Annotated in this window: 104 protein-coding genes and 1 pseudogene (1 of these 105 only partly in view); 54 read left to right on the top strand and 51 right to left on the bottom strand. The window is 73.4% G+C overall.

The genetic code is table 11. From position 1 onward, the window contains the following. Both IEZ04_RS25520 and IEZ04_RS25515 read right to left on the bottom strand, forming a co-directional pair. Positions 1-563, bottom strand: the 5' portion of a protein-coding gene (locus tag IEZ04_RS25520; protein WP_189219291.1) for a dioxygenase family protein. It extends 307 nt beyond the left edge of the window; 563 of the gene's 870 nt are visible here — the first part of the coding sequence; its start codon is at positions 561-563; the stop codon falls past the left edge of the window. A 56-nt stretch (positions 564-619) separates the two neighbouring features. After that, a complete protein-coding gene (locus IEZ04_RS25515; RefSeq protein WP_189219290.1) occupies positions 620-2,365 on the bottom strand; it encodes an FAD-dependent oxidoreductase in 1,746 nt (581 codons plus the stop codon). A 250-nt stretch (positions 2,366-2,615) separates the two neighbouring features. Between IEZ04_RS25515 and IEZ04_RS25510 the strand changes: the two genes are divergently transcribed. From IEZ04_RS25510 to IEZ04_RS25500, 3 genes are all read left to right on the top strand, one after another. Continuing rightward, positions 2,616-4,622 (top strand): helix-turn-helix domain-containing protein, encoded by a 2,007-nt coding sequence (locus IEZ04_RS25510; RefSeq protein ID WP_229821269.1) that lies wholly within the window; start codon positions 2,616-2,618, stop codon positions 4,620-4,622. 249 nt (positions 4,623-4,871) lie between these two features. After that, a complete protein-coding gene (locus IEZ04_RS25505) occupies positions 4,872-6,080 on the top strand; it encodes a cytochrome P450 (protein WP_189219289.1) in 1,209 nt (402 codons plus the stop codon). A gap of 12 nt (positions 6,081-6,092) precedes the next feature. Continuing rightward, positions 6,093-6,293, top strand: a complete 201-nt coding sequence (locus tag IEZ04_RS25500) for a ferredoxin (RefSeq protein ID WP_189219288.1) — start codon at positions 6,093-6,095, stop codon at positions 6,291-6,293. 256 nt (positions 6,294-6,549) lie between these two features. Here IEZ04_RS25500 and IEZ04_RS25495 read toward each other — a convergent pair whose 3' ends face one another. From IEZ04_RS25495 to IEZ04_RS25485, 3 genes are all read right to left on the bottom strand, one after another. Then, complete coding sequence (locus IEZ04_RS25495; RefSeq protein WP_189219377.1) at positions 6,550-8,166, bottom strand: MDR family MFS transporter; 1,617 nt, start codon at positions 8,164-8,166, stop codon at positions 6,550-6,552. A gap of 123 nt (positions 8,167-8,289) precedes the next feature. Further along, positions 8,290-9,003, bottom strand: coding sequence for a TetR/AcrR family transcriptional regulator (locus tag IEZ04_RS25490; RefSeq protein WP_189219287.1), 714 nt, complete (start codon positions 9,001-9,003; stop codon positions 8,290-8,292). Between the two features lie 59 nt (positions 9,004-9,062). Beyond that, a complete protein-coding gene (locus IEZ04_RS25485; protein WP_229821267.1) occupies positions 9,063-9,428 on the bottom strand; it encodes a hypothetical protein in 366 nt (121 codons plus the stop codon). A gap of 170 nt (positions 9,429-9,598) precedes the next feature. Here IEZ04_RS25485 and IEZ04_RS25480 point away from each other — a divergent pair, with 170 nt between their 5' ends. Then, entirely contained in the window at positions 9,599-10,411 is an 813-nt protein-coding gene (locus tag IEZ04_RS25480; RefSeq protein ID WP_189219286.1) for a TetR/AcrR family transcriptional regulator, read from the top strand. A 48-nt stretch (positions 10,412-10,459) separates the two neighbouring features. Here IEZ04_RS25480 and IEZ04_RS25475 read toward each other — a convergent pair whose 3' ends face one another. The 3 genes from IEZ04_RS25475 to IEZ04_RS25465 form a co-directional block, all read right to left on the bottom strand. After that, the gene (locus tag IEZ04_RS25475) at positions 10,460-11,497 is read right to left on the bottom strand and encodes an alcohol dehydrogenase catalytic domain-containing protein (RefSeq protein WP_189219285.1); all 1,038 of its coding nucleotides are present in this window, start codon (positions 11,495-11,497) and stop codon (positions 10,460-10,462) included. A 134-nt stretch (positions 11,498-11,631) separates the two neighbouring features. Beyond that, entirely contained in the window at positions 11,632-12,537 is a 906-nt protein-coding gene (locus IEZ04_RS25470; protein WP_189219284.1) for a serine hydrolase, read from the bottom strand. Next, positions 12,534-13,454, bottom strand: a complete 921-nt coding sequence (locus IEZ04_RS25465; RefSeq protein ID WP_189219283.1) for a LysR family transcriptional regulator — start codon at positions 13,452-13,454, stop codon at positions 12,534-12,536. The genes IEZ04_RS25470 and IEZ04_RS25465 overlap by 4 nt, the downstream gene beginning before the upstream one ends. Positions 13,455-13,642: 188 nt before the next feature. On the opposite strand from IEZ04_RS25465, the gene bla reads away from it, so the two are divergent. Next, entirely contained in the window at positions 13,643-14,608 is a 966-nt protein-coding gene (bla, locus tag IEZ04_RS25460) for a class A beta-lactamase (RefSeq protein ID WP_189219282.1), read from the top strand. 50 nt (positions 14,609-14,658) lie between these two features. After that, complete coding sequence (locus IEZ04_RS25455) at positions 14,659-16,332, top strand: penicillin-binding transpeptidase domain-containing protein (protein WP_189219281.1); 1,674 nt, start codon at positions 14,659-14,661, stop codon at positions 16,330-16,332. Between the two features lie 145 nt (positions 16,333-16,477). On the opposite strand, the gene IEZ04_RS25450 is transcribed toward IEZ04_RS25455, so the two are convergent. Beyond that, the gene (locus IEZ04_RS25450) at positions 16,478-16,675 is read right to left on the bottom strand and encodes a hypothetical protein (RefSeq protein WP_189219280.1); all 198 of its coding nucleotides are present in this window, start codon (positions 16,673-16,675) and stop codon (positions 16,478-16,480) included. Positions 16,676-16,906: 231 nt separating this feature from the next. Between IEZ04_RS25450 and IEZ04_RS25445 the strand changes: the two genes are divergently transcribed. The 14 genes from IEZ04_RS25445 to IEZ04_RS25380 all read left to right on the top strand — a co-directional run bounded on the left by IEZ04_RS25445 (position 16,907) and on the right by IEZ04_RS25380 (position 34,056). Then, a complete protein-coding gene (locus IEZ04_RS25445) occupies positions 16,907-17,242 on the top strand; it encodes a hypothetical protein (protein ID WP_189219279.1) in 336 nt (111 codons plus the stop codon). A gap of 136 nt (positions 17,243-17,378) precedes the next feature. Next, positions 17,379-18,656, top strand: a complete 1,278-nt coding sequence (locus tag IEZ04_RS25440) for a cytochrome P450 (protein ID WP_189219278.1) — start codon at positions 17,379-17,381, stop codon at positions 18,654-18,656. Continuing rightward, positions 18,656-19,720, top strand: a complete 1,065-nt coding sequence (locus IEZ04_RS25435; RefSeq protein ID WP_189219277.1) for a beta-ketoacyl-[acyl-carrier-protein] synthase family protein — start codon at positions 18,656-18,658, stop codon at positions 19,718-19,720. Before IEZ04_RS25440 ends, IEZ04_RS25435 begins: the two co-directional genes overlap by 1 nt. Further along, positions 19,717-20,274: a beta-ketoacyl-[acyl-carrier-protein] synthase family protein gene (locus IEZ04_RS25430; RefSeq protein WP_189219276.1), complete on the top strand. Its 558-nt coding sequence runs from the start codon at positions 19,717-19,719 to the stop codon at positions 20,272-20,274. The genes IEZ04_RS25435 and IEZ04_RS25430 overlap by 4 nt, the downstream gene beginning before the upstream one ends. Positions 20,275-20,339: 65 nt before the next feature. Then, positions 20,340-21,833, top strand: coding sequence for an aromatic amino acid ammonia-lyase (locus tag IEZ04_RS25425; RefSeq protein ID WP_189219275.1), 1,494 nt, complete (start codon positions 20,340-20,342; stop codon positions 21,831-21,833). Between the two features lie 340 nt (positions 21,834-22,173). Continuing rightward, positions 22,174-22,653, top strand: coding sequence for an ATP-binding protein (locus tag IEZ04_RS25420; RefSeq protein WP_189219274.1), 480 nt, complete (start codon positions 22,174-22,176; stop codon positions 22,651-22,653). Positions 22,654-23,397: 744 nt separating this feature from the next. Next, positions 23,398-24,315: a 2-dehydropantoate 2-reductase N-terminal domain-containing protein gene (locus IEZ04_RS25415; RefSeq protein WP_189219273.1), complete on the top strand. Its 918-nt coding sequence runs from the start codon at positions 23,398-23,400 to the stop codon at positions 24,313-24,315. Between the two features lie 13 nt (positions 24,316-24,328). Next, positions 24,329-25,570, top strand: coding sequence for a glycosyltransferase (locus IEZ04_RS25410; protein WP_189219272.1), 1,242 nt, complete (start codon positions 24,329-24,331; stop codon positions 25,568-25,570). Continuing rightward, entirely contained in the window at positions 25,567-27,360 is a 1,794-nt protein-coding gene (locus IEZ04_RS25405; RefSeq protein WP_189219271.1) for a right-handed parallel beta-helix repeat-containing protein, read from the top strand. Before IEZ04_RS25410 ends, IEZ04_RS25405 begins: the two co-directional genes overlap by 4 nt. A 76-nt stretch (positions 27,361-27,436) precedes the next feature. Next, positions 27,437-29,131, top strand: a complete 1,695-nt coding sequence (locus IEZ04_RS25400; protein WP_189219270.1) for a right-handed parallel beta-helix repeat-containing protein — start codon at positions 27,437-27,439, stop codon at positions 29,129-29,131. 75 nt (positions 29,132-29,206) lie between these two features. Next, positions 29,207-30,088 carry a polysaccharide lyase gene (locus tag IEZ04_RS25395; protein WP_189219269.1) on the top strand — a complete coding sequence of 294 codons (882 nt, stop codon included), beginning with the start codon at positions 29,207-29,209 and terminating at the stop codon, positions 30,086-30,088. Between the two features lie 285 nt (positions 30,089-30,373). Next, complete coding sequence (locus IEZ04_RS25390; protein WP_189219268.1) at positions 30,374-31,900, top strand: FAD-binding protein; 1,527 nt, start codon at positions 30,374-30,376, stop codon at positions 31,898-31,900. Positions 31,901-32,640: 740 nt separating this feature from the next. Then, positions 32,641-33,516 (top strand): esterase/lipase family protein, encoded by an 876-nt coding sequence (locus tag IEZ04_RS25385; protein ID WP_189219267.1) that lies wholly within the window; start codon positions 32,641-32,643, stop codon positions 33,514-33,516. A gap of 135 nt (positions 33,517-33,651) precedes the next feature. After that, positions 33,652-34,056 carry a DUF4190 domain-containing protein gene (locus tag IEZ04_RS25380; RefSeq protein ID WP_189219266.1) on the top strand — a complete coding sequence of 135 codons (405 nt, stop codon included), beginning with the start codon at positions 33,652-33,654 and terminating at the stop codon, positions 34,054-34,056. An 88-nt stretch (positions 34,057-34,144) separates the two neighbouring features. Here IEZ04_RS25380 and IEZ04_RS25375 read toward each other — a convergent pair whose 3' ends face one another. Genes IEZ04_RS25375 through IEZ04_RS25365 form a run of 3 tightly spaced genes read right to left on the bottom strand, consistent with a single transcriptional unit; the run spans position 34,145 to position 36,430 of the window. Then, a complete protein-coding gene (locus IEZ04_RS25375) occupies positions 34,145-35,074 on the bottom strand; it encodes an alpha/beta fold hydrolase (RefSeq protein ID WP_189219265.1) in 930 nt (309 codons plus the stop codon). Positions 35,075-35,126: 52 nt separating this feature from the next. Continuing rightward, entirely contained in the window at positions 35,127-35,414 is a 288-nt protein-coding gene (locus IEZ04_RS25370; protein ID WP_189219264.1) for an acyl carrier protein, read from the bottom strand. After that, positions 35,411-36,430 carry a beta-ketoacyl-ACP synthase 3 gene (locus IEZ04_RS25365; RefSeq protein ID WP_229821266.1) on the bottom strand — a complete coding sequence of 340 codons (1,020 nt, stop codon included), beginning with the start codon at positions 36,428-36,430 and terminating at the stop codon, positions 35,411-35,413. The genes IEZ04_RS25370 and IEZ04_RS25365 overlap by 4 nt, the downstream gene beginning before the upstream one ends. A 405-nt stretch (positions 36,431-36,835) precedes the next feature. On the opposite strand from IEZ04_RS25365, the gene IEZ04_RS25360 reads away from it, so the two are divergent. Further along, positions 36,836-37,036, top strand: a complete 201-nt coding sequence (locus tag IEZ04_RS25360) for a hypothetical protein (protein ID WP_189219263.1) — start codon at positions 36,836-36,838, stop codon at positions 37,034-37,036. A 43-nt stretch (positions 37,037-37,079) separates the two neighbouring features. Here IEZ04_RS25360 and IEZ04_RS25355 read toward each other — a convergent pair whose 3' ends face one another. Beyond that, positions 37,080-37,742 carry a DUF3152 domain-containing protein gene (locus tag IEZ04_RS25355; RefSeq protein WP_308429833.1) on the bottom strand — a complete coding sequence of 221 codons (663 nt, stop codon included), beginning with the start codon at positions 37,740-37,742 and terminating at the stop codon, positions 37,080-37,082. Positions 37,743-38,238: 496 nt separating this feature from the next. Between IEZ04_RS25355 and IEZ04_RS25350 the strand changes: the two genes are divergently transcribed. Continuing rightward, positions 38,239-38,694 (top strand): tellurite resistance TerB family protein, encoded by a 456-nt coding sequence (locus tag IEZ04_RS25350; protein ID WP_189219261.1) that lies wholly within the window; start codon positions 38,239-38,241, stop codon positions 38,692-38,694. Between the two features lie 204 nt (positions 38,695-38,898). Here the strand turns inward: IEZ04_RS25350 and IEZ04_RS25345 are convergent, their stop codons facing one another. The 3 genes from IEZ04_RS25345 to IEZ04_RS25335 form a co-directional block, all read right to left on the bottom strand. After that, on the bottom strand, positions 38,899-40,209 hold the full coding sequence (locus tag IEZ04_RS25345; RefSeq protein ID WP_229821265.1) for an LCP family protein: 1,311 nt from the start codon (positions 40,207-40,209) through the stop codon (positions 38,899-38,901). A 374-nt stretch (positions 40,210-40,583) separates the two neighbouring features. Further along, on the bottom strand, positions 40,584-41,516 hold the full coding sequence (locus IEZ04_RS25340; RefSeq protein WP_189219260.1) for a M56 family metallopeptidase: 933 nt from the start codon (positions 41,514-41,516) through the stop codon (positions 40,584-40,586). 6 nt (positions 41,517-41,522) lie between these two features. Further along, entirely contained in the window at positions 41,523-41,912 is a 390-nt protein-coding gene (locus IEZ04_RS25335) for a BlaI/MecI/CopY family transcriptional regulator (protein WP_189219259.1), read from the bottom strand. Positions 41,913-42,102: 190 nt separating this feature from the next. On the opposite strand from IEZ04_RS25335, the gene IEZ04_RS25330 reads away from it, so the two are divergent. The 5 genes from IEZ04_RS25330 to IEZ04_RS25310 all read left to right on the top strand — a co-directional run bounded on the left by IEZ04_RS25330 (position 42,103) and on the right by IEZ04_RS25310 (position 45,190). Continuing rightward, positions 42,103-42,369 carry a GlsB/YeaQ/YmgE family stress response membrane protein gene (locus IEZ04_RS25330; RefSeq protein ID WP_189219258.1) on the top strand — a complete coding sequence of 89 codons (267 nt, stop codon included), beginning with the start codon at positions 42,103-42,105 and terminating at the stop codon, positions 42,367-42,369. A 478-nt stretch (positions 42,370-42,847) separates the two neighbouring features. Continuing rightward, entirely contained in the window at positions 42,848-43,423 is a 576-nt protein-coding gene (locus IEZ04_RS25325) for a TerD family protein (RefSeq protein WP_189219257.1), read from the top strand. 121 nt (positions 43,424-43,544) lie between these two features. Next, positions 43,545-44,156, top strand: a complete 612-nt coding sequence (locus IEZ04_RS25320; protein ID WP_189219256.1) for a hypothetical protein — start codon at positions 43,545-43,547, stop codon at positions 44,154-44,156. Between the two features lie 144 nt (positions 44,157-44,300). Beyond that, a complete protein-coding gene (locus IEZ04_RS25315) occupies positions 44,301-44,888 on the top strand; it encodes a TerD family protein (protein WP_189219255.1) in 588 nt (195 codons plus the stop codon). 74 nt (positions 44,889-44,962) lie between these two features. After that, positions 44,963-45,190, top strand: a complete 228-nt coding sequence (locus IEZ04_RS25310) for a twin-arginine translocase TatA/TatE family subunit (RefSeq protein WP_189219254.1) — start codon at positions 44,963-44,965, stop codon at positions 45,188-45,190. A gap of 2 nt (positions 45,191-45,192) precedes the next feature. Here the strand turns inward: IEZ04_RS25310 and IEZ04_RS25305 are convergent, their stop codons facing one another. Both IEZ04_RS25305 and IEZ04_RS25300 read right to left on the bottom strand, forming a co-directional pair. Then, complete coding sequence (locus tag IEZ04_RS25305; RefSeq protein ID WP_189219253.1) at positions 45,193-45,978, bottom strand: ABC transporter permease; 786 nt, start codon at positions 45,976-45,978, stop codon at positions 45,193-45,195. Continuing rightward, positions 45,975-46,664, bottom strand: a complete 690-nt coding sequence (locus IEZ04_RS25300; RefSeq protein WP_189219252.1) for an ABC transporter ATP-binding protein — start codon at positions 46,662-46,664, stop codon at positions 45,975-45,977. The genes IEZ04_RS25305 and IEZ04_RS25300 overlap by 4 nt, the downstream gene beginning before the upstream one ends. A 383-nt stretch (positions 46,665-47,047) precedes the next feature. Here IEZ04_RS25300 and IEZ04_RS25295 point away from each other — a divergent pair, with 383 nt between their 5' ends. Beyond that, entirely contained in the window at positions 47,048-47,716 is a 669-nt protein-coding gene (locus IEZ04_RS25295) for a response regulator (protein ID WP_189219251.1), read from the top strand. Next, positions 47,713-48,825, top strand: coding sequence for a sensor histidine kinase (locus IEZ04_RS25290; protein ID WP_189219250.1), 1,113 nt, complete (start codon positions 47,713-47,715; stop codon positions 48,823-48,825). The genes IEZ04_RS25295 and IEZ04_RS25290 overlap by 4 nt, the downstream gene beginning before the upstream one ends. A 78-nt stretch (positions 48,826-48,903) precedes the next feature. Here the strand turns inward: IEZ04_RS25290 and IEZ04_RS25285 are convergent, their stop codons facing one another. The 4 genes from IEZ04_RS25285 to IEZ04_RS25270 form a co-directional block, all read right to left on the bottom strand. After that, entirely contained in the window at positions 48,904-51,435 is a 2,532-nt protein-coding gene (locus tag IEZ04_RS25285) for a Pls/PosA family non-ribosomal peptide synthetase (protein WP_189219249.1), read from the bottom strand. Positions 51,436-52,196: 761 nt separating this feature from the next. After that, positions 52,197-53,153, bottom strand: coding sequence for an RBBP9/YdeN family alpha/beta hydrolase (locus IEZ04_RS25280; protein WP_189219248.1), 957 nt, complete (start codon positions 53,151-53,153; stop codon positions 52,197-52,199). Between the two features lie 412 nt (positions 53,154-53,565). After that, positions 53,566-53,835: a methyltransferase domain-containing protein gene (locus IEZ04_RS35150; RefSeq protein ID WP_229821264.1), complete on the bottom strand. Its 270-nt coding sequence runs from the start codon at positions 53,833-53,835 to the stop codon at positions 53,566-53,568. Between the two features lie 24 nt (positions 53,836-53,859). Then, a complete protein-coding gene (locus tag IEZ04_RS25270; RefSeq protein WP_189219247.1) occupies positions 53,860-54,837 on the bottom strand; it encodes a helix-turn-helix transcriptional regulator in 978 nt (325 codons plus the stop codon). A gap of 296 nt (positions 54,838-55,133) precedes the next feature. Here IEZ04_RS25270 and IEZ04_RS25265 point away from each other — a divergent pair, with 296 nt between their 5' ends. Continuing rightward, a complete protein-coding gene (locus tag IEZ04_RS25265; RefSeq protein WP_189219246.1) occupies positions 55,134-55,982 on the top strand; it encodes an MBL fold metallo-hydrolase in 849 nt (282 codons plus the stop codon). 41 nt (positions 55,983-56,023) lie between these two features. Further along, positions 56,024-56,755: an SDR family NAD(P)-dependent oxidoreductase gene (locus IEZ04_RS25260; protein ID WP_189219245.1), complete on the top strand. Its 732-nt coding sequence runs from the start codon at positions 56,024-56,026 to the stop codon at positions 56,753-56,755. Positions 56,756-56,782: 27 nt separating this feature from the next. Here the strand turns inward: IEZ04_RS25260 and IEZ04_RS25255 are convergent, their stop codons facing one another. Further along, positions 56,783-57,082, bottom strand: a complete 300-nt coding sequence (locus IEZ04_RS25255) for a type II toxin-antitoxin system antitoxin (protein WP_229821263.1) — start codon at positions 57,080-57,082, stop codon at positions 56,783-56,785. After that, on the bottom strand, positions 57,079-58,005 hold the full coding sequence (locus IEZ04_RS25250; protein ID WP_189219244.1) for an SPFH domain-containing protein: 927 nt from the start codon (positions 58,003-58,005) through the stop codon (positions 57,079-57,081). Before IEZ04_RS25250 ends, IEZ04_RS25255 begins: the two co-directional genes overlap by 4 nt. A 370-nt stretch (positions 58,006-58,375) precedes the next feature. Here IEZ04_RS25250 and IEZ04_RS25245 point away from each other — a divergent pair, with 370 nt between their 5' ends. The 3 genes from IEZ04_RS25245 to IEZ04_RS25235 are packed head-to-tail and all read left to right on the top strand — an operon-like array spanning position 58,376 to position 61,130. After that, positions 58,376-59,455 carry an ABC transporter substrate-binding protein gene (locus IEZ04_RS25245; RefSeq protein WP_189219243.1) on the top strand — a complete coding sequence of 360 codons (1,080 nt, stop codon included), beginning with the start codon at positions 58,376-58,378 and terminating at the stop codon, positions 59,453-59,455. Beyond that, positions 59,452-60,351 carry an ABC transporter permease gene (locus IEZ04_RS25240; protein WP_229821262.1) on the top strand — a complete coding sequence of 300 codons (900 nt, stop codon included), beginning with the start codon at positions 59,452-59,454 and terminating at the stop codon, positions 60,349-60,351. The genes IEZ04_RS25245 and IEZ04_RS25240 overlap by 4 nt, the downstream gene beginning before the upstream one ends. Next, on the top strand, positions 60,327-61,130 hold the full coding sequence (locus tag IEZ04_RS25235) for an ABC transporter ATP-binding protein (protein WP_229821261.1): 804 nt from the start codon (positions 60,327-60,329) through the stop codon (positions 61,128-61,130). Before IEZ04_RS25240 ends, IEZ04_RS25235 begins: the two co-directional genes overlap by 25 nt. Before the next feature lie 37 nt (positions 61,131-61,167). On the opposite strand, the gene IEZ04_RS25230 is transcribed toward IEZ04_RS25235, so the two are convergent. The 6 genes from IEZ04_RS25230 to IEZ04_RS25205 are packed head-to-tail and all read right to left on the bottom strand — an operon-like array spanning position 61,168 to position 67,327. Next, a complete protein-coding gene (locus tag IEZ04_RS25230; protein ID WP_189219242.1) occupies positions 61,168-62,043 on the bottom strand; it encodes a phosphogluconate dehydrogenase C-terminal domain-containing protein in 876 nt (291 codons plus the stop codon). Then, positions 62,043-62,882 carry a sugar phosphate isomerase/epimerase family protein gene (locus IEZ04_RS25225; RefSeq protein WP_189219241.1) on the bottom strand — a complete coding sequence of 280 codons (840 nt, stop codon included), beginning with the start codon at positions 62,880-62,882 and terminating at the stop codon, positions 62,043-62,045. The genes IEZ04_RS25230 and IEZ04_RS25225 overlap by 1 nt, the downstream gene beginning before the upstream one ends. Beyond that, positions 62,882-63,673, bottom strand: coding sequence for a triose-phosphate isomerase family protein (locus tag IEZ04_RS25220; protein ID WP_189219240.1), 792 nt, complete (start codon positions 63,671-63,673; stop codon positions 62,882-62,884). Before IEZ04_RS25220 ends, IEZ04_RS25225 begins: the two co-directional genes overlap by 1 nt. Beyond that, the gene (locus IEZ04_RS25215; RefSeq protein ID WP_189219239.1) at positions 63,673-64,197 is read right to left on the bottom strand and encodes a ribose-5-phosphate isomerase; all 525 of its coding nucleotides are present in this window, start codon (positions 64,195-64,197) and stop codon (positions 63,673-63,675) included. The genes IEZ04_RS25220 and IEZ04_RS25215 overlap by 1 nt, the downstream gene beginning before the upstream one ends. 11 nt (positions 64,198-64,208) lie before the next feature. Further along, positions 64,209-65,960: a dihydroxyacetone kinase family protein gene (locus IEZ04_RS25210; protein WP_189219238.1), complete on the bottom strand. Its 1,752-nt coding sequence runs from the start codon at positions 65,958-65,960 to the stop codon at positions 64,209-64,211. Next, a complete protein-coding gene (locus IEZ04_RS25205; RefSeq protein ID WP_189219237.1) occupies positions 65,957-67,327 on the bottom strand; it encodes an MFS transporter in 1,371 nt (456 codons plus the stop codon). Before IEZ04_RS25205 ends, IEZ04_RS25210 begins: the two co-directional genes overlap by 4 nt. Before the next feature lie 235 nt (positions 67,328-67,562). On the opposite strand from IEZ04_RS25205, the gene IEZ04_RS25200 reads away from it, so the two are divergent. The 6 genes from IEZ04_RS25200 to IEZ04_RS25175 all read left to right on the top strand — a co-directional run bounded on the left by IEZ04_RS25200 (position 67,563) and on the right by IEZ04_RS25175 (position 72,959). Beyond that, positions 67,563-68,327: a FadR/GntR family transcriptional regulator gene (locus tag IEZ04_RS25200; RefSeq protein ID WP_189219236.1), complete on the top strand. Its 765-nt coding sequence runs from the start codon at positions 67,563-67,565 to the stop codon at positions 68,325-68,327. Positions 68,328-68,460: 133 nt separating this feature from the next. Next, on the top strand, positions 68,461-68,625 hold the full coding sequence (locus IEZ04_RS25195) for a hypothetical protein (protein WP_189219235.1): 165 nt from the start codon (positions 68,461-68,463) through the stop codon (positions 68,623-68,625). A 2-nt stretch (positions 68,626-68,627) separates the two neighbouring features. After that, positions 68,628-68,903 (top strand): DUF4190 domain-containing protein, encoded by a 276-nt coding sequence (locus IEZ04_RS25190; protein WP_189219234.1) that lies wholly within the window; start codon positions 68,628-68,630, stop codon positions 68,901-68,903. Positions 68,904-69,004: 101 nt separating this feature from the next. Continuing rightward, the gene (locus IEZ04_RS25185) at positions 69,005-69,862 is read left to right on the top strand and encodes an ABC transporter ATP-binding protein (protein WP_189219233.1); all 858 of its coding nucleotides are present in this window, start codon (positions 69,005-69,007) and stop codon (positions 69,860-69,862) included. Further along, the gene (locus IEZ04_RS25180) at positions 69,859-70,842 is read left to right on the top strand and encodes an iron-siderophore ABC transporter substrate-binding protein (RefSeq protein ID WP_189219232.1); all 984 of its coding nucleotides are present in this window, start codon (positions 69,859-69,861) and stop codon (positions 70,840-70,842) included. The genes IEZ04_RS25185 and IEZ04_RS25180 overlap by 4 nt, the downstream gene beginning before the upstream one ends. 23 nt (positions 70,843-70,865) lie before the next feature. After that, positions 70,866-72,959, top strand: coding sequence for an iron ABC transporter permease (locus IEZ04_RS25175; RefSeq protein WP_189219231.1), 2,094 nt, complete (start codon positions 70,866-70,868; stop codon positions 72,957-72,959). A gap of 47 nt (positions 72,960-73,006) precedes the next feature. On the opposite strand, the gene IEZ04_RS25170 is transcribed toward IEZ04_RS25175, so the two are convergent. Next, a complete protein-coding gene (locus IEZ04_RS25170; protein ID WP_189219230.1) occupies positions 73,007-74,011 on the bottom strand; it encodes a DNA polymerase Y family protein in 1,005 nt (334 codons plus the stop codon). A gap of 138 nt (positions 74,012-74,149) precedes the next feature. Between IEZ04_RS25170 and IEZ04_RS25165 the strand changes: the two genes are divergently transcribed. Then, positions 74,150-74,599, top strand: a complete 450-nt coding sequence (locus tag IEZ04_RS25165) for an STAS domain-containing protein (protein ID WP_229821260.1) — start codon at positions 74,150-74,152, stop codon at positions 74,597-74,599. Between the two features lie 1,197 nt (positions 74,600-75,796). Here IEZ04_RS25165 and IEZ04_RS25160 read toward each other — a convergent pair. Both IEZ04_RS25160 and IEZ04_RS25155 read right to left on the bottom strand, forming a co-directional pair. Continuing rightward, positions 75,797-76,816, bottom strand: a complete 1,020-nt coding sequence (locus IEZ04_RS25160) for a hemolysin family protein (protein WP_189219228.1) — start codon at positions 76,814-76,816, stop codon at positions 75,797-75,799. Then, positions 76,813-78,147: a hemolysin family protein gene (locus IEZ04_RS25155; protein ID WP_189219227.1), complete on the bottom strand. Its 1,335-nt coding sequence runs from the start codon at positions 78,145-78,147 to the stop codon at positions 76,813-76,815. Before IEZ04_RS25155 ends, IEZ04_RS25160 begins: the two co-directional genes overlap by 4 nt. 397 nt (positions 78,148-78,544) lie before the next feature. On the opposite strand from IEZ04_RS25155, the gene IEZ04_RS25150 reads away from it, so the two are divergent. Both IEZ04_RS25150 and IEZ04_RS25145 read left to right on the top strand, forming a co-directional pair. Continuing rightward, positions 78,545-79,186 (top strand): lytic polysaccharide monooxygenase auxiliary activity family 9 protein, encoded by a 642-nt coding sequence (locus IEZ04_RS25150; protein ID WP_229821259.1) that lies wholly within the window; start codon positions 78,545-78,547, stop codon positions 79,184-79,186. A gap of 52 nt (positions 79,187-79,238) precedes the next feature. Next, positions 79,239-79,523 carry a hypothetical protein gene (locus tag IEZ04_RS25145; RefSeq protein WP_189219226.1) on the top strand — a complete coding sequence of 95 codons (285 nt, stop codon included), beginning with the start codon at positions 79,239-79,241 and terminating at the stop codon, positions 79,521-79,523. Between the two features lie 31 nt (positions 79,524-79,554). Here the strand turns inward: IEZ04_RS25145 and IEZ04_RS25140 are convergent, their stop codons facing one another. From IEZ04_RS25140 to IEZ04_RS25110, 7 genes are all read right to left on the bottom strand, one after another. Then, positions 79,555-80,157 (bottom strand): sigma-70 family RNA polymerase sigma factor, encoded by a 603-nt coding sequence (locus IEZ04_RS25140; RefSeq protein ID WP_189219225.1) that lies wholly within the window; start codon positions 80,155-80,157, stop codon positions 79,555-79,557. A 99-nt stretch (positions 80,158-80,256) separates the two neighbouring features. After that, positions 80,257-80,874, bottom strand: a complete 618-nt coding sequence (locus IEZ04_RS25135) for a hypothetical protein (RefSeq protein ID WP_189219224.1) — start codon at positions 80,872-80,874, stop codon at positions 80,257-80,259. Positions 80,875-80,970: 96 nt separating this feature from the next. After that, positions 80,971-81,936: an ion transporter gene (locus tag IEZ04_RS25130; RefSeq protein ID WP_189219370.1), complete on the bottom strand. Its 966-nt coding sequence runs from the start codon at positions 81,934-81,936 to the stop codon at positions 80,971-80,973. A gap of 110 nt (positions 81,937-82,046) precedes the next feature. After that, the gene (locus IEZ04_RS25125) at positions 82,047-83,069 is read right to left on the bottom strand and encodes a hemolysin family protein (protein ID WP_189219223.1); all 1,023 of its coding nucleotides are present in this window, start codon (positions 83,067-83,069) and stop codon (positions 82,047-82,049) included. Continuing rightward, a complete protein-coding gene (locus IEZ04_RS25120) occupies positions 83,066-84,415 on the bottom strand; it encodes a hemolysin family protein (protein WP_189219222.1) in 1,350 nt (449 codons plus the stop codon). Before IEZ04_RS25120 ends, IEZ04_RS25125 begins: the two co-directional genes overlap by 4 nt. A gap of 302 nt (positions 84,416-84,717) precedes the next feature. After that, complete coding sequence (locus IEZ04_RS25115) at positions 84,718-85,383, bottom strand: response regulator (protein ID WP_189219221.1); 666 nt, start codon at positions 85,381-85,383, stop codon at positions 84,718-84,720. Continuing rightward, positions 85,380-86,381 (bottom strand): sensor histidine kinase, encoded by a 1,002-nt coding sequence (locus IEZ04_RS25110; protein ID WP_189219220.1) that lies wholly within the window; start codon positions 86,379-86,381, stop codon positions 85,380-85,382. Before IEZ04_RS25110 ends, IEZ04_RS25115 begins: the two co-directional genes overlap by 4 nt. Positions 86,382-86,668: 287 nt before the next feature. Here IEZ04_RS25110 and IEZ04_RS25105 point away from each other — a divergent pair, with 287 nt between their 5' ends. Together IEZ04_RS25105 and IEZ04_RS25100 are read left to right on the top strand one after the other, a co-directional pair. Next, positions 86,669-87,154, top strand: coding sequence for a cation:proton antiporter regulatory subunit (locus IEZ04_RS25105; protein ID WP_189219219.1), 486 nt, complete (start codon positions 86,669-86,671; stop codon positions 87,152-87,154). 8 nt (positions 87,155-87,162) lie between these two features. Next, complete coding sequence (locus tag IEZ04_RS25100) at positions 87,163-88,389, top strand: cation:proton antiporter (protein WP_189219218.1); 1,227 nt, start codon at positions 87,163-87,165, stop codon at positions 88,387-88,389. Between the two features lie 317 nt (positions 88,390-88,706). On the opposite strand, the gene IEZ04_RS25095 is transcribed toward IEZ04_RS25100, so the two are convergent. After that, positions 88,707-89,003 carry a hypothetical protein gene (locus tag IEZ04_RS25095; protein ID WP_189219217.1) on the bottom strand — a complete coding sequence of 99 codons (297 nt, stop codon included), beginning with the start codon at positions 89,001-89,003 and terminating at the stop codon, positions 88,707-88,709. A 461-nt stretch (positions 89,004-89,464) separates the two neighbouring features. Between IEZ04_RS25095 and IEZ04_RS25090 the strand changes: the two genes are divergently transcribed. Next, entirely contained in the window at positions 89,465-90,034 is a 570-nt protein-coding gene (locus tag IEZ04_RS25090; RefSeq protein WP_189219216.1) for a hypothetical protein, read from the top strand. 248 nt (positions 90,035-90,282) lie between these two features. Next, on the top strand, positions 90,283-90,600 hold the full coding sequence (locus tag IEZ04_RS25085; protein ID WP_189219215.1) for a hypothetical protein: 318 nt from the start codon (positions 90,283-90,285) through the stop codon (positions 90,598-90,600). Between the two features lie 89 nt (positions 90,601-90,689). Here the strand turns inward: IEZ04_RS25085 and IEZ04_RS25080 are convergent, their stop codons facing one another. The 6 genes from IEZ04_RS25080 to IEZ04_RS25055 form a co-directional block, all read right to left on the bottom strand. Continuing rightward, positions 90,690-91,661, bottom strand: coding sequence for an LLM class F420-dependent oxidoreductase (locus IEZ04_RS25080; RefSeq protein WP_189219214.1), 972 nt, complete (start codon positions 91,659-91,661; stop codon positions 90,690-90,692). A gap of 90 nt (positions 91,662-91,751) precedes the next feature. Then, positions 91,752-93,806 carry a glycoside hydrolase gene (locus IEZ04_RS25075; RefSeq protein WP_189219213.1) on the bottom strand — a complete coding sequence of 685 codons (2,055 nt, stop codon included), beginning with the start codon at positions 93,804-93,806 and terminating at the stop codon, positions 91,752-91,754. A 79-nt stretch (positions 93,807-93,885) separates the two neighbouring features. After that, entirely contained in the window at positions 93,886-95,934 is a 2,049-nt protein-coding gene (locus tag IEZ04_RS25070) for a beta-galactosidase (RefSeq protein ID WP_189219212.1), read from the bottom strand. A 55-nt stretch (positions 95,935-95,989) separates the two neighbouring features. After that, positions 95,990-97,330, bottom strand: a complete 1,341-nt coding sequence (locus tag IEZ04_RS25065) for an extracellular solute-binding protein (RefSeq protein WP_189219211.1) — start codon at positions 97,328-97,330, stop codon at positions 95,990-95,992. Between the two features lie 50 nt (positions 97,331-97,380). Then, complete coding sequence (locus IEZ04_RS25060; protein WP_189219210.1) at positions 97,381-98,331, bottom strand: carbohydrate ABC transporter permease; 951 nt, start codon at positions 98,329-98,331, stop codon at positions 97,381-97,383. Between the two features lie 7 nt (positions 98,332-98,338). Then, positions 98,339-99,265, bottom strand: coding sequence for a carbohydrate ABC transporter permease (locus tag IEZ04_RS25055; protein ID WP_189219209.1), 927 nt, complete (start codon positions 99,263-99,265; stop codon positions 98,339-98,341). Between the two features lie 346 nt (positions 99,266-99,611). On the opposite strand from IEZ04_RS25055, the gene IEZ04_RS25050 reads away from it, so the two are divergent. The 4 genes from IEZ04_RS25050 (at position 99,612) to IEZ04_RS25035 (ending at position 105,644) form a co-directional block, all read left to right on the top strand. Then, a complete protein-coding gene (locus tag IEZ04_RS25050; RefSeq protein ID WP_189219369.1) occupies positions 99,612-100,616 on the top strand; it encodes a LacI family DNA-binding transcriptional regulator in 1,005 nt (334 codons plus the stop codon). A gap of 377 nt (positions 100,617-100,993) precedes the next feature. Next, positions 100,994-102,250, top strand: coding sequence for an MFS transporter (locus tag IEZ04_RS25045; protein WP_229821258.1), 1,257 nt, complete (start codon positions 100,994-100,996; stop codon positions 102,248-102,250). A gap of 451 nt (positions 102,251-102,701) precedes the next feature. Beyond that, positions 102,702-104,822, top strand: coding sequence for a SpoIIE family protein phosphatase (locus IEZ04_RS25040; RefSeq protein ID WP_189219207.1), 2,121 nt, complete (start codon positions 102,702-102,704; stop codon positions 104,820-104,822). Between the two features lie 129 nt (positions 104,823-104,951). Further along, on the top strand, positions 104,952-105,644 hold the full coding sequence (locus IEZ04_RS25035) for a GAF and ANTAR domain-containing protein (RefSeq protein ID WP_189219206.1): 693 nt from the start codon (positions 104,952-104,954) through the stop codon (positions 105,642-105,644). A 54-nt stretch (positions 105,645-105,698) separates the two neighbouring features. Here the strand turns inward: IEZ04_RS25035 and IEZ04_RS25030 are convergent, their stop codons facing one another. Both IEZ04_RS25030 and lexA read right to left on the bottom strand, forming a co-directional pair. Beyond that, complete coding sequence (locus IEZ04_RS25030) at positions 105,699-107,063, bottom strand: hypothetical protein (protein ID WP_189219205.1); 1,365 nt, start codon at positions 107,061-107,063, stop codon at positions 105,699-105,701. Between the two features lie 417 nt (positions 107,064-107,480). Beyond that, a complete protein-coding gene (gene lexA, locus IEZ04_RS25025; RefSeq protein ID WP_189219204.1) occupies positions 107,481-108,152 on the bottom strand; it encodes a transcriptional repressor LexA in 672 nt (223 codons plus the stop codon). A 504-nt stretch (positions 108,153-108,656) separates the two neighbouring features. Between lexA and IEZ04_RS25020 the strand changes: the two genes are divergently transcribed. Next, on the top strand, positions 108,657-109,478 hold the full coding sequence (locus IEZ04_RS25020; protein WP_189219203.1) for a VOC family protein: 822 nt from the start codon (positions 108,657-108,659) through the stop codon (positions 109,476-109,478). Between the two features lie 59 nt (positions 109,479-109,537). Here IEZ04_RS25020 and glgX read toward each other — a convergent pair whose 3' ends face one another. Together glgX and IEZ04_RS25010 are read right to left on the bottom strand one after the other, a co-directional pair. Continuing rightward, on the bottom strand, positions 109,538-111,718 hold the full coding sequence (gene glgX, locus IEZ04_RS25015) for a glycogen debranching protein GlgX (RefSeq protein WP_189219202.1): 2,181 nt from the start codon (positions 111,716-111,718) through the stop codon (positions 109,538-109,540). After that, positions 111,715-112,245, bottom strand: a complete 531-nt coding sequence (locus IEZ04_RS25010) for a pep a2 (RefSeq protein ID WP_189219201.1) — start codon at positions 112,243-112,245, stop codon at positions 111,715-111,717. The genes glgX and IEZ04_RS25010 overlap by 4 nt, the downstream gene beginning before the upstream one ends. Positions 112,246-112,584: 339 nt before the next feature. On the opposite strand from IEZ04_RS25010, the pseudogene IEZ04_RS35145 reads away from it, so the two are divergent. After that, positions 112,585-112,774, top strand: a pseudogene (locus IEZ04_RS35145) (DUF5133 domain-containing protein); the annotation flags it as partial. Positions 112,775-112,994: 220 nt separating this feature from the next. Then, positions 112,995-113,580 (top strand): maltotransferase domain-containing protein (locus IEZ04_RS25000; RefSeq protein WP_189219199.1); only part of this gene is annotated, 586 nt, incomplete at its 3' end.

Raw genomic sequence — 113,580 nt, 5'->3', positions numbered from 1 at the left:
CAGGTGCGGAACCGGTAGCGGCCCGCCTCGTCCGCCGTGAAGAGGCCGCGCCCGTTGCCGGGCGGCTGGACGTCCGGGCGCTGCACGTCGTAGAAGCCGTGCCCGTCCGCCTGCCACACGTCGAGGACGGCGCCGGGCAGCGGGGTGCCGTCCTCGGACAGCACCCGGCCGCTGACCACGCACGGCTCGCCGCCGCCCACCAGGTCGATGTCCGCGCCGAGGGCACGGACCGGTGACTCGGTCAGGTGGAAGGGGCCGAGGACGGCCGGCTCCGTGGCGGCCGGGCCGGTGTGCGCGTTCACCGCCTCGACCAGCATGGACAGTCCGAGCACGTCCGAGAGGAGGATGACCTCCTGCCGGGTGCCGGTGCTCGCCCTTCCCGTCGCCGTGAGGAAGCCGATCGCGCGGGCCCACTCCTCGTGGGTGAGCCGGGTCTCCCGCGCGAAGTCGTGGAGGTGGCGGATCAGCCCGGTGAGCAGTTCGCGCAGGCGGGGGTCGGCGGTGCCGCGCAGGCTGTCCACGGCCTGTTCGGTGACGCTGGTCACGTCGGCGTCGGTGGCCATGCCGCTCCTCGTTCGTCGTCGGATGCGTGGGCCGGCCGGGCGGTCGCCCGGTCGCGTCAGTCGTGCCCGAGGATCCGCCGCAGCGCGTCGCCGAGCAACCGTTCGGCGTCCGCCGCCGCCGCGTGGTGCCGGAAGGCGACGTACCCGTCGGGGCGCACCAGCAGAACACCCGAGTCGGCGATCTCACTGACCCGCGCCCAGTCGCCGTACGGGTCCTCGTACTGCTGTCCGGGGCCGATGACGGCGGTGGCGATGTCCGCGTCCCGGGCCGCCGCGGCGCGCAGCCAGCAGTCGCCGCCGATGCCGGTGAACACGGTGAAGCGGCCGCCGCCCGCGGCGTCGAGGGTGGACAGGGTCCGGGTCCCCGCGGTGATCCAGGCGTGCGGCAGCCTGGCGCCCGGCCGGGAGGAGGGCTGGTGGTACAGCTCGGGGTCGCGGTCGAAGCCAGGGTCCTCGGTGCCGTCCGGGACGATCGCCGCCGAAGTCCCGGCGTCGTAGCGCTGGTTGAGGTCGACGCCGTGCGCGTTGAACTCGTACGCCTTGAACGCGATCGCCTCGCGCAGCTTCGCGCGCTGCTCCGCGGCGGCCCCGGTGGCGTCCTTGCGGGCCTCGATGTTGGCCCAGAGCTGCTCGGGGGTCTGCGGGGCGAGACCGCCGAGCGCCTCGAAGACGGGGGCGGTCTCGCGGATGGAGCGGTTGGCGCGGGTCACGATCTGCCTGCCGATCGGGGCGCGTTCGGCGGTGTAGGTGTCGAGCAGTTTCGGTGACGCGGTGCCGTCGAGGACGAGCTTGAGCTTCCAGGCCAAGTTGTACGAGTCCTGGATGGAGGTGTTGGAGCCGAGGCCGTTGGACGGCGGGTGGCGGTGGGTGGCGTCGCCGGCGCAGAACACCCGGCCGCTGGAGTACGTCTCGGCGTACATCTCGTTGACCGTCCACGCCGAGGACGACTTGATGGTGACCGGTATCTCGTCGTCGCCGATGAGCTGCCGGACGACCGACTCGGCGTACTCGGTGGTGAGGTCCGGCGGGCCCGCCTGCACGTCGTAGCCCCAGACGGTCAGCCACTCGTTCCAGGGGCGGACGTTGCGGACGAGACCGGCGCCTATGCCGCCGACGGTGGCGCCGGGGGCGAGCACCCAGTACAGGGTGGCGGGGCGGTGCGCGGTGTACTTGCTCAGGTCCGCGTCGAAGAGGATGTTGATGCTGCCCGCGACGCCCATCTGCCCGCCCATCGGCAGCCCGGCGTCCTCGGCGACCTTCGAACGGCCGCCGTCCGCGCCGATCAGGTACTTGGCGCGGATGGTGTACTCGTCGCCGCGCAGCCGGTCCTCGACGGTGACCGTGACGCCGTCCGCGTCCTCGGCGTACGACTTGTAGACCGTGCTGAAGCGCAGATGCGTGCCCCGGGCGACGGCCGCGTCGACGAGGACGGGCTCCATGAGGTGCTGCGGCATGTCGCACATGCGGGTGGGGCTGGCGAGTTCGTGCGCGGCCTGGACGAGCGGATCGTTGCCCCAGGAGCGGACGCGTCCCAGTTCCTCGCCGGCCAGGCTGGTGCAGAAGGTGGTGTTGCCCATCAGGTGCTGGGGCGTGGCCTTCGCGATGACGTCCCTCTCGACGCCGAGGTCGCGCAGGACCTCCATGGTGCGCTGGTTGGTGATGTGCGCGCGGGGTGTGTCGGCGAGGGCGGCGTAGCGGGTGACCACGATGTTGGGCACGCCGTAGGTGCTCAGGGCCAGGGCGGCCGCGGCTCCTGCGGGGCCACTGCCGACGATCAGCACGTCGGTTTCGACGGTGTGCACGGGATTTCGCTCCAGGGAGGACAGGGACGGAGGAGGGCGGGGGCGGAGAACCGGGGAAGGTGAGGCCTGCACCGACCGCTTATGATCTTGAAGCAGTGCGCCGGTGCGTGGGTGTCTCAAAGTGAGACAGGCGCGCGCGGGAGAGACGGGGACCGTGACCGGCCCCGCTCTTGTGCCGGTCGACACATCGACACATCGACACATCGATTTGTCCATCGACTTGGCCGTCGACGATGCGGTGGGAGGCGGCGTGAGCAGCGGCGAGCACTCCCCGACCCGCCCCGCCGTCTCCGCACTGCGCCGGGCCCGCTCACGGTTCCTGAGCGGGCGGCCGCTGCCCGAGGACGTGCCGGACGAGATCGCCGCGGCCTGGCGGCGCGCCCGCTTCTTCGGTGTGGCGCACGACCTGGTACCCGCCGGGCCCCGGCAGCCGGTGCCGTCACCTCATCTGCTGCGAGTGGCCCGCCCCGTGCTCGAGCGCCTCGCGCCCGTCCTGGCCTCCGCCGGCCGGCCGGCCATGCTGCTGCTCACCGACGAGCGGCTGCGCGTGCTGTGGTCGGCCGGGGACCTGCCCGGTGACGTCCCGGCGTGCCGGGACCTGTCCGAGCGGGAGGTCGGGCACAACAGCGCGGCGCTCGCGCTGCGGACCCGGAGCCGCGCGGAGGCGCACGGTCCCGAGCACTTCCTCGACCTCTGGCAGGACGTGTCGGCCGTCAGCGTCCCCGTGCCGGCGCCCGACGGCGAGCGGGTGCTCGGCACGGTGACCGTCGTCTCGGGTCTGTGCGCCGGGTGCGCTCCGCATCCCTGCGCCGCCCTCGCCGAGGCCACGGCGGCGGCCGTCGAGGCGGAACTGCGGCTGCGTGAGCGGGAACGGAACGGCCCGGCCGAGCGCGTGCTGCTCGACGCCTACCAGCGGGCGGCCGCCCGGCCGGGAGCCGCGGTGGCGGCGTTCGACGGACGCAACCGGCTGCTGAACGAGGCGGCGGAGGCGATGCTGTCGCCCCGGGCCGTGGAAACGCTGGAGCGGGACGCCGCGGCGAGCGGTGCCGACGCGAGCGACACGGGAGCGGACGCGGACGGTGCGAGAGCGGACGCGGACGGTGCGGACGCGAGCGGTACGGGGACGGATGGCACGGGGACGGGCGCTACGGGGGCGAGTGACACGGGGACGGGTGACACGGGGACGGGCGGCACGGGGACGGGTGACACGGGGACGGGTGACACGGGAGCGGGCGGTACGGGAGCGGGCGGTACGGGAGCGGGCGGTACGGGAGCGGGTGATGCGGGAACGTTCCCTTCCGGGTCGTACGACCTCCGCCTGCCCGACGGCGCCGGTACCGCCCGCCTCACACCCGTCCGGCACCGCGGTGCCGTCGTCGGAGTGGTCGCCGTTCTCGGTCGCGCGCACTCCCCCGGGCCGTCCGCCGGGCGGGCCGTGCGGACACCGGCGGCGTCCGCCGTCAATCTCGCCGGGCGTTCGGTGCCCTGGCTCCTCGCGTCGGCCCGTGCGGCGGAACTCACGCGCGCCGGGGGCCCTCTGCTGCTGACCGGCGAGCGGGGGACGGGCAAGACCTCCCTGGCACGGGAGCTGCTGACCGCGCGGGAGGACACGGACCTCCTGGTGGTGGACGCGGCCCGGAACTCCGGCGACGCGCTCACCGCCTGGGCCGGGGCACCGGCGGACGACCGCGTTCTGCTGCTGCGCCACGCCGAGCGTCTCGCCCAGTCCGATGTGGCGGTCCTCAACTCCCTGCTCGGCGCACGACCGGACGCGCCCCTGCTCGTCACCTACACGCCCGGCGCCGTCCCCGGTCCCTGCCTGCGGCGCCTTCTCGACATGCTGGCGGCCCGCTCGGTCACGCTCCCCGCGCTGCGGGAACGCCCGGACGACATCAAGGACTTACTGGCCCGGCTGGCACCGCGGCCCGCCCCCGGCGAACCGCCGCTGACCTGGACGCTGGACGCGCTGCGCGCCCTGGAGCAGTACCCCTGGCCCGGAAACGTCACCGAACTGGCGCACCTGGTCGGGGCGTTGGCCCGGCAGCGGCGCGCCGCGGGCCCGGTCCGGCGGGCCGAGCTGCCGGACCCGGTCCGTGAGGGGTCCGGCGTCCGGCGGATGAGCGCGATGGAGAGCGCCGAGCGCACCGCCATCCTGGAGGCGCTGCGCCGGCACGGCGGGAACAAGGCGCGCGCGGCCGCGTCCCTGGGCATCGCCCGCGCGACGCTGTACCGCAAGCTGCGCGGATACCGGGCCTGACGCACTCGGGCGCGAAAGCACCGGAGTGCGCTCGGGGTCGCTTCCGAGCCAGGGGGCGCAGGTGTGCGCGTGCCCCGGGGGCAGAACCCGGGCGCGCGATGCGGTCCGGGCCCCGTACCGGCTCCCGTGCGCCTCATCCGGCCACATCGCGTACGGCGCCGATCTGACCGGATCTCGCGTCGCTCCCCGGATATGTCGACCATCTAATGAGGATCGGCACGATGCACTCTTTCGTCTGCGAGGTCTGACATGACGGACGTGACACACCTGTCGAAACCCGTCGCCTTCCCCCAGAGCCGTACCTGTCCCTACCACCCCCCGGCCGCGTACGACCCGCTGCGCGCCGACCGCCCGCTGGCCCGCGTCACCCTGTACGACGGCCGCCCGGTCTGGCTGGTCAGCGGGCACGCCGCCGCCCGGAGCCTGCTCGCCGACCCGCGGCTGTCCTCCGACCGCAACCGGCCCGGGTTCCCCATGACCACCGCCCGCTTCGCGGCGCTCCGCCGCGACCGCCGGCCGATCCTGCTCGGCGTCGACGACCCCGAGCACCACGTCCAACGGCGCATGCTGGTCCCGAGTTTCACCCTGAAGCGCGCCGCCGAGCTGCGGCCGCGGATCCGGCGCGTCGTCGACGAACGCCTCGACGCCATGATCGAGCAGGGGCCGCCCGCCGAACTCGTCGGCGCCTTCGCGCTGCCCGTGCCGTCCATGGTGATCTGCGAACTGCTGGGCGTCCCGTACGCCGACCACGAGTTCTTCGAGGAGCAGTCACGCCGCCTGCTGCGCGGCCGGACGGCCGAGGAGATGGAGGACGCCCGCGACCGGTTCATGGAGTACATAGAGGAACTGGTCGACCGCAAACAGAAGGAGCGCGGCACCGGGGTGCTGGACGACCTCGTCCACGAGCAGTTGGCGAGCGGGGCGCTGGACCGGACCGAGGTGGCCCTGCTGGCGCTGATCCTGCTGGTCGCGGGGCACGAGACCACCGCCAACATGATCTCGTTGGGCACCTTCACGCTGCTGCGGCACCCCGAGCGGCTGGCCGAGTTGCGCTCCGATCCCTCCCTGGTGCCCGCCGCCGTGGACGAGTTGCTGCGCCTGCTGTCCATAGCGGACGGGATGCTGCGCGTGGCGACGGAGGACATCGAGGTGGACGGCACGGTCATCCGGGCCGGTGACGGAGTGGTCTTCGGGACGTCCGTCATCAACCGGGACGAGGACGTCTACGCCGAGCCCGACTCCCTGGACTGGCACCGGCCGGCCCGCCATCACGTCGCCTTCGGCTTCGGCATCCACCAGTGCCTGGGCCAGAACCTCGCCCGCGCCGAACTGGAGATCGCCCTGCCCGCCCTGTTCGAGCGGCTGCCGGGCCTGCGGCTCGCCGTTCCCGCGGAGGACATTCCGTTCAAGGACGGCGAAACGATACAGGGGATGCTGGAACTCCCCGTGACCTGGTGAGAGGCCCGCCTCATGCGCCTTCACATCGACATCGACAAGGACGTCTGCATCGGCGCGGGCCAGTGCGCCCTGACCGCGCCGGAAGTGTTCACCCAGGACGACGACGGTTTCAGCACGCTGGTACCCGGCCGGGAGGACGGGGGCGGCGACCCGCTGGTGCGGGAGGCCGCCCGGGCCTGCCCGGTCGGTGCCATCGCCGTGGCCGAGGAGTGAGACACCCTGCGGCGAGGGTGACCTGCCCGTCGAGACGGTCGCTCCCCTCTCCCGCGGGCTCCTTGGCGCAGTCGGCGTCGCACAGCAACGGCGCACCGGCTCACCGCCGGGCACGCCCCGGGACCTGAAGCGCGTCAGGACCTGGGGGATGAAGCCGTGGACGCGGAAGCGCCGCCTCCCCCGGCGAAGGGAGAGGCGGCGCTCCGGTCGTACAGGCCGTGCCCACGGGTTACGGCTTACGGCTTCCTGCTTCCGGTCAGCCGACCGGGGACGCCGGGTCGCCGTCCTTCTTCAGCGGGTCGCTCCCCGCGGACTGGCCGGGCAGCGTGGCGCCCGCGCCGGCCGCGTCACCGGCCTCCTCGGCGAGCCGCTCCATACCGCTGGTGGTCTTCAGCGGCTTCTCCTTGATGAAGACGACCGTGATCAGTGCCAGCAGGGCGCAGGGCGTGGCGATGAGGAACAGGTCGGCGGTGGCGACCCCGTAGGCGTGCTCGATGATCTGGCGCATCGGCTCGGGCAGGGTGCTCATGTCCGGGACGGCGCCGTGGCCGCCGGCCGAGGCGCCCTCCGGGGCGGCGCCGGCCGCACCGAGCCCCTTGGTGATCTCGCTGGCGACCCGGTTCGCGAGGATCGCGCCGAGGACGCTGGTGCCGATGGTGCCGCCCATGCTGCGGAAGAAGGACAGCACGGAGGTCGCGGCGCCCAGCTCGGCGGCGGGGACGTCGTTCTGCGCGGCGAGCACGAGGTTCTGCATCAGCATGCCGACACCGACGCCGAGGACGGCCATGTAGATGCTGAGCAGGCCGAAGTGCGTCTCGGAGTCGATCGTGGACAGCAGGCCGAGACCGGCGGTCATGATGACCGCCCCCGCCACCAGGTACGCCTTCCACTTGCCGGTCCTGCTGATCAGCTGTCCGGCGACGGTGGAGGAGACCAGCAGACCACCGATCATGGGCAGGCTCATCAGACCCGCGACGGTCGGCGTCTTGCCCAGGGCGACCTGGAAGTACTGCGAGAGGAAGACCGTGCCGCCGAACATGGCGACACCGACCAGGAGGCTGGCGACGGTGGTCAGCGTGACGGTGCGGTTCTCGAAGATGTCCAGCGGGATGACCGGCTCGGCGGTCCGCGCCTCGACGAACACCGCGGCGGCCAGCAGGATCAGGCCACCGGCCACGAGGGCCGCGGTCTGCCAGGAGGCCCAGTCGAACTCGTTGCCGGCCAGCGACACCCAGATGAGCAGCGCGCAGACGCCCGCGACGATCAGGAAGGCGCCCAGCCAGTCGATCTTCGCCTCACGCCGGGACTGCGGCAGCTTCAGCGTGGCCTGCAGCAGGATGATGGCGAGCACCGCGAACGGCACACCGATGAAGAAGCACCAGCGCCAGCCCAGCCACGAGGTGTCCACCAGGACACCGCCGATGAGGGGCCCGGCCACCGTGCCGACGGCGAAGACGGCGCCGAAGATGCCGGAGTACTTGCCCAGCCTGCGCGGCGGGATGATCGCGGCCATGACGACCTGGGCCAGGGCGGTCAGGCCGCCCGCGCCGATGCCCTGGATCACCCGGCTGAAGATCAGCAGGCCGACGCCGTGGGAGAAGCCCGCCAGCAGCGAACCCACCACGAACATGCCGAGGGAGAGCTGGAGCAGCAGCTTCTTGTCGAAGAGGTCGGACAGCTTGCCCCACAGCGGCACGGTGGCCGTCATGGCCAGCAGTTCCGCGGTGACGACCCAGGTGTACGAGGACTGGCTCGCACCGAGGTCGGCGATGATCGTGGGCAGCGCGTTGGAGACGACGGTGCCCGCGAGGATGGCGACGAACATGCCGGCCATCAGCCCGGACATGGCCTGGAGTATCTGCCGGTTGGTCATGGCGGTGGGTGACGCCGTATCGGGCGCCTGGGTGGCTGTCACAGCTTCTCTCTCAGCAGTGGTGGTGAGTGGTCGGGAAGTACGGGCGGCCGGCCGTTGTCCGGCCGGACCGGTCTACGTGGTTCACCGGCGTGGCGCGGGCAGTCCGTCGGCGAGCAGGTCGAACGACTGACGGAAGACCTCGGCGAAGGAACGTTCTTCCTGCCGACAGCACCAGTAATCGACGCTGACCCGGACCGCGGTGCCGGCGACGGCCGCCAGCAGCCGTGGGTACAGGTCCAGCGCCCTGCGCCGCTCGTTCTCGCCCACGTCTCCGCCCCCGTCCGCGGAGGGTGTGGCGCGGTCGCCGGGTGCCGGGCCGTCCGGGCCGTCCGGGCCGGAGGCGATGCGCCGGGCGATCGCCTCCGCCAGTCCCGTCTCGTCGGCCATGTGCGCCCCGAGGTGCCGGACCAGGAGGTGCGGTGACGTGCGCAGCACACGGGCGTACAGGCTCCAGAGCCCGTGCTGCCGCTCGATCTCCCGCAACTCCGTGGCCAGGCCCTCGCGTACGGCCTCCAGGGGCGACAGACCGGCAGGTGCGTGCAGTACGGCCCGGCGTACGCGCTCGCCGGCTTCGGCGTCGATGGCGATGAAGGAGTCGTCGCGCGAGTCGAAGTAGTTGAAGAAGGTCCGCACGGAGACACCGGCCGCGGCGCTGATGGCCTCGACCGTGACGTTGTCCGTCCCGTGCTCCGCGGCGAGACGCACCGCGGCCTCCGCGAGAGCGGCGCGCGTCGCACGCTTCTTCCGCTCCCGCAGCCCGCCGCTCGTGCCTCGCTTCTCCGCCATGAGGTGCATGCTATGCAAAAGTGCACGCTCTGCAAAAATGATTTGGCAACATCGCGGCGAACAGGTGTTTAACCCCGCCGACCGACGGGGAAACTGCGGGGCCGCTCCCCTGACCCGCGCGCCGCGGGGGCGGAACGCGCGGTGCGGGAAGGGCCCCGTCGCTCAGACGGCGACTCCGCCGGCTCCGCCAGGTCGCGCACCGCGGCCACGATGCCCCTCCCCCGAGAGGGCCAGCCGCCCGGAGTCCAGTCCCTCGCGCACGAGTTCCGGCGCAGCTCCGGTTCCAGGATGCCGACCTCGCCCCGGCGGAGCCGTTCCACCTTGCCGGTGCCGGTGTCCGCGCACATCACGCGGTGCCCGAGGGAGGAAAGGCGGGCCCCAATGATCAGACCCGCGTAACCGGTTCCTATGACGACGACTCGGGTGCTGGACACGAGGATCCACCTCTGATCCTCGAAGACGGCCGGACACGAGGCAGACTGTAGGTTCGTGGCGGACAAGGAAGTCAACGACTGATGACAACGACCGATGACTTCCAGACTTGTGCAACAACGAGTATTTTGTCCTGTCCCGCTGGCGTCTATGTGAGGCAGAGGTGCGGCAGATGAGCGGATCGAGAGCGCAAGGGGAGCCCGGCGCGGGACGGCGGCCCACCCCGCGGGCGGCCGGTGCGCGCGGCACGGTGGAGCCCGCCTCGGACTGCACGGGCACGCTGGGGGCGATACCCTCCGCGGCGGCCGCCCCGGGCGGCGAGGCCGTACGGGCACCCGGCGGGGGAACCGGACCGGGCCGGTCCGCGAGCGGCAAGCGCAGTGCGTCCGGCACCCGCAGCGCCCTGCTGGCTGCGGCCAGGCAGCGGTTCGGCAAGTACGGCTACGACGGCACGAGCATCCGGGACATCGCCCGGGACGCCGGGGTGGACGCCGCTCTGGTCTACCGCTATTTCGGCTCGAAGGAGGCGTTGTTCGACGCGGTGTCCTCCAGGACCGCCATGTTCGAACCGCTGCTGGAGACCCCGCTGGACGAGGTCGCCGCCTGGGTGTGCGACTTCGTCACCAGCGGGCCGCCGGACGAGGAGATCCCGCACCCGGTGCTGGCGGTGCTCCGCTCCCCCAGCCGCGAGGAGGGCCTGCGGCGGTTCCGCGACGAGGTGGCCCAGGTGTTCTCCGACCGCTTCGCGCAGCGTCTCGACGGACCCGACGCGGAGGTACGCGCGGAACTGGTCGCCGCCTGGATGCTGGGCACCAGCCTGATGCGCAGGGCCTTCCGGACCCCGGCCCTCAGCGTCGCCAGCGAGGCCACCCTGCACCAGCACCTGACCGCCGGCCTCGGACCGCTGCTGGACGACGGCGCGGGTCCCGGTCCCGCCGGCGATGCGTGCGGGTGCAGGAAGTGCGGGTGCGCCGTGTGCGACTGACGCCGCGGCCGCCGCTCCGGGACCGCCCGGGGCGGTGGCCGGGCCGGGTCAGGGGACGACGAGGACCTTGAGCGCCTCGCGCCGGTCCATCGCCCGGTAGGCGTCCGGCACCTCCTCCAGCGAGACCGTGCGGTCGAACACGCGCCCGGGCTCGACGGTGCCGTCCAGGACGGCGGGCAGCAGCTGCTCGATGTAGGCGCGCACCGGCGCCGGGCCGCCGGTCAGCGTGACGTTCGGGCCGAACAGGCTGCCGAAGCCGACCGGGGCGGCCTCGTACTGCGGCACGCCCACCCGGCTGATCACGCCACCGGCGCGGACGGCGCCGACGGCCATCTCGTACGCGGGCATGTGGCCCACGGCCTCCAGCACCGCGCGGGTGCCGTGGCCGCCGGTCAGCTCACGGACCTTCGCGATGCCCTCCTCACCCCGCTCGGGCACGACGTCGGTGGCGCCGAAGAAGCGGCCCAGGTCCGTGCGGTTCCTGTGGCGGCCCATCAGGATGATCTGTTCGGCGCCCAGTTGTCTCGCGGACAGCACGGCGAGCAGGCCGACGGCGCCGTCGCCGATGACGGTCACCGTGTGGCCGGGGCGGACGCGCGCCATGTGCGCGGCGTGGTAGCCGGTGCCGTACACGTCGGCCAGGGTCAGCAGCCCCGGCAGCAGCTCGGAGTCCTCGCCGACGGGCAGCTTCACCAGGGTGCCCTGGGCCTGCGGGACCCGGATGGCCTCCGCCTGACCGCCCCCGACGCCGGCGCTGTTGAAGAAGCCGCCTCGCGGACAGGAGGTGTGCAGGCCCTCCCGGCAGTACTCACAGGTGTTGTCCGCGTAGGAGAACGGGGAGACCACCAGGTCGCCGCGGCTCAGACCGGACACCTCCGGACCGAGCTCCTCGACCACGCCGAGGAACTCGTGTCCCATCGGCGCGGGTCCGTCGGCGGCGGCCATGGTGTGGTACGGGTGCAGGTCGCTGCCGCACACGCAGGCACGCACCACGCGCACGACCGCGTCGGTGGGCTGCTCGACGACCGGGTCCGGCGCGTCCTCGACGCGCACGTCACCGGCTTCGTACAGATACGTTGCCCGCATGGCGGCGTCTCGCTCTCTCTGGGGTGCGGGTGTGTCGGGGCACAGCGAGACGATCTTTCCTTGGGTCCGCGGCCCGGACGTCGTGGCGCGGCTCCGGCCACGCCGAATTCGGCGGCCCGGGTGAACGGGCCACGTCACCGGAGCTGCCGGAGGTGGTCGCGCAGCGCCCGGGCGACCTGCGCCATCAGGGCCTCCGCGCCGGGCTGCGCGGCGGCGGGCACGCGGGACTCGGTGAGGACCGCGACCGCGAAGGACTGGCCGTCGGCGTGCTCGACGACACCCACCTCGTGGCGCAGATTGAGAAGGGTGCCGGTCTTTGAGGACCAGGTGGAGGCGTCGGAGGTGAAGTCGGGGGCGAGCCGGTGGCGCAGCACGTTGTTCGCCATGAGGGTGCGTACGCGGGCGGCCGTCTCCGGGTGGACCGCCGACGGTGTCCACAGGGCCTGGAGCAGATCCGTGTAGGAGCGGGCGCTGCCGCTGCTGGCACGGGAGACGTCGAGCTGCGGCACCCGGTGCCCGCGGCCGCTCGTGCCCGCGTCGATGGCGAGGGCGTGGGCGAGGTGCACCTGGTCGGGGTCGAAGCGCTCCACGGGGGTGTCGCTCAGTTCCTCGACGGTGTGCCGGACCGAGATGCCGCGTATGCCGAGTTCGGCGAGCATGCCGGCGACCCGGGCGGGCGGGGTGAGGGCGAACAGCGCGTCGGCGGCCGCCTGGTCGCTCAGACTGGTGCTGAGGTAGAGCAGGTCGTCGATCGCGATGCGGACGGGGTGCCGGAACCGGCTGATGCCGGTGGGGCCGGGGGTGGTGATCCGGCCGGGCTCGACGTCGAGCAGGTCCGCGCCGTCGAGTTCGCCCCGCCGGATGCGTTCCGCCGTCGCCAGCGCGAGGGGGACCTTGACCAGGGACGCGGAGGGCAGCCGCAGATCGGGGTCGATGCCCAGCTCCTCCCCCGTGTGCAGGTCCCGGACGAGGAGACTCGCGTGCAGGCCGCCGTCCTCCAGCTGCCGGCGCAGCTCGCGCAGGAGTGCCTCGGTCCTCACACCCGTGCTCCGCTCACCCGGTACGGCACCGGGTCCGGGCCGGCGCCGAGGCAGCGGGCCACGGCCTCGCCCAGGCGCTCCCGGATGCGCTGCGGGTCGCCGGCCGCGGCGGCGTCCAGGGCGTACCCCCGTACGGGGGCGATCTCGCCCACCGGGCGCCAGTGCAGGGCGAGTCCGGCCGCCTGGGCCGGCGAGCACAGCAGCACGTCGTCCGAGGAGAGTGCCTCCGCCGCCGCGGTCATGAGGTCGGGTGCGACCACGAGCTGCGACGGCCGGAGCCCCACCGCGTCGCGCAGCCGGGTCAGCGGGTCACGGATGTGCGGCACGTCGTCCTCCGGCTGGATCCAGATCCGGCGCCCCCGTCCGGACGACGCGCGGTCCGTCCGGCCCACCCGCAGCGTCTCGACGTACAGGCGTCTCACCCCCGGGTCCCGGGCGCCGGCCAGTCCGAGCGGCACCGACCACGTCGCCTCGTCCGGGGGTACGGCGAGCAGGGCGGCGCGCACCTGCTCCGACCGGACGAGTTCGGACCGCCGCGCCGGTGTCCCGACGACGCGCAGGTCGAGGACGATCCCGTGCTCCTTCGCCTCGGCGACGAGCCGGGCGAGGTCGTACGGGGAGCAGATGTCCGGCACGGCGAGCCGCCACGGCCTCCGCCGGGCGGAGCCGGCGTCCTGCTCCAGCACCTCGGCAGCCAGCACCAGGCGGCGGGCCGCCGGGAGCATCTCGCGGCCGAAGGGGGTGAGCACGGCCCGCCGCGACGTCCGTTCGAAGAGCTGCTCGCCCAGCCGCTGTTCGAGCGCGGCGACCCGGCGGCTCGCCACCGGCTGGGACATCCCCGCGGCGGCCGCGCCGACGGTGAAGCTGCCGCGCTCGCTGACGCTGACGAACGCCCGGCACGCCGCCACCAGATCCACGGTCCCCCGTCCTCCGCCCCTGCTCCTGCCCCCCCCCCCCCGCACCAGGCACTATGCCAGAACCGCATGCAGACGGACCTCAGCGTATTGGACCGTATGACAGTGCTGGCATCAGGGTGGGCGGGACCACACGATCCGGCCCCGTGCCGCCCCTCGGGCTGCCCGGGGCCCGTCCGGAGGCACTGACCATGCTCACAACACGCGCGCGGCGGTTCGCCGCGGCCCTGCTGGCCCCGCTCGTCACCGCCGGGGCGCTCACCGCCTGCGGCCAGGGCGGCACACCGGCCCACGTCACGACCGGCGCCCCGGCACCCGGGGCGACCTCCTCGGCCACCCGGGAACCGGCGGAACCGGCGGAACCGGCGGAGCTGGCGGAGCTGGCGGAACTGGCGGAACTGGAGCGGAAGTTCGACGCACGGCTCGGCGTCTACGCGATCCACACCGGTACCGGGCAGGAGGTCAGCCACAACGGTGACGAACGGTTCGCCTACGCCTCCACCTTCAAGGCGCTCGCGGCGGGGGCCGTGCTGCGCGAGTACTCCCTGGCGGGCATGGACGAGGTGATCAGGTACTCCGAGGAGGACCTCGCCGAGTACTCGCCCGTCACCGAGAAGCACGTCGACACCGGGATGACGCTGCGGGAACTGTGCGACGCGGCCGTCCGGTACAGCGACAACACCGCGGCCAACCTGCTGTTCGACGCACTCGGCGGCCCCGCGGGGCTGGACGCCGTGCTCGAGGAGCTGGGGGACGACGTGACGCAGATGGAGAGCGAGGAGCCGGAACTGAACGACTGGGTCCCGGGACGGACCCGCGACACGACCACGCCGCGCGCGTTCGCCGAGGACCTCCGCGCCTTCGTGCTCGGCGACGTCCTCGGGAAGGACGAACGCGCGCAGCTCACCGACTGGCTGCGGAACAACACCACCGGGGACGAACTCGTCCGGGCGGGCGTGCCCGGTGACTGGGTCGTCGGGGACAAGACCGGCGCCGGGGGCACCTACGGGACGCGCAACGACATCGCCGTGGTGTGGCCGACCGGTACCGAGCCCATCGTGGTGTCCGTCATGTCGAACCGCGGGGAGGAGGACGCCGAGTACGACAACGCCCTGATCGCCGAGGCCGCGTCCGTGGTCGCGGACGCCTTGACGTAGGACCGCGCGCCCGGCGACGACTGCCGCACCGAGGGTACCGAGGACACACCATGACGCACACGTACCGTCCACCCCTTCCCCCCACCGGGCGGGCCGGGCGCCGCCGGCCCGGCGGGAGGGCCCGTGCGGCCGTCGCGGCGGGAGTCGTGCTCGCCGTCGCCGCGGGCGTGACGTACGCCGTGGGGCCGGGGCCCTTCGCCCCCGGCCCCGCGGGGCCCGATCCCGCGGCGACGGCCCGGGCACGCGCCTTCCTCGGGGAGTGGGCCGCGGGCCGCCTCCCCGAGGCGGCGGCGCTCACGTCGGACCCCACGGAGGCGGAACGGGTCCTGCGCGGCTTCACGGAGGGCCTGGACATCGGCGACCCGGCCCTCACCCCGGGCACCGCCGCCTTCGGCACGGCGGGCGGCGACGACGAGGCCGGCGGGCGCGGCGAGGTGTTCGTCCCCTTCACCGCGAAGATGCCCGTCGGGGGCCTGGGCACCTGGACGTACGAGTCCGGGCTGCCCCTGCGCGAGCAGGAGGGCGGCGGCTGGAAGGTGGACTGGCGGCCGTCCCTCGTCCACCCGGGGCTGAGCACGGCGCAGAAGTTCCGTCTGGAGCGCGAGGACGCCCCGCTCGCCGAGATCACCGACCGGGAGGGGGAGCCGCTGTCCGGCGACGGACACCCCTCGCTGCGTCCGCTGCTGGTCCGGCTCTCCGCCGCGGCCGGCGTCGGCCCGCGGGGCGCGATCCGGCGGATCGACCGGGTCACCGGCGAGGTCACCGGGACGGAGGTCACCTTCGGGCAGGAGGGGCACCGCCCCGGCGACGAGCCGGTCACCACCACGATCGACCCGGCCTGGCAGACGGCCGCCGAGGAGGCCCTCGACGTCGGAGCCGAGGGGAAGAACGCCGCGGTCGTCGCCCTGCGGGTGGCCGACGGGGAGATCCTGGCCGTGGCGAACTCCCCGGCCGGCGGGTTCGACCGGGCCGTGTCCGGCAGCTACGCGCCCGGCTCCACCTTCAAGATCGTCACCAGCGCCGCGCTGCTGCTGAAGGGCGCCGTGGCGCCGGACGACGTGGTGGGCTGCCCGAGGTTCCGCACCGTCGGCAAGCGGTTCGAGAACGCGGGGCGGTCCGAGCACCCCGGCGCCACCTTCCGCGAGGCCTTCGCCGAGTCGTGCAACACGGCCTTCGTCGGCCTGCACGACAGGCTCGGCGACGGGGAGCTGGGCGAGGTGGCGGAGCGGTACTTCGGCCTCGGCCAGGCGTGGCACGTCGGCGTCCCGTCGTACGACGGTTCGGTCCCCGTGCCCAGGGACGGGACGGAGAAGGCCGCCTCCATGATCGGTCAGGGCCGGGTGCTGGTCAGCCCGCTGATCATGGCGTCCGTGACCGCGACCGCGGTCACCGGGACCTTCCGCCGACCCTCGCTCACCCCGGGCGACGAGGACACGACGAGGACCACCGCCCTCCCCGGCACGGTGGCCGGGCAGTTGCGGGAGATGATGCGCGACACGGTCACCGAGGGCACGGCGAGCGTCCTCACGGGTCTGCCCGGCGACATCGGCGCCAAGACCGGGACGGCCGAGGTCGCGGAGGGCGTCCCCGACAACGGCTGGCTCGTCGCCCATCGCGGCGACGTCGCCGTCGCCTGCGTCGTCGAGCAGGGCGTCAGCGGCGCCGCGTCGGCCGGTCCCGTCGTCCGCGCGCTGCTGAGGAGCGTGCCCGCTGATCCGTCGTGAGCCGCTGATCCGTCGTGAGCCGTCGGCCCGGCGGAGGTCCCGGCCGGGAGGGGCGGCGCCCCGACGTGCCGGCACCCGTGGCTCGGGCCGGCGGGGCAAGCGGTCGTCGCCCCGCCGGCCCGATGAGCCCGCCGACCGCGTCGGATCAGGGGGCGAGGCAGGCCACGCCGGGGAGCTCGGCGGGCAGTCCGGGGGCGGCGGGATCGATGAGGCCCGTCAGCTCGCCCGCGCTTCCGGTCAGGCAGGAAATGGCCGTCGCGGGGTCCGGGACCGCACCGGCTGACGGGGCCGCGGCCCCCACGAGCACGGCGACCCCGAAGACGACGGCGACGATACGGCGCATGGAACTCTCCTGTGTCTGTACGCCCCGGGAGCAGGTCCCGGAGGATTGGCTTCCGAATCGCTGCACAGCTGCCCACCCCTCCTCCCGCATAGCCGCGCCGTCACCCGAACGTGGACGACGAAACGATCCCCCTCACGACCTCCCCGAGGGTCTCGCCGAGGGCGTCCCGCCCGATCACTCACGTGGGCGCGTCGCCAGTAACCGCGGCTGCCGCGGGGGCGTTCCTCACACATGAACGACACCAAGCGCGTACTCGCGGTGCTCACCGTCCTCGGCGCGGCCCTCACCCTGCCCGGCACCGCCCACGCGGCCACCGGGCCCGGGACGGCGGGGGAGCGCACGAGGACCGTGGAGGCCGACGCCGGGATCTTCAGCTCGCTGCCCGTCGTCGGCGTGCTCGTCAACCCCTTCGGTGGCGTGCTCCCCACCCTGCCCCCCTTCGGTTCCCTCAACCACGCCGGGGACGGCGGCCTCAGCTCCCTGCCCGTCGTGGGCGGGCTCTTCGAGGACGGCCGCCGTCCGGCGGGCCGGTTGCTCCCTCTCCGCCTTTCTCACCTCGTCGGGTGAGCACCACCACTACGCGCACCACCTGAAACCACCATCAACGTCATTCTTGCGAGTGAAAGCCGCAGGAAGAAGGTTGACCACCCAAAACAGCGGAAAGGCAACAAACGCGAACGCTGGGCTGGGGAAGGGGGGCGCGGTGACCACTGCGGGACCGGGGACATCCGCACTGATGGACGTGCGCGTACGGCTCGGCCGGGCGGCCGAGGACGTCGACACGCGGGGCGAACCACCGGTGTGGCGCGGCCGTCTGGCCGACGGCTCGTCCGTATGGGTGGCCACCGGGTACGACGCCGTGCGGCAGGCGCTGACGGACTCCGTCTTCCACAAGCCCGTCGTCAACGGCGGCGAACGCTGGGAGCGCTACCTCTCCTTCACCGGCCCCGAGGTCACCGGCACCATCGTCCGCAGCATGGGCAACACGGACGGCGAACCGCACCGCGGGCTGCGCGCCCTGGGCGCCGTGGCGCTGACTCCCGAGCGGCTGCGGAACATCGCCGGCCGGGCGGCGCGGCTGGCCGACACCCACCTCGACCGGGTGGCCGGGCGCGGCCACGCCGACCTGGTGCACGACTTCTCCCACCCGTTCGCCGTCACCGCGGTCACCGAACTGTACGGCTATCCGCCCGAGTTCACCCGGCGGGTCCTGGACCTGCCGCGCTGGTCCCCCTCACCGGTGTTCGCCCCCGAGGGCTCGCCCGAGCGCCGCCGGTACGGCGCCGAGCGGCAGGCGCTGAGCGAGCTGCTGCACGATCTCGTCGCCGCGAAGCGGCGCAGCCCGGGCCCCGACGCCGTCAGCGAGATGATCTCCCGCGCCGAGGCCGAGGGGCTCGACGACGGGCAGCTCACCTCCACGCTGTTCATCCTGCTCGTCGCCGCGTACGAGCCCGTCACGGACTTCCTCACCACGAGCCTGTACAGCCTGTGGCAGCGTTCCGAACTGCTCGCCGCGCCGGACGCGGTCGTCGCGGGCCTGCCGGAGCTGCTGCGCTACACCTCCCCGCTCGCCGCGACCATGCCTCGCTTCGCCACCCGGCCGACCCGTCTGGCGGGTGCGGAGCTGGCGGCGGGCGACGCGGTGATCCTCCATCTCGCGCTCGCCAACCGGGACCCGGACCGCTTCGCCCGCCCCAACCGTCTCGACCTCGGCCGGCGCGTCGACCAGGACCTCGTCTTCGCCCACGGTCCGCACTACTGCCTGGGCACCCATCTGGCCGTACCCCTGTGCCGCGCCGCGCTCGCGGCCGTGCTGCGCCGGCTGCCCGGTCTGAGGGCGGCGCGGCCACTGGAGCGGCTGGCCTGGCAGCCGGGCTCGTCGGGACCGCTCACCCACCTGCACGTCACCGCGGGGCTGAAGGAGCTGCCCGTCGTCTTCCGGCCCCGGCCGCCGCGCCGGACCGGGACGGTGGCCGGCTGATGGCCCGCGTCACCGGCCTGTCCGTCCTGACCGCCTACGGGCGCGGCCCCGAGGCGCTCTGGGACGGGCTGCTCTCCGCGGCACCGGCCGCCACCCCCGTCACCCGGTTCGACACCGCGCGGCACCGCGCGCACGCCGCCTGCACCGTGCCCGGCGACCCGGACCTGTTCACGGAGCTGGAGTCACTCGTCGGCGAGGCGTGCGACCAGGCGGGGCTGTCGTCCGCGCGGCGCGCGCGGACCCCGCTGGTGCTGGCCGTGCACGCGGGCCGGGACACGGCCGCGCGGGCCGGCCGGCTGAGCGCGGCCTGCGGGCTGCGCGAGGTGCTCACCGTGCACACGGGCGCCTGCGCCGCCTCGGCGACCGCCGTCGCCGAGGCGGCGCACCTGATCTCCGTCCGCACCGAGGAACGGATCGTGGTCGCGGGCGGCAGCTTCGTGGACGCGAGCATGTTCGCCGCCTTCGACAGCGCGGGCGTGCTCTCCGCCGAGGGCGTGGCGCGCCCGTTCAGCGCCGGACGTGACGGCCCGGTCCTGGGTGACGGTGCCGCCGCCGTCGTCCTCGAACGCGACGGTTCCGCACGGCCCTGGGCGCACGTCGCGGGCTGGGGCAACGCGTCCGAGGCCCACCACGTCTGCCGCCCGCACGCCGAGGGCGTGGGTCCGGCCGCCGCCGTCGCGGCCGCGCTGCACCGGGCGGGGATCGGTCCCGACCGGATCGGTTACGTCAACGCCCACGCCACCGCGACCCCCGCCTTCGACGCGAGCGAGGCCGCGGCCCTCGTACGCGCCCTGGCCCCCTACGGCGGGCGGGTGCCGGTCAGCTCCACCAAGGCTCTGCACGGCCACTGCCTGGAGGCGTCCGGCCTGGTGGAACTGGCCGTCTGCGCGCTCGCGTTCCACCACGGGGAGCTGCCCGTCAACGCCGGCTACCTCGGACCGGACGGGGACTGTCCCCTCAACCTCGTCCTGGAGCACGGACAGCCCCCGCCCGCGGACCACGCCCTGAGCCTGAACACCGGCTTCGGCGGTGTCAGCGCCGTCCTCCTGCTGGCCGGGCCGTGAACGGCGGCACCGGCGGGGCCGCGGTGGGGCTGGCCGTGCACGCCGAGGCACGGTGGCCGCCGCCCGACGACCCGGGCGCGCCGCTGCCGCCGGTGCCCCGCTTCGAGGCGTCCGCGTTCGCCCCTCTCCTCGTGACGGTCGCCGACCGGTGCCTCACCGCGCGGTACGGCGCGCCGCCGGTGCCGCCGGAGGCCGGGCGGCGCATCGCGCTGGTGCTCGCCGCCGCCCGGGGGGACGTGGTGACGCAGACGGCGATCGACGACGCGGTCGCCGGGCACCGGCCCGTGCCGAAGGAACTGCTGTTCCAGAACGTGCCCAGCACCGCGCTCGGCCACGTCGCCGTCGTGTGGGGGCTGACCGGTCCGCTGCTCGCGACCCTCTGCGTCGGCCCGGCCGACCGGGCCGTGTTCGCCACCGCCGGCCGCCTCGTCGCCGCGGGCGACGCCGATCTCGTCCTGGCCGTCGCGGCCGACCCGACCGGGGACCCGGCCGACCCGGGCACCGCGGTCGCCCGGCTGCTCGGTCCCCGCCCGATTCCCTCCCGGTCCCTCTGACGGCCGTCCCACCCCCGGCCGACCCACGCACCCAGCGTCCGCACCCGCACTGCCGGAGGCAGCTCATGACCACGACCCCGCACAGCCCGTCCGGGACAGCCGAGCTCCGCTTCCCCTCGGTCCTGACCCCCGAGGTGCTCGAGACGGCCGCCCGCCCCGTGCGCGTCCGTCTCGACGAGCCGGCCCGGGCCGCGGCGGCCGGCTGCCACGACTACCTGCGCCGCTGTGTCGCCGAGGGACGCGAGGTCTACGGCACGACCACGGGGTTCGGTCCCCTGGTCGGCTACTCGGGGCACGAGGACGCGGCCGAGCAGTGCGAGAACCTGCTCGTCCACCTGGAGGTCGGGCAGGGGCCGGACCTCGCGCCGGACGTGGTCCGGGCGGCGCTGCTGGTCCGGCTGTGGAGCCTCGCCCACGGCAGGTCCGGGGTGACGCTGCAGGTCATCGACGCGCTCGCGGAGACCCTCGCCACGCCGTTCGCCCCCGCCGTGCCCGAGTACGGATCGGTCGGGGCCAGCGGGGACCTCGCTCCCCTGGCGCACGCCGTCCGCTCCCTGCAGGGCCGCGGCGACGCCTACTTCCGCGGCGTCCGGATGCCGGCTGGCAAGGCTCTCGGGAAGGCCGGGCTGCGGCCCCTGTCGCTCAGCGGCCGGGACGCGCTCGGGCTCGTCAACGGCACGTCCCTCACCGCGGCCGCGGCCGGGCTCGCGCTCGCCGCCCTCAGCCGTTCGCTCACCGCCGCCACCGCGCTGACGGCCCTGCTCGCCGACGTCCTCGGCTGCCGCACCGGCTTCACCGACCCGGAGCTCTTCCTGGCGCTCGGACACGGCGACACCGCGCGGCAGGCGGCCGAACTGCGGGGACGCCTGGCCGGTCACCGGCCCGACGTGGACCGGCCGCTGCAGGAGCCGTACACGCTGCGCTGCGCGCCGCACCTCCTCGGCGCCGCCGCCACGAGCCTGCGCCATGCCCGCCAGGTCGTCACCGACGATCTCAACGGCATCAGTGACAACCCGCTCCTCTTCCCCGAACGGGACGTCGTCTGCCACGGGGGCAACTTCTTCGGCCAGCAGGTCGCCTTCGCCGCCGACCTGATGTCGGCCACCGCCGCCCAGCTCGCCAACCTCGCCGAACGCCAGCTCGACTTACTGATCGACCCGCACCGCAACGGCGGGCTCAACCCGGTGCTGGCGGAACGGCCGGGGCACGACCACGGTGTGCAGGGCGTCCAGCTCGCCGCCACCGCCCTCGTCGTCGCCATGCGCCGCGCCGCCGTCCCCGCCTCCGTGCAGAGCATCCCCACCAACCATCACAACCAGGACATCGTCCCGATGGGTACGCAGGCCGCGCTCACCGCGCTGCGGCAGTCGCGGAACCTGCGGCTGCTGCACGGTTCCCTCGCCGTGGCGCTGGGCCAGGCCGTTCGCGTGGGCGCCCGCCGTCCCACCGCGCCGGACTGCGCCCGGCTCCTCGACTCGCTCGAGCCGCTCGTCGGCACGGGGCTCGCCTGGTCCCACTCCGTACGGGCCGCCGCGGACGTGCTCGACCAGACCTGCTGAGGCCCGCGGCGCACGCCCGGACGGACGGGACCGGGCGCGGGCCCGGCGGTCTCGGTCGGCGGCACCTGAGGAATCGTTCCGTCACAACCGTGTGCCGTTTCCCGGCTCCCCTCGCGCCGGGATTGCCCCGGTATCCGGCTGACCGGACGCCGTCCGGCCCGGCGGATACCGGCCGTCGCGCTGTCCACGTTTCGCGGCCGATCGGCACGGTCCGTCATACTTCCATGGTCGACGTCGCGCGAAGTTCCGGCCAACGGCTCCGTGCGGCGCGTGGGAGTACGTGTACGGCGAGCCTGTGGGTACCCGCAGAGCACATGGACAGAAAGTGAAGGCGGTCCCGATGGAGCCCGTTCCCCTCGACGAGGGCCGCACGGCTTCTACGCCCGGTCGCCCGCACGTCGCGGCGGCGCTGGACGGTGACGGCGCGTGCATCGCCAAGGCCCGGCGTCTCGCGGACGACTTCCTCGAGCGGGTCCAGGACGAGCACGAGGTGCCCGTGTCCACCCGCGCCGGAGAGGTCACCCGGCTGGTGGTCAGCGAGCTGGTCACCAACGCCCGCAAGTACGCGCCCGGTCCCGTCCTGCTGGAGCTGTGCCTCACCGGCGAGCTGGTGGAAGTGGTGGTGTGGGACAGCGACCCCGTGCTCCCGGTGGCCCGGGCCGCCGACCCCGGCCGGGTGGGCCAGCACGGCCTGGAGATCGTGATGGCGCTCTCCCACAGCTTCGAGACCCGGCAGGAGCCGGTCGGCAAACGCGTCATCGCCCGCATCGCGCTCGGGGACGAAGAGGCCGGCCGGGCCTCCGGACGCCGCTCGGCCTGACCGGCTCCCCGGCGGCATCCCGCACGGGGCGTGGCGTTATCGGCTCCTGTGACGCATCCGGGTTCCGTGGACTCCTGAGATTCCTGTGACCACCGTGCGCACCTCATACCCCTGTATGCCGCAGGGGTTCGTCCGGCATTCATTCACAGTGAACACCGTCCCGCTTCCGGCCAACCTGCTCCCGGCACTTTACCGGGACCCGCACCACGTAAACGCTCGCCCTACTCGCACGTAATTCGCTTTTCCGCAGGGCAACGGCGTCCATGCGGACGCGACACGGCCCGTGGCGCATCCCCGACACCCCGAGGCGATATCCCAGCGGTGTCGCCGGGGACTTCTGTAGTGTCATTCAGTGGCGGTCGCTCAGCAGCGCAGTCAGCACATCGCGCGAGGACCGCGGAGGGGCGTAAAGGGGGGGTTCGGCAAGGGACACGGCGCTGCCCGGCAGCGGCCTGCCCGGATGCTGTCCGGGCAGGTACCGCGGCCGCGGTACAAGCCGTGAGCAGGCCTTGCCGAACCTGATGCACCGGTCGTCGTCGGTCGGGCGACCGGGCGGAGCAGGGGGGAGAGGCCGATGCCGGCGCCGGCCGTGGTGCCGTCCGCCATGCCTTCGGGCAGGCGGCTCATTCTTTCCGTATTGCCGTCCGGATTCGCTCGGCGCGGACCAGGTCAATACGCCTCCATCTTTTTCCTCTACCGCGTGAGGGTCGCGGTAGCGCGCACTTTCAACGAAAGGCCTGCCATATGGCTCGCATTTTCATCGTGGGTTCCGGCGTCGTCGGGACGGCCACCGGGAAGGGATTTCTGCACGCCGGGCACGAGGTGACCTTCATCGACATCGCGCACCGACGGCTGGAGTACCTGCGTTCCCAGGGGCTGGACGCGCGGGACACTCTCGACCTGGACAACGAACCGGACTCGTTCGTCTTCCTCACTCTTCCCACGCCGAATGTGGGGCACCGTTACGACCTCTCGGCGTTCGAGGACGGCACGACCACTGTCGGCAAGGCCCTGGGGACGGCCTCCGGCACCCATGTGGTCGTCGTGCGGAGCACCGTTCCGCCGGGCACCACCGAGGGGCTGGTCCAGCCGCTGCTGGAGAAGCACTCGGGCCGGACGCTGGGTGAGGACTTCCACCTCGCGAGCAATCCGGAGTTCCTGCGGGCCGCCTCCGCGGTCGAGGACTTCAAACACCCCTGGATGACCGTGATCGCCTCCCGCAGCACACGCACGGTGGAGCGGCTCTCGGAGCTGCTCGCGCCGTTCGGCGGGGAGCTGCGCACCTTCGACGACCCGGCCGCCGCCGAGATGGTCAAGTGCGCGCACAACATCTTCAACGCCACGAAGATCAGCTTCTGGAACGAGATGTGGCTGGTCAGTCAGGCCCTCGGCCTCGATCTCGACCCGATCGCCCAGACCGTGGCCCGGTCCGCCGAGGGCTCCTACAACCCGTCCTACGGCATCCGGGGCGGCGCTCCGTACGGGGGCGTCTGCCTGCCCAAGGACACCCAGGGGTTCCTCGGGCTCGCCGACTCCATCAGCCTGGAGATGCCGCTGCTGCGCGCCGTGGTGCGGGTGAACGACGTACTGGCCGACCGCGCGGCGGGCGGGCGGAGCGAACGGGTGGCCGGCGAGAAGGCCGCCGTCAGCCCCGCCGCCTGAACGCGACGCGGCCATGAGTGAACTACTGGACACCGCTCTCTACGAGTTCCGGTACTACCTCGTCTATCTGCCCCTGGGCATCCTGGGGCTGGTGCGCTGGAGCTGCTGGCTGGTGAGGCGCGTTCCGGCGGCGCTCTACCGGCAGGTGAAGAACGACCACCGGCTGCCGCTGAGCATCGTCGTGCCCGTGTACCAGGAGGACCCCGAGATCTTCGCCCGTGCCGTCGAGTCCTGGCTGGCGAACGATGTCGAGGAGATCGTGCTGGTCATCGACGTGACCGACACGAAGTGCCAGGAGATCGCGGCACGTTATCCCGTCACGGTCGTCGTCACCGACGTACCCGGCAAACGCGACGCGCTGCGCCGCGGCTGGGAGGCGTGCTCGACCGAACTGGTGGCGCTCGTCGACTCCGACACGATCTGGGCGGACGACGTGGCCGCCGAGGTGTCCAAGCCCTTCGCCGACCCCCGGGTCGGCGGAGTGGGCACCCGGCAGAACGTCTACAACCCCAAGGGGTTCCTCCAGCGCGTCAACGACATGTTCCTGGACTACCGGTACTTCGACGAGAACGCCGCGCAGACCGTCATGGGGAGGGCGGTGTCCTGTCTCTCGGGCCGCACCGCCGTCTACCGGCGCGAGCTGCTGCTGGAGATCTCGGACGACTTCATGCAGGAGACGTTCATGGGCGTCCCCTGCATGTCCGGCGACGACAAGCGGCTGACCACGCTGATCCTCGAGCGCGGTCACCGCACCTACATGCAGCGCTCCGCGCGGGTCTGGTCGACCTTCCCGGGCACCCTGCGGGTCTTCCTCAAGCAGAGACTGCGGTGGGCCCGCAACACCTGGAGATCGGACCTGCGGGCGCTGTCCCGACCGTGGATCCGGCGCCACCCGTTCCTGGCGTTCACCATGGCCGACAAGGGCGTCAGCAGCTTCACCCTGCTGCTGTCGCCGGCGTTCATGACGTACGCGATCCTGCGCGGCGACTGGTTCTTCGTGAGCTGTCTGGCCGCGTGGTGGTGGGTGAGCCGGTCGATGAAGATGCTGCCGCACCTGGTCCGGCGCCCGTCGTCGTTCTTCCTGGTGCCCGGCTTCGTGCTGATGTCGTTCGTGATGGCCGTGGTGAAGATCTGCGCGCTGCTGACCATTCGCCGGCAGCGCTGGCTGACCCGCGAGGTGGGGGTGGTGGACGGCGTCGCCGTCCGCACCTCCGCCCCGTCGGCGGGGCCCACCACGACCGAGGTGGGGGCATGACACACATCCGGTACATGGCCAGGGCCGTGGTCGCCCTCACCGCGGCCCTGGTGTTCGCCTCGTCGGCCGCGCCCGGGGCGGGCGCGGCCGGCGATCCCGACGTCGCCGCCTGGCAGCGCAACGACCGTCCCGACCGGCTGGTGGTGATCAGGCCGCGCTCGGTGAGCCTGGTCGAGAGGGGCACGGTGGTCCGCCGGCTGGTCCCGCCCGCCGGCGTGGTGCCGCTGAGCTGGCTGGCCACGAGCACGGGCGGGCGGTGGGTCGCGTACGACGCGCGGGACCGTTCCACCGTGCGCGTCGGCGCGGCCCTCCTGCTCACCCCGAACACGATCCTGCGCGTCGACGAGCGCACGAGGAACGTGCTGATGGCCGCGGGCACGACCGCCGCCTCGGGCACCTGGATCAGGGGCAGCAGGGCCGCGCTCGACATCGAGGGCGTCACCCTGACCTCGGTCGGCGCGGACGGTTCCCGTCCCGCGCCCGCCGACGCTCCGGGCCGCCCCTACGTGGCGATGGGGGCGGAGGGCCGGCTGGACATCCGCGGCAGCACGATCACGGGGTTCGGGCGGGAGGGCCGCGCCGTCCAGTCCGGGGTCACCTGGGGCCGGATGAGCACCGGGTCCGTGACCTTCTCGACGTTCGACGGCAACCGCACGGGGCTGCGGCTGTCCGGCGCCTCCGGGGTCACGCTGCGGGAGGTCACCGTCCAGCGGTCCGCCGGGGACGGCATCGTCCTGGGGGAGGACCGCGCCACCACCGCCGACGGGCTGACCGCGCAGGGCAACGGCGGCGGGGGCGTCGTCCTCGACGGCGGCCCCGACCCGCGCGTCCTGACCGGCGTCGTCACCCGGAACAACGGCAAGGCCGGGGTCCGCGCCGTCGACCAGGCCGGGCTGCGCCTGGAGTCGCCCGTCTCGCACGGCGACGACAGCGGCATCGAGCTCGTCGCGTGCACCGACTGCACCGTCAGCTGGCCGACGGTGCACGGCACCTCGCGGGACGCGCTGCGCGTCCGGGGCGACGGCGGCCGGGTCACCGTGGAACGGCCGCGGCTCAACGGCAACGGGCACGGCACCGGCATCCGGCTGGAGCCCGGCACCACCGTGGCCCGGGTGACCGGCGGCAAGGTGGTCGGGTTCGCCCGCGGCATCGACGTCGGCGGCTCGCACGCCGAGGTGGCCGACATCTCCCTCGCGGACAACCGCGTCGGGATCGGCGTCGGCGGGCGGGCCGACCGGGTGTCCCTCCAGGGGCTGCTGATCCGGGGCGGGCACACCGGCGTGACCGTCGGCCGCGGCACCCGGCACGTCACGCTCAGCGGCTTCGGCATCAAGGGCGCGGCCAGCAAGGGGCTGGTCTCCGCCTCCCCGGGGCTGCGCGCCTCCGCGGGCCGGATCTCCGGCTCGACCAGTTCCGTCGTCCTCCAGGCCCGCGCCGACCTCAGCGGGCTCACGATCGACGAGACGCACCGCGCGGTGCACCTGTCGAGCGGTGTCCGGGCCACCGGACACGACCTCGACATCCTCGCCCAGCGGCGCGGCATCCAGACCGACCACGAGGCCCGTATGGACCTCACCGACTCCCGGGTCAGGGCGCCCATGGCGCTCACCGGGGACGGCAGGACCGAACGGCACGGCCGGACGACGGTCAGCCTGCCGCCGTTCCCCTGGCTCGGCGTGGCCGCCCTGAGCGCCCTGCTCCTGGCGGCCGTCCTGCAAACCGTCCACCAGGTCCGGCACCGCCGGACACCACGGCCGAAGGTGGCCACCCATGTACGGAACACCGTCTGACCCCGGGACGCCCACGCGTCCCGGGCGTCCCTCACCGTGCGCATCCCACCTCAGACGAGACAGGAGCCGCACCGCCATGAACCATCTCTCACGCCTGTTGCACGGCCGCGCGGGCCGCGGGGCGACGACCACGCTGTGCGCGGGGGCACTCCTCGCCGGCACGGCGGTCGCCCTCTCCCCGGCGGCCCAGGCGGCGGCCTGCACCGGGCAGGTCCGCTACGCCTCGAGCACGAACACCCTGTACCTGACGTCGGGCACGAACACCCTGTCCGGCATCCTCCAGCTGTGTCCGTCCGCACCGCTCGTCAAGGGCACCGGTTCGGGTGTCTGGCAGCTGAACGCCACCCTGGTCGTCCAGAACGGCGCGACGCTCCGCCTGCACGGCACCGCCGCGGGCGGCGACGTGGACACGCTGCGGCTGCGCAGCGCGGCCGGCGGCGACCCGCTGCGCGTCAGCAGCATCACCGCGCAGTACGGGACGATCGACATCGACCAGGTGAAGATCACGTCCTGGGACGACGAGAAGAACGGCCCCGACACCGACCCCGGCGTCCCCTCCGGCGGCGGCCGCGGACGCGCCTTCATCCGCGCCCTGTCCTACCTCGACGCGAACGGTGTGGCGCGCGAGTCGCGCATGGACATCAAGGACAGCGACCTCGGCTACCTCGGCTACTACGCCGCCGAGAGCTACGGCGTCTCCTACAAGGCGCGCGGCTGCGGCATCGAGACCCAGGACGTCTGCGCCCGGCTGAAGGTGCGCGGCTCCCAGACGGGCAGCCGCTTCCACCACGGCTACATGGGCACGTACACCTTCGGCGCGTACGGGATGACGTTCGAAGGGAACGAGTACGACAACAACGTGACGTACGGGCTCGACCCGCACGACGACTCGGACCACCTGAAGATCATCGGCAACCACGCCCACCACAACGGCACCCACGGCATCATCTGCTCGCAGCGGTGCAACGACCTGGAGATCGTCGGCAACACGGTCCACCACAACGGCGTCCCGCCGCACGTGCCGCCGGGTGACGACGACCCGACCGACAACCAGGTGCACGGCATCATGCTGCACCGCGGCGTCACCGACACCGTCGTACGGAACAACCACGTGTACGACCACCCCAACGGCGCCGGCATCGCGGTCTTCGACAGCAGCGGGAACACCGTCACCGGCAACCGGATCGAGCGGGCCAGGTACGGGCTGCGCTACAGCGTCGGCAGCACCGACATCGTCTCCACGGACAACACCGTCAGCGACAGCGGGCAGTACGGCGTCTTCACCTACAAGGGCTCCGACGTGCCCGCGTACACCGGCACCACGGGCCGTCCCGGCAGGCTGACGTTCACCGGCAACACCTTCAACGGCTCGAAGAGCGACGCCTTCCGGCTCAACGACGCCGACGACGTCACCTTCCGGGACAACACCTTCACCGGTACGTTCGCGGCCGGGCCGCTCACCCAGCGGACGACGGGCACGGTGATCGACGCGGGTACCGCGCCGTCCTCGCTGACGTACCGGGTCAGGGGCGACGCCGACACGGCGGGCAGCATCGCGTTCCGCAACCTGTCGGGCACCGTCTCGGTCCAGCTCGACCCGTACAGTTCGGCGACCTTCAGCGCCGGGGGCCTCACGCCCGGCGCGACGTACAAGCTCACCGCGGGCAGCCGTACCGTCACCACCGGCAAGGCGAACGCCTCCGGTGTCGTCACCCTGCGCGCCCAGGGCGACGGGGGCCCGGCGGCCGGCTACCGCATCTCCCCCGCGTGACCACCGGCCGTCCCGCGCGGCCGCGCGGGACGGCCGGTCTGGAACTGCACAGGACCGAGGACAGGAGTGGAGCTCATGCGCAGGAGGGACTTCATCGCGGTGGGCACGGCGGCGATGGCGGCCGCCTTCCTCGCCTCGTGCTCCGACGGCGACGACTCCCCCGCGCCGGCCCCCGACAGCCCGTCACCGTCCCCGTCCGCCCCGCCGGAGCTGCACTGGGACTCCCCCGAGCTGGCCCGGTTCTTCGGTCCGGGCCTCAGCCCGCGCGAGGAGGGCTCCTTCGGCCTGGACCGGATGGAACTGCGCGGCGCCGAGGACCCGTTGCCGGGCCCCGTGCTGCGCGTGCGCTACCCCGCCCGCTCGGCCAGCCCCACCGTCGCACGGCGCTGGAAACGCCCCCAGGGCGGCGCCCAGCTGTACCTGCCCCTGCGCTCCGGCCCCGCGGAATCCCTGCACCTGCGCTACTACCTGCGCTTCCCGGAGGACTTCGACTTCGTCAAGGGCGGCAAGCTGCCCGGCCTGTACGGCGGCGACGTCACCAGCGGACGGCACATCCCCGACGGGGAGAACGGCCTGTCCACCCGCTACATGTGGCGCACCGGCGGCGAGGCCGAGGTGTACGCCTACCTGCCCACCTCGCAGGAGCACGGCACGTCCCTCGGCCGTGGCGACTGGAGCTGGCCCACCGGCCGCTGGACGTGCGTGGAACAGGCGGTGACCCTCAACCGCCCCGGCTCGTCCGACGGTTCGGTGAAGGTGCTGCTCGACGGGGAGCAGGTCCTGCACAGCGAGAACCTGGAGTTCCGCACCGCCGACAGCCTGAAGATCGACGGTGTCTTCTTCTCCACCTTCTTCGGCGGCAGCGACCCGACGTGGGCGACACCGCGGACGGGCCACGCGGACTTCGCGGCCTTCGCCGTCTCGGGCGAGCCGATCGGGCCCGTGCCCGGCCGCTGACCCGGCGGTGCCGGCCGCCGCGCGGTCGTACGGTCGTACGCTGTCCGGTCAGCGCGTGTCCTCGGTCCCGCATCACCCGTGCGGGGCACAGGACACCGGGGCGGGGCAGGGCACGGGCCCGGTACGGAGCCGGTGGGCGCCCCGGCCGCCGGCCGTCCGCGATGTCCGGTTGTGTCAGGATCGGCACCCGCTCAGCACCGAACGGCCGCCGCGCCCGCCCGCCCCGCGGGCGGACGTCGCCAGGACCGGCCGCACACGATCCGCGATCCGCAAGAGGAAACGTCCGTGAAAACGCCCGTGACCGACACGCCCGACCGCTCCGTCGCCCATGACGGAGCGGCCGCGCTCCCCCCGGCCCCGCCCTCCCCCGCCGCTCTCCCCGCTCCGTACGCTCCGCCCGCTCCGCCCGCTCCGTCAGCCGGCACCCGGCCGTCCGGCGCGCCGCGGAGCCGCCACCGGACCCTCACGGTCCCGCTGTTCCTGGCCGTGACCGGCCTGTTGTCGCTCGTGTGCGCCTCGTACGCCGCCTGCCGCCGGGCGCTGCGCCGGCTCACCCCGCACGAGAAGCGGGTCGCGAGGCTGGGGGCCACCGTGCGGCGGCGGGCCGGTGAGCGCGCGGGGCTGCTGTGCACGGGCTCCGGCGCGGGCGTCCGGGCCGCGCTGCGGACGTCCTCGCCCACGTGCGCCGCCCGCCCCGTGCGGCTCGGCCTGGACGCCGTCCTGCGGCTGGACACCGAGCGCCGGGTGGTCCGGGTGGAGCCCGGTGTCACCATGGGCCGGCTCGTCCGTCATCTCGCCCGCCGGGGCTGGACCCTCCCCGTGGCGCCGGGGCCCGATTCCGCCACGGTCGGCGGTCTGACCATGGGGTGCGGTGTCGACGCCGCGTCGCACCGGTACGGCCTCTTCGCCGACACCGTGGAGAGCTACGACGTGCTGCTGGGCACGGGCGAGGTGGTCCGGGTCTCCGCCACGGAGCACCCTGACCTCTTCCACGCGCTGCCGTGGAGCCGGGGCTCCCTCGGGTTCGTGGTCGCGGTCGAGCTCCGCGTCGTGCCGGCCCGCCCATGGGTCGAGGTGCGGTACCACCCGGTGGCCGGCCCCGAGGAGATGTGCCGGGACCTCACCCGTCTGGCCGAGGCGGCGGACGGGCCCGCGTTCGTCGAGGGGTTCGTGCACGGGCCCGGCGAAGGCGTCGTCGTGACCGCGGAGTTCGCCGACCGCCCCCGGGGCAGGCGGAACCACGTCCGCCGGTGGTACAAGCCGTCCTTTCGCGCGCACGCGCGGGCCCGTGCGCGGACCGGCGCCGTCGAGTACGTGCCGCTGGGTCACTACCACCGCCGTCACGGCCGCGGCCTGCTCGGCCACCCGCGGCACGCCGTCGCGCAGGAGGCGCTCGTACCGGCGCACCACCTGGAGGACCTGGTGCGCCACTGCCGGCAGGTCTTCGAGGAGGCGGACGGGCTGTGGGTCCGTCCGGCCCGGCTGACCCGCGGGGCGACACCGGGCCTGGTCGGTCCGGGTCCCGAAGTCGGTGCCGGGCAACGGCAGTTGTTCATGGACGTCGCCGTCCTCGCCGGGGCGCCCGGCCGGGCGCGGCGGGGGGCGCTGCGGGACGCGGAGGACGCCGCCCGCCGGTTCGCGGCGTGGGTGAACGCGCGGCAGGGCTTCCAGGCCGTCCCGCACGCGCCGTCCGGGCCGGCGCGTGACGAGCACCGGTCGATGTTCGACTGCTGGCTGTACGACCGGGTCCGGCACGCGTACGGCGCCGAGGGCGTCTTCGTGGACGCGTACGACAGGGCCGCCTCCCGCTGAGCCGCGGCCGCTCGGTGACGCACCGGGCCGACACGTGAGAACCCCGCTCCCGGGATGCCGGGGGCGGGGTTCTCGTCGAGCGCCGGGCAGGCCTTGCACCTGCATCTCCCCGCAGGAAGCGGGACGTCTTTCCTTGGACCACCAACGCGCGGGCCACCGCCCCGAGTTCGTGGCGGCGTGCTCTGGTATCACTCTAGCCCATGCGCCCGGCCCGGTCGAACGCCCGTCGGAGGCAGGCGGCACCACCACGGACGGTCCGGGCACGCCGCCCGCGCCACGGTGGTCACCGCGGCAGGTACGGACGGACCGCCGGCCGGCGGAACGGGCCGGACACCCGGCGTCGTGCCGAGCGGTGCCGCTGCGGCGTCCGCACCGAGGGACGGCGACTCCCCGTACGGACGGATGGATACCGGTCAGGCGTGCGGTGGAAGACGGCGTCGCGGGGCGGCCGCCTGCCGGGCGACGATGTGCACGGGCCCTCCCCCGACCTGCGCGCGGCGGCGGAGGCGGTGGCCAACCGGGGGCGCTCGCCGAGGAGTTGCCCTCCGGGCGCACCCTCCGACGCCCGGTTTCCGCCGCACCGCCTCCCCTCCCCCCGGGGGGGCAGCACTCGTATGGCCCAGTGACCGACGGTCCCGCGCGCCGTTGTGCGTACCGCGACCGCCGCGGCACCTCCCGCCCATGGACGGCAGGCGTCTCGTGCGTAGCACGCCCGCTTGTCCGCTCCGTGGAGGAATCCCATGGTCCGCCGCCGGAAACCGCCCGCTCGCCTGCGTGCTCTGCGCACGCTCCTCGCCGCCGCCATGCTGACCAGCGCTTCCCTCACCGGCACGGCCGGCGCCGCCCCGCCGGTGGCCCCCAGCCGCGGGTTCAACGACTTCACCTGCCGGCCCTCCGCCGCCCATCCTCGGCCGGTCGTCCTGGTCCACGGCACCGGCGCGAACTCGATCTCGAACTGGGCCCTGCTGGCTCCCTACCTGGTGGCGCGCGGCTACTGCGTCTTCGCCCTCGACTACGGCCAGGTGGGCGTGCCGATGGTGCACGGCCTGGGCCCGATCGAGGAGGGCGCCGCGCAGCTCGCCGACCACGTCGACCGGGTGCGGGTCGCGACCGGCGCCCGGGAGGTGGACATGGTCGGCCAGTCGCAGGGCGGCCTGATGCCCCGCTACTACCTCAAGTACCTCGGCGGTGCGGAGGAGGTCCGCGAGTTCGTCGGCATCGTCCCGCCCAACCACGGCACCACCCTGAACGGGCTGTCCAACATCCTGCGCGCGACCGGCCTGGAGGGCGTCACTCTCAACACCTTCCCCGCCGTCGCCCAGCAGCTCGCCGGATCGGACTTCCTGACCGACCTCAACCGCGGCGGCGACACCGTGCCCGGCGTCCACTACACCGTCATCGCCAGCCGCTACGACGAGAACGTCACACCGGTCTGGTCCGCGTTCCTCGACGGCCCGAACGTACGCAACCTCTTCGTCCAGGACCTGTGTCCGCTCGACATCTCGTCGCACGTGGCCACCGGCATCACCGACCGCGTCACCCACCACGAGATCGCCAACATCCTCGACCCCGCCCACGCCACCCCCACCACCTGCGCCTCCGTCTCCCTCCTCTGAGCGCCGTGGCGGGCATGGCGCCGCACATCCGGGGCAACCGCTCGCCAAGACGACCGACCGGCGCCCGGCGCGCGGCAGAGCACGGGCCGGCGACCGGGCGACCTGCACGGCAACGACGCAGTGGAGGTAGTGACGATGGCTTGGGCCCACGACCAGCACGGGGGCGGGCAGACCGGCCCCGGTACGGCTACCGGGCACCGCAACGGGTTCGGTGTCGCGGCCCTGGTGCTCGGCCTGCTCGGTGCGGTGCTGTTCTGGACCGTGCTCGGCGGGATCATCCTGGGACTGCTCGCCGTGATCTTCGGCATCCTCGGGTACCGCCGCAAGAAGCGCGGCGTCGCCACCAACGGCGCCATGGCGATCATCGGCGCGGTGGTGGGCGCACTGGCGCTCGTCGTCTCGGCGATCCTGCTCGCGGCGGGGGTGTCGCTGCTCAACAGCGAGGAGTTCAAGAGTTACTCCGACTGCATCCGGCACGCCGACACCCAGGCCGAACAGGAGCAGTGCGCCAAGGACTTCGAGAGGGACGCGAACAACTGACGGCGGGCGCCGCCCGCGTCCGGCGCGGCACGGAGGGCTTTCCGCCCTCCGTGCCGCGCTGCCGTGCGGGCCCGGCCCGTGCCCGCGTTCAGGTGCGCACCGGCGCCGCGGAGGACGGGGTGTGCGGCCGCTCGGGCGGTGTGCAGTAGTCGAGGCCGTCCAGGGAACGGTCGTGGATGAAGCGGATCACCAGGTCGGCGTACTCGGCCTCGCGTTCCAGGTGGGCCATGTGGTCCGCGTTCTTGATCAGCAGGAACGTGGAGCCGGAGATGGTGGCCGCGACGGCGCGGGCCTCCTCGGGGGTGCTGGTCTGGTCGTGCTCGCCGGTGAAGACGAGGGCGGGGACGCCGTCGAGTCCGCCGGGCGGGTACAGCTCCTGGTCCAGCAGGAGGCGGTGGCTGGCGATGTAACGGCGGGCCGTCGCGGCGTGGTGCATGAAGTAGCGGTGGAGCATCCGGTTGACCGTCGAGGCCTTGTCGATGTCGTCCGCCTCGGCGGAGTTCAGCAGGATGCTCACGATGCGCTTGGCGAAGACCTCGTCGGTCGTCCTCTCCAGGTCCTCGTCGTCGCTGCGCCGCGGCCGTTCGACCAGGTCGCGGGTGAGCACGGCCATGGCCGGGTTCAGGCTGGGGGTGGCGCCGGCGAGGAGGAGGCGGGCCACGCGTCCGGGGTGCGCGCGGGCCATGCGGAAGGCGAGGGGCGCGCCGTAGGAGACGCCCAGGAAGTTGACCCGCTCGATGCCCAGTTCGTCCAGCGCGTGGCAGAGGGCGTCGATGAAGGTGTCGAAGTCGTGCTCGGTGGGGTCGGGCGCGTCGTCGAGGTCGGGGAGCTTGGGGACGATCACGGCGGTGTGGGCGGTCAGCCGGCGTTCCAGCCGGGGCCAGGCGTGCACGTCCTGCACGCCGCCGCCCACGATGAGGAGCGGTTCCGTCGTCTGTGGACGGTCGGCGGTCACGATGCGGCATTCGTAGGGTATGCCGCGCCATGACAGGCTCACTGTTCTCTCGTTCTCGGCCATGGGGATACCTCCGGGCTGCGACGGGGACGGGTTCGCGACGGGGGGAGCGGATTCAGAGGGCGTGGTCTGCGGCGCGCCCGGCCACGAGACCGGCCAGGGCGGCGACCGTGGGCGCCTGGGCGAGGACGGCCTCGGTCACCAGCAGCCCCAGCCTGTCCTCCACGGTCATGGACAGCACGGTCAGCGCCATGGAGTCGACGCCGGCCTGCGCCAGGGTGGCGTCCGGGGTGATCGGTGCGGGATCCAGGGCGGCGTGGTCCACCAGGATGTCCCTGATGTACCCGAAGTCGATGACCTCGGGGGGGTCGTCGCCGTCCGTCGGGCGGGTGACCGCGGTCATACGAGCGCCTCCACATCGTCGGGCCACACCAGCGTGGTGGCCGCCCAGGTGAAACCGCCGCCGAAGGCGGCCAGCAGGACCCGGTGGCCGGCGATCAGGTCCCCCCCGGTCGCGGCGTGCGCGAGCAGCAACGGGATGGACGCCGCGGAGGTGTTGCCGACCCTGTCGATGTTGGACGGCACCCGCTCCGCCGGGATGCCCAGGGTGTCGGCCACCGTGGCGCTGATGCGCGCGTTGGCCTGGTGGACGACGAGCCGGTCGACGTCCCGCAGCACCCATCCGGCCGCCGTGGCCGCCTCCTGCGCCGCCTGGCACATGCGGCGCACCGCATGGCGGAACACCTCCTTGCCCTGCATGCGGATGCACCGGTCGGCACCGGCCTCCGCCGTCCCGTGCACCGGCCGGCGGGAGCCTCCGTCGGGGATCCAGAGGTCGGCGGCGTGGCTGCCGTCGCTGCCCCAGGCGATCGGCCCGAGGGCCCCGGGCTCGTCCGGCCGGCCCGCCGCCAGAACGGCCGCGCCCGCGCCGTCCCCGAAGATCGGCGCGGTGGCCCGGTCGTCGGGATCGACGGCGGAGGCCATCGCCTCCGCCCCCACCACGAGAACGGTCCGGCAGGTGCCCGCATGCAGGAGCCCCGCCGCCAGGGCGGTGCCGTAGAGGAAACCCGAGCAGCCGGCGGTCACGTCGAAGGCGGGCACCTCCGGCAGCCCCAGACCGTGGGCCACCGTCGGCGCCGTACCGGGGATGTGGTGGTCGGGTGTGGCGGTGGCCAGCACCACCGCGTCGACGTGTTCCACCCCTGCCGACTTCATCGCCAGCAGTCCCGCCTCGACGGCCAGGTCGCTGGTCGCCGTTCCCGGTTCGGCCGCGTGCCGTCCGGCGATGCCTATCCGTGTCCTGATCCATTCGTCCGACGTGTCCAGCCGTGAACAGATCTCGGCGTTGGTCACATGACGCGGTGGCAGCCAGGCTCCCAGCCCGATCAACCGGGCCGCGGCACCTGGCGAATCTGCCACATGTGTCGAAATCATCATGAAGCAGACAGTACGCCGACCGCCCCGGGCCTTCCTGTCGAGCGACCGGAGCCCACCGGCCGCGGAGGCCGTTGCCGCGCCGCCCCTCTCATCTGCCCGACGGGGAACTGTCGGCGGACGCGGCGCCGCAGTCCGGCGGAGCACCGGTACGGCTCCTCCACGGCGTCTCGCGCGGCAGCCGGAAACCCCCCGAGGGGCCTGTGCTCCGTTCGGGTGCACCGGTGACCCGGGCGCATCACGGGCCGAGCTCGGCGCCACGTGCAGCAGTCACACCGCCGCGGGAAAGCCCGTGACGGGAAAGGCCGTGGCGGGAAAGTCCGTACCACACGCCTCGAACCGGTCGGCCGGCTCCTCCGTGCGGAGAGGTGCGGAGAGAGGAAGTGGTCCATGGACTGCGAGCAGGTACGGTTCGACCTCGCGGCCGAGGCGCTGACCGGCCGGAGCGAGCCGGAGGAGGAGGCACGGGCCGCTCATCTCGCGCGGTGCCCGCCCTGCCGGCTGGAGCACCGGGAACTACGTGCCGCCGTACGACTGCTGGCCGACACGGTCCGGTACGAGCCGGGGCCGCCGGAGCGGCCGGAGCAGTAGGGAACGGCGGTGGCGGCCGGGGACGGTCCGCGCGAGGTGCCGGTCAGGGCACCGGCGGGCCGCCCATGTACCTGCCGTCGGCGTCGTAGGGCCAGGCGTTGGCCACGCATCCTTCGAGGCCCTTGATCTGCTGCATCATCACCGGCGCGGGCGCCCCCGCGCGCGGGCAGGTCTCGTGTCCGCGGCCGAGGCGGTGGCCCACCTCGTGGTTGACGATGAGCGCCCGGTACTCCTCTATGGGCCCCGGGAACTGGGGTGAGCCGGACGTCCAGCGCTTGAGGTTGACGACGACATCGTTGTCCACACGGCAGTTGACCTCGCCGCCGGTGTCCAGCCCGGCCCTTCCGCACAGCAGGTCCACGGTCGCCGGGGTGGCTATCTTCACGCTCAGGTCCGCGGCCGCCGAGTCGCTCGGCACGAAGGCCACCTCGCCGTCGGCCGTCCAGCCGCGGGGGTCGGTCAGCACCTCGTGCACCGTGCGCGCCTCGTGCTCGGCGTCCAGGCCGGTGCCCTCCTCCACCTGCACGCGGTACGTCAGCACGTCCCGGCCACGGGTGTCCGCGCCCGCGGCGGCCGCCCCGGCCGCGGTGTCGGCGCGCGCGGTCGTGAAGCGGGCGGACACGCCGCCGGAGGCGGCTTTGATGCGGTCGGCGAGCAGGGGCACCGCGGCGAGCACGACGACCAGCCCCAGACCGAGCGCGATCACCGCCCCGCACCTGCGACGCGAGGCACTCCGGCCCTGTTCACGCGCTGCGTCCATGTTCCCGTCCGCCCCCGTCCGCACCCCCGGGCGCCGTCCCGCCCGGATGGATCCCCTTCGAGCTCCCGATCTCCTGGTCAGACGTGATCGCACAAGCGGTGGTTGCTCGCGGCAACTGTCGAATGCGGGACGAGGACGAAGAGAACGGCCCCGCCGCTGCCGTGGCAGAAGCGGGGCCGTTCTCGAGTGGAGCGCCGGGCAGGCCTTGCACCTGCATCTCCCCGCAGGAAGCGGGACGTCTTTCCTTGGACCACCAACGCATCGCTCACCACCGGCGGTTCGGCGGCTCGCTCAAGATCGATCCTAGCCCATGAACCGCGGACGCACGAAATGCCGCAGCGGGAGGTGCAGGTTTCTACATTGCTGTAGAAATAAGCTGGACGCCGGACCGCCACCAGGGCGGGCCCGGCCGCCTGACCGATACCGACCGTACGGAGTTGCCATGGCCCTGTGGGACCGCATCAAGGAGTCCGCGTCGACGATGCAGACCCAGTTGGCGGCGAAGAAGAACGATCTGAAGAGCGGCGCCTTCCGCGACGCCAGCATGGCGATGTGCGCGCTGGTCGCCGCCGCCGACGGGTCCGTCGACCCGTCCGAGCGACAGCGCGTGGCCCAGCTCATCGCCACCAACGAGGTGCTGCAGAACTTCTCCGCCGACGATCTGCGCCGCCGTTTCGAGAGCAACCTGGACAAGCTCACCACCGACTTCGCGTTCGGCAAGGTCAGCGTGCTCCAGGAGATCGCCAAGGCGAAGAAGAAGCCCGCCGAGGCGCGTGCCGTCATCCAGATCGGCATCGTCATCGGCGGCGCCGACGGCGACTTCGACAAGGACGAGCAGGCCGTCGTCCGTGAGGCGTGCTTCGCCATCGACCTGCCGCCGCACGAGTTCGACCTCTGACGGAGCCGTACGGCGCACACGCCGGGCCGACGCCCCGGGAGCCTTCCGGACCGGGGCGTCGGCCCGGCGCGTCGCCCCGGTGCCCCGGGGCGGGCAGGCCACCGTGGCGCGGCCGGTGGCGCGGCGGCGCGGACCGGTGGACGACGGCGCGGACCGGTGGCGCGGCGTCTCACGTCCTCCTGTGACGTACTGTGACGCGCGGGGTCACCGGACGGCGTCGAGGTCGAAGTCGCTCCCGACGACGAGGGTCACCACACCGGCGGCGGCCCCCTCGTCCTGCTCGGCCCCGGTGTCGGGCAGCCGGGAGGCGAGCACCTCGGCCTGGGCCCGCAGCGTCTGCGGCGAGGTCACGGTGGTGGTGTCCGTGCTCTCCGGGGCGTTCCCGGTGCCGACGACGGTGAAGCCGGCCTCGCCCAGCTTCTCCGCGACGGCGGCCGCGCGCCCCGGGACACCCGTGCCGTTCAGGACCTGGACGCGCACGGAGGACGCGTACACCACGTTCTTGCCGTCGGCCTCCAGCCGCTCCTTGTCGACCTCCTTGTCCTCGGCCAGGGACGAGAACAGTTCCGCGGCCTGCGGGTACTGCCACACGACGTTGGCCTTGTCGCTGGCGACGTCGGCCTCGCGCGGGTAGTTGGGAACGGTCAGGAAGGTCAGCCGGTCCTGGGGGATGCCCTGGATCTCGGAGGCGAGGCCGTACAGCGGCTTGATGCCGGCCAGGTCCTCGTCCGTGGTCAGCGACTTGGTGGCGGACTGCAGGAAGCCGTGGAGCGCGGTCGGGTCGGCCAGCTTGGACTGCGCCTTCGCGGCGAGGGCTTCCATGAACTCCTGCTGGCGGCCTATGCGCCCGATGTCGGAGCTGTCGCCGATGCTGTAGCGCGTGCGGACGTAGCCGAGCGCCTGCTCGTCCCTGACGGTCTGGCAGCCGGCCTCCATGTCCAGGTGGGCCTTCTCGTCGTGGATGGCCTCCTCGGGGCAGACCTCGATGCCGTCCAGGGCGTTGACCATGCCCTTGAAGCCCTGGAAGTCGACGGACATGAAGTGGTCGATGCGCATGCCGGTGTTGGCCTCGACCGTTCTGATGGTGCAGGCGGCGGCGTCGCCGACCTCGCCGCTGAGACCGCCGATCGCGAACGCCTCGTTGATCTTGAAGTGGTGGGGCGCGGACGTGGTGCCGTCGCCCTTGTCGCACGCGGGTATCCGCACCCAGGAGTCCCGGGGAAGGGACACCACCGTGGCCCACTCCCGGTTCGCCGGGATGTGCAGCACCATCAGCGTGTCCGACTGCATGGTGGTCAGGCCCTTGCCGTACGCGCCGTTGTCCCCGTCACGGCTGTCGGAGCCGACGACCAGGATGTTCTTGGAACCGGGGCTGAGGTTGTCGGGGCGGTCCCCGCCCAGTCTGTCCTCGATGTCGGCCCCGTGGATGTTGCCGTTCAGGTCCTGGTACATCCAGGCTCCCGCCCCCGCGACGCCGAGGACCAGCACCCCGCACACCCCCGCGGTCCAGGCCACGGTCCGGCCCCGCTTCGTCAGTCGCGTCCTCGGCCTGTCCGGGGACGGAATACGCCCCCGCCTTCTGGTACCGCCCACTGGCGCTCCCCTTCGTCGCCCATCCGGCCGGCCGCTGCCCGCGGCTGTTCACGGCCGTGTCCGGCCCCCGTGCGTCTGTGCAGCGGGCTGCTGAACCTCGGTTGCCTTCGTCGGTTGCCTTCAGAGATACGAGCGACCTGTCCCTCGCATCTCACCTGTCTCGTCCGTTCTCACCCGTCTCATGCCCGCGACACCTGCGCAGGCGGCGCGGCACGGGGTCACGGGGTCACCCTCCTGCCCGTCCTCGTAATCGTGCCGCCCGGCGTCCCCGCCCGCCGGCCGGCCCCGTGCCGCCTTCAGAAGGGCGTCGCCGCATGGAGGATGAAGTACATGGTCACGGCGGAGTTCGCGGACGACATCGCCGAGACCGCCGTACCCGCCGCGGCGCCCCACGCGGCCAGTCCCGCCGTGGTGAACACCGACGGCCAGCTGCGCCCGGCGGGCGCCGGGCCGAGCAGCGCGGCCACCCGGCGCGGTACCGGGCCGGGCGCGGCGAACCCGGCGAGGGTGGCCACCGGGGTGCCCCGCGACACGAGCGCGGCCTTGCCGATCGCGCGCGCCACGATGCGGCGGCTGCCGACGGTCCGGGCCGCGTCCTCGTCGGCCCACCGCTCGGCGGTGTACGCCACGGCCGTGCTCAGCGGACGCAGGAACGGGTTGGCGCGGGCCGCCAGCCGGACGGCGAGGAGGAAACGGTGGTGGCGGGCGGCGAGGTGGGCCCGTTCGTGGGCGAACAGCGCCCGCCGTTCGGCCGGTTCCAGGCAGTCCAGCAGCGCCGTGGTCACCACCACGCGGTCCCGCCGGCCCCCGGGCAGCGCGTACGCGTACGGCGCCTCGTCCGGGAGCACCGCGACCTCCGTGCCCGGCATCCCGGTCAGCGCGCGGTGGGCGCGCCGGCGCACCGTCACGTGCCGCCACAGGGTCCGGCCGCAGGCCACGAGCACCACGCACAGCGCGGGGATCGCCGCCTTGCCGGCGACCTCGTCGTACGGGACGGCCGCGCGCACCTCGGGGTCCGACCAGCCGTCGGGCAGCGGGTTGCCGGGCAGCTGGGCGGTGCCGACCACCATGACCAGCGCCAGGCACACCGTGCTGCAGATCGCCATGACGGCCGCCACACCGGTCAGCAGTCTCGTGGCGGCCCGAGGGTGCAGATGCTGCTCGGCCAGACGTGCGATCGGCCAGGCCGTCAGCGGCAGGACCAGCGGCAGGAAGACGAACCACCCCATGAGGTCTCAGTCTGCCCTCTCGGCGCGGGACTGACCCAGCAGTTCACGCAGCAGCCGCTCGTCGTCCGGGCCGAGGCCCGTGACGAAGCTGGCGAGAACCGCTCCCCGGTCGCTCTCGGCGTCCAGCACCTTGCGCATCTTGTGCGCGGCCAGGCCCGCCTGGTCCGACGCGGGGGTCCACGCGAACGACCGGCCCGCCCGCTCACGGGTGACCGCGCCCTTGGCCAGCAGCCGGGTGAGGATCGTGATCACCGTCGTGTAGGCGAGCTCGCCGCCGAGGCGCTCCTGCACCCAGCCGGCCGTCGCCGGGCCCTCCGCGCCGTGCAGCGCGGACAGGACCAGCGCCTCCAGCTCGCCGTGTCCCCGCCGCCGGGGACCCTGCCGGTGATCCGTCATGCCCTGTCTCCCTTCCGCCGCTGCTCGTTTCCCGAGCGGACATCGTATAGACGCCCGCCGCGGCGCCGCGTCACCCGGACGACCGGGGAGCAGGCTCACCGCCATGACCTCTACATAATTGTAGAAGATACGCTGGCCCGAGAGCGCCCCCGGCACAGGGGGCGGGCGCACGAGAGGAGAACAGGAACAGATGGGTGTCATCGCATGGCTGGTGCTCGGACTTCTCGCCGGGGCGATCGCCAAGGCCATCCTGCCGGGGCGTGATCCGGGCGGCTGTATCGGTACGACGGTCATCGGCATCGCGGGGGCGTTCCTGGGCGGCTGGCTGTCGTCCACGTTCCTCGACCGTCCGGTGCGGCAGGAGTTCTTCGACGCCGCGACCTGGGGCTCGGCCGTCGTGGGAGCACTCGTACTGCTGATCGGCTACCGCCTGCTGTTCGGCAACTCCCGCGACTGACCTCCGGCGGTGACGCGGCCCTCTCCCGCGGCGGGCCCTCGCCGCCGCGGGCGCGACGGCACGCCGCGCACGGCCGTCGCGCGCGGCGGCGAACGCACGCGAGCGGCCGGGGCGGCTCCGCCGGCCACCCGCGGGCCCCAGCCACCCCACCCGCGCGGGCGCACGCGAGGATCCCGGACGGTACGGCGAGGTGACGAAACGGCGCCGCCCCGCTCCGGGCGGGCTGGAATCGGTCCGGCTCCGCCGGGCGGCCGCGGGGGCGGGCGCCGTGCGGCCGGGGCGGCTCCGTCGGCCACCGGCGGCGGGCCGGCGCGCGGACGCCCCGGGGGTGTGCGTTCGGGAGGAGCGCCGCCCGGAGACCCTCGCGCGGGCGCGCCACGCCGGTACGACCTTCTACATTGTTGTAGATTCTCAGTGAGTCCCTCCGCGGGCCCGTTGTCCCGGGCCCCGGCCGCACACACGAAGCAAGGAGTACGCAGTGGGTGTTTCCCTGTCCAAGGGCGGCAACGTCTCGCTCAGCAAGGAGGCCCCGGGCCTCACCGCGGTGATCGTCGGACTGGGCTGGGACGTCCGCTCCACGACGGGCGCCGACTTCGACCTGGACGCCTCCGCGCTGCTGCTCGACGCCTCCGGCAAGGTGCCCTCCGACCAGCACTTCGTCTTCTACAACAACCTCACCAGCCCGGACGGCTCCGTCGAGCACACCGGCGACAACCTCACGGGTGAGGGCGAGGGCGACGACGAGACGGTCAAGGTGAACCTCGCCGGCGTCCCCGCGGACGTCGAGCGCATCGTCTTCCCGGTCTCCATCCACGACGCCGACAACCGCGGCCAGTCCTTCGGCCAGGTCCGCAACGCGTTCATCCGTATCGTCAACCAGGCGGGCGGCGCCGAGATCGCCCGCTACGACCTGACGGAGGACGCCTCCACCGAGACCGCCATGGTCTTCGGCGAGCTGTACCGCCACGGCGCCGAGTGGAAGTTCCGCGCCGTCGGCCAGGGCTACGCCTCCGGACTCGCCGGCATCGCCGCCGACTTCGGCGTCAACGTCTGACGCAGGCCGACCGGACCGCCGGACCCACCGCCCGTACGGCGGTCCCGGCGGTCACCCACCGGCAGGCGGACCCGTACCGGACCACCCGGCGACCGCCTCAGCAACCACCCTGGGAGACCCTGTGGCCGGCCCGTCGCGTCTTCACCCGGAGGACCGAGCCGATTTCGAGGCCGTACTGGAACTGGCACTGAGCACCGCGGACATCAGGAAGGCCCTGCTCACCGATCCCACCGGCCGGGCGGCCGGGCGCCTCCGCGCCCGGGCCCTGGCGGGCACCGACGAGATCACGGCGGCGTCCGGCGACGCGTACGGCACCTACCTCGCCCTCCGCTCGGCGTCGTCCCACGACACCGAGCGGACCGGCACCCCCGACAGCGGGAACCTGCTGCCCGCGCTCCTGGTGCTCACACCGCTCGTGGCCGCGGTGTCCGCCGCGATCCTGCTGCTGCTCGGCTACCTCCTGCAGCTCGCCGACACCCCCGCCACCCTGCCCGGGTCCCTGGTCACCGCGGGCTGGGTACTCGCGTTCGTGGCGGCCGTGAGCACCCTCGTCGCGCTGGCCGCGCTGGTCGGCACGGCCGTACGCCGGCGCGGCGGCCCACCGTCCGCCGAGCGCCTGGAGCAGGCCCGGCTGTCGTGGCACCAGGCCCTGCTGGACCAGGGGTTGCTGCCCCACCTGCGCCGGTGTATCGAGGAGGACCCGTCCCTCTCCTCGTCGCCCCCGCAGCGGTAGCCGTACGACAGACGTCAGCCCCTCCCAGCCCCCGGCCACCAACCCCCGGCCACCGGCACTCGCGACCGGCCGCACCCGGCCCCGGCCCCGGCCCCCGACACCAGACCGACCGACAGCACCCACCGCACCGAAGGGATCTCCCTCATGACGATCAACCTGAACAAGGGCCAGCAGATCAGCCTCAGCAAGTCCGACGGCAGTGCGCTGACCTCCGTCCGGATGGGACTGGGCTGGCAGGCGGCGGCCAAGAAGGGCTTCCTCGCCAAGCTCACCGGCGGTGGCGGAGCCATCGACCTGGACGCCTCGGCCGTGCTCTTCGCGGCGGGACAGCCGACGGACGTCGTCTTCTTCCAGCACCTGGTCAGCGACGACGGTTCGGTCCGGCACACCGGCGACAACCTCACCGGCGGAGCGGGCGCCGGGGACGACGACGAGACCATCATGGTGGACCTGGCCCGCGTCCCCGCCCGCATCGACCAGATCGTGTTCACCGTGAACTCCTTCACCGGCCAGACCTTCACCGAGGTGCAGAACGCCTTCTGCCGTCTGGTCGACGAGACCACGGGGACGGAACTCGCCCGCTACACGCTCACCGGCGGTGGCGGCCACACCGCGCAGATCATGGCCAAGGTGTACCGCCAGGGCGGCGCCTGGCAGATGAAGGCCATCGGCGAACCGGCCACCGGCCGCACCTTCCAGGACCTGCTTCCGGCCATCGCCCCGCACCTGTAGGAACGGACCGGGAACGGACACCGGATACGCTCGTCCCGTGCCCGGCCCGGGCCAACGAACAGAACGGGACCCTCATGTTCGGACTGAGCGAACTCGCCGTCATCCTCGTCGTCGTCATACTCGTCCTCGCCGCCAAGCGCCTGCCCGACCTGACCCGTTCGGCGGGCAAGTCGGCCCGCATCCTGAAGGCCGAGGCGAGGGCCGTGAAGGACGACGGGGCGGAGCGGGCCGCGCCCGTCGTCGTCCAGGGCGAGGTCGTCCGGCACACGCCCGGGCCGGACCGGCCGGACACGCACGGCTGAGCTCAGGAGGAGGGCCGGCGGCCGGGCAGGGGGCGCAGCCGGTGGGCGTCGTCGAAGAGGGCGCGCTCGCTCAGACGTACCGCGACGACGGCGGCGAGACAGGCCGCCGCGAGGAGCATGTACGTCACGACGATCTGGTAGCGGATCGCGGTGAGGGGGTCGACGCCCGCGAGGATGAGCCCGGTCATGGCGCCGGGCAGGGCGATGACGCCGAGGGTCCTCGCCGAGTCGAGCACGGGGAGCAGCGCGGTCCGCACGATGACGCACCGGTGCGGGGCGAAGGCATCGCCGGCCGCGAGGCCCAGGCTCAGCCGCGCCTCGATGGCGGGCCGGGCCGTGCGGACCTCGTCGTACAGCCTGATCAGGGCCAGGTCCGTGGCCCCCATGGCACCGGCCACGACCATGCCGCCGACGGGGATGACGACGCGCGGCTGGGTCGCGATGATCCCGAGGACGAGCAGGACGCCCATGGACGCGGTGGTGCCCACGGCGATCGCCGCGGTCGCCGTGCGGAACGTCCCGGGCAGGGCGCCGGTGCGGCGGGCGGCCATCCGGCCGGCGACGAGGACCATCAGGGCGAGCCAGCCGAGGGCGCCGGCGAGCCCCGTGTGACGGAAGACCAGCAGCAGGACGGCGCCCACGGCGGTCAGCTGGAGCGCCGCCCGCAGGGCCGCGACGGTGATGTCACGCGTCAGACCGAGCCGTCCCCGCCGGGCCACGACGACGGTGAGCACGACCAGCGCGGCCGAGGCCGCCACGCCCGGCCAGCTGGGGACGGCGGGGCTCACGCGCCCTCCCGGAGCCGGCCGATCCGCCCGGCCGGGCCCTGCTCGACGAGCCGCCCGTCCTCCAGGACCAGGACCAGGTCGGACAGGCGGCGGGCCTGCCCGGTGTCGTGGCTGACCAGGACCAGGGTCACGCCGTCGTCGGCCAGTTCGCGCACGAGGCGTTCGACGGCCGCGGTGACCGTGGCGTCGAGGGCGGCGGTGGGCTCGTCCAGCAGCAGGACCCGCGGCTCGACGGCCAGGGCGCGGGCGAGGCAGACCCGCTGTGCCTCGCCGCCGGACAGGTCCGCCGTGGCGTGGCCGAGGTAGCCGGCGGGCAGCCGGACCCGCTCCAGCAGTTCCGCGAGCCGGGCTCCGGACAGGTGCCGCCGGCCGGCCCGCAGCTCGTCCCGGACGGTGCCGGTGAGCAGGACGGGCTGCTGGGCGACGAGCGTGACCTGGCGGCGCAGGGCGAGGACGTCCCAGCCGGGCAGCGGTCCGCCCCGGTACGACACGGTCCCGCGGGTGGGCTCCTCCAGCCGGTTCAGCAGGCGCAGCAGCGTGGACTTGCCCGCGCCGCTCGGTCCCAGCACCGTGGTGCACGCCGCGCCGGGGATCCGGCAGCTCACCCCGTCCAGCAGCACGCTCCCGCCCCGCCGTACCACGACCTGCTCCAAGGTGAACGCGGGCGTGCCGGTGGGGAAGGTCATCGGGTGGCCGACCTCCTGTCGCCGTCGCGTGCGACCACAGTGACACGGGAGCCGTGGTCGCGCGTGGCGGGCGCGGGGCGGCCGGGAAACCGGGCTCTCCTCCGGTCCGCCCGGACGAACGGCCGGGGCCGTCCCGGCCGAACGGCTGCGGCGCCCCGGCCGAACGGTCTGCTGTTCCACCCATCGACCAGCGGAAAACCGCTCCCGCCCTCCAGACACGGGCGCCATGACGTGGTACGCATCGAACGGCGAGCAGGAGACAAACGGTGAATACACGACGAACGCGGACGCGCGGCAGCCGCACACGGGCACCGTCGGACGAGGGCCGACGGGCAAGGAACGCGGACGGACGATGAACGGCGGACCGGCGACGGGGGGCGCAGGTGATCCGGGTACTGGTGGTCGACGACGAGGCCTTGATCCGAACGGGCTTCCAGCACATCCTCGGGGCCGCGCAGGACATCGAGGTGGTGGCGGCGGTGGTCGGCGGCGAGGCGGTGCGGGCGGTGCGCGAGGCCGCGCCGGACGTGGTGCTGCTGGACATCCGGATGCCGGACGTGGACGGACTGACGGTGCTGGCCGAGCTGCGCCGGATGCCCCGTCCGCCGGTGGTGGCCATGCTGACCACGTTCGACACCGACGAGTACGTGACGGCGGCGCTGCGCTCGGGCGCGGCCGGGTTCCTGCTCAAGGACACCGACCCGGAGCAGCTGCCGTATCTGGTGCGCACCCTGGCCGAGGGCGGCACCGTGCTGTCCTCCGAGGTCACCCGGAAGGTGGTGAACGGCTATCTGGACACCGGGGTGCGCGAGCCCTCCGCGCTGCGCCTCGTGGCCCGGCTGAGCGAGCGTGAGCAGTCCGTGCTGGTGCTGATGGCGGAGGGGCTGGCCAACACCGACATCGGCGACCGGCTGCACCTGAGCCTGGGCACCGTCAAGGGGCATGTCACCGCCATCTTCGGCAAGTTGCAGGTCGGCAGCCGGGTGCAGGCGGCCCTGATCGCGGAACGGGCCGGCCTGCTGAAACCGGCACGGGACGGGGACGGCGGATGACCGCCCGGAGCCTGCCCGCCCCGCTGATCGACGCGGCCTGTGTCATCGCCGCACTCGTGGACGTCCGGATCAACGTCCCGCCCAGCTACGAACCGGGTATGGCCTGCGCCCTGCTCGGCGCCTTCGTCCTTCCGCTCCGCCGCCACCTGCCGCTGACGACCTTCCTCCTCACCCTGGGGTCGGCCCTGTTCTCCGACGCGGTGTTCGCGCCGCTGGCCGCCCTGTACACGCTGTCCTCGCTCAACCACCACCGTGCCCTGCTGGCGCTGTGCGGGCTGCTGTACGCGGTCGCCGACTTCCTGCCGTTCCGCTGGTGGGTGCCGGAGGCCGTCGACTACTCCGATAGCCTCAACGCGAGGGACCTGACGCACACCCTGGCGTGGGCCACCGCGCCGGTCTTCCTCGGCCAGCTGGTGCAGGCCAGGCGGGAACTGTCGGTCCGGCTCGAGGAGATCTCCGAGGCCCGCGAGCACGAACGGCTGCTCACCGCCCAGGGCGTCCTGGCCAAGGAACGCGCCCAGCTCGCCCGGGAGATGCACGACATGGTCGCCCACCAGGTCAGCCTGATCGCCGTGCAGGCCGGTGCGCTGCAGGTGGGCGCCCGGGACTCCGTGACCCGGCAGGCGGCCGCCACCATCCGGCGCCTGAGCGTGCAGACCCTGGAGGAACTGCGGCACATGATCACGGTGCTACGCGCGTCCGGCAGCCGTCCCACCGAGCTCACCCCGCAGCCCTCGCTGGCCGACCTGGGGCATCTGGTCAGCGGCAGCGGCATCGAGGCGGAGCTCCACACCGACCTGCCCGGCACGCTGCCGCCGCCCGTGCAGCGCGCCGTCTACCGCACGGTCCAGGAGGCCCTGACCAACGTCCGCAAGCACGCGCCGGGGGCCGCGGCGACCGTCCGGATCCACCAGGCGAACGGCACGGTGCACGCCACCGTCACCAACACGCCCGCCACCCGCCCGGCGCTCACCCTGCCCGGCGCCCACCACGGCCTGGCGGGCCTGCGCCAGCGCGCCGAGCTCCTCGGCGGCACCGTCACCTCCGGGCCCACCGTCGGCGGCGGGTACGAGCTCCACCTGAGGCTGCCGGTCGACGCGGCACAGTGACGGCGGCGCGCGCGAGGCCCCCGGCGGAAAGGCTCCGCCGGGGACCTCGCGCTGTTGTCCGCCGGGACGACGCGGGGCTCAGCCGGTGACGTCGGCCGGCCGGTGGGCGGGGAGCTGCCGTGCGGGGTTGCCCGCCCAGCGGGTGCCGGGCGGCACCTGTTCGCCCTTCATCAGGAAGGAGTCGGCGGCCACCACGGCGCCGTCCCCCAGGTTGGCGCCGTAGTGCACCACGGACGAGATCCCGACCGTGCAGCCGGCCCCGAGGGTGATGCGGTCGGACTTGAAGGTCCCGTCCTCCTGGGAGTGACACTGCAGGGCGGCACCGTTGTTGAGGGTGCAGCCGTCCCCGAGGGTGACGAGGGTGCGCTCGGGCATCCGGCAGCCGTCGTCGAAGAGCCGCCGTCCGCCACGGACGCCCAGGGCGCGCCAGAACAGGCCCTTGAACGGGGTGCCGTTCAGCAGCTTCAGCTCGAGTGCCTGGTGCTTCCAAAAGCGTTCGTGCCGCCAGAAGTCCGGGTGGTAGATCGAGCAGTACAGCGGGTGCTGCCGGCGGAAGCCGGTGGTGACCCGCTCGGACAGAACCGTGAAGCCGATGGTGAACAGCAGGGCGAGCACGGTGGCCGCGGCGATCGCGGACGCGGACACCGCCAGGGGGCCGTGGAGACCGGCCGCGGCCCAGAAGAGCGCCAGCACGACGAAGGTGTGCAGCCAGCGGGCGAACAGGAACGAGGCCAGGGTCACGGCGTTGTGCCGGTTCTTGGCCTTCAGGTGGCGGCGCAGCTCCGCCCCGTCGCGGAGGTGGTCGAAGGCCGCGTCGCGCTCGACGGTCCGGGGGATCTCGAAGCTGGGCGAGCCCAGCAGCCCGGTGTTCTCCCGGACCGGGCCGTCGACGGGCACCATCACCTTCGTCGCCAGGAGGACGTTGTCGCCGGTCCTGCCGTGGGCGGGGTACGCGACGTGGTTGCCGAGGAAGTTGCGCGCCCCGATCGTGACCCGCGACAGGCGGAAGGAGCTGCCGGAGTAGTCGGCGTTCAGCATGGACAGCCCGTCGGCGACCATCGTGCCGCTGCCGACGGTGCTCAGGTACGGGTCCTCGTGCTTGACGTCGGTGCCGAAGTTCGAACCGGTCTGCTCCACGCGGGAGAGGTTCCAGCCCACGACACGCAGGTAGTGGACGATCGCGGAGCTGTCGCCGAACAGCCGTGTGAAGGGCTTGACGTTGGTCAGGCGCGCGATCGACCGGAACAACGAGTAGTGGAATCCGTAGAGCCGGTAGGTCCGGTCCGGCCTGAGGGGAAGGTGCAGCAGCCGGGGCAGCGTGGCCAGCAGGACGAGGCCGACGAGCAGGGAACCGAAGTAGACCACGAACGACACGAGCAGGGCGTCCACGAGGAACGCCCAGCTGAACACGGTCGATCCGCCCGTCTCGGTGAACGCCCCCAGCCGCGGGAACTCGGCGGTCACCAGCCCGGCGCCGCCGATCGTCAGCGGCACGTACAGCAGCAGCGCGGCCAGGACTTGCGCGGTGCTGTAGGAGAGGCGGTGCCAGGTGGTGCAGCGGGCCGGGGGGACCGTCCCGTACTCGGTCGCGCAGCGCTGCGCCGGGGAGCCGTGCCAGGACTGCCCCGCGGGGACGGACTGTCCGGGGTGCAGGGAGGAGGCGTGGCCGAGCCGGGCCCCGTCGCCCAGCGAGGTGTGGATGTCCAGCACCGTCGCCTCACTGACGTACGCGTCCCTGCCCAGGGTGACCGGGCCGGTCTGGATCCAGCCGGCGTGCGCCCGGTAGCAGGAGAGGAAGACGTCCTTGCGGACCACCGCGCCGTCCCCGAGGGTGAGCAGGTCCGTGCAGACGGGAACGTGCGTGGAGAAGACCGCGGTGCCGCGTCCGATCCTCGCGCCCAGCGCCCTGAGGTAGAGGGTGTAGACGGGCGAACCGACGAAGAACACCAGCGGGTTCAGCTGCACGAGCGTCTTCACGAGCCAGAAGCGCAGGTATTCCGGGCTCCAGACGCGGATCGCGCGGGGTGTCCACCGGCCGACGAGCAGCCACTTGGCCACGATCGGCAGGGTGCACACGCCGATGAAGACGGCGCCGCCGTACAGCACCGCCCGCGCGTAGCTCGCCACGGCGCCCGAACCGGCGGCGACCCAGTCGTAGCCCAGGCCGATGACCAGCGCGCTGGCGTAGACGTAGACGAGGAAGGCCAGCGCCTGCACCGCGCCGCACAGGACGTAGCCCGCCGTGCTCGTCCTGGCCGCGGGCACCACGTCGACCGGCGCCGGGGGCGGTGGTGCCGCGGAGGCGGGTGCGGTGGCCGCGAGCGCCTGCGCGAGACTCCGCACCGTCTGGTGCCGGTAGATGTCCTTCATCGACACCGACGGCAGGTCCTCGCGTTTCCTGACCCGGGCGCAGAACCTCGCCATGACCAGGGAGTCGGCTCCGAGATCGGCGAAGAAGTTGCTGTCGGCCGCCACCTGTTCGGTGCGCACCACCTCGGCCAGCACCTCGGCGAGAAGAGCCTCGACGCCGGCCCCGGGATCAGCGGGCGCGACCGGCGCGGGGGCGGCTCCGACCGGCTCGGCCGTCGGGGCACGGTCAGTACGGTTCACGGTGGAACTCCTTGTGGATCACGATCGGTCGGACGGACGAGGGCGGACGGGGCCGGCCGACGGGCGGAGCCGGGTGCCGGCGTGCCACGGTGCGTCGGCTTCGCGGCACGTCACGGCGGACGCGGCGGTGCGGAAGACGCCGGAGAACGCCAAAGGACGGAGCCTCGGCCGACGGGAGGACGGAAGGGAGGAGGGATCTCGGCGGTGCCCGCCGCCGGCAGCAGGCGGGCGGGGTGCTCACCGGAGGTCCGGGACGGTGGCCGCGAGTCAGCGGTGCACGCGTGCGCGTGCGGACGCGCGGGTGGGTACGGGCCCGGGTGGCGATGCCGCGGCTCTCGCACCCCCCGGCCCGGCGACCGGCCAAGCCTGAACTGTCATGTCTTCGAGGATCCGGGCGTCGATGGACGCGCGGCATCAGGCAGGTCGCTGGAGCCGCCCGGCCGAACGGCCGGTTCCAGGGCTTCCGACCGGCTGGAACGTCAGCTTCACCCGGCCGGAAACCGGTCAGGGTGAGGCGGTATGACGCGATGTGTGCTAAAGGCGGACGCCCGAGTCAGCGGCCGGGCGGGCTCAGGCGGGCGCACGGGACACCCCGCTCCGGCACGGCCGGAGCGGGGTGTCCCGGTGGAGCGCCGGGCAGGCCTTGCACCTGCATCTCCCCGCAGGAAGCGGGGCGTCTTTCCTTGGACCACCGACGCGCGGCACACCGGCACCGTCCGGCGGTGCGGTGGTGTGCGCTTCAAGATCCATCCTAGCGCGTGTCACCCGGTCGGCGGCTCGGGCCCCGGAGCCGCCGGCCGCTCCCCCGTCGCGGCGGACGCGGCGCCGCGTACCGCCGCGGTGCGCAGATAGCCGCAGGCGGCGTGGTTGCTCGGGGAACGGTTGTCCACCTGGACGTCGGCGATCCTGTTCGCCGAACCCCGGAAGTCGTCGGCGAGGGTGGTGTCGAGCGTGACGAGGTCGAAGGGGTCGGCGAAGTTCGCCCACAGCCGTACCGGGGCCGGGACGCGCAGGGGCCGGGCGACGACGTCCTGGATCTCGGTGTAGCCCAGGGGGGAGCCGAGGGTGACGAACAGCGGGATGTCGGCTCCCGCGAAACGCTCCTCGCCGAGGACGTCGTAGGCGACGACCGTGCCGAGGCTGTGGGCGACCACCACCACGGGCCCCTCCACGGCGTCCAGCGCACCGCGCAGCCGGTCCTGTATCCGGCCGCGGGCGCCGGTGAAGAAGTAGGCCTCGGCGTCCGGGACGAAGGTGCGGAGCAACTGCTCCAGCAGGAAGCGGCGCAGCGGACCGGGAAGCGGCAGCAGCGCGGCGGAAGCGGTGGTGCCGGGCTGGGTGGCGGCGACGGGCAGGCTGCCCGCAGGACTCGCGGCGCGGGCCGCCATGCTGATGGTCAGCGAGAGGGCGAACGACTGCGCGTCGGCGCCCGCTTCGACGGGCGACGGACCCGCCGAGGCGTCCCGGAGCGGGAACTCACCGGCCATCGCGTCGGCCACCAGCGCCTCGAGCGCGCCGTCGGCGGCGCACGCGTCCACCGCGATGGCCGCCGGCCTGTCGTGCAGGGTGTCGGCGTAGTACACCATGCGGGAACGGGCGCCCATGTCCCGCTGGAACAGGTCGTGGTCCCAGGCCAGTTTGAGCTCCGCTTCGGGAGGCTTGTTACCGGCGCCGTGCACGTACACGAAAGTGGCGGGTTCCCCTCCCGGCACCGTCACTGCGATTCCCCCCTCGGATCGCCGGGCCACAGCACGAGAGCAGGGGCAGCATTCCCTCCCGCCGACGCGCGGTCAACCTGCCGGGCGGCGAGTCGGACAGGGACGCGAGGGGGCCGAGTGCCGCGTGTGTGACGGGAGTTCACCGTCGCGGTCGCGCGACGGTGATGATCTCCGGGCTCGCGTCCGGGAACTGCGGGGTGTCCCGGCTCCACTGCCAAGACCTTCCAACCGGAGCTGGCTTACGTGTGCGTGAACGAGACCGGATCGCCGCGCACCGGCGTCTCGCCCTCGCACCTGGAGCGCACGACGGCGCCGGTGGCGTCCACCGCCTCGCCCGAGTACCGCGCGTCCCGGTCCTCCCACTCCCGGACCAGGGGGTCGCGCGTCTCGAAGACGGAACCGCCGCCGTCGGTCAGCGCCGTGGCGATCCTGCCGAGCGCGGTGCGCAGTTCGCGTCGCCGAGGAGCTCCCGGAACGCGTGGCCGGTCATCACGGCCAGGCCGGACTCCCGGTCCCGGCGCGGTGCCGTGGCCAGGCCGCCGAGGACCCGCTCGACGTCCGGGCGCCGCCGCGCCACCTTGAGCAGTCCGTCGGCGGGGTCGAGGCCGCACAGCCGCCCGGTGTGGCCGTCCTCGCGCGCCCTGCGCAGCAGCGCGCCGGTGCCGCACCCGACGTCGGGCACGGAGGGCTGCTCGGCATGTTCGAGCTAGTCGTCCAGGGTGCTGCGCGGGTTGGTGCCGTAGGCGCGGCGGTGGAGGGCGGCGAAGCGGCCGGGGTTGGCGAAGCCCCAGCGGGCGGCGATGTCGGCGACGGTGGCCCCGCTGTACGGACCGGTCGCCGTGAGCTCCGCGTGGGCCCGGTCGAGGCGGACCCGCCGCAGATGGGTCATGGGGGTGGTGTCCAGGTGGCGCCGGAAGGCGTACTGGACGGCCCGGGGCGTGAGCCGCACGGACGCGGCGATGTCCGCGAGGGTGATGTCCCGGTGGGCGTTGTCCTCGATGTACTGCGCGGCGCGGCGTACGAGGTGGGGGACGGGGCCGGGCCGGCCGGCGGGCGCGGGCCCGCTGTCCGTGAGGGTGTTGGGGAACACCGCGAGGGCCGTCGCGGCCAGCAGCCGGGACGCGTGCCCCATGACGAGCGGACTGGTGACGGCGGTCGGCATGTGCAGCAGCCCCACGGCGTAGGTGTGGGCCTGGCGCCAGTGGTGGGCGGCACGGGGGCTGACGGGATCGTGGGAGAGGAACGACCAGCGGACGGGACCCCCCTCCGGAGCGGCCCCCGCGACGTCGGTGAAGAGCGCGGCGGGCAGCCGGAGAGCCTGCACCCGCAACCGGCGGGTACGGCCCCGGTGGTGCAGCGCGGGGCCGACGGCCAGCAGCGCGTCACCGCGGACGTACCGGCCGGTGCGTCCGCCGTGCTTGCTCTCGATGCTGCCTCCGAGCAGGGTGAGGGCGACGACGGTGTCGCCGCCGTCCACGGTGTACGTGACCTCCGGCCGCAGGGTGAGATCGGTGAAGGTGACCGGCCCCGCCTCGATCCGGATCAGGGACGCCACGGTGCCCGCGACGGGTGCGCAGCTGACGCGCACGCCGCTGCCGTACACCTGGCCGACGAACTCCCGGGCCCGCTCCCGGTCGGCGGTGACGAGGCGCGACGGCTTCCCCGCGGGCGCGACGCCGCTCATCGCCGCCGCCCTCCGACTCGCCGGGTCGCCCGCACAGCCTCCGCCCGCCTCCCGTATCCCGCCGGACGCCGCACTCCGGGCTGCCCGGCCTGCTCAACGGCGACGCTACTCCGGATGCCCTCGGGAACGAACAAAACCTCCGTCCCCTCACAAGGAGTAACCGTGGGCGCCGGCCCGGCGGACCGGGCGGACCGCGAGCACGGACGCAGCTGCGGACGCCCCCGGGGTGTAAAGAGCACAGGGCGGTTACTCGGGCGGCGGAACGGAGGGTTCCGAGGCGACGGAGGGAGTCGGCCGTGCGGTACACACCGCCCGAGGGCACCGCGGAGATCCAGTTCATCGGCAACGCCACCCTGCTGATCCGCTACGGACGGCTCACCCTGCTCACCGACCCGAACTTCCTGCACCGCGGGCAGCGCGCCCACCTCGGTCACGGGCTCACCTCGCGCCGGCTGACCGAGCCCGCGCTCGACGTGACGGAACTGCCTCACGCGGATCTCGACGCCGTGGTCCTCTCCCATCTGCACGGCGACCACTTCGACCGGGTGGCGCGGCGGGGGCTGGACAAGGGGCTGCCGATCGTGACCACCCCGCACGCCTCCCGCGTCCTGCAGGGGCTGTTCGGTTTCCACCGCGCGACCGGCCTGCGCACCTGGCAGAGCCAGACCCTGCTGCGCGGCGACTCGCTGGTGCGCATCACCTCGCTGCCGGGCCGGCACGTGCTCGGCCCGGCGAGGGTGCTGCTGCCGCCGGTGATGGGCAGCCTGCTGGAGTTCGGCGACCGCTCGGGCGAGATCCGGCTGGTGCTGTACCTCACCGGTGACACGCTGATGTACGACGGGCTGCGCGAGATCGCCATCCGCTGCCCGGAGATCCACCTGGCCGTCCTCCACCTCGGCGGTACGACCCTGCCCGGCGGTCTGATGGTCACCATGGACGGCCGACAGGGCGCCGACCTGCTCGACCTGCTGCGTCCGCGCCGCGCGCTGCCCGTCCACTACGACGACTACTCCGTCTTCCGCTCCCCGCTGGAGGACTTCCTCGCCGAGGCCGGACGACGCGGCCACGGGAAGCGCCTGGTGGAGTGCGACCCGGGCGAGCGCGTGACCATCGGGGCGGGGACGCCGGCCCGCCCGGCGCCGTAGGATCGGCCGCACGCACGGGAACGGGCCGTCAGGGGGTACGCATGCCGCACCAGTACGTCACCGTCGTCACCGGGGGCAGCCGTGGGATCGGCGCCGCCGTCTGCCGGCGCCTCGCCCGCGACGGTCACGCCGTGGTGCTCGGCTACCGCTCCGACGCGCCGGCGGCACGGGCGGTCGCCGAGGACGTACGCGCACTCGGGGGCCGGTGCGTCACCGTGGGCGTCGACACGGCCGACGAGACGTCCGTCGACGGTCTCTTCGACGCCGCGGCGGAACTCGGGCCGGTGACGGGCCTGGTCAACAACGCCGGGATCAGCGGCCCCAACGGCCGGCTGGCCGACGCGGACGCCGAGGGCATGCGCCGCGCCCTGGAGGTCAACGTCCTGGGTTATCTGCTCTGCGCCCGGCGGGCCGTACGGGACATGGCGCGCACGGGCGGCGGCGCCGTCGTCAACATCTCCTCCGCCGCCGCGACCCTCGGCAGCCCCGGCCAGTACGTGCACTACGCCGCGACGAAGGCCGCCGCGGACGCGCTGACCGTCGGCCTCGCCAAGGAGGTCGCCCCCGACGGCATCCGCGTCAACGGCGTCGCCCCCGGAACCGTCTGGACCGACTTCCACGAGGACCCGGAGCGCCCCGCCAAGGTCGCCGCGACCGTCCCCCTGGGCCGCGCCGGGCAACCGGAGGAGATCGCCGGAGCGGTCGCCTGGCTGCTGTCGGAGGACGCGTCGTACGCGACGGGGACCGTGGTCAGGGTGGCCGGCGGTCTCTGAGGAGGGAAGCGGAGGGTCCGATCCCGCTCACTCGCCCTCGTCCGGCCTCTCCGCCGGAGGCCGCCCCCGTCGCGGCAGCGGCCCCGTGCCCCGGGGCAGCCGGCCCGCCTCCGTGAGGGCCCGGCGCAGCAGGAACTCGATCTGTGCGTTGGCCGAGCGCAGTTCGTCCCCGGCCCACCGGGCCAGCGCGTCGTAGACCAGCGGGTCCAGCCGCAGCAGCACCTGCTTGCGCTGCTGCGGCCGGCGCCTGGGCGCCTCGTCCCGGGCGTCGTCCGGGGGCTGCGGGTTCTCCGGGGGGTCCGGGGTCTCCGGAGCGGGCGACGTCACTGGTAGAGCGACCCGGTGTTCAGGACGGGGCTCGGCCCCCTGTCGCCGCAGAGCACGACCAGCAGGTTCGACACCATCGCGGCCTTCCGTTCCTCGTCCAGTTCCACGATGTCCCGCTCGGCGATCCGGGCGAGCGCCGCCTCGACCATGCCGACCGCGCCGTCCACGATCTGCCGCCGGGCCGCCACGACGGCACCGGCCTGCTGCCGCTGGAGCATCGCCGAGGCGATCTCGGGCGCGTAGGCGAGGTGCGTGAACCGCGACTCGATGATCTGCACGCCGGCGGCCTCCACGCGCGCGTGCAGCTCGACCGCGAGCTTCTCGGTGATCTCCTCCGCGTTGCCGCGCAGCGACAGCTCGTCCTCGCCGTGCGCGTCGTACGGGTACTCGATCGCGATGTGCCGGACGGCCGCCTCCGTCTGCGTGGCGACGAACTCCAGGAAGTCGTCCACCTCGAAGCTCGCCTGCGCGGTGTCCTGGACCTTCCAGACCACGACCGCGGCCAGCTCGATGGGGTTGCCGTACGCGTCGTTGACCTTGAGGACGGCGGTCTCGTGGTTCCGTACCCGAGTCGAGATCTTGGTGCGCGAGGTGAAGGGGTTGACCCAGCGCAGCCCGTCCTCGCGGATCGTGCCCCGGTAGCGGCCGAAGAGCTGGACGACCCGGGCCTCGCCCGGCGCGACCATGTTGAGCCCGCACATCGCGAGGAACGCCGCGACGCCGATGACGACACCGGCGACGATGAGCGCGGCCTTCGCGGCCGTCGCGCCGGTCGTGGCGCCGGCGACGACCAGGCCGGCCCCGGCCAGCAGTCCGACGAGTCCCAGCAGCAGGGCGAGCCCGCCGCCGATACTGCGCGCGCTGAACTCCCGCACGCGTGGGGCCGGCATCTCCGGCGCGTCGGCGGGTGTGGCAGTGGACATGGGTTCCCCCGGTTCGTGTTGTCATCACTGAGTTAGCTAAGTGATAGCACTTCAACGTATCGCGGGGTTCTCGCCACGGGTCACGACCGGCTTGTTGCGGGGACGTGACACGCCCGCGAAGGTGTCGTTGCAGTCGGCACCGCCCCGACTTCCCGTCCTTGACCGGTTTTTGACGCACAACTAGCTTCGGCGGCATGCGGAAGTTCCGGCAGTTCCGAAAGAGGCGGGCCATCGATCTGATGCGCGTCGCCACCGCGGTGTGTAGCTGACTCCCCGCGGCCGAACCCCCGCGGCCGAACCCTGCGGCCCGCTCCGCCCCTGTCCCCGTTCTCCCGGCAGGACGGTTCTCCCTCTTTCTGTGAAGGTCCGAATGACCCCTCGCACACGCATGCCCGTTCTCCGGCGGCTGGCCGTCATGGCCGCGCTGTCGGTCCTCCCCCTCGCGGTCACCTCCTGCGCGCCTCCCGCCCAGTCCACGGCGAGCAGCAAGGACGTGTCCGCCGAGAAGATCCCGGCCGAGGTCTCCGGCGACACCACCCTCACGGTCGGGGCACCGGAGCTCAAGGTCGCGCTGGAGCTCTCGGGACAGATCGACGAGCTGCCCTTCAAGGTGGAGTGGGCCAACATCAGCGGCGGCCCGAAGTGCTCCGAGGCGTTCCGGGCCGGCGCGCTCGACATCTGCTCGGCCGCCGAGATCCCGTCGATCCACGCCCACTGGACCGGGCTCGACACCAAGCTGGTGGCGACGGAGCTCCGCGAGGACCCCGTCGCCCACCCGATCTACGAACTCGGCATCGCGCCCGGCGCGGACATCGGCACCCTCGAGGACCTGCGCGGCAAGAAGATCGCCTACAGCCCGGGGCAGGCCCAGGGCACCCTGGTGCTGCGCATCCTGGCCGAGGCCGGGCTCACCCAGGAGGACGTCGAACTCGTCGAACTGGCGAGCACCGACGACGTCTATCCCACGGCGCTCGGCAACAAGCAGGTGGACGCCGCTCCCATCGGGGGCGTCAACATCAAGCGCTATCTGACGAAGTACGGCGCCGACGGCGGCACCACCCTCGCGCACGGGCTGCGCGACGACCCCACGCACCTGTGGGCGCTCACCGAGACCGTCGCCGACGCGCGGAAGTCGGCCGCGGTCAGGGAACTCATCAGGTTCTGGGCGCGGGCGGTGGTCTGGGTCGACGAGCACCCGGAGGAGTGGATCGAGGGCTGGTACGTCGAGGACCAGGGGCTGAGCCGCGAGGACGGCGAGTACCTCGTGCAGCAGAAGGGGCATCCGGACATCCCCGCGGACTGGGACGACGTCATCGAACGTCAGCAGCAGACCGTCGACCTGCTGGCGAGGGAACAGGACCGTGAGGCCTTCGAGGCGGACGTCCTCTTCGACCGCCGTTACGAGTCGGTGGCCGCCGAGGCCGTCGCCGGCGAGGGGACCTCCTCATGAGCACCACGAGCACTACGAGCACTACGGGCACTACGGGCACCACGGCCTTCGGGACGGAGGAAGCACCCGCGGCGGACGCCCCCGTGACCACCGCCCGGCGGGCCCGCCCCGGGCGCGGACGCAAGCGGCTGGGACCGGGCCGGCCCGTGCGGTACGGCTGGGCCCTCGGCCCGCTGCTGCTGCTCGCGGTCTGGGCGGCGGGCTCCGGACTCGGCCTGTTCGACCCGCGCAGCCTGCCCGCGCCGTGGACGGTCGCGGGCACGGCGGGTGACCTCGTCGCCGAGGGCAGACTCCAGTCCCACCTGGCCACTTCCGCACAGCGCGCCCTGCTCGGGCTGCTCTTCGGCGTGGCCGCCGGACTGGTCCTCGCGCTGGTCTCCGGGCTCAGCCGGCTCGGTGAGGCGGTCATCGACGGTCCGGTGCAGATCAAGCGGGCCGTGCCCTCCCTCGCGCTGATCCCGCTGCTGATCCTCTGGTTCGGCATCGGCGAGACGATGAAGGTCGTCACGATCGCGCTCGGCGTGTTCGTCCCGGTCTACATCCACACGCACAACGGACTGCGCACCATCGACAACCGCTACGCCGAGCTCGCGGAGACCGTACGGCTCGGCAGGTGGGCGTTCGTCCGCCACGTCGTCCTGCCCGGCGCGCTCCCCGGCTTCCTGCTGGGCATGCGGTTCGCGGTGACCGGCGCGTGGCTGGCGCTCGTCGTCGTGGAGCAGGTCAACGCCACCAGCGGCATCGGCTACATGATGGAGCTCGCGCGGACGTACGGGCAGACCGACGTCATCCTCGTCGGCCTCGTCGTGTACGGCCTGCTCGGCCTGGTGTCCGACGCCCTCGTACGGATCGTGGAGAGGAGGGCCCTGTCATGGCGGCGCACGCTGGCGGGCTGAGGAACACGGCGAAGAACACGGCGAAGAACACGGCGAAGGACACGGCGGAGGACACGGCCGGGGGCCGCGCGACGGTCCGTATCGAGGGCCTGGTGCGTTCCTTCGGGGAGCGCAGGGTGCTGGACGGGCTCGACCTGTCCATCGCGACCGGTGAGTTCGTGGCCCTGCTCGGGCGCAGCGGCTCCGGCAAGAGCACGCTGCTGCGGGCGCTGGCCCGGCTCGACCACGACGTGGCCGGGAGCGGCGTGCTCACCGCACCGGACCATGTGTCCGTCGTCTTCCAGGACGCCCGGCTGCTGCCCTGGAAGCGGCTGCTCGACAACGTCGTCCTGGGCCTGGACGGCCCGTCCGCCGAACAGCACGGCAAGGACGCCCTCGCCGAGGTCGGCCTCGCCGGGCGGGAGCGGGCCTGGCCGGTGGAGCTGTCCGGCGGCGAGCAGCAGCGCGTGTCGCTCGTGCGCTCCCTCGTCCGCGAGCCTCGACTGCTGCTCGCCGACGAGCCGTTCGGCGCGCTGGACGCCCTCACCCGGATCCGGATGCACGCCCTGCTGCGGCGGCTGTGCGAACGGCACCGGCCCGCCGTGCTCCTGGTCACGCACGACGTCGACGAGGCGATCGCGCTCGCGGACCGGGTCGTGGTGCTCGACCGCGGCCGCATCGCGGCCGACCTCCCCGTGGACCTCCCGGCCCCGCGCCGCCACGGCAGCACCGCGTACGCGGCCCTGCGCGGGCGGCTGCTCGGCCACCTGGGGGTGGAGCTCGGCGAGACCGCGCCCTGAAGGGCCGCGCCCCGAGGGGCGCGCCCTCAGCGGAGCGTCAGCGCTTGATCTCCTTGATCTTGAGCATGCGCGTGATGACCTTGTCGAGCTCCTCGTCCTCGAAGACCTTCTTCCAGTCGTCGCGGACGATCGACTCGCGGCCGTAGTCCATGGCGATGAGGCAGGCGTCCGAGAACGGGTTCGAGCCCTTGAGGGTGTTGGCGAGGGCGACCTGGGTGTGGCCCAGCAGCATGGCGCGGGCGGCCTTCTCCGGGACGCCGACGGTGTGGACCGTCTCGTGCAGGGCCTCGGTGAGCAGGGCGCCGACCATGCAGGCGATGGTCTCGACGAGGGTCGGCTCCAGGACGGCGAGCTGCTTGACGGTCACCCAGTGCACGTCGACGACCGGGGCGTACATCACGCGGATGACGGACTCGGCCAGCTCCTGCTTGGCGGCGTCACCGCCCTCGTACGCGGCGACGACCTCCTGCGGGGCGGCGATGCCGCCGAAGGTGTCCTGCCACTCCTCCTTGGTGGTGCGCTCCAGGAAGACCGACGGGTGGCAGGGGTGGGCGCAGGCGTAGTGGATGTCCTCGCGCTCGAGGAGCAGACCGGCGTACGCGGCGGCCGGGTCCAGGGTGAGGACGATCGTGCCCGGCTTCATCAGCGGCACCAGCTCCTCGGAGACCTTGCCGAGGACGACGTCCGGCACGGCGAGGACGACGACGTCGGCCTGGGCGGCGGCGTCGGCGGACTCGGTCAGCTCGCGGCCGAGGTCACGGATCAGCTCCTGGCCCTTGGGCGAGGCCTCGCTGAAGAGCACCCGGAAGTCGCTCTCGACCAGGTTGTTGGAGACGCGCTGGCCCATCTTGCCGGCGGCCCCGATGACCGCGACGGTCCGCACGTCGGTCTGGGTCTGGTTCTCGGTGGCCATTACTTGCTCCTCGCAGGGGTGGTGCTGGTGTCACTCAGCAGGGTGGTGATGCTGTGCTGTGTCCACTGGTGTTCGAGCCGGGCGGTGGTGTCGAAGCCCTCGTCCTGCCACGGGAGCCAGTGCTCCACGATCTGGTTGATGCCGTCGGCGTGCTCCGGCCGGGCGGCGCGGACCGCGGCGACCATGCCGTCGTAGTCCAGGAGTCCCTCGCCCAGCGGGCAGCCGGCGTAGGTGAAGCCCACCCAGCCGTCGCGCCGCGTGAAGGAGAAGTCCTTGACGTGGATGTTGACGACGTACGGCGCGGTCGCGGCGACCACGTCGACGGGGCGCTCCAGGCGGGCGACGCTGTTGCCCGGGTCGAGGACGACGCCCAGGTGGGGGTCGTCGACCGCGCGGACCACGGTCAGCAGGTCGCCGGTCGCGACCTGCTCGTACGTCTCCAGGCCGAGGGTCACGCCCGCGTCCGCGTACCGGGGCACCGACTCCTTCAGGAGGGCGGTCGCCTCGTCGACGCTCGGCTGGTGGTCCACGGTGTTGAGCATGGAGCGGACCAGGGTGACGCCCAGCCGTCCCGCCATGTCCAGGTACTTGTCCAGGTGGGCGGTGCGGATGCCACGGGTGCCGAGTTCCAGGCGGAGGCCGAGGTCCTCGGCGGTCGCGCGGACGTCGGCGAGCTGGGCCGCGTCGTACGACTCGATGGGCGCGTAGTCGCAGATCTGGAAGACCTGCCCGCCGAGCTCCGCGGTGTCCTGGAGCATGGCGGTGAGCGTCATCGGCTCGGGGGCGCGGCCGGAGAACCGCCAGAAGTAGGCGTAGGTGCTGATGCCGTAGGCCGTCATCACGCCACCCCCACGGGGGCCGGAGCGGTCTCGGGGGACCGGATCTCGTCGAGGATGGCCTCGACGTTCGCCGGGTCGTGCGCGAAGCGGCCGAGGAAGAGGCCGTCGGCGGCGCCGTCCAGGCGGGTCAGCAGGCCGGGTCCGGCGCTGCCGCCGTAGATGACGGTCGAGCCCGCGTTGGCCGGCCGGGTCTGAAGCCAGCGGCGCAGGGCCGTGCAGACGGTCGCGATGTGCTCGGCGGAGGCGGGCTCCGGGGCGCCGATGGCCCACTGGGGCTCGTACGCCAGGATCACGGCGCCGTCGAGGCCGTGCAGCAGGCGCTCGGCCTCGGCGACCGTGCGCTCGGCGGCCTCCTCGGGACGCACCTCGTCGCGCTCGCCGAGGCAGAGCACCGGGGTGAGCCCGTTGCGCAGCGCGGCGGCCGTCTTGGCGGCCACGACGGTGTCGCCCTCGCCGTACAGGCGGCGGCGCTCGGCGTGGCCGACCTCGGCGTAGCGGCAGCCGATCTCCTTGAGGACCGGGCCACTGACCTCGCCGGTGTACGGGCCGGAGTCCTCCGTCGCGATGTCCTGGGCGCCGACCGCGATCCCCGAGGGGGCGAGGATCCCGGCGGCGGGCACCAGCGTGGGGAAGGCCGGCAGGACGAACAGCCGGGCCGCGCCGGAGGTGACGGCGGGGTGGCGGTCGGCCAGTGCGGCGATCTTCCGTGCCCAGTTCAGCGTCTGGTGGTGGCCGAAGTACATCTTCAGGCTCACCCCCAGCGTGAGGGGCTGTGCGGTGGGCGTGGACATCAGGCCGCGGCCTCGGCAGCCTGGTCGGCCTCGTCGGGGGCCTCTTCGTAGTCGCACATGAGCTGGACCTTGGCGGCGGACGCGGAGGTCTCGTCGAAGCGGTAGGTCAGCCACTCCTTGGCGAGGCGGCGGGCGAGCTCCAGGCCGACGACGCGCTGGCCGAAGGTGAGGACCTGGGCGTTGTTGGAGAGGACCGACCGCTCGACGGAGAAGGAGTCGTGGGCGGTGACGGCGCGGATGCCCTTGACCTTGTTGGCCGCGATGGCGACGCCCAGGCCGGTGCCGCAGACCAGCAGGGCCCGGTCGGCCTCGCCGCGGGCGACCATCTCGGCGGCGGCTATCGCGACCTTGGGGTAGGCGGTGTGGCCGTCGGCGTCCACGCCCACGTCGAAGACCTCGGCGACCAGGTCGCTGCCCTGCAGGTCCTTCTTGAGGGCTTCCTTGTACTGGTAGCCGGCGTCGTCGCAGCCGACGACGATGCGCAGCTTCCCGGTGTTCTCGGCGGTCTCGGTGTTCTCGCTCATGTGGGTCTTCCTCAGTGGTGGTTGAGCAGTACGCCGTGCACGGCGCGGGTGATGAGGGCCAGGGAGTGCGCGCCGGCGTCGGGCGTGCCGAGGGACTTCTCGGCGTGCGGCCGGGCGCGCCCCTTGCGGGGCAGCAGGTCGGCGGTGGCGGCGGCGGCCGCCTCGGCGGCGCGGGCGGCCCGGTCCCAGCTGTCGGTCAGCGGGGTGCCGGCGGCGACGAGCTCGGCGAGGGTGTCGGCGAACGGGACGAGGACGTCGACCATCGTCTTGTCGCCGACCTCGGCGCCGCCCAGCCGCTGCACGCCGGCGGAGGCCGCCGAGACACCGTGGGCGACGGAGTCGGCGGTGGGCTTGTCCTGGTCGCCGAGCGCGGTGCCGACGGCGCGCAGGATGGTGCCCCACAGGGCGCCGGAGGTGCCGCCGGCCTTGTCGGCCCAGGCGTCCGCGGCGCGGGTGAGGAGGGTGCCCGCGCCCGCGCCGAGGTCGTGGGCGGTGAGGGCCGCGCGCCGGGCGGCGGTGGAGCCGCGCTGCATGCCGATGCCGTGGTCCCCGTCCCCGGCGACGGCGTCGATCCGGCCGAGCTCCTCGACGTGGGTGTCGACCGTGGTGGCCACGGCGGTCAGCGCCGCGAGGGCGATACCGGCGGCGCGCCGGGACTCCTCGGAGGCCTCGGGGACGGTCTCGTCGTCATCCGCGAGGAGAATCGTTTCCCCTGCGGCACCCGCGGCAGGCTCCGCCTCCGGCTCGGGCCCGGTGAAGGCGCCCTTGCGGTGGGCGGGGGTGTCGGCGGGGGCCCGCCACAGCTCCTCCAGCTCGTCGTCCAGCCAGGTGAGCGTGAGGGAGATGCCGGCCATGTCGAAGCTGGTGACGAGCTCGCCCACCTCGGGGTCGACGATCTCGACACCGGCGTCGGCGAGGAGCGCCGCGACCCTGCGGTAGACGACGAAGAGCTCTTCGTACTTGACGGAGCCGAGGCCGTTGAGGATGACGGCGGCGCGCTGTCCGCCGGGGCCGTCCACGCCCTCGGGGATCTCCTTGAGCAGGCTGGTGACCAGGAGCTCGGCCGCCTCGTCGGCGGTCGGGAGCGCTTCCTCGCCGATGCCCGGCTCGCCGTGGATGCCGAGGCCGACGGCCATGCGGCCCTCGGGGACCGTGAAGAGCGGCTCGTCGGCGCCCGGCAGGGTGCAGCCGGAGAAGGCGATGCCGAAGGAGCGGGTGCGGGCGTTGGCGTGCCCGGCAACGCGCAGCACCTCGTCCAGGTCCGCGCCGCGCTCCGCCGCGGCGGCCGCCGCCTTGAAGACGGGCAGGTCGCCGGCGATGCCGCGGCGCTTGGCCGGCTCCTCGGGCGAGGCGCTGGAGATGTCGTCGGTGACGGCGAACGTACGGGCGTCGATGCCGTCGCCGGCCAGGCGCTCGGCGGCCTGCCCGAAGTGCAGGACGTCACCGGCGTAGTTGCCGTACATCAGCAGCACGCCCGCGCCGCCGTGGGCGGCCCGTGCCACGCTGCGGATCTGCTGGGCCGAGGGCGAGGCGAAGACGTTGCCGGCCGCCGCGCCGTGGGCGAGGCCCCGGCCGACCAGGCCGGTGAAGGCCGGGTAGTGGCCCGAGCCGCCGCCGATCACGACGGCCACCTGGCCCGCCGGGGTGCCGGCGGCGCGGACGACACCGCCGGTGACGGGGCGCACCCAGCGCTGGTGGGCGGCGGTGAACCCTTCGAGTGCCTCGTCGGCGAAGGCGGAGGGGTCGTTGAACAGGCGGGTCATCGAGTGGTCTCCATGTGCTTGTGCTCGGAGTCGGCGGCCGGTGCGCCGGTGTCGCTGTCCCGGGTGGCGAGCCACACCATCAGCGCGGCCGACAGGAGCATGAAGAAGCCGACCAGGTAGAGCGGGACGTAGTAGTCGCCGGAGAGGTCCTTCAGCCAGCCGGTGACGTAGCTGGAGGCGAACCCGGCCACGTTGCCCGCCGTGTTGATCAGGGCGATGCCGGCGGCCGCGGCGGCTCCGGTGAGGAAGCGCGAGGGCACGGACCAGAACACGGGCAGGGCGGCGAAGATGGCGCAGGCGGTGATGGTGATCACGGCGACCGTGGCGGCCGGCGAGCCCATGTACAGCGCGAGCGGGATGGACACACCGCCGACGACGGCCGGTCCGGCGATGTGCCAGGTGCGGACACCGTGCCGGGTGGCGTGCCGGGACCAGAAGAAGAGCACCACGGCGGCGGGCAGGTACGGGATCGCGGTGATCCACGCCTTGTCCATCACGCTGAAGGTGGTGTCGTACTGCTCCTGGAAGCCGTTGATGATCGTCGGCAGGAAGAAGGCGAGCGCGTACAGGCCGTAGACGAAGCCGAAGTAGACGAGCGCGAGGATCCAGACACGGGCGTTGGTGAAGGCGGCCTTCAGCTCGCCCTTGCCGTGCTTGTGGTCACCGCCGGTCTTGCCCGAGTTCTCCGTCTCCAGTTCGCGCGTCAGCCAGTCCTTCTCGTCCTGCGTCAGCCACTTGGCGTCGGCGGGGCGGTCGATCAGGTAGAACCAGGCGATGACGCCCAGCAGGATCGCCGGCAGGGAGACGAACAGGAACATCACGCGCCAGCCCTCGAGGCCGAACAGCCCGTCGTGGCCGATGAACCAGCCCGCGAGCGGGGCGCCGAAGACCGTGGTCAGCGGCTGGGCCAGGTAGAAGAGCCCGAGGATCTTCGTACGGTGCCGGGAGGGCACCCACTGGCTCAGGAAGAGGATGGCGCCCGGGAAGAAGCCCGCCTCGGCGACACCGAGCAGGAAGCGCAGCACGTACAGCTGCTCGCTGCTGCTGACCCAGGTGAACAGCAGGGAGACGATGCCCCAGGTCACCATGATGCGGGAGAGCCAGCGGCGGGCACCGAAGCGGTGCAGCGCCATGTTGCTGGGGACTTCGAGGACGATGTAGCCGACGAAGAAGATCCCTGAGGCGAAGCCGAACTGGGCGGCTGTGAGGGCGAGGTCCTGTCCCATGCCGTTCGGCTCCGCGAACGACACCGCCGTGCGGTCCAGATAGTTCACGAAGAACATCAGGGCCACGAACGGCACGAGGCGGATGGAGACCTTCTTGATGGCAGTTCTCTCGACTGCCGCGGATGGTGTGTCGGCGACCATGACGACTCCTCGGCTCGCCCGGACAGCTCCGTCCGGGATGGGTCTCGCCGGTGGCTCGTTCTAGGACACGGCCGACCGGATCGCCCTCACGTTATGCCTCGAACCCAAATTGGTCACCAATTTACCAATGTGGCGACGATCTCACAGTGAAGGCGCGTCCAACCCTTGACAAACGTCGCCCATGGGGCTGTTGAACTGGCTGGTCAGACACGGAAAGCACCCATCTGGTTGACTGGTGGCCGTGACCAGTCAGCCTGATCAGCAGACCTCCGCTGCGTCCTCCGACCTCGCGCAGCTCCTGCGTCCCGTGGTGCGGGAGTCCTCCGTCAGCGAGGTCGCCAAGCGACTCCTCGACCACCTCTCGGCCGGTGACATCCGGCCCGGCACCCGGCTGCCGGCCGAGCGCCAGCTGGCCGAGGCCCTCGGCGTGGCGCGCTCCAGCGTCCGCGGCGCGCTGTCCGCGCTGGACGTGCTCGGCATCGTCGAGATCCGGCCGGGTTCGGGGTCGTACGTGCGCGAGGGGACGTCCGAGTTCCTGCCGCGCGCCATCAACTGGGGTCTGATGCTGGGCCAGCGCCGCACCCAGGACCTGGTCGAGGTGCGCACCTACATGGAGGGGGTGTCCGCGCGCCTGGCCGCCGAGCGCGCCACCGACGAGGACGTCGCCCTGCTGGAGGAGCACCTGCGGCACATGCGGGACGCCGGGGGCGACGTACGGGCGTTCATCGACGCGGACATCGCCTTCCACCTGGAAACGGCGCGCATCGCCCGCAACACCGTGCTCAGCGACATCCTGCACAGCATCCGCGCGCTGCTCCAGGTGTGGATGGAGCGCGTCAGCGACATCGAGGGGACCGTCAGCGGCACGCTCTGCGAGCACGACGCCGTCCTCGCGGCCATCCGCGACCGCGACCCCGAGGGCGCGGACCGCGCGATGGCGGAGCACATGCGCATGGCGAGCGCGCGGCTGCGGGCGTCCATGGATCCGGACCACGGGTGAACGCCCCGCCCGGGCCCGCCTCCTCGGCGGTCTCCCGTGCTTGATCCGGCCGATCCTGGACACCCGCTGTGTCATGCATGCGTCGAGGCAGCTATCGCAAGTGTCCGCGTCCGCGCCCGGACGGAGGTAACCCGTGCTCGCCCTTGTCGTGGCCCTGCTCGTGCTCGGTGTCCTCGTGGGCGCCGCGGCCTACCTGCCGTTGCCCGTCACCCTGGTCGCCGGCAGCCTGATCGCGGTGTACCTGCTGGTCTTCGCCGTACGGGAACGGTCCCGCCGCGGCCGGACGGGGAGGGCGTGACCATGCGGATGACCGCGGCGCCCACGCGCGAGGCGGGACGGCGGGACACCGAGGGGATGGCGGTGGCGTCGTTCGTCCTCGGGCTCGCCGGGCTCCTCGTGCTCAACCTCGTGCTCGGCCCCCTGGCCATCTGGCTCGCCGTGACGGCTCTGCGCCGCGGCACGCCCCGCCCCCGGCGCGCCCGGCTGGGTCTCGCGCTCGGCATCGCGGACGTGGCCCTCCTGGCCGTACTGGTGGCCGTCTACGGCACGGACCCGCTGACGTTCTGGAGTTTCTAGACACGACAGACACGACAGACACGACAGGCACCGGCGGACACCGGCGGACGGTCGGGACACCCTGTGACCAACCGAACTAAGGCTAGGCTAACCTTCACCTCGTGAGACCTGGTGAAGACGCTCCCCGCACCCGGCTGCGCGGACACGAGCTGTCGGCCCGGGAGGTGACCGTCGCGTACGACGGCGTCGATGTCGTCCACGCGGCGGACATCACCCTCCGGCCCGGCGAGGTGACCGCCCTGGTGGGCCCGAACGGCAGCGGCAAGTCGACGCTGCTGCGCACGATCGCACGCCTGCAGCGGGCCCGCGACGCCTCCCTGACGATCGACGGGGACACCGACGGCCTCGCCATGACGGCCCGTCAGTTCTCGCTGCACGTCGCCCTGCTGACCCAGGCGCGCCCCACACCCGGCGGGCTGACCGTCCGGGACCTCGTCGAGTTCGGGCGCTATCCGCACCGGGGGCGCTGGGGGCGGTCCGACCCGGACGGCCCGGCCGCGGTCGGCCGCGCGCTGCGGCTGACGGGCGTCGAGGAGCTCGCCGGGCGCGGCGCCGAACAGCTGTCCGGCGGGCAGCTGCAGCGCGTCTGGCTCGCCAGCTGTCTCGCCCAGGAGACGGGCGTGCTCCTCCTCGACGAGCCCACGACCTACCTCGACCTGCGCTACCAGGTCGAACTCCTCGACCTGGTGCGCGACCTGGCGGACGACCACGGGATCGCCGTCGGCGTCGTCCTGCACGACCTCGACCAGGCGGCGGCCGTCGCCGACCGGATCGCCCTGCTGGAGGCCGGCCGCGTCGTCGCCGACGGACCGCCCGAGGACGTCCTGACACCGGAGCGCCTGACCGCCGTCTACGGCATCCGCATCGACGTCGGCACCGACCCCCTCACCGGCCGGCTGCGCACCCGCGCGATCGGCCGTCACCACACCCGTACCGAAAGGCTCGGCACCACCTCATGAAGCGCCACCTCCTCACCTCGGCCGCCCTCGCCGCCGCGGGGCTCGCCCTCGCCGCCTGTGGCACCACCGAGCCCGCCGCCGGCAGCGCGGAGCAGTCCGCCGAGCGCATCACCGTCACCGGCGCGAACGGCACGGAGGTGACCCTCGACGGCCCCGCCGAGAAGGTCGTCGCGACCGAGTGGAACGTCGTCGAGAGCCTCGTGTCGCTCGGCGTGGACCCCGTCGGCGTGGCCGACGTCAAGGGCTACAGGACCTGGGACTCCGCCGTCCCGCTGAGGAACAGCCCCAAGGACATCGGCACGCGCGGCGAGCCCAGCATGGACACCATCGCCTCCCTCTCCCCCGATCTCGTCGTCGCCACCAGCGACCTGACCGCGTCCGCCCTGAAGCAGCTGCGCGGGATCGCCCCGGTCCTCGAGGTCGAGGGCGCCGACGCCGCCGACCAGATCGGGCGGATGAAGGAGAACGTCGACCTCATCGCCGAGGCCACCGGCAGGACCGAGCAGGCCGAGAAGGTCAACGAGCAGTTCGACGCGAAGCTCGCCGAAGGGAAGAAGGCCCTCGCCGACGCCGGCCTCGACGGGAGCTCCATCGCCTTCGCCGACGGCTACGTCACCTCCGGCCAGGTCACGATCCGCCCGTACACCGGCGGTTCGCTCATCGGCACCGTCAACGAGGAGCTCGGCCTGAAGAACGCCTGGACCATGGAGGGCGACGCGGACTACGGGCTCGCCTCCACCGACGTCGAGGGACTCACCGGCCTCCCGGACGACGTGCGGTTCGCCTACATCGGCAGCGACGAGCAGGACAGCGCCACCCCGTTCGCGGGCGCGCTGGCCGGCAACTCCGTGTGGAAGTCGCTGCCGTTCGTGGAGAACGGCGACGTGCACCGGCTGCCCGACGGCATCTGGATGTTCGGCGGTCCCGGTTCGATGGAGGCGTACGTCGACGCCGTCGTCGACGCGCTGACGGCCAAGTAACACGAACGGAAGCAACAACCACCATGGCCGTCCCCGTGAAGACCCCCGCGCCCCGTCCGCCGGCCCCCGCCACCGGCCCCCCGGCGGCCACCGCCGCGGGCCGGCCGGGCGCGGCCGCGGTGACGGCCGGGCTGCTGCTCCTGGTCGCCGTCCTCGCCGTCGTCGACCTCACCCAGGGCACCGCCGCCGTCGGCCCCGCCGAGGTGTGGCGGGCCCTCACCGGCCGGGCCGATCCGTCCGACGCGTCCGTCGTCGTCGCCTCCCGGCTGCCGAGGGCGGCGGCCGGGCTCCTGGTCGGCGCCGCCCTCGGCACGGCGGGCGCCGCCCTGCAGGCGGTCAGCCGCAACGTGCTCGCCTCGCCCGACACCCTCGCGGTGAACGCGGGCTCCTACCTGGCCCTCGGACTGGTCGCCGTCACGGGCGTCTCGCTCCCGCTCGTGGCCTCCTCCGGCATCGCGTTCCTCGGCGGGCTCGCGGCGGCGGCCGTCGTCCTCGCCCTGTCCGGCCTCGGTACGGGCACCGTCCGGCTCGTCCTCGCCGGCAGCGCGCTCGCCCTCGGTCTCGGCTCCGTCACCGAGGGGCTGCTCCTGCTGTTCCCCGAGCAGACGGAGGGCCTGTACCAGTGGAACCAGGGCGGCATCAGCCAGAACGGGTTCGACGGCGTCGTACGGATGCTGCCCGTCGTCCTCGCCGGACTGGCCGGCCTGCTCCTGGTGGCCCGCCGGGTCGACGCCCTCGCCCTCGGCGACGACGCGGCCCGCGGCCTCGGCGTCCCGGTACGGGCCACCCGCGTCACCGCGGTCGTGCTGGCGGCGCTGCTGTCCGCCGCCGCGGTCACCCTCGCCGGGCCGGTCGGGTTCGTCGGCCTGTGCGCACCCGCCCTGGTCCGTCCGCTCGCCCGCCGGTTCCGCGGGTTCACCCGGTCCCGTACGAGCCTGCCCGCGGCCGGTCTGGTGGGGGCCGCGCTGGTGCTCGGCTCGGACGTGCTGCTGCGCGCGCTCCTGCCCGCCGACACCGCGGTCGCCGTCCCCACGGGCGTCGTCACGAGTGTCGTCGGCGCCGTCTTCCTGGTGGTCATGGCGCTGCGTGTGCGCGACACCGGCGGTACCGGGGCACCGGAGCGGCTGCGCGTCCCGGGCCGTACGGTGTTCCTGGCCACCGTGGCCGTGCTCGTCGCGGTGCTCGTGGGCGTGACGGTCGCCGCCGTCCTGCTCGGGGACAGCAAGCTGCTGCTCGGGGACGTCGTCAACTGGGCGCAAGGCAGGGCGGGCCGAGGCGTGTCGTTCGTGCTCGACACCCGGGTGCCCCGGGTGCTCGCGGCGCTCCTCGCGGGCGCGGCGCTCGCCCTCTCCGGCACGCTGGTGCAGGCCGTGACCCGCAATCCGCTGGCGGAGCCCGGCATCCTGGGCGTCTCCGGCGGTGCGGCGCTCGGTGCCGTCCTCCTGGTGACGACCGTGCCGCTCGCCGGATCGTGGGGCATCGCCGGGGCCGCGTTCGCGGGGGCGGCCGCCGCCTCGGCCGTCGTGTTCGGGCTCGCCGCGCGCGGCGGCTTCCGGCAGAGCCGCCTGGTCCTCGTCGGGATCGGTGTCTCCGCCGGTACGACGGCCCTGATCAGCCTGACGATCGTGCTCACCGACCCGTTCGACGCGACGAAGGCGCTGACCTGGCTGTCCGGCTCCACGTACGGACGCACCCTGCCGGACGTGCTGCCCGTCGCCCTGGTCCTGGTCCTCGGCACCGCGGCGGCCGTCGCCCGGCGCACCGAGCTGGACCTGGTGTCGCTGAACGAGGACACCCCGCGGCTGCTCGGGCTGCCGCCGGGACGAGCCCGGTTCGGGTTCCTCGTGGTGAGCGTCCTGCTCAGCGCGACCGCCGTCGCCTCGGCGGGCACCATCGGCTTCGTGGGTCTGGTGGCCCCGCACGCGGCCAGGGCCCTGGTGGGCCGGCGGCACGTGCGGGTCGTGCCCGTGGCGATGCTGCTCGGCGCCGCCCTGGTCGGCACGGCCGACCTGCTCGGCCGCACGGTGATCGCCCCGGCGCAGCTCGGCGCCGGCCTGATGACGGCCGTGGTCGGCACGCCGTACTTCCTGTACCTGCTCGTGCGCAGCAGGCGGTAGCCGGTCCGCGGGGCTCTTCGCACAGGCCCCGCGGGACCACGGGACGGTCAGGAGGCGCGGCGCAGGGCGGCCGCGGGGCCGATGGCGTCCGGGCCGAACTTGTCGCGGATGCGGTCGAGCGCGGTCTCGGCGGCCAGCCGGGCCTCGCGCGCCCGGTCCAGGCTGAGCTGTTCGACGACCTGGTCGGCGGGGACGAGGTCCTGGGCGGTGAGCGCGATGCCGGTGAGGCGGGCGCGCTGGAGACCGGCGGCGTCCAGCAGCCGGTAGGCCGCCCGGCGCAGGTCGTCCTCGTGCGCGGAGGGCCCGGCGAGCCGGCGGGTCTTCTCCCAGCCCGTGCCCCCGGCGAACCGCAGCGACAGCGACAGCGCCCGGGCCGCCTGGCCGCGCCCGCGCAGCCGCAGGCCGAGCCGGACCACGAGGTCGAGCAGGGCCGCGCGCACGGCCGCACCGTCCAGGGTGTGCCGGTCGAAGGCGTGCCGGACGGAGGCCGAGGCGGGCAGGTCGCGCGGGACGACGGGGCGCGGGTCGACGCCCCGGGCCCGGTCGGCGGCCAGCCGCCCGGCGGTGCCGCCCAGCAGCCGCTGCACGGTGGCGGACGGCACCGCGGCGAGCAGGCCCACGGTGTGGATGCCGTAGTCCGTGAGGACGGCCGCCTGGCGGGGGCCGATCCCGTACAGCGCCTCCACCGGCAGCGGCGCCAGCCAGTCGGTGACCTGGCCGGGGTCGACCGCCAGCACCCCGCCCTCCGCGGGCACCCGCCCGGAGGCGGTGGCCGCCACCGCGATCGTCGGCCCGATCCCCACCCGCACGTCCACGCCCAGCCGGGTGAGCGTCCGCAGCCGCAGCACCTCGCCCAGCCGCCGTGCCTGGACCCCGTGGTAGCGCAGCGCCCCCTTCAGCTCCACCAGCGCCGCGCCCGGCGGCAGTGCCTGCACCACCGGCGACAGTTCCGCCAGCAGCTCCAGCACCTCCCGGTAGACCTCCTCCGGCAACCGTTCCGGACAGCGCACATGCATCACCGTCGACACCTCTGCCGTCGCGCCTGTCGCCATGACCTCCACCTCCTCCCTCCACATTATCGAACTGGAATTCGAACACGCGAGAGCGCGACCGCTCCGCAAGTGCGGGCTGCCGTTGGCACTTGCCGATTTGCCCCGGCGGACGTAGTCCATGCGGGGCCGTGGAAGGATATGGGTGTGTGTTCTCGGCTGGTTATCCACGACATCCCTGTCGCCGAGGGCCGCATCGCACGGCTGCGTTTGTTCGGCGAACTGGATCGTGACACGGTGCAGGACCTGTGCGACCGGGTGGTCGATGTGGTGGTGGGCGGCGGCAGGAGCTCCGTGGTGCTCGACGTGTCCTCGATCACCTGGTGCGACAACGCTAGCCTCTTCACTCTGCTGGGCATCCACAGCGCGCTGCAGTGCACCGGCGGCGGGCTGACCCTCGTGTCCGTCGGCTCCCCCGTCGGCCGCGCCCTGGACCGCACCGGTCTGCACCGGCGCCTGTCCGTCGACTCCCGCGGCCACAGCCGTCCCCTGCGGCCCGGCCCTCCGCGGCCGGGAGCCTTCCCGATACCCGGCCTCCCGGCGGACGAGGACGGCACGTCCCCGGTCGGGGGCGGCGACGCCGTGCCGTGAACCGGCGCCCTGCCGCACATTCCGGCCACGGAGGACGGAGCACGTGGTGCGGGGCGGGCGCCGCGGTGACCGAGCGACCTGCGGGAACCGGGCCGATCTTCCGGAACGATCCCGTCGTCACGGCACTTCCCGCCGACGGGGTTGGTGTCCTCCCCTCCGCCGGATAGCTTGAACCAAGCGCGGGCAGTGATGCCGGCACGGTGGACCGGGCCGACGGCCCGGTCCGTCCCACCGAGACCGCATCCGCCGGCACCGGCGGGAGACGACAGCCCGTTCTGCTCCGAGGCGCACCGCGGTGCGCGGCGGCCGATCCGCGCGGCACCGGGCGCCGGTACGACGGGAGGTGATGAGCAGTGCGGGTCGACGGCACACGGCCGACGGCGGCGCTCACGCAGCCGGCCGGTACGGCCGCGGTCCCGCGGCGGGGCCGCGGCAGACGGACCGTCCCCGCCTCCGCCCCCGGCACCGCCGGAAGCAGCCGCCCGGCGCTCTGAGCGCCTTCGGACTCCTCGCCCCGCCCGTCCCCGCCGACGGGCGCTCCGGGCACGTTCGAGGCCGGCCGCGCACCGGCCCGCGGGCCCGGTACGGCGAACGACAACTGAACCACCAGGGGAACCGAGGCCCGCACACCGCGGCGAAACGGTCCCGCGGGCCCCGGTCCCTCGTCCTCCGGCCGCGTTCGAGCTGGGGCGCTGTTCCCGCACGCCCCAGGCCGCCGTGAGGACGCTCCGCGCGAGGTTCCGCGCCCGGAGGCCACCCGGGTCCTCGCGCCGGCGGCCGCCGCCCTTGCCGAAGGGCGGCGGCCGCCCGGAATGACGGCGTCGAATGACCATGCGTACGGCCGTCCGCACGTACGAGCGGAGCGGACGACCCGCGGCTTCGGTCCGAACCGTGGACATACTCCGGGTACCACGCATCGGCCGGCCCGAACCTCGCGGACCGAAAACGTCAGCAGTGGTGCCAGGAAAGCGTGTTGGGGCGACCGGGGCCCATGACGCCGCCGTGCCGGGAGACCGGTCCGGTGCCCATGGAAGGACCCCAGTCGTCACTGACACACCGTCAGCCGCCTGCGTACGACGGGCCGTCGTCGACGGGCCGCTCCCGCACCCCGACGTCCGTGGTCGCTCCGCCGACGGTCGGCGCCCCCGGCCGGCGTGCTGCCGGCCGGGGGCGCCGCGGGAGACGGGCGCCGGTCCCCTACGCCGGCTGCGGGTGCAGCAGACGGGCGAGGAGGTCGTCCAGCGCGACCAGCCCGGTCAGCCGGCCCTCGTCGTCACGGACGACGGCGAGGGTCGCGCGGCGCCGGCGCAGTACCTCGATGGCATGGCCGACGGTGTCCCGCGTGGTCAGCTCCGGGATGGGGCGGGCCAGCGCGCGGGCCGTGGCGGTGCGGCCCCGGCCCCGGGCGATCAGGGCGTCGCGCGCGTGGACCGAGCCGACGACCACGGACCCGTCCCGGACGAGCAGGCGGTTCCGGTCGTGCTCGGCCGCCGTGGCCAGCACGGCGTCGAGCCCGGCCCCGGCGGGCACCGAGATGATCCGCTCCGCCGGGACCAGGACCTCGGCCACCGGGGTCTCGGGCTCGGTGAGCGAGGCGGTGATCAGCTCGGAGTCGTCCTTGCTGATCAGGCCGAGCCGCTCGGACTCCTCCACCAGGTGGGTGAGCTGCTCACGGTTGTGCACCTCGACGATCTCGTCCCGCGGCGTCACCCTGAACAGGCGCACCACGGCGTTGCTGATCCGGTTGAGCACCCAGATCAGCGGGCGCACCACCGTGACGACGGCCCGGAACAGCGGCGAGAGCAGCATCGCGGAGCGCTCGGGGTGGGCGATGGCCCAGGACTTGGGGGCCATCTCGCCGACCACCATGTGCAGGAACACCACGACGACCATCGCCACGGCGAACGCGACGCCGTAGCTGAGCGCGGTCGGCAGACCCAGGTCCTGCAGCAGCGGGTCGAGTTCGTGCGAGATGGCCGGCTTGGACACCGAGCCGAGGCCCAGCGTGCAGACCGTGATGCCCAGCTGGGCGCCGGCCAGCATCAGCGACAGCTCCCGCATTCCCGCGAGGGCCGCCCCGGCGCCGCGCCGCCCCTCGGCCGCCGCCTTCTCCATCCGGTGCCGCTTCGCCGCGACCAGCGCGAACTCGGCGGCCACGAAGAACCCGCTGCCGATCAGCAGCAGTACGGTGACGAAAAGCGCCATCGGGAAACTCATGCCTGCTCCTCCTCACCGCGCCGGACGGCGCTTCGCTCCAGTCGCACCCGGTCCGGTACGTGCCGGTCGAGGCCCCGTACCTCGATCTCCACGGCGTCCCCGCCGGGCAGTTCCACGGTGAGCCGGTCGCCGACGGCGGGGAAACGGCCCAGCCGGTCCACGATCAGCCCGGCCACGGTGTCGTAGTCCTCCTCCTCCGGCAGCTCGACGCCGGTCACCTCGGCGACCTCGTCGAGGCGCCGTCCGGCGTCGACCAGCCAGCCGCCGCCGTCGGCGACGGCGACCGCGGTGACCACGTCGAGCTCGTCGGCGATGTCGCCGACCAGTTCCTCGGCGATGTCCTCGTACGTGACGATGCCCGCGACACCCCCGTGCTCGTCCAGCACGACACCGAACTCCTCGTCCCGCTCGCGCATCCGGTCGACCGCGTCCGGCAGCGGCAGCGTCTCCGGCAGGAACAGCGGGGAACGCGCGAGCGCGCCCGCCGTGGCGCCCTCGGCCCGGCCGACGGACAGCAGCGTCAGCTCGCGGACGCCGACGACGCCGGCGACGTCGTCGGGGTGGTCGCCGAGGACCGGGTAGGTGGAGTGGCCGTACTTGGCGATCACGTCGACCGCCTCGGCCGCGGAGGCGTCCTCGCGCACGAAGACGGCGTCGACGCGCGGCACCATCACCTCGGCGAGGGTCCGGTCGGAGAACGCCAGCGCGTGGTCGAGGAGGTCGGCGGTGTCCTTGGGCAGCTGTCCCTGTTCGTGGGACTCGCCGATCAGCTGGCCGAGCTCCTCCAGGGTGGCGCCGTGGTGCAGCTCCTCGACCGGCTCGATGCCGACGCCGCGCAGCAGCCTGTTCGCCGCTCCGTCGAAGACGCGGATCACCGGGCCGACGACCTTCAGGTACAGCAGCGTCGACGCGGCCAGCGACTTAGCCAGCCGCTCCGGGACCGCGATGGCGAGGTTCTTCGGGGCCAGCTCGCCGATCACCATCTGGATGAACGTGGCCAGTACGAACGCCAGCACCACGGAGATGCCGGTGACGGCGCCGTCGGGGACGCCGATCCCGGTCAGCACCGGCTTCAGCAGCGCGGACACGGAGGGCTCGGCGATGAAGCCGACGACCAGTCCGGTGACGGTGATGCCCAGCTGGGCGCCGGAGAGCATGAAGGACAGTCGCTCGAGCACCTTCAGCGCACGGGCGGCCCTCTTGTCGCCCGCCTGGGCCTCGCGGGCGAGCGCGAGCCTGTCGGCGGAGACGTAGGCGAACTCCTGGGCGACGAAGTAGCCGGTGCCGAGCGTCAGGACGAGGACGGCCAGCAGGCCCAGTACGGCACTCATCGAACACCATCCCGCCGTGTGCCGTGCTCAGGGTGACCCTGGCGGGATGGTCGGGGACTGTGCCCCGAGGGGTCCGTCGATCTGGCGGACAAATCGTGCTCCTTGTGCTTGATGGGTACGGGGACAACGTGCGGGTTCCCGGCCGTGTTCCCGTGCGGGCCGACAAGGTTGTATGCCTCCCACGTCGAACCGGGCATCGAACGCGCCACGGCGGGCGGAAGTGGCGCAATCACATGTTGCAGCCGTGTTTCCGGGAGCACAGCCTGTGTAGCGCGGGAGCGCTCCCACACCTCCCCACACCTCCCACACCTCCCGCACCCCCCACTGTCCCCGCATCCCCCCACACGAAGAGAGGGAGACCGTGACCGTAACTTGTCATGGTCAGGCCAATCGCACCGTGTCCCGCCTGACCCTCGTCCTGAGCCTGCTCACCGCGGTGCTGCTGAGCCTGACGCCCTGGAGCGGCACCGCCTCGGCCCACGGTTCCGTCGTCGACCCGGCCTCCCGCAACTACGGTTGCTGGCAGCGCTGGGGCAGCGACTTCCAGAACCCCGCCATGGCGCAGCAGGACCCCATGTGCTGGCAGGCCTGGCAGGCCGACCCGAACGCCATGTGGAACTGGAACGGCCTGTACCGGGACGGGTCGGGCGGCAACTTCCAGGCCGTGGTCCCCGACGGGCAGCTGTGCAGCGGCGGCCGCACCGAGGGCGGCCGCTACAACGCCCTGGATGCCGTCGGCGCCTGGAGGACCACCGACATCGGCGGCAACTTCACCGTCAAGCTGTACGACCAGGCAAGCCACGGCGCGGACTACTTCCTGGTCTACGTCACCCGCCAGGGCGTGAACCCCGCGACCCGGGCGCTGCGCTGGAGCGACCTGGAGCTGGTCGCCCGGACCGGCAAGTACGCCCCCGGCCAGAACTACTCGATCGACGTGAGCACCTCGGGCCGCAGCGGCCGTCACGTCGTCTACACGATCTGGCAGGCGTCGCACCAGGACCAGACGTACTTCCTGTGCAGTGACGTGAACTTCCGCTGAGCCGGCCGCCAGGGCACCGGGTACCCGGTACGACACCGGGTACCCGGTGCGCATGAACGCCGAGAACGACCGCACACGCAATACGATCAACAGCGCGGTGGACCCCGAGCGGGCCGCCGAGGAGCAGCGCGCGGCCGAGCGTGAGCGGGCCGAGGCCCGTCCGTTCGACTATCCCTGTCCGGAGCGCCGCTCGAACGTCAGGGCCCGGCGCCACATCAGCAAGGAAAAGGCCGACGCCGACATGCAGCCCGGCATCACCGGGGGCTACGGTGCGACCGGCGGCGGACAGCCGGGCGGCACGGGCGTGGGCCGGGGCCCACGGCACGACGACCGCTGACAGGATCACCGCCCGGCCCGTCCGCCGCCGCTCAGGTGGCCGGCACGGCGGGCCGGTCGGCCGCCGCCAGCAGCTCCACGAGGTCCGCGCGGGCCCGGGCGACCCGGGAGCGGACGGTTCCCACCGGGCAGCCGCTCACCACGGCGGCCTCCGCGTAGGACAGGCCCAGGAGCCGGGTGAGGACGAACGCCTCCCGGCGCTCGTCGGGCAGGGTCTCCAGCAGGTCGAGCAGGGCTATGCCGTCGTCGAAGCCGGGCAGGCCTCTGGGCTGCGCGCCCTCGACGGCCAGCTGCCAGTCCGGCACGTCGGACAGGCGCGGGCGGGCGGCGGCGCACCGGAGACTGTCGACCACCGCGTGGCGCGCGATGGACAGCAGCCACGCCCGCGCCGAGGAACGGCCCTCGAACCGGTGCAGGCTGCCGAGGGCCCGCAGGAACGTGTCCTGCGCCAGGTCGTCGACGGCCTGCGGATCCGCGCACAGGTGGGCGACGTACCTCAGGACGTCCCGGTGCAGGGCGCGGACGAAGCGGTCGACGGCGGCCGCGTCTCCGCCGCGGGCGGCCAGCGCCCAGGCGGTCGCCGACTCGTCGGGGGTACGCACCGCGAACGCGGTGTGCGGGGCGGGAGTGATCACCTGATGTCCTTCCCGGTCGTCAGGGCAGGGGGAGACGGTCGTACGGACGTACGACCGAAGCCCGGGGCGCGTACGGCCGCCCCGGGTCACCGGCTGTCGTCAGCGGACAGCGGTTCCCACGGGCGGCCCCCGACGGGTGAGGGCGCAGACGAGGAGGAGCAGGCGCGGTGACCGGTCGTCGCGGTCACGGCGCGGGCGCGGCAGCGGCCGGAGCGGTGGCACGGGCCGGGCGAGCAGCAGCCGGAGCGGCGCCGCGAGCCGTCCCGCCAGGACGCGCAGGAGCCGGAAGACGGCCCGTTCCCCGTACGCGAGCCACAGGCCGCACAGCAGGGCGGCCAGCAGGTGAGCGGCGAACATGCCGGCCGACGGGGAGGCACCTCCGGCGTGCGCGGTCGCCCCGGCCGGGTCGGCGAGCCCCATGTGCGCGTGCGTGTGCGGATGCGCGACGCCCGCCGGCCCCGTACCGGCGTGCGCGAGGGAGAACGCCCCGTGCAGGACCGTCTGGGCGGCCACGACGACGGACACGACCAGCGGCAGTCCGCGCTCACGGCCCGCCAGGCACCAGCCCGCGGTCCCGGTCACGGCCAGGGCGGCCGCCAGCGTCCACCAGGCCACGTCGTGCCCGGACATCATGGCGTGCCCCAGGGCGGCGAGCAGCACGCAGACGGCCGCGAACATCGCGGCACGCGCTGCGCGAGCCCCCCACCCTGCCGTCATGGCGCCCCATCCTCACGTCCGGGCACACGTTCCCATGCCTTGGTACGGAGGATGCCCCGGGTGCACACTCGGTCAACCCACGAAAGGTGACCCGGATCACACACGTGCCGAGCCGGAGGGCACCCGCTCCCCGGTCTCCCCGGTCTCCCCGGTCTCCCCGCGAGGCGGAACGGGCCGGTGTCCCAGGCTCTCCTCCAGTTCGTCGAGGGCGGCGCGGGCCTTGGCGATGCGGTCACGCACCCGCTGCGCGTGGCCGTCCTCGCCGCCGTCCTCCGCGGCGGGCGGCCGGACGGGCCCGCTCTGCCCGCGTTCCATGTCCCGGGCCTCGTCGAGCGAGGTGAGGACCACACCGATCAGCACGTTGACGAGGACGAAGGAGGCGAGCAGCACGTACGAGGCGTAGTAGACGATGCTCCAGCGGGAGATCTCCAGACCGGCGCGCACCGCGTCGCCGAGTCCGTCGAGGGTCATCAGCAGGAACAGGGTGAGCACGGCGCGGCCGAGGGAGCCGTAGTGCTCGGGGTCGCCGTCGGCGAAGAAGACCCAGCCGACCATCGCGTACACGTACAGCAGCAGCGCGCCCACCAGCAGGAAGCTCACCGTGCCGGGCACGCTGCGGGCCACCGCGACGAGCACCACGCGCAGCTGGGGCAGGAAACGGGCGGCGCGCAGCACGCGGGCCAGCCGGAGCAGCCGCAGCACGGTGGCGTTCTCCCGTACGACGGGCAGGAACGCGCACAGGACCACGGCGAGGTCGAAGAGGTTCCACGGGTCGCGGAGGAAGTCCCGGGGCCGGTCGGCGTGGGCGCCGGCGCGCAGCAGGATCTCCACGGTGAACACGGCCAGGAAGCCGCGCTCGGCCGTCTTCAGCTCGTCGTGCCAGTGGTGCACCACTCCGGCGTAGGTCTCCACGCCGAGCACCACCGCGTTGGCGAGGACGAGGACGAGGACGCCGACGGCGAACCAGCGGGCGTCGGTCACGGCGCGGCAGCGCGCGGCCACGGCCTGGGCGGCGGATAACCGTTCGGTCCCGTCCCGGGGCGTCGCCGTCGCCGTCGTCATGCGGTTCAACGGGTTCTTCCTTCAGCGGTGCACGGTGCGCGGGGTGCACGGTGCGCGGGAGAAGCACGGGTGGGCCGGCCCGGGCGGGGTGCGTCCGGGCCGGCCCCTGGTCAGACGGCGGCCGGGGCCGGGCCGACCAGCTCCGTCAGGACGTCCTCCATCGTCACGAAGCCGAGCACGGCGCCCTTCTCCCCGGTGACCGCGGCCAGATGGCTGCCCGTGGCCCGCATGGCGGTGAGGGCGTCGTCCAGCGGGGTGTCGATGCGGACCCGGGTGACCGGGTGCAGCGCCTCGCGCGGGAAGGGACGGTCGCGCTCGGTGACACCGAGGGTGTCCTTGATGTGCAGGTAGCCGAGCAGGGTGTTGTTGGGGCCGGTCACCGGGAAGCGGGAGAAGCCCGCCTCTGCGGCGGTCCGCTCCAGCTGCGCCGGGGTGACGGTGTGGCCGACGGTGCGCATGTCCGGGTTGGGCACCAGGATCTCGCCGACCGGGCGGGTGCCCAGTTCCAGGGCGTCGCGCAGCCGCTCCCCGTCGGCCGGGCTGAGCAGTCCGGCCTCGCTCGCGTCGACGACCATCCGGGCGAGCTGGTCGTCGGTGAACACGGACTCCACCTCGTCCTTCGGCTCCACGCGCAGCAGCTTGAGCAGCGTGTTGGCGAAGGCGTTGATGCCGAAGATCACCGGCTTGAGCGCCCGGGTGAGCGCGACCAGCGGCGGACCGAGCAGCAGCGCGGTCTTCACCGGGGCGGCGAGCGCGATGTTCTTCGGCACCATCTCGCCGATCAGCATGTGCAGGTACGTCGCGAGGGTGAGCGCGATGACGAAGGAGATCGGGTGCACCAGCGGGTGCGGCACGTGCACCGACTCGAACACGGGCTCCAGCAGGTGCGCGATGGCGGGTTCGGCGACCGCGCCGAGGACCAGCGAGGAGACCGTGATGCCGAGCTGGGCGGTGGCCATCATCGCGGACAGGTGCTCCAGGCCCCACAGGGTCATACGGGCCCGGGTGTCGCCCTCCTTGGCGCGGGGCTCCACCTGGCTGCGGCGCACGGAGATCAGCGCGAACTCGCCGCCGACGAAGAACGCGTTGGTCAGCAGGGTGAGGACGCCGATGGCGAGCTGCAGGGCGGTCATCGGGCCTCCTCCAGGGAGTGTTCGAGCGACTCGGCGTCCGGCCGGCCGGCCGGTGCGGTGATGCGGACGCGGTCCGCGCGGTGGTGCTCGACGCCGAGCACGGCCAGTTCCCAGCCGTCGATGTCGAGCGTGTCGCCCTTGACGGGGATCCGGGCGAGCCGGGTGGCGACCAGTCCGGCCACCGTCTCGTACGGTCCCTCGGGTGCGGCGAGGCCCATGTCGGCGAGCTGGTCGATGCGGACGCTGCCGTCCGCCTCCCAGGTGTCGCGGCCGTCCCCGGTGCGCGGGGCGGGCACCAGGCCCGGCGCCTCGACGGGGTCGTGCTCGTCGCGGACCTCGCCGACGACCTCCTCGACGATGTCCTCCACGGTGGCGACACCGGCCGTGCCGCCGTACTCGTCGATGACGACGGCCATGGTGCGGGTGGCGCGCATCCGTTCCAGGAGCCGGTCGGCGGGCAGGCTGTCGGGGACCAGCAGCGGCGCCGTGGCCAGGTCGGTGACCGGGGTGGTGGCCCGCTTCTCCGGCGGCAGGGCGAGGACGTCGCGGATGTGCACGGTGCCCGTGACCTCGTCCAGGTGGTCGCGGTAGACCGGGAAGCGGGACAGGCCGGTGGCGTGGGCGAGGTTCGCCGCGTCGGCGGCCGTGGCGTGCACTTCGAGGGCCTTGACGTCCACGCGCGGGGTCATCACGTTCTCGGCGGTCAGCTCGCTCAGGTGCAGGGTGCGGACGAACAGTTCGGCGGAGTCCGCCTCCAGGGCGCCCTCGGCGGCCGAGTGCCGGGCGAGCGCGACGAGTTCCTCGGGGCTGCGGGCGGAGGCCAGTTCGTCGGCGGGCTCCAGGCCCATGCGGCGCACGAACCGGTTGGCGGTGCTGTTGAGGTTCCGGATGAACGGACCGAACGCGGCGGTGAAGGCACGCTGCGGCCCGGCGACCACCTTGGCGACGGCCATCGGGCGGGAGATCGCCCAGTTCTTCGGCACCAGTTCGCCCACCACCATCAGCACGACGGTGGACAGGACCACGCCCAGGACGGTCGCCACCGGCGAGGCGGCACCGCCCAGGCCGACGGCCTCCAGCGGGCCCCTGAGCAGGGCGGCGAAGGAGGGCTCGGCGAGCATGCCGATCACCAGGGAGGTGACCGTGATGCCGAGCTGGGCGCCGGACAGCTGGAGGGTGAGCCGGCGTACGGCCTGGAGCGCGCTCTCCGCGCCGCGCTCACCGGCCTCGGCGGCCCGCTCCAGGTCGCTGCGCTCGACGGTGGTCAGCGAGAACTCGGCCGCGACGAAGACCGCGCAGGCCAGCGTCAGCAGCAGGGCGAGCAGGAGCAGCAGGACCTCGGTCACCGTGCCACCCCCGCCCTCTGGATCGTCGCACGTCGTGGACGGCGGGGTATGGCACGGCAGGGACTGGGAGGTTCACCCATCGCTGGACCGTCGCTCCTTCTCATGACACGTCGGAAAACAGTGAAGGACACAGGATGACCTGCATCTACACCCACTGTAGAGGATTCGCGCGGAAGGGCAGGGTACGGTGGCACGCTTCGCGGCGGCCGGGCCACGGACCTCCGCCGGGCCCGTTCCCGGCACGTCCGGCCCGCCCCGGCGTGTGCCGCGCGCCCGCCGAGCGAGGTGCGGACGCCCGGTGTTCACGGCTCGATCAGGCCGACGCGGATGGCGTAGCGGGTCAGCTCCAGACGGTCGCGCAGACCGAGCTTCTGCAGGAGGTTCGCGCGGTGGCGTTCGACGGTCTTGATGCTGATGAACAGGATGTCGCCGATCTCCTTCGAGGTGTGGCCCTCGGCGACGAGCTTGAGGATCTCCTCCTCGCGTTCCGTGATCGGCCTGGCGGGCAGGGCGTCGCCCTGGCGCGCCCGGTCCAGGTACTTGCGGATGAGGGTGGTCTCCGCCCCCGGGTAGATGAAGGGCTCGCCCCGTACGGCGGCGCGGCAGGCCTCGACCAGGTCGCGGTCGGCGACCGACTTGGTGACGTACCCGCTGGCCCCCGCCTTGAGCGCCTCGAAGAAGTACTGCTCGTTGTCGTACATGGTCAGGATGAGGATCTGCACCTCGGGGCGGATGCGGGACAGCTCGCGGGCCGCCTGCAGCCCGGTGGCGCGGGGCATGGCGACGTCCAGGATGGCCAGGTCCACCGGGGTGGTGCGGGCCAGTGCGACCGCCTCGGCGCCGTCGTCGGCCTCGGCCACGACCGTCAGGTCGGGTTCGCTGTCGAGGATGAGCCGCACTCCGCGGCGCACGAGGGCGTGGTCGTCGGCGAGCAGGATGCGCACGGGTGCGGTCACAGGTGCGGTCATCGGGTCTGTTCCTCGGCTCCGTGTTCTTCGCTGCTGCTGTCTCGGTAACCCTGGGGGCCCTGGGGTCCGGTGATCTCCAGCCGGACCTCGGTGCCTCCGCCGCGGCGTGCCGCGACGGTGAGGTCGGCGCCGATCAGGAGGGCGCGTTCGCGCATGCCGCGGATGCCGGCGCCCTCGGCCGCGCCGCCGACGCCCTTGCCGTCGTCACGGACGAGCAGGCCCACGCCGCCGTGCGGGAGGGAGCGCAGCCGCAGTTCGGCGCGGCCGGCGCCGGAGTGGCGGGCGACGTTGGTGAGGGACTCCTGGGCGACCCGGTAGAAGACCAGCTCGGTGTCCTGGTCGAGGGCCGGCAGTCCGGGATCGATGTGGGGCCGTACGTCGAGGCCGGGCGTCGTGAACTCCGCGGCGAGCGCCCGCAGCGCGCTGTGCAGGCCGAGTTCCTCGAGCACACCGGGGCGCAGCCGGCGGGCGATGCGGCGGATCTCCTCCAGGCTGCTGCGGACGGCCTCCTGCACCTGTGTGAGGTCCTCGCGCACGGGGGCGGGGGCCCGGTCCGTCGTGTGCTTCATCTGCAGCAGCACGGCGGTGAGGGTCTGTCCGATCTCGTCGTGCAGCTCCTGGGCGATGCGCCGCCGCTCACCCTCCAGCGCGGTGAGGACACGGCCGCTGCTGGTGGCGCGCTCGGACTCCAGGCGGTCGAGCATGGCGTTGAAGGAGGCCGTCAGCTCGGCGATCTCGCCGTGGCCGGTGACCGCCGGGCGGCTGCGGGGCCTGAGGAGGTCCGCGGTGGCCATGGCGCGGGCGAGCCGTTGCAGCGGGGCCAGTCCGACCCGCAGCAGGGCGGCGTTGGCGACGAGCATCGCGGCCAGTCCCACGCCGAGCACGAGCGCCTCGCCGTGCAGGACGGGGGTGGAGACCGTGACGGGGCCGAGCAGCAGGAGCACCGCGACCACCAGGACGGCCGCGTTGAGCAGGAAGATCCGCCAGTACAACGACAACGGAGACCGCAACGACCGCGACAACGACATCCGTCCGCCTTTCCGGGTGGGCTCCCGCATCCACTCTCCCCGCCCACCTGCTGCCGGACCTGTCCTGCCGTGACCTGCGAAGAAGACGTTCAGCCGGACATCATCCCCGCCGCCGGAGCCCGCCGTCCATCCGTGCTGACACCCATGTTGCCCGTTCAGGCGCAGGTGGCAACATGTGCGGTCGGCCGCTTCGCCCCGCACCGCGGGAGGACCCGGCGGCCGTCTCAGGAGCAGAACGATACAAAGGGGGATGGGCTGTGCCCGCTCCACGGATGAGCACCACGCCGCTGCCGGGCATCGGTGTGCAGTACGACCTCACCACGCGTGAGCACCGGCACCTGTCGGTGATCGCACACCGGGATGGTGCCCGCACGGTGAACTTCTACCGTGCCGACGACCCCGACGCCTGCGCCCACTCGCTGCGGCTGACCAGCAACGAGGCCGACTCGCTGATCGACGCGCTGCTGCCGGACCACCACAGTCCGAGCCTGCTGAGCACCACGGACCTGGGTCTGGTCGCGGAGCGGATCGAGCTGTCCTCGGTGTCCCACTGGAACGGGCGGGTGCTGGGCGAGACGCAGATCCGTACCCGCACCGGCGCGTCCATCGTGGCGGCGCTGCGCCGGGCCGAGGCGATCCCCTCCCCCACCCCCGACTTCCGTCTCGCGGGCGGCGACATCCTCATCGTGATCGGAACCCGGGAAGGCGTGCAGGCCGCCGCCGAGATACTCGGACAGGAGTAGGCCACCGTATGCACTCCACTGCCATATTCCTCATCGAGTTCGGCGCCATCATTCTGGGCCTGGGCCTCCTCGGCCGGCTCGCCGCCCGCTTCCAGCTCTCCCCGATACCCCTCTACCTCCTGGCCGGTCTCGCCTTCGGCCAGGGCGGCATCCTCCCGCTGGGCACCAGCGAGGAGTTCGTGGCCATCGGCGCCGAGATCGGCGTCGTACTGCTGCTGCTCATGCTCGGCCTCGAGTACACCGCCAGCGACCTGGTCTCCAACCTCAAGACCCAGTACCCCGCCGGCCTCGTCGACGCCGCCCTCAACGCCCTGCCCGGCGCCGCGGCGGCGCTGCTGATGGGCTGGGGCCCGGTCGCCGCCGTCGTCCTCGCCGGCGTCACCTGGATCTCCTCCTCCGGTGTCATCGCCAAGGTGATGAACGATCTGGGACGGGTGGGCAACCGCGAGACCCCGGTGATCCTCAGCATCCTGGTGCTCGAGGACCTCGCCATGGCGGTGTACCTGCCGATCGTCACCGCGCTGCTGGCCGGCGTCGGTCTCGCCTCCGGCAGCGTCACCCTGGCCATCGCGCTGTCCGTGGCCGGCCTGGTGCTGTTCCTGGCCGTCCGCTACGGCCGCCTCATCTCCCGCTTCGTCTCCAGCGACGACCCGGAGAAGCTGCTCCTGGTCGTGCTCGGCCTCACCCTGCTGGTCGCGGGCATCGCCCAGCAGCTCCAGGTGTCGGCCGCCGTCGGTGCCTTCCTCGTGGGCATCGCCCTGTCCGGCGAGGTCGCCGAGGGCGCCCACAACCTGCTGGCCCCGCTGCGTGACCTCTTCGCCGCGGTGTTCTTCGTCTTCTTCGGCCTGCACACCGACCCCTCCAGCATTCCTCCGGTGCTGCTGCCGGCCCTCGCTCTCGCCGTCGTCACCGCCGCGACCAAGATCGCCACCGGTTACTGGGCCGCCAAGCGCGCCGGTGTCGGGGTGAAGGGGCGCTGGCGGACGGGCGGCACGCTGGTGGCGCGCGGCGAGTTCTCGATCGTCATCGCCGGACTCGCCGTCACGGCCGGCATCGAGCCCGACCTCGGCCCCCTGGCCACCGCCTACGTCCTCATCCTGGTCATCCTCGGCCCCCTCACCGCCCGCTACACCCAGCCGATCGCCGCACGGCTCGCCGCACGACGCACCCCGGCGACGGCACCGCAGGCCGGCCCGGTGAACACGGAACCGGAGAAGGCCGAAGTCCGGGACTGACCGTACGGGGCGTGACGCCGCCACCGTCGGCGAGGCCCGTGCCGAGCGCCGCCGGACCCGGCGCGCGCTCCCCCACGGCCGCCCGGGCGGTACGCGGCGGGCCACCCGGCCCACCCCGTTCCGGGCCGACCGGACGGGCGCCGCGCCGCCACCGTGGGCGGAGGCCCGTGCCGGACGCCGCCGGACCCGGCGCCCGGCACGCCCTTCCCCGCGGCCGCGCGGGGCGGCGCGGGCCGGGCGGGCGGGCCCGGCCCGTGGCCCGGGCGGCGGTGACGCTCCCACGAGCACCGTCGCACGGGCCGTCCCGGGCGCGGTGCTCACGGTGTCGCGCGGCCGGTGTGCAGCGCCTCCCGGTGCCGGCGGTCGGCCCGGCCGAGGAGGTCCATCGAGACGCTGGTGGCCACCAGTCCGGCGGCGAGCAGCAGCCCGTGTCCGCGTACGGCACCGGCCACCACCGCGGCGAGTGCCAGGACCAGCGCCAGCCGGATTCCGGTACGCCGGTGCTCGCGGGGGAGCCGGGGACCGCCGGGGGCAACGGGCCGGGCGGCGTGCGGGCCGTCGGCGGACAGCCCCGCGTCCGGGGCGACGGTCTCGTGGTCGTCGGAACGCTTCATGGGTCCTCCTTCACCCGGAACCGCCGGGCGAGGAGGTCCGCTCTCCGGTCGGCGGACCCCACGGCCCCGGCGTTCCGGCGGACGAGGCGACGGTCGCGGCGCCGCCGGCCGGATCCGGGAGGCCGGGTGCCGCCGAACGGTCCGCTCGGGAGCTGTCATCGGCTGTACTCCGTTCACCACGCGCGGCCGGGGCGCACGACACCGGCCCGCCGCGGTCCCGGCGTCCCGTCGACAGGGCCGCACCGTACCGGTCTTTCCGCACCCCACTCTCGCCCGGCGCACCAGCCGCACACCATCGGGTCCATGACTCATCTCGGGCGGGTCGCGACCAGTACGCCGTCCGGTGTGGTCCGGGTCATTTCGCCCACTCCGACGGCGCAGTAGCTTTTTGGGTACACCCCCTCTCCCCCGCTCCCTCCGTCCGCCGGCGGCGGACCTCCCTGGACCCGGACGGCCCGAACGTGCCCACAGATCTCTCCTTCCTCATAGCGGCGACCACCCGCTGGCTCACCCGTGCCTATCCGACGGGCGGCGGCGTGCTGGCGTCCGCGCTCTGCGAGGCACAGGTCCGGCAGGCCGTGACGGTCGCCGCCTGGCTGCGCTACCCGACGTCCATGGACGCCGCGCTCGTGGCGGTGGCCGGCCCGGGGGGCTCCGCGCGCCTCGACTGGATCACCGGCTCCGACGGCCCCGCGCACGGCGGGACCGGGGGCGGGGACCGGGAGGCCGACTCCGCCTGGCGTACCTGGGTCGACGAGGTCGTCGCGAGCTGGGCCGCCTCCCTCCTCGGCGCTCCCGCGCTGGCCGCCGCCGCGGTCACCGCCCTCGGCACGACCGAGCATCTGGACGGTCTGGCCGTCGAGTTCCGCCGTCTGGTGGCACCGGACGAGCACGACCGGCGGGCCGCCGTCCTGCTGCGCCATCCGGACCTGTTGGCCCCGGTGGCCGAACTGCACCGCGCCCAGCTCCTGTCGGTGCTCGCCACGCCCTCCGCCGCCGAGTCCCCCGACGACTTCCCCGAGGCCTGCTGACGCGCCCGGACGGCTCAGCGACGCCCGTCCGAGGGCCCCTCGCGCACCATGCCACGGGCACCCGTCCGGGCGGCGGCGGATTGTCACGGGGAGCCGTGCGGAATGCATCCTCTGCTCCGCTGCGCTCCGTCCCCGGGACCCCTTTCGAGTGGCCGGGCGAGAAGCATGCGTAAGACGTCCGCGATGTGTGGAATGTCTGAGATGTCTGGAACAACGGGTTGCAGACAGAGTTAAATCAGGAGGCGCACATGCGCGTTCGTCGTCTTGTGGGAGCAACTGTTCTGGCAGCCGCCGTTGCCATAGTGGGAGGAGCGGGTACCGCGGCCGCGACCGACGGCCCCCACGGGAGGGACTCCGGGTACTCGGGCAACCACGACGGCAAGGGCCACGGGTGGCTCGGCGACGGTGATGACGACGGCTGGGAGGTCGAGGGCCACTACGGTCGCCGCGGCGAGCACGGCCACTTCTTCAACATCGGCGGCCCCTACGGGCTGACCCACGCCGGTGGCGGGAAGTTCGAGAAGACCGGCGGCTTCGAGCTCGAGCGCGGCGGCGACCACGACTGACTCCCGCGCCGCACCTCGCCCGATGTGAATCCGGCGACTGCAGCAGGGGCCCCGGCCACACCTGGCCGGGGCCCCTGCACGTGGTGCGCTCAGGCGAAGGCGTCCCGCAGCGCGGGCAGCAGCGTCTTCTCCGACCACTCCAGGTAGGGCCGCTGGTGCTCCCCGCCGATCTGCACCAGCGCGACCTCGGTGAACCCGGCCTCGACGTACGGCCGCACCGCCTCCACGAACGCGTCGACGTCGTCACCGCAGGGAATGGACTCGGCGACGTCGTCCCGCGTCACGTACTGCGTGGCCGCGTCGAAGGAGTCCGGGTGCGGCAGCTCGGAGTTCACCTTCCAGCCGCTGCCGAACCAGCGGAACTGGTCGTGGGCGCGGGCGATCGCCGCGTCGCGGTCGGTGTCGTAGCAGACCGGCAGCTGCCCGACCCGGGCCTTGCCCGCTCCCCCGTGCCGGTCGAACGCCTCGATCAGCTCCTGCTTGGGCTCGGTGGCGATGACCAGGTCGGCCAGGCGGCCGGCGAGGCGGCAGGACTGCTCGCCGGAGACGGCCATGCCGATGGGCGGCGGCGCGTCGGGCAGGTCCCACAGCTTGGCCGAGTCCACGTCGTAGTGCTTGCCGTGGTAGGTGACGTGCTTGCCCTCGAACAGCGCGCGGATGATCTCCACGGCCTCCGTGAACATCTCGTGCCGCACGTCGGCCGCCGGCCAGCCGCGGCCCACGACGTGCTCGTTGAGGTTCTCCCCGGAGCCGAGGCCGAGGCGGAACCTGCCCTCGGAGAGCAGCTGCAGCGTCGCGGCCTTCTGCGCCACGACGGCGGGGTGGTAGCGGAACGTCGGGCAGGTCACGTACGTCATCAGCGGGATGCGAGAGGTGGCCTGGGCCGCCGCGCCCAGCACGGTCCACGCGTAGGGCGAGTGCCCCTGGGACCGCAGCCAGGGGAAGTAGTGGTCACTCGTCACCGAGAAGTCGAAACCGGCCTCCTCCGCGCCGACGACATGGTCGACGAGGTCACGGGGTCCGGCTTGCTCCGTCATCATCGTGTATCCGATCTGCACCATGACCACCGCGTCCCCGCATCACCGGGGGAGAAACGTGCCGCTGTCCGCCCCGTGACGGTCACGGGGCGGACGGCGTGGTCTGCGACCGGTCTACTTCCGCGTGACGTCCACGATCCGCCAGCGCTGGTTGGCGCCGGAGTTGGGCTGCCACACGGTGACGGCCGCGCCCTCGTGCGTGGCCTGGCCGCCGACCTCCAGGAGCTGTCCCGTGCCGGCGTTGACGAGGGTGTACGTGCCGTCACCGGTGGTCGACAGGAGCCACTGGGCGGCCGCGTCGCGCCGGCCCCGGTCGGGCTCGGCCACGGCGGCGCCGTCGCGGACGGCCAGCCGCTCGCCGTCGGCCGCGTTCGTGAAGACGTACCGCTGGAGGACGCCCGCGTCCTTGCCGACGGAAGCGAGCCGCCACCGGCCGGACCGCTCGGCGGTGTCCTCGGCGGCTGCCTTGATCACCAGGCCGCTGCCGTCGTCCGCGACCGTGAGCGCCTTGCCGCTCTGCACGCCGGTCAGGGTGTACGTGTGGCCCTTGCGCAGCAGCGGGGCGTCCTCCGCCACCCCGGACACGCCCTCGACGACGAAGGACGTCACCGACTGGGCGGGCACGGTGAAGGTGGCCGCGCGGTCCTCGACCTTGATCGCCCGGTGCCGTTCGAGCTTGCCGTCGGCGCTGGTCACGACGGGGGTGACGGTGGCGTTCCGGCTGATGGTCCGGAACCTGGACAGGTCGACGGTGACCGTACGGGCCTCGGTGGTGCCGTTGACGTGGACGAGGGAGGCGCCCTTGCCGTCCTTCGTCACGGCGGCGGCGCTGGAGGTGTCGTCCACCTTGATCAGCCGGTCGCCGGGCTGGATGAAGTGAGTGAAGTTGCGGGCGGTGTCGAACTTGGTGTTCGTGTAGATGGGGCAGGTCTCCAGGGTGTCCTCGTCGGTGCAGTCGAACGGGAGCTGGATGCTGCCCCAGTTGCCGCCCTTCTCCGACTCGCCGCCGGGCTTCATGTTGTCGTAGTCCTCGACGGGCTGCCAGAACACCCAGGCGCGCGGTTCGAGCTCCCGCAGGTCGTCCACGATGCGCTGGGCGAGGCCGAGGCCCGGCCGCATGTCGGTGAAGCTCTGCCCGTCGCCCCAGTCGCCCTCGACCTCGCTCATCCACAGCGGCTTGTCCGCGGCCTTGGCCAGGTCGCGGACGGTGGTGCGCTGCCCGGTGCCGTAGGTGTGGACGTTCATCTGCCCGACGAGGTCGCGGACCTCGGGGGCGTAGGCGGTCCAGTTCTGCGCGAAGATGCCCGGGTTGGTCTCGTCCATCGCGGAGATCTCCGCCTTGGTCCTCGCCTTCTTCAGGGCGGGCGCCAGGGCCTTGATCACCTTCTGCTGGAGTTCGGGACCCATGTGGGCGCCCTCCTGCCGGCCGCCGACGGGCTCGCCGTCGGCGCCGAGGCGGGTGCTCCAGTAGTTGGTGTTGGGCTCGTTGAACGGGTCGACGGTGTCGACCTCGATCCCGTGCGCCTTCTCCAGCCGCTTGGTGACGCCCGCCAGGTACGCGGCGAAGTCGTCGATCGATTCGGTCTTCAGCTGGTCGTCGGTGGCGTTGAAACCGCCGGAGACGTAGCCGCTCTCGGTCATGAACCAGGGCGGTGAGTTGCTGAAGGTCTCCCAGTGGGTGATGTCCTTCTTGATGCGGTCCACCCACCAGCGCTGGGTGGCGTCGGCGTCCTCGTTCCAGTCGGCCGGGTCGTCCGCGCTCCACCAGTCGGTGTCCTCGCGGGTGGTGCCCTCGGGCGCCCGCCACCAGCCCTCGACGGCGCCGCCGGCGCGCAGGTAGTCCCGCACGTCGGGCGCGTTGCCGCCGCCGACGTTGTAGCGGGCGATGTTCAGGGCGAGGCCGTCGTCGCCGAAGAGGAGCCCGGCGAGCTTCTCGCGTATCTCGTCCGGGTAGTCGCCGGTGGCGTTGGCGAACCAGACGAGGCTCGTCCCCCAGCCCTCGAACCGCTCCTGCTGGTAGGAGGGGTCGGGCCGGACGGTGACGGCGGCGGTCTCGGCCGTCACCGCCCGGGCCTCGGGCGAGGGGGCGGTGACCAGGGTGGCCGAGGTGGCCAGGGCGGTGAGGGCGGCGGCCCCGAGGAGCCGTCTGCTGCGGGTACGGCGTGCCATCGTGTGCTCCCGACTCGTGACGCGTGGAGGTGGTGGTCGCTCTGGTGGTGTGCGGGCGGTGTCCCGGTGGGCCCGGTGGTCAGTCCGCGGGCTGCCGCAGTACGGCGACGCCCCTCGGTTCCAGTACGAGGGCGCCGTCGTCGCCGGCGGTGCCGAGCAGGACCTCCCCGTCGGGCTCGCCCAGCGGCACGCTCTCGTCGCCCCGGTTCACCAGGAACACGAAGCGGGCGTCGGGGCCACGGCGCACCGTCTGCTCGACCCGCCCCCGTGCGGCCTCGGGCAGGTCGCTCGTGATGCCGGCCGGGCCGAGCAGGCGCGGCAGCAGGGCGGTGAGCCCGTCGGCGCCGAGCCGCGTGGAGACGTACGCGGCCGAACCGCTGCCGGTGGTGCGGCGGGTGACGGCGGCCCGGCCGGCCTGGTCGCCGGTGCGGTAGCGGGTGAGGACCTCCGTCTCCGGGTCGGTGACGGTGACCCGGTCGGTCCACAGGGTGCCGGTCGTCGCGTCGTCCAGCTCCACGGTCGCGTCCGCGGGCAGCGGGGCGAACTCCTCGATGCGGATGCCGAGCAGCTCGCGCAGGGCGCCCGGGTAGCCGCCGAGCCAGACGTGGTCGTTCTCGTCGACGAGGCCGGAGAAGTACGTGGTGACGAGGTGGCCGCCGTTCTCCGCGTACCGGGTGAGCTCCTTGGCCAGCCGTTCCGGGACGACGTGCAGGACGGGGGCGACCAGCAGCCGGTAGCGGCCGAGGTCGGTGCCGGGCCGGGTGGTCACGACGTCGGCGCGGATGCCGAGGGCGAGGAGCGCGGAGTACCAGTCGAGCGCCTCCTGCCGGTAGTCGAGGAGCTCGGTGGGGTGGGCGTCCTGCTCGCTCGCCCACCACGAGTCCCAGTCGAAGAGGATGCCGACCGGGGCGGGCTCGCGCTCGGTGCCCGCGACCGGGGCCAGCGTCCTCAGCGTGGCGCCGAGGGCGGTCACCGCGCGGAAGACCTCGCTGTCCGGACCGGCGTGCGGCACCATCGCCGAGTGGTACTTCTCGGCGCCGGCCGCGGACTGACGCCACTGGAAGAAGCAGACGGCGTCGGCGCCGTGCGCGACGTGCAGCAGCGAGTCGCGGGCCAGCTCGCCGGGCCGCTTGGGCACATTGACGGGCTTCCACTGGACGGCGCCGGTGGAGTGCTCCATCAGGAACCAGGGGCGCCCCAGGGCGATGCCACTGGTGAGGTTGGCGGAGAAGGACAGCTCGTCACGGGCCTGCGGGCCGGGGTGGACGTAGTGGTCGTTGGAGACGAAGTCGACCTCCGCCGCCCAGTCGGCGTAGTCGAGGCCCTTGATGCCGGGCGTCAGCATGAAGTTGGTGGTGACGGGGACGTCGGGGGTGAGCTCCCGCAGGACGTCCCGCTCGGCGCGCAGGTACTCCTTCAGCGCGTCCGACGAGAAGCGCTTGAAGTCGAGCTGCTGGGTGGGGTTGGAGAAGGACGCGGCGAGCCGGGGCGGCAGGATCTGCTCCCAGTCGCTGTAGCGCTGGGACCAGAAGGCGGTGCCCCAGGCGTGGTTGAGCGCGTCGAGGGTCCCGTAGCGGGCGCGCAGCCAGTCGCGGAAGGCGCGCGCCGCGTCGTCGGAGTGGTCGTACAGGTTGTGGCAGCCCAGTTCGTTGGAGATGTGCCAGGCGACCAGGGCGGGGTGGTCCGCGTAGCGGGTCGCCAGCTCGCGCACCAGGCGCAGGGCGTGCTCGCGGAAGACGGGCGAGGTGGGGCGCCAGTGCTGGCGCGCCCCCGGCCACAGGGTCTCGCCGGCGGCGGTCACCGGGAGGATCTCCGGGTGGGCCAGCGTGAGCCACGGCGGCGGTGACGCGGTGGCGGTGGCCAGGTCGACCCCGATGCCGCCCGCGTGCAGCAGGTCCATGACCTCGTCCAGCCAGCCGAAGTCCCACGTGTCCTCGGCCGGCTGCAGCCGGGCCCAGGAGAAGATCGCCACGGAGACCGTGGTGACGCCGGCCTCGCGCATCAGCCGGACGTCCTCCTCCCACACCTCGCGGGGCCACTGCTCGGGGTTGTAGTCGCCGCCGTAGAGGAGGCGGGGGGAGTCTCCCCTCGCTCCGCGCAGCAGGTGGGACAGGGGGGTGGAGGTCATGGGGTCCTTCCGGTGGGTGACGGGGGCGGCGGACGGGGAGGTGCGGCGGGCCGGGCTAGCGCTCGACGGTGAAGCCCTGCTCCTCGCCGTACCGCAACGAGGCGTCGCGCCAGGTCTTCAGCCCGTCGGTCAGCCGGGTGTCCGACACGTACGCCTTGCCGACGGTGTCGTTGAAGACGGAGTTGGCGTAGATCTGGTACGGCAGGTACGTCCAGTCGGCGGCGACGTTCGCGGCCGACTCGGCGAAGATCCTGTTGGCCTGCTGCCCGCCGAAGTAGTCGAACTTCGTGTCCTGGAACTCCTTGGAGTCCAGCTGCGCGACGGTCGCCGGGAAGGCCCCTCCGGCCACGCGGGTCTGCACGCCCTCGCCCGCGCCTGCGTACTCGACGAACGCGTAGGCGAGGGCCTCGTTCGCGCCCAGCCTGGGCAGGGTCAGCGCACTGCCGCCGTTCTCCGCGCTGGTCGCCCCGCCCTCGGTCCACTGCGGCAGCGGGGCGACGCGCCAGTCACCGGCGGCGCCCGCCGCGCCGGAGGCGAGGTTGGCGGGCATCCAGGCGCCGGTGGCGAGGGTGGCGATGGTGCCGTCGGCGAGGCCCTTGTACCACTCGTCGGACCAGCTGGCGATCGGGGTGACCAGCTTCTCGTCGAGCAGCTGCTGCCAGACGGTGGTGTAGGCCTCGGCACCCGGATCGGAGAAGTCGACGCCCACCGTGGTGCCGTCGACCCGGTAGGGCCGCGAACCCGCCTGCCACAGCATGCTGGTGGTGAAGCCCGCCTCCCCGATGTCGTTGGTGATGTACGCCTTCGGATCGGCCTCGTGCAGGGCGCGGGCGGCCTCGACGTACTCGTCCCAGGTGGTGGGCACGTCGATGCCGTGCCGGTCGAAGACCCGCTTGTTGTAGAACAGGGCCATCGGCCCGGAGTCCATCGGCAGGCCGTAGATGCCCTCGCCGCCGCCCTTCACACCGTTCCACGGGCCGGGGGTGTACGCGTCGGCGAGCTCGCCGGCGCCGTAGTCCGTCAGGTCGGTGAGCTCCTCGGTGAGCACGTACTGTCCCATCGCGAAGTACTCGATCTGCGCGACGTCCGGCACGCCCCGCTCCGCCGAGACGGCGTTCTGCAGCGCGGTGTACTGGTCGCCGTTGACGCCCGGGTTGACCAGGTCGATCTCGACCGCGGGGTGTGCCTTCTCGAAGTCGGCGGCCACCTGTTCGAGCGTGGGTTCCCACGCCCAGACGGTGAGGGTGCCGCCCTTCTCCAGGGCGGCCTCGATGTCCGCCCTGGAGAGCGACGTGGGGTTCGTGCCGCCGTCGCTTCCGCCGCAGGCGGTCGCCGCCAGGGCGAGGGCGCAGACGAGGCCGATGCCGCGCAGCAGGCGGCGGGAGCGCTTCTCCATGGTCGTGCTTCCACTTCTTCGTGGCCACGTGGCCGGTACCGGGGACACGGTCATTCCTTGACGCTTCCGGCGGCGAGTCCGGACCGCCAGTACTTCTGCAGCAGCAGGAACGCGGCGATCAGCGGCAGGATGGTGATCAGCGACCCCGTGACGACGAGGTGGAACACGGCCTCGCCGCCGACGGTCTCGGCCTGGGCGTTCCAGCTCTTCAGGCCGAGTGTCAACGGGTACCAGTCGGGGTCCTTGAGCATGATCAGCGGCAGGAAGTAGTTGTTCCAGGTCGCCACCGTGGTGAACAGCAGCACGGTGACGATGCCGGGTGCCAGCAGCGGGAGCGCGACCTGGAAGAAGGTGCGCAGCTCGCCCGCGCCGTCGATGCGGGCGGCCTCCAGCAGTTCGGCGGGGACGGCCTCGGTGGCGAACACCCACATCAGGTACAGGCCGAACGGTGAGATCAGCGACGGGATGACCACCGCCCACGGGGTGTCGGTCAGGTGCATCTTGCTGAACATCAGGAAGGTGGGCACCGCCAGTGCCGTACCCGGGACGGCCACCGCGCCGATGATCACGGCGAACACCGCACGGCGTCCGGGGAAGTCGAACTTCGCGAGCGCGTAGCCGCCCAGCACGGCGAGGAGGGTGGCGCCGCCGGCGCCCACCACGACGTACAGCACCGTGTTCAGCAGCCAGCGGACGAAGACGCCGTCGTCGTAGGTGAACGTCTCGCCGATGTTGTTCCACAGGGCGAAGTCGCTGTCGAACCACAGGCCGAACGAGCGGGCCAGCCCCTCTTGGCTCTTGGTGGTGGCGATGACCAGCCAGACCAGCGGCACCAGGCTGTAGAGCAGCACCAGGCCGGTGAGCACGGTGAGCAGGACGCTGCGCCGCGGTCTGCCGGGGGTGTGGCGGTGCCGGGGGGTGCGCAGCCGGGGCGCGGAGCCCGGGGACCCGGACCGGCCGGCCGCGGAACCGGCGGGGGCGGTGGTGACGGGAGTGGTCATGACTGCCTCACGCTCCCTTGCGCATGCCGCGCAGCTGGACGACATAGGCGATCACCATGGTGATCAGCCCCATGACGATGGCGACCGTCGCGGAGTAGTTGTGCTGCTGGGCGTTGAAGGACAGCGAGTACGTGTACAGGTTGGGGGTGTAGTCGCTGGTGATCGCGTTGGGCGCGAGGTTCTGCAGGATGCTGGGCTCGTTGAAGAGCTGGAAGCTGCCGATGACGGAGAAGATCGTCGCGATCACCAGGGCGCCGCGGATCGCGGGCAGCTTGATCGCGGTGACGACCCGGAACTGCCCGGCGCCGTCGATCTCGGCGGCCTCGTACAGCGAGTGCGGGATCACCCGCAGCGCCGAGTAGAAGATGAGCATGTTGTAGCCGATGAACTCCCAGGTGACGATGTTGCCGATGGCGGCCAGCAGCAGGTCCGGGGAGAGCGGGTCGGGCAGCGAGACGCCCAGCGCGTCGTTGATGTCGCCGACCAGGCCGAAGCGGGTGCCGTACATGAAGCCCCACATCAGGGTGGCGACCACGGCGGGCACCGCGTACGGCAGGAAGATCGATATGCGGAAGAAGTCCCTGCCGTACAGCCGGCCGCTGTCCAGGGCCAGGGCCACCAGCAGGGCGAGGCCGAGCATGACCGGCACCTGGACGCACAGGAAGAGCGAGACCCGGCCGAGCGAGGACCAGAACGCGTCGTCCTGCAGCACCTTCTCGAAGTTGTCGAGCCCGACGAAGGTGTTCCCGCCGATCATCCGGTCGCGGAACAGGCTCAGGTACAGCGAGTACGCGATGGGGGCCATGAAGACCAGGGCGAACACGGCGCCGAAGGGGCCGATGAACCCCCATCCCGTCCAGGAGCGGCGGTTCCGCCTCGCCGGGGGCGGCGCGGGCCGCGGGCCGGCGGCCGCCGGTGTCGCTTGCGTCGTCATGTCGTTCCTCGCTCGTCACTGAACGGAACCGAGACGGTGTGCCGCCGTCCGTTCGGACGAACCGCTGCCGCACCACCTGATGTTTGCGTAAACATCGAGCGCCGCGACGGGGCCGCGGCCTGTTATGTTTACGTAAACATCTGATGGCGGAATGTCTACCCTCCCCACTGACGGTGGTCAAGGGTTCGACGAGCTCCCCGGGGGAAACGTGACGCGGGCAGCGCGGAGGGAAGGCGGCGGACGGCGCGTGGAGACGGCTGACAAGGGCCCGGCGGGCGTGGGCGGCGGCACACACGGCGCACAGAGCCGCGCCCGGACCCCCGCCCGGACCCGGACCCAGGCGTCCATGGCGGACGTGGCCCGGCTGGCGGGCGTCTCCTCGCAGACCGTCTCCCGGGTGTCCAACGGCTACGCCGGGGTGACGGAGGAGACCCGGCGGCAGGTGCTGGCGGCCATGAAGGAGCTGGGCTACCGGCCCAACAGCGCGGCCCGGGCCCTCAAGCGCGGCGAGTTCCGCACGCTGGGGGTCATCACCTTCTCGCTCTCCACCACGGGCAACGTCCGCACGCTGGAGGCGATCGCCAACTCGGCCGCCCGCGAGGGGTACGCGGTGACCCTGCTGCCGGTCGCCGCGCCCACCCAGGACGAGGTGCGCGGCGCCTTCTCCCGGCTGGAGGAGCTCGCCGTCGACGCGGTGATCGTGATCATGGAGGTGCACCTGCTGGACGCGGCGACGATCGCGCTGCCCCCGCACGTCCAGGTCGTGGTCGTGGACTCCGACGCGGGCGACCGGTACACCGTCGTCGACACCGACCAGGCCGGCGGCAGCCGCGCCGCCGTACGGCACCTGCTCGGCCTCGGCCACGACACCGTGTGGCACCTGGCGGGTCCCGAGGGGTCGTTCGCCGCCCAGCGCCGCGCGGACGCCTGGCACGCGGCGCTCACCGAGGCGGGCCGCACCCCGCCGCCCGTCGTCCGGGGCGACTGGTCGGCGGAGTCCGGCTACCGCGCCGGGCTCGGTCTCGCGGACCGCGCGGACTGCACGGCCGTCTTCGCGGCGAACGACCAGATGGCGCTGGGCCTGCTGCGGGCCCTGCACGAACGCGGCCGGCGGGTCCCCGGGGACGTCAGCGTCGTCGGTTTCGACGACATCCCCGAGGCGAGCTCCTTCCTGCCCCCGCTCACCACCCTCCACCAGGACTTCGCCGAGGTGGGGCGGCTCTGCGTGGAGAGCGTGCTGCGCAAGATGCGTCACACGGGCACCGAGCGCGGTACGACGCTGGTGCCGACCCGGCTCGTGGAGCGGGCGAGCACCGCGCCGCCGCTCCGGAACGGGCCGTGGCGGAGTTAAACATACTGTGAGCAACCCCACCCGCTGCGGCGGATCCGTTGCCGTGCAGGTGAGTTGGGACCGGCCGCGGGCGGCCGGGGACGGCGGCGGCGGGGACTCACGAGTCCCGTCTGCCACCATGGTCGGCGCGGTGCCCCGGACGGTTCCCACGCCCCTCGCGTACGGCATGTCCTCCGGCGGCACGGCCCGACATCCCCGGTGGAGCGGTCGCGCAGCGCAGCCGGTCCTCCAGCCTCCACCGGTGCCCCGCTCCGGTCCCTCCGGACCGCTCACCTCCCCCGAGTCGCCGCACCATGTCTTCTCCCCCCGCGCCTCCCCCTGCCGCCGCGTCCGCGCAGGGCTCCCGCTCCCCGTGGCGTTCCCTGAGGTACCGCAGCATGCGCTGGTGGTCCCTGGCGAACCTCGTGTCGAACGCCGGCACCTGGATGCAGCTCACGGTGCAGAACCTGCTGGTCCTGGAGATCACCGGGTCCGCGGCGGCCGCGGGTCTGTCGGTGTCCGTCCAGGCCGCGCCCGCCCTGCTCATCAGCCTGCTGGGCGGTGCGGCCGTCGACCGCTGGCCCCGGAGGACGACGGCCGCGGTCAGCCAGGCCCTGCTCGGCCTGGTCGCCTTCGCGACGGCCGCGCTCGTCGCCACCGGCGGTATGAACCTGCCCGTGCTGCTGGTCCTGGCCGCGGTCACCGGCGTCGTCGCCACCGTCGACTCCCCCGCCTGCGCGCTGCTCGGCAACGATCTCGTCCGCCCGGAGGACGTCCCCTCCGCCATCGGTGTGGGCTCGCTGGTGAGCAACGCGGGGCGGCTCGCCGGTACCGCCCTGGCCGGCGTGGCGGTCGGCTTCCTCGGCACGGCGGCCGCCTACGCCGCCAACGGGCTGTCCTTCCTCTTCGTCACCGCGGTCATCCCGTTCCTGCGCCCGGTGCACACGGCGGCCGTCCGCTCCCGTACGCGGCAAAGGACCCGGGACGAGCGGGGCCCGGGTCATGACCTGACCGTGCGGCAGGGCCTGGTCTTCTTCCTGCGCCGCCCGCGGCTGCTGGCGCTGGCCGGTGTCACCGGGATCAGCGCCGTCTTCGGCCGCAACTACGGGCTCACGCTCGCCGTGCTCGTCACCGGGCCGCTGGCCGGCGACGCGGAGCAGTTCGGCACCGTTTCCACCGTGCTCGCCGTCGGCGGCATCGTCGGTGCCGTCCTCGGGGCCCGGCTGCGCCGTCCCTCCGTACGGCTCGTGGGTCTCCTCGCGGCCACGGGCGGCCTGCTGCAGGTGGTGGCGGGGCTGTCGCCGTCGCTCGCCGTCCTGCTGCTGCTCGTGCTCCCCATGGCCGTGGCGGAGACCGTGTCCGACACGGCGGGGACGACCGTGCTCCAGACCGACCCGCCCGCCCACCTGCGGGGCCGCGTGCTCGGCGTGTGGGGAAGCATCAGCAAGGCATGGGGTCTCGCGGGCCCGCCGGCGCTCGGCCTGCTCATGGAGTGGGCCGGTGCCCGCGGCGCCCTGGTGGCCGGCGGGCTGGTCGTCGCGGGTGCGATCGCGGCGGGTTCCCTGCTGCACCGGCGCCGGACCGTCGCGCCCGTGCTCCTGCCCGCCGGGGAACGCGGCCCGGCGGCCCGGCCGGAACTCGGCACCGCCGCCTGAGCCGTCGCCGGCGCACCGCGGGTCACCCTCCCGCGGTGCGCGCGAACCGGTCGGGCGTCCCGAAGTCCGCGTCGCGCGGGCCGAACCGCTCGTCGCTCGTCTCCGCTCCCCGGCACCGGGTTCCGGCCCGCCGGGGAACGCGGCCCGGCGGCCCGGCCGGAACTCGGCACCGCCGCCTGAGCCGTCGCCGGCGCACCGCGGGTCACCCTCCCGCGGTGCGCGCGAACCGGTCGAGCGTCCCGAAGTCCGCGTCGCGCGGGCCGAACCGCTCGTCGCTCGTCTCCGCTCCCCGGCACCGGGTTCCGGCCCGCCGTCTCCCGGCGCACCGTGCGGTGTTCGATTCGTTCGCGCCACGGTATTGCCCTCCCGGCCGCGCTGTGCCGTAATCGGATGACCCGTGTGACGGATCTTGGAGGTGCCGGTTCCCCGGGGGCCGGAAGGAGCCACTCGCATGCACGGGTACGCGACCAGTGATTCCCGGGACGGCAGCGACGGCAACGCCGTCGAGGCCGTCCGAGCCGCCGGCGCCGGCGACGCCATCGGCGACGAGGTCACCGCGGCGTCCGGCGGACTGCTGGACCTGCTGCGCGTGGCGGCCGTGGTGCTGGACGCCGACGGCCTCATCGTCCTGTGGAGCCCCGAGATCGAGCAATTGCTCGGCTACCCGGCGCAGGAGGCACTGCACCAGCGCGCCGACACGCTCCTGGTGGCGCCCGCCGACCGGCCGCGCGCCCGGGAGCTGTTCGCCCGGGTCCGGTCGGGCGCCCGCTGGGCGGGGGTCCTGCCGCTGCTGCACCGGGACGGCACGGCACGCGCCGTGGAGTTCCGCACCATGCGCCTCTTCGACGGCCGGGGCCTGCCGCACCTGCTGTGCCTCGCCGCGGACGCGGCCGCGGTGCGCGACGTGGAGCGGGACGTCGCCCTCTCCCACAGCCTGGTCGAGCAGACTCCGGTGGGCATCGCCGTCTTCGACACGGAGCTGCGCTGGGTGGGCGTCAACCCCGCGCTGGAGCGGATCAACGGCGTGCCCGAGGAGTCGGTGCTCGGCCGCCGCGTCGGAGAGGTCCTGACGGGCCTGGACGCCGGCCTCATCGAGCAGCGCATGCGGCAGGTCCTGACCACCGGACGGCCGCTCCTGGACCAGCAGAGCGTGGGCCGGACGGCGGCGGACGCCCAGGACCGCGCGTACTCGGAGTCGTACCACCGCATCGAGGACGCGGACGGCCGGGTGCTCGGGCTGGCCGTGGCCGTGCTGGACGTCACCGGCCGCCAGCGCGCGGCGGCCGAGGCGGCCGAGGCGCGCCGCCGCCTGTCGGTGATCGCGGACGCCGGGGTACGCATCGGCAGCACCCTCGACCTGCACCGGACGGCGCGCGAACTGGCCGAGGTGACCGTGCCGCACCTGGCCGACCTGGCGGCCGTCGACGTCCTGGAGTCCGTGGTGGCCCACGGCACCATCCGCCCCGTGACCAAGGGCGCCCATGCCGAGTTCCGCGCGCTGGCCGTCGCCGCCGGGTACCCCACCCAGGCCATCCACGCCGCGGACCCGGTGGGCGAGCTGGCCACCTACGGTGCCTCCCGGCTCATCACCCGGTGCGTGCGCGAGGCCCGGCCGATCCTGGTGGAGCGGGTGGAGGGGCCGGTGCTGCGGCGCATCGCCCGGGACACCCGGGCCGCCCGCACCCTCCGTGCGGCGGGCGTGCACTCGTACCTGGCGCTGCCGCTGATGGCCCGCGGCCAGGTGCTGGGCACGCTCAGCCTGTACCGCACCGTCAACGAGCGTCCCTTCGACGAGCAGGACCGCCTGCTCGCCTGCGAGCTCGCCGCGCGCGCCGCGATCTGCGTCGACAACGCCCGCCTGTACGGGCGGGAGCGGGCCACCGCCCTCACCCTCCAGCGCAGCCTGCTGCCGCGCGTGCCGGAGCAGCAGGCGGGACTCGACATCGCCGCCCGCTACCGGCCCGCGCTCAGCGAGGTCGGCGGCGACTGGTACGACGTCCTGCCGCTGGGGCCGGGGCGGACCGGGCTCGTGGTGGGGGACGTGATGGGCAAGGGCGTCCAGGCCGCCGCGATCATGGGGCAGCTCAGTTCCGCCACCCGTGCGCTGGCCCGCCTCGACCTGCCGCCGGCCGAGCTGCTGCGGCACCTCGACGACATCACCCGTTCCCTCGGCGACGCGATCGCCACCTGTGTCTACGCGGTGTACGACCGCGGCCGGGGCAGCTGCGCGCTGGCCGGCGCCGGTCATCTGCCGCCGGTCCTGGTCCGGCCCGGCGGCGCCGCGGAGCTCCTCGACCTCCCCGACGGTGTGCCGCTCGGCGTCGGCGGGGTCGGCGGGGTCGGCTTCGGCACGGTGGAGGTCGCCCTCCCGCCCGGCTCCCTGCTCGTCCTCTACACCGACGGCCTGGTCGAGAACCGGGGCGAACCCATCGACACCGGTCTGACCGCGCTGACCCGGCTGCTGCAGAACGCCGGGCCCTCCCTGGAGGAGACCGGCGACCTCCTGCTGAGCGCCCTGCGCCCGGAACCCGACGACGACGTGGCGCTGCTGCTGGTCCGCACCGGGCGCTGAAACGGTACTGCCCGGAGCGGGCCGAACCGGTGTGCCGCGGCCCGAGTGACCTTTCCGGAGGCTGGAACACGTCGTACGAGGCGGGCCGCGGAACGGGCCGGGCCCGCACCGCGGCAGCGGAGAGGGACGATGGACTGGCGTTTGTTCGCCACCCAGATGGCGACCATGGCGCGTGACCTGCTCGCGCAGGAGTCGCTCGACGCGACCCTGGAACGGATCACCGCCTCGGCGGTGGAACTGGTCGAGGGATGCGACGCCGCCGGCATCCTCGTCCTGCACGACCGGCGGGTGCGGACGCTGGCGGCCACCGAGCAGGTCGTCGTGGACAGCGACCGCCTGCAGGAGCGGGCCGGCGAGGGGCCGTGCTTCGACGCGGCGCGACGGGCCGGCGGGAGGCGGCTCTTCCGGATCGCCGACTTCGCCGCGGAGGCCGCGCGCTGGCCCGTCTACCTGTCGTACGCCGACGGCCTCGGCCTCGGCAGCATGATGGGGTTCCTGCTGTTCACCGAGGACGAGGACCTGGGCGCGCTCGACATGTACTCCCGCGCGCGGGGGGCGTTCGGCGAGGCCAGCGAGACCGCGGGGTGGATGCTGGCCTCCCACGCGGCGGTCGCGTTCTCCAGTGCGCGCACCGACGCCCAGATGCGCGAGGCGCTCGCCACCCGGCACACCATCGGTGAGGCCATGGGCATCCTGATGGGACGCCACGGCCTCACCGAGGAACAGGCCTTCGACGTACTGCGCACCTACTCGCAGGAGAAGAACGTCAAACTGCGGCAGGTCGCCGAACGGGTGTGCTCCACGGGCGGCACCGACGGCTGACACCGGCGGTCACCGGCCGCGCCGGGCCGGGTGGCCGTGCGGCGGACGGGGAGGTCATTCCGGTGGCCGGTGTCCCCGCGTCCTCGCGGGTGGTCTCGGGCGTCTCCGGACCGGGGCCTGCCGCACCGCCAGCAGGACGAGCAGCGCCAGCAGCGCCGCCATGACGGTGGCCACCGCCGCCACGGCGCCGATCCCGGGTGGCGCGGCCCCGAGGTCCAGTGCCCGGGACAGGCCGGGGGAACGCAGCGGGCCCTCCAGGACGTGCGCGGCGACCAGTCCGGCCGGTGCCCCGGCGCCCAGGACGAGCACCGGCTGGCTGGGCCGCAGCGCCAGGAGCAGGGCCAGCAGGACACACACGGACGACATGCCGAAGGCGAAGCCGTAGGCGCTCAAGGACGCGCCGTCGCGCTGCAGCGGGAAGTGGGCGAGACCGCACGCGGCCAGCGCCACCACGGCGAGCCGGTTCGGCCAGGCGGGGGCGCCGGTGTCACGGTCCGGCCCGGCGCCACGGCCCGGCGGGTGGCCTCGCTCGCCGCGGGCCGCGCCCCGCCGCGCCGAGCCACGGCCCGGCCCGCGGCGGCCGGCCGGACGGCCCCGTGCGCCTGTCCTGCGGTCGTCGGCCCCGCGGTCGTCGGCCGGCGCCGGCCGGGTGGCGGCGGACCCCGCCGGACGGCCGGGGGTGAAGGGGCCGGTGCCGAAGATGTCCTCCTCGAAGAGGTCGTCGTGGAAGTCGTCGTCACCGAAGGAGACCGCGGCCGTGTCGAAGGGGTCGGCGGGCTCGCCGTCAGCCGGTCGTGTCCCCGCCGGCCCGGCCGCGGACGTCTCCGCATACGCCTCCTCGTCCGGGTGCGCCGCCCGCTCCTCGTCCAGCCGCCCGATGAGCTGGACGAGTTCCTCGACCGACCGGCCGGTGGCGGCGGCGCGCACCGCCTCCTCGTTGCAGTGCGGTTCCACCCGGGTGCGGTGCAGCAGGGCCATCAGCCGTGTCACCTCCTCCACCGGCCGGCACTCGGCCGCGGCGCGGATCGCCTCGTCGGCGCTCTCCGGGTCCCGTGGGGGCCGCGTCAGCAGGGCCACCAGCCGCGTGACGTCCTCCACGGACCGGTTCACCCCCACCGCGCGCAGGGCGTCGACCGTGGCCTGCGCGTACTCGGGTGACTCCGCCAGCAGCGTGATGAGCTGGACGACCTCCTCCAGCGGCCGTTCGGCGACGGCGGCGCGGACCAGGCCGTCGACCGGGCCCCCGTGCGGCGGGCCGGGATCGCCGGCGGCCTCGGGGCCGCGGTCCGGTGGTCTCGCGCCCGCGGGTGGTGGTGTCGCCACGGGCGGCGCGCCGGTGACCGGCGGGCCGACCGGAACCGTGTCCGTGTCGGGTATCCCGGACTGGTTCGAACTCGGTGATGTAGAGCTGGTGGTCATGCTCGCTCCCTGGGAAGGGTGCCGCCGTCCCTGCGCCCCCGTAACGCGGCACGCGAACTCATCTCCCCATTACTAGGCGTCCCGGCCGGCACCCACCACCCGGGTGAGGCAGTGGTGTGACGCCGCGCCCGTAGGTGTCCCACCTCACACGCGCCGCGGCGGCCGCCGCGGAACAAAGCCGCGCGGTCCGCCGTTGTGCTCCATGTGACCGCGGAGGGGACAGTGTCCCCGGGCCTCACCTTCCGCCCATGGGGACGATCGTCCGGCTGAAGCCCCATGGAGCCTTCCGCCGCGAGGCGACCGCCCTCCGCAGTCACCCCTTCGCGGGCCCCGGCCGGTTCCCCCCGTCCGGCCGGGGCCTTTCCATGCCACCCGTGCCTGCCGCCGTCCGTACGGCGCGTGCCCGTACGGACGGCGTCACAGCTGCCGCAGGACGCTCACGACCTTGCCGAGGATGACCGCCTCGCCGCCTGGGATCGGCTCGTACGCCGGGTTGCGGGGCATCAGCCACACCTGGCCGTCCCGGCGGCGGAGCTGCTTGACCGTGGCCTCGTCCTCGATGAGCGCCGCGACGATGTCACCGTGGTCGGCGCTGTCCTGGCGCCGTACGGTGACCACGTCCCCGTCGCAGATCGCCGCCTCGACCATGCTGTCGCCGGAGACCGTGAGCGCGAACAGTTCGCCCTCGCCGACCAGTTGCCGGGGCAGCAGGTAGACGTCCTCGACCATCTCCTGGGCGAGCAGCGGCGCGCCGGCGGCGATCCGGCCCACGAGCGGCACCTCGACCGGCGGCTCGGCACGCGCGGCCGGCACGGGCACGCGCGGGGAGCGCACCCGGTAGGCGCGCGGCCGGTGCGGATCCCGGTACAGGACGCCCTTGCGTTCGAGCACCATCAGCTGGTGGGCGACCGACGAGGTGCTCGCCAGGTCCACCGCGCGGCCGATCTCCCGCATCGACGGCGGATAGCCGCGCCGGTGCACCTCGTCGCGGATGAACCGGACGATCGCCTCCTGACGCCGCGTCAGCTTCCCCTCCACGGAACGCACGCCCGGCGGTCGGCCCCGCCGTACTGTCGCGCTCTGCTCCATTCCGGGCACCTCCGTACAAGATCCCTCTTGCCGTGACCCTAACCCGGCACCCCGTCCCGTGGGAACGGCCCGGGGCGACACCCTCCTCCCTGCCGTGCCGGCGGCCCGGCCGGCACGGGGCCCGGACCCGGGAGGCACGAAGATCGTCCGACCGTCGTTTCGGCGGCTTCGCCGGGGTACTCGGCAGGCTCCACCGGCCGACCCGGCCCGCCACGCCCGTCGCCGACCGCCCTCCCGGAGTGCTCCGCCGATGTCCCGCCCCCGCCCCGCCGGCCGATGCCACCGGCCCGGGGGCCAGGGGGCCGTGCGCGGCACGTGCCGCGCGCCCGGGCGCCGCCTCACCTCACTGGCCATGGCTCACGGACTACTCCGCCCGCTTGTGAAAGCCTGCGGGATGTCGGGGCGGGCGCATCGCCCGGCGGCGACGCGACGTCTCCCGCCCTGCTCCGCGAGGGTTCCGCTTCCTCCCCCGCCCGCGAGGCGGGGTCTCCCCGGAGGTACCGAATGAACGACGCACCACACGCACCGCACGCACATCCAGAGGACGCCGGTCACACCGCTCCCACCAGCCACGCCGTGGTCGGCGCCCCCTGCTGGGTGAGCCTGACCAGCCGCGACCTCGGCGCGGCGACGAGCTTCTACCAGGCCGTCCTCGGGTGGGAGTGGCGGGCCACGAGACTCGGCGAACGCTTCCGGATCGCGCTGGCGGACGGGGCACCCGTGGCGGGCATCGCCGACGAGTCCCCCGAATGGCCGATGCCCGTCGTCTGGACGTCCTACTTCGCCGTGCGGAGCGCGGACGAGGCCGTCTCCCGGGTGCGGGAGCGCGGCGGCACGGCGGCGGTCGGGCCCCTGTCCTTCCCGCCCGGCCGGGCGGCCCTGCTCGCCGACCGCGACGGGGCCGCCTTCGGGGTCTGGGAGGGCGAGCTCGTCACCGACTGGGAGGCCTGGCGCCGGGTCGCCCCCGCCTACGTCGGGCTGCACACGCGGGACGCCTTCGAGGCCGCCATCTTCTACGGCCAGGTGCTGGACTGGGCCTCGGACCTCCCCGGCCACTGCCAGGTGACGTACGAGGGCGACCAGGTCGTGCTGCGCAGCGAGGGGGACGTCATGGCGCGGATCAGCTCCGGGGCGCTGGAGGAGGCGCCCGACCCGACGATCCGGCCGCACTGGCAGGTCCACTTCGCGGTGCCCGACGTGTCCGCCTGCGCGAAGGCCGCCGAGGAGCACGGCGGCAGCGTCCTGCGGCAGAACGAGACCGAGGCCGTGCTCTGCGACCCCGACGGAGCGCACTTCACGGTGACCCCGCGCGCGGACGCGGGCTGAGGCGGGCGTCCGGGCCGCCCCCGGCCGCGCTCCCTGGAAGCGGGCCGGGGGGCCCGGGCCTAACGGCGCCTCGCCCGCCGGGACGGCCGCGACAGCAGCACCAGGGCGCGTGCCTCGACCGTGAGGTCCGTTGCCGCCTTGTGCTCCACCTCGTCCCAGGCGCCCCGCGGGTCCGCCGTGTCGACGCGGGTCGTCCAGCGCTCGCCGAAGGAGGCGTCCGGCAGCCGGAACACCGTCGCCTCCCAGTGGCCGTTCAGCAACAGCAGCAGCGAGTCGCCGACGATCCGCTGCCCGTACGCGTCGCGTTCCGCGATGGCGTCGCCGTTCAGGAACGCGGTGACCGCGCGGGCGTCGCCGCGCCGCCAGTCCGCCTCCGTCATCTCCCGGGCGTCCGGGAGCAGCCACACCAGGTCGGGCAGCGGCTCCTTGGCCCGCGAGGCAGGGACCGTCGTGTCGGCGGTCCCACGGAACCAGCGCCGCCGGCGCAGCACCGGGTGCGCGGCCCGCAGGGCGACGAGGCCGCGGGTGAACTCCAGCAGCGCGTGCTGCTCCTCCGTCAGCCGCCAGTCGGTCCAGGAGACCTCGTTGTCCTGGCAGTAGGCGTTGTTGTTGCCGCGCTGGGTGCGGCCCAGCTCGTCGCCGTGGAGGAGCATCGGGATGCCCTGCGACAGGAAGAGGGTGGCCAGGAGGTTGCGCTGCTGGCGGGCGCGCAGCTCCAGTACCGCCGCGTCGCGCGTCGCGCCCTCGGCGCCGCAGTTCCAGGACCGGTTGTCGCTCTCGCCGTCCCGGTTGCCCTCGCCGTTGGCCTCGTTGTGCTTGTCGTTGTACGAGACCAGGTCGCGCAGGGTGAACCCGTCGTGCGCCGTGACGAAGTTGACGCTCGCGCGCGGACGGCGCCGGCTGTGCTCGTACAGGTCGGGCGAGCCGGACAGCCGGCAGGCGAACTCGCCCAGCGTGTGCGGCTCGCCACGCCAGAAGTCCCGTACGGCGTCGCGGTACCTGCCGTTCCACTCGGACCACAGGGGCGGGAAGTTGCCCACCTGGTAGCCGCCCTCGCCGACGTCCCAGGGTTCGGCGATCAGCTTGACCCTGCTGATCACGGGGTCCTGCTGGATCAGGTCGAAGAACGCCGACAGCCGGTCCACCTCGTGGAACTGCCGGGCCAGGGTGGCCGCGAGGTCGAAGCGGAACCCGTCGACGTGCATCTCGGTCACCCAGTACCGCAGCGAGTCCATGATGAGCTGCAGGACGTACGGGTGACGCATCAGCAGGGAGTTCCCGGTGCCGGTGGTGTCGTAGTAGTGCGCCCAGTCGCCGTCCACCAGGCGGTAGTAGGAGGCGTTGTCGATGCCGCGGAAGGAGAGCGTGGGTCCCCTCTCGTTGCCCTCGGCGGTGTGGTTGTAGACCACGTCGAGGATGACCTCGAGCCCGGCCGCGTGCAGCGCCTTGACCATGGACTTGAACTCGGTGACCTGTTCGCCGCGGGTGCCGCGGGCGGCGTAGTCGTGGTGCGGGGCGAAGAAGCCGATCGTGTTGTAGCCCCAGTAGTTCGACAGGCCGCGGCTCCGCAGGTGACCGTCCTGGACGTACTGGTGCACGGGCATCAGCTCGACGGCCGTCACGCCCAGCGAGACGAGGTGGTCCAGGACCGCCGGATGGGCGAGTCCCGCGTACGTGCCGCGCAGTCCGGGCGGGACGTCGGGGTGGGCCCGGGTCAGCCCGCGCACGTGCGCCTCGTAGATCACGGTGTCGGCGTACGGCCGCCGCGGCGGCCGGTCGTCGCCCCAGTCGAAGGCCGGGTCGGTGACCACGCCCAGCATGGTGTGCCCGGCACTGTCGGCCGGGGACGGACCGGCGGGATTGCGCTCGAAGAGCGAGGCGTGGTTGTCGACCTGCCCGTCCACCGCCCTGGTGTACGGGTCCAGGAGCAGTTTGCGCGGGTTGCAGCGGTGGCCGGCGGACGGGTCCCACGGGCCGTGCACCCGGTAGCCGTACCGCTGTCCCGGCCCCACTCCGGGCAGCCGGCAGTGCCACACGAAGCCGTCGACCTCGGTCAGCCGTACGGACCGTGAGGTGCCGTCGTCGTCGAGGAGGACCAGGTCCACCCGCTCGGCGACCTCGCTGAACAGCGCGAAGTTGGTGCCGTCGCCGTCGTGGGAGGCCCCCAGCGGGTAGGGGTGCCCGCTCCACGCGGGCGTTCTCCGCCCGGCCCGGCCCGTCGCCGTCGGCCGTGCCGTCACCGCGCCTCCCCCGGGCCGTCCGGGGCGTCCGGTGCGCCGGGGGTGAGGAGCGCCGCGGTGGCGAGCACGGGGCCCCGCTCGGCGCGGGGCTCGTCGCGGGACTCCCGCGCCTGGGGTTCGGGCGTCGTCGGGACGAGGGGCACGCCCTCGCCCGCCCGGGCCCGCTGCGAGAACCAGATGACCGTGCCGCCGTCGGCCGTGGCGCAGCAGCCCCAGCCGTCGCTCAGCGCGGCGATGAGGGTGAGGCAGGTCCGCAGGTCCTGGTCGGGGCGCAGGCTCCGGTCCTTCTTCCCGACTGCGGTGATCAGATGCTGGTGGTTCCACCACATCTCGATCGACGTGCTCTTGTCCGCGGCGTGTTCGTCGATCGCGCGCAGCAGCAGCTCCGCGCCGTGGCAGACGGGCCCGACGAGGGTCTCCAGGTCCCAGAACCGCAGGTGAGCGGCGAGAATGCGGCTGACCTGGCCGACCCGTTCCGGGCTGACGTTCACGTCCAGGTGGTAGTAGCAGGGCACTGCGGTCTTCATCGTCGTCGACTCCTCACCGGCGAGGCTCCCGCCCGTCCTCGTCCTCGCGGACCGGACTCCGGGACACAACGTGAGCGTTGATCGCTTCTGAGTCACTCCAGCGTGGAATCGGTAGGCCATTCGTGCAACACGAGCGACATCTGAGCCCGTGGCGAGCCCGCGCCGGACTCGCCACGGGCTCGCGACAGGCTCGTTGAATCCCCAACAAGACGGTGGGTCGCCGCCCGTGCACCATGAGTGAGACCCGGACCCGCGAGGGACCGGCCCCCTCTCGTGCACGATCGCCGCCCGGCCTCCCGGGCGGCCGTGCCCCGTCGTCCGCGTGGAAGGTGACGAGCCATGCTGCTGCCCGCGAGGAGCGAGGTCGCCCGGCACCTGGAGCGTTACCGGGCCTGGGAGCGCGTGATGCTGGCGGCGCCGGCCGACCGCACGGCCCGGGGCAACTTCGAGGACTCGGGCTACACGCTGTGCGTGCTGATGGGCGAGCGGTGCGCCAGGGAGGCGGTGGAGGCCGCCGAGGACTATCTGCACAGCGGCCTGTTCACCTGTTCGCGGGAGGGGGCCACCGGCCAGGTGCAGCAACCCGGACACCGGTCCGCCCGGCTCCGGCAGGCCGGCGTGAGCCGGCGCGGTCCGCCGGCCGGACAGCGGTTCACGGCAGGGATGCAGCAGCCGGAGGGGGGACCGATCGGCCGGGCACGGCCCCTCGCGGGTCCGGCCCGGGCACCGAGCACCACGGAGGTGAAACCATGAAGGCGTCGCCCACGGCCGTCGGCCGCATCCCGGTACGGGATGTCCGCCCCGCCGTCGAAGGCGGCGGCCGCCCCGCGAAGGCGGTGGCGGGCGAGGCCTTCGAGGTCTCGGCCACGGTGTTCCGGGAGGGGCACGACGCGGTCGCGGCCGACGTGGTCCTGACGGATCCGCAGGGCCGGACCGGTCCGTGGACGCCGATGCGGGAGCTGGCGCCCGGCACCGACCGCTGGGGCGCCGAGGTCATACCCGGCGCTCCGGGCCGGTGGACGTACCGGGTGGAGGCCTGGAGCGACCCGGTCACCACCTGGCGGCACCACGCCCGGATCAAGATCCCCGCCGGGATCGACACGGGACTCGTCCTGGAGGAGGGCGCCCTGCTGTACGAGCGGGCCGCCGCCGCGGTGCCCGCCGGACGGGCCCGGCGGACGGTGCGGGCGGCGGCAAGGGCCCTGGGGGACGACTCCCTGCCGGTCGCGGCCCGGCTGGCGGCGGCGCTGGCGCCGGAGGTGGACGGGGTGCTGGCCCGGTATCCGCTGCGGGAGCTGGTCACCGCCTCGGCGGAGCTGCCGCTGGTGGTGGAGC

Source organism: Streptomyces ruber (assembly GCF_014648075.1).
Taxonomy (GTDB): domain Bacteria; phylum Actinomycetota; class Actinomycetes; order Streptomycetales; family Streptomycetaceae; genus Streptomyces; species Streptomyces ruber.
This window is presented reverse-complemented; position numbering and strand designations above follow the sequence as displayed.

Bases quoted from the DNA above. Each gene is read 5' to 3' on its own strand.
- IEZ04_RS25505 (WP_189219289.1), top strand. From the start codon at position 4,872: ATGACGGACGTGACACACCTGTCGAAACCCGTCGCCTTCCCCCAGAGC.
- IEZ04_RS25500 (WP_189219288.1), top strand. From the start codon at position 6,093: ATGCGCCTTCACATCGACATCGACAAGGACGTCTGCATCGGCGCGGGC.
- IEZ04_RS25495 (WP_189219377.1), bottom strand. From the start codon at position 8,166: ATGACCAACCGGCAGATACTCCAGGCCATGTCCGGGCTGATGGCCGGC.
- IEZ04_RS25490 (WP_189219287.1), bottom strand. From the start codon at position 9,003: ATGCACCTCATGGCGGAGAAGCGAGGCACGAGCGGCGGGCTGCGGGAG.
- IEZ04_RS25480 (WP_189219286.1), top strand. From the start codon at position 9,599: ATGAGCGGATCGAGAGCGCAAGGGGAGCCCGGCGCGGGACGGCGGCCC.
- IEZ04_RS25475 (WP_189219285.1), bottom strand. From the start codon at position 11,497: ATGCGGGCAACGTATCTGTACGAAGCCGGTGACGTGCGCGTCGAGGAC.
- bla (WP_189219282.1), top strand. From the start codon at position 13,643: ATGCTCACAACACGCGCGCGGCGGTTCGCCGCGGCCCTGCTGGCCCCG.
- IEZ04_RS25455 (WP_189219281.1), top strand. From the start codon at position 14,659: ATGACGCACACGTACCGTCCACCCCTTCCCCCCACCGGGCGGGCCGGG.
- IEZ04_RS25450 (WP_189219280.1), bottom strand. From the start codon at position 16,675: ATGCGCCGTATCGTCGCCGTCGTCTTCGGGGTCGCCGTGCTCGTGGGG.
- IEZ04_RS25445 (WP_189219279.1), top strand. From the start codon at position 16,907: ATGAACGACACCAAGCGCGTACTCGCGGTGCTCACCGTCCTCGGCGCG.
- IEZ04_RS25435 (WP_189219277.1), top strand. From the start codon at position 18,656: ATGGCCCGCGTCACCGGCCTGTCCGTCCTGACCGCCTACGGGCGCGGC.
- IEZ04_RS25425 (WP_189219275.1), top strand. From the start codon at position 20,340: ATGACCACGACCCCGCACAGCCCGTCCGGGACAGCCGAGCTCCGCTTC.
- IEZ04_RS25420 (WP_189219274.1), top strand. From the start codon at position 22,174: ATGGAGCCCGTTCCCCTCGACGAGGGCCGCACGGCTTCTACGCCCGGT.
- IEZ04_RS25415 (WP_189219273.1), top strand. From the start codon at position 23,398: ATGGCTCGCATTTTCATCGTGGGTTCCGGCGTCGTCGGGACGGCCACC.
- IEZ04_RS25410 (WP_189219272.1), top strand. From the start codon at position 24,329: ATGAGTGAACTACTGGACACCGCTCTCTACGAGTTCCGGTACTACCTC.
- IEZ04_RS25405 (WP_189219271.1), top strand. From the start codon at position 25,567: ATGACACACATCCGGTACATGGCCAGGGCCGTGGTCGCCCTCACCGCG.
- IEZ04_RS25400 (WP_189219270.1), top strand. From the start codon at position 27,437: ATGAACCATCTCTCACGCCTGTTGCACGGCCGCGCGGGCCGCGGGGCG.
- IEZ04_RS25395 (WP_189219269.1), top strand. From the start codon at position 29,207: ATGCGCAGGAGGGACTTCATCGCGGTGGGCACGGCGGCGATGGCGGCC.
- IEZ04_RS25385 (WP_189219267.1), top strand. From the start codon at position 32,641: ATGGTCCGCCGCCGGAAACCGCCCGCTCGCCTGCGTGCTCTGCGCACG.
- IEZ04_RS25380 (WP_189219266.1), top strand. From the start codon at position 33,652: ATGGCTTGGGCCCACGACCAGCACGGGGGCGGGCAGACCGGCCCCGGT.
- IEZ04_RS25375 (WP_189219265.1), bottom strand. From the start codon at position 35,074: ATGGCCGAGAACGAGAGAACAGTGAGCCTGTCATGGCGCGGCATACCC.
- IEZ04_RS25370 (WP_189219264.1), bottom strand. From the start codon at position 35,414: ATGACCGCGGTCACCCGCCCGACGGACGGCGACGACCCCCCCGAGGTC.
- IEZ04_RS25360 (WP_189219263.1), top strand. From the start codon at position 36,836: ATGGACTGCGAGCAGGTACGGTTCGACCTCGCGGCCGAGGCGCTGACC.
- IEZ04_RS25350 (WP_189219261.1), top strand. From the start codon at position 38,239: ATGGCCCTGTGGGACCGCATCAAGGAGTCCGCGTCGACGATGCAGACC.
- IEZ04_RS25340 (WP_189219260.1), bottom strand. From the start codon at position 41,516: ATGGGGTGGTTCGTCTTCCTGCCGCTGGTCCTGCCGCTGACGGCCTGG.
- IEZ04_RS25335 (WP_189219259.1), bottom strand. From the start codon at position 41,912: ATGACGGATCACCGGCAGGGTCCCCGGCGGCGGGGACACGGCGAGCTG.
- IEZ04_RS25330 (WP_189219258.1), top strand. From the start codon at position 42,103: ATGGGTGTCATCGCATGGCTGGTGCTCGGACTTCTCGCCGGGGCGATC.
- IEZ04_RS25315 (WP_189219255.1), top strand. From the start codon at position 44,301: ATGACGATCAACCTGAACAAGGGCCAGCAGATCAGCCTCAGCAAGTCC.
- IEZ04_RS25310 (WP_189219254.1), top strand. From the start codon at position 44,963: ATGTTCGGACTGAGCGAACTCGCCGTCATCCTCGTCGTCGTCATACTC.
- IEZ04_RS25300 (WP_189219252.1), bottom strand. From the start codon at position 46,664: ATGACCTTCCCCACCGGCACGCCCGCGTTCACCTTGGAGCAGGTCGTG.
- IEZ04_RS25290 (WP_189219250.1), top strand. From the start codon at position 47,713: ATGACCGCCCGGAGCCTGCCCGCCCCGCTGATCGACGCGGCCTGTGTC.
- IEZ04_RS25270 (WP_189219247.1), bottom strand. From the start codon at position 54,837: ATGAGCGGCGTCGCGCCCGCGGGGAAGCCGTCGCGCCTCGTCACCGCC.
- IEZ04_RS25260 (WP_189219245.1), top strand. From the start codon at position 56,024: ATGCCGCACCAGTACGTCACCGTCGTCACCGGGGGCAGCCGTGGGATC.
- IEZ04_RS25250 (WP_189219244.1), bottom strand. From the start codon at position 58,005: ATGTCCACTGCCACACCCGCCGACGCGCCGGAGATGCCGGCCCCACGC.
- IEZ04_RS25245 (WP_189219243.1), top strand. From the start codon at position 58,376: ATGACCCCTCGCACACGCATGCCCGTTCTCCGGCGGCTGGCCGTCATG.
- IEZ04_RS25240 (WP_229821262.1), top strand. From the start codon at position 59,452: ATGAGCACCACGAGCACTACGAGCACTACGGGCACTACGGGCACCACG.
- IEZ04_RS25235 (WP_229821261.1), top strand. From the start codon at position 60,327: ATGGCGGCGCACGCTGGCGGGCTGAGGAACACGGCGAAGAACACGGCG.
- IEZ04_RS25230 (WP_189219242.1), bottom strand. From the start codon at position 62,043: ATGGCCACCGAGAACCAGACCCAGACCGACGTGCGGACCGTCGCGGTC.
- IEZ04_RS25225 (WP_189219241.1), bottom strand. From the start codon at position 62,882: ATGACGGCCTACGGCATCAGCACCTACGCCTACTTCTGGCGGTTCTCC.
- IEZ04_RS25220 (WP_189219240.1), bottom strand. From the start codon at position 63,673: ATGTCCACGCCCACCGCACAGCCCCTCACGCTGGGGGTGAGCCTGAAG.
- IEZ04_RS25215 (WP_189219239.1), bottom strand. From the start codon at position 64,197: ATGAGCGAGAACACCGAGACCGCCGAGAACACCGGGAAGCTGCGCATC.
- IEZ04_RS25210 (WP_189219238.1), bottom strand. From the start codon at position 65,960: ATGACCCGCCTGTTCAACGACCCCTCCGCCTTCGCCGACGAGGCACTC.
- IEZ04_RS25205 (WP_189219237.1), bottom strand. From the start codon at position 67,327: ATGGTCGCCGACACACCATCCGCGGCAGTCGAGAGAACTGCCATCAAG.
- IEZ04_RS25190 (WP_189219234.1), top strand. From the start codon at position 68,628: ATGCGGATGACCGCGGCGCCCACGCGCGAGGCGGGACGGCGGGACACC.
- IEZ04_RS25180 (WP_189219232.1), top strand. From the start codon at position 69,859: ATGAAGCGCCACCTCCTCACCTCGGCCGCCCTCGCCGCCGCGGGGCTC.
- IEZ04_RS25175 (WP_189219231.1), top strand. From the start codon at position 70,866: ATGGCCGTCCCCGTGAAGACCCCCGCGCCCCGTCCGCCGGCCCCCGCC.
- IEZ04_RS25170 (WP_189219230.1), bottom strand. From the start codon at position 74,011: ATGGCGACAGGCGCGACGGCAGAGGTGTCGACGGTGATGCATGTGCGC.
- IEZ04_RS25165 (WP_229821260.1), top strand. From the start codon at position 74,150: ATGGGTGTGTGTTCTCGGCTGGTTATCCACGACATCCCTGTCGCCGAG.
- IEZ04_RS25160 (WP_189219228.1), bottom strand. From the start codon at position 76,816: ATGAGTTTCCCGATGGCGCTTTTCGTCACCGTACTGCTGCTGATCGGC.
- IEZ04_RS25155 (WP_189219227.1), bottom strand. From the start codon at position 78,147: ATGAGTGCCGTACTGGGCCTGCTGGCCGTCCTCGTCCTGACGCTCGGC.
- IEZ04_RS25145 (WP_189219226.1), top strand. From the start codon at position 79,239: ATGAACGCCGAGAACGACCGCACACGCAATACGATCAACAGCGCGGTG.
- IEZ04_RS25135 (WP_189219224.1), bottom strand. From the start codon at position 80,874: ATGACGGCAGGGTGGGGGGCTCGCGCAGCGCGTGCCGCGATGTTCGCG.
- IEZ04_RS25130 (WP_189219370.1), bottom strand. From the start codon at position 81,936: ATGACGACGGCGACGGCGACGCCCCGGGACGGGACCGAACGGTTATCC.
- IEZ04_RS25125 (WP_189219223.1), bottom strand. From the start codon at position 83,069: ATGACCGCCCTGCAGCTCGCCATCGGCGTCCTCACCCTGCTGACCAAC.
- IEZ04_RS25115 (WP_189219221.1), bottom strand. From the start codon at position 85,383: ATGACCGCACCTGTGACCGCACCCGTGCGCATCCTGCTCGCCGACGAC.
- IEZ04_RS25100 (WP_189219218.1), top strand. From the start codon at position 87,163: ATGCACTCCACTGCCATATTCCTCATCGAGTTCGGCGCCATCATTCTG.
- IEZ04_RS25095 (WP_189219217.1), bottom strand. From the start codon at position 89,003: ATGAAGCGTTCCGACGACCACGAGACCGTCGCCCCGGACGCGGGGCTG.
- IEZ04_RS25085 (WP_189219215.1), top strand. From the start codon at position 90,283: ATGCGCGTTCGTCGTCTTGTGGGAGCAACTGTTCTGGCAGCCGCCGTT.
- IEZ04_RS25080 (WP_189219214.1), bottom strand. From the start codon at position 91,661: ATGGTGCAGATCGGATACACGATGATGACGGAGCAAGCCGGACCCCGT.
- IEZ04_RS25075 (WP_189219213.1), bottom strand. From the start codon at position 93,806: ATGGCACGCCGTACCCGCAGCAGACGGCTCCTCGGGGCCGCCGCCCTC.
- IEZ04_RS25070 (WP_189219212.1), bottom strand. From the start codon at position 95,934: ATGACCTCCACCCCCCTGTCCCACCTGCTGCGCGGAGCGAGGGGAGAC.
- IEZ04_RS25065 (WP_189219211.1), bottom strand. From the start codon at position 97,330: ATGGAGAAGCGCTCCCGCCGCCTGCTGCGCGGCATCGGCCTCGTCTGC.
- IEZ04_RS25060 (WP_189219210.1), bottom strand. From the start codon at position 98,331: ATGACCACTCCCGTCACCACCGCCCCCGCCGGTTCCGCGGCCGGCCGG.
- IEZ04_RS25055 (WP_189219209.1), bottom strand. From the start codon at position 99,265: ATGACGACGCAAGCGACACCGGCGGCCGCCGGCCCGCGGCCCGCGCCG.
- IEZ04_RS25050 (WP_189219369.1), top strand. From the start codon at position 99,612: ATGGCGGACGTGGCCCGGCTGGCGGGCGTCTCCTCGCAGACCGTCTCC.
- IEZ04_RS25045 (WP_229821258.1), top strand. From the start codon at position 100,994: ATGCGCTGGTGGTCCCTGGCGAACCTCGTGTCGAACGCCGGCACCTGG.
- IEZ04_RS25040 (WP_189219207.1), top strand. From the start codon at position 102,702: ATGCACGGGTACGCGACCAGTGATTCCCGGGACGGCAGCGACGGCAAC.
- IEZ04_RS25035 (WP_189219206.1), top strand. From the start codon at position 104,952: ATGGACTGGCGTTTGTTCGCCACCCAGATGGCGACCATGGCGCGTGAC.
- IEZ04_RS25030 (WP_189219205.1), bottom strand. From the start codon at position 107,063: ATGACCACCAGCTCTACATCACCGAGTTCGAACCAGTCCGGGATACCC.
- lexA (WP_189219204.1), bottom strand. From the start codon at position 108,152: ATGGAGCAGAGCGCGACAGTACGGCGGGGCCGACCGCCGGGCGTGCGT.
- IEZ04_RS25020 (WP_189219203.1), top strand. From the start codon at position 108,657: ATGAACGACGCACCACACGCACCGCACGCACATCCAGAGGACGCCGGT.
- IEZ04_RS25010 (WP_189219201.1), bottom strand. From the start codon at position 112,245: ATGAAGACCGCAGTGCCCTGCTACTACCACCTGGACGTGAACGTCAGC.